The organism is Massilia orientalis (assembly GCF_030411975.2).
GTDB classification, from domain to species: domain Bacteria; phylum Pseudomonadota; class Gammaproteobacteria; order Burkholderiales; family Burkholderiaceae_D; genus Telluria; species Telluria orientalis.
Genome location: NZ_JASNRB020000002.1, coordinates 400,298 through 512,839 on the forward strand (window position 1 = coordinate 400,298; position 112,542 = coordinate 512,839).

Annotated in this window: 89 protein-coding genes (1 of these 89 running past the window's edge); 49 read left to right on the forward strand and 40 right to left on the reverse strand. The window is 68.4% G+C overall.

The genetic code is table 11. The annotated features are described in order from the left end of the window. The 3 genes from QPK29_RS03865 to QPK29_RS03875 all read right to left on the reverse strand — a co-directional run. On the reverse strand, positions 1-332 hold the 5' portion of the coding sequence (locus QPK29_RS03865) for a response regulator (protein WP_371769577.1). The gene continues 64 nt to the left of window position 1, outside the view; 332 of the gene's 396 nt are visible here — the first part of the coding sequence; the start codon lies at positions 330-332; the stop codon falls past the left edge of the window. Further along, entirely contained in the window at positions 316-594 is a 279-nt protein-coding gene (locus tag QPK29_RS03870; protein ID WP_160409902.1) for a XapX domain-containing protein, read from the reverse strand. The genes QPK29_RS03865 and QPK29_RS03870 overlap by 17 nt, the downstream gene beginning before the upstream one ends. Before the next feature lie 96 nt (positions 595-690). Continuing rightward, a complete protein-coding gene (locus QPK29_RS03875) occupies positions 691-1,377 on the reverse strand; it encodes a hydrolase (protein WP_056131159.1) in 687 nt (228 codons plus the stop codon). A gap of 133 nt (positions 1,378-1,510) precedes the next feature. Here QPK29_RS03875 and QPK29_RS03880 point away from each other — a divergent pair, with 133 nt between their 5' ends. From QPK29_RS03880 to QPK29_RS03915, 8 genes are all read left to right on the forward strand, one after another. Next, the gene (locus QPK29_RS03880; protein WP_371769576.1) at positions 1,511-4,522 is read left to right on the forward strand and encodes a sensor histidine kinase; all 3,012 of its coding nucleotides are present in this window, start codon (positions 1,511-1,513) and stop codon (positions 4,520-4,522) included. A gap of 86 nt (positions 4,523-4,608) precedes the next feature. Further along, entirely contained in the window at positions 4,609-5,481 is an 873-nt protein-coding gene (locus QPK29_RS03885; protein ID WP_056131153.1) for an AraC family transcriptional regulator, read from the forward strand. Beyond that, on the forward strand, positions 5,478-5,984 hold the full coding sequence (locus tag QPK29_RS03890) for a DUF1993 domain-containing protein (protein WP_371769575.1): 507 nt from the start codon (positions 5,478-5,480) through the stop codon (positions 5,982-5,984). The genes QPK29_RS03885 and QPK29_RS03890 overlap by 4 nt, the downstream gene beginning before the upstream one ends. Before the next feature lie 111 nt (positions 5,985-6,095). After that, positions 6,096-8,249: a polyphosphate kinase 1 gene (gene ppk1 / locus QPK29_RS03895; protein ID WP_371769574.1), complete on the forward strand. Its 2,154-nt coding sequence runs from the start codon at positions 6,096-6,098 to the stop codon at positions 8,247-8,249. After that, positions 8,215-8,688: a SixA phosphatase family protein gene (locus tag QPK29_RS03900; RefSeq protein ID WP_371769573.1), complete on the forward strand. Its 474-nt coding sequence runs from the start codon at positions 8,215-8,217 to the stop codon at positions 8,686-8,688. The genes ppk1 and QPK29_RS03900 overlap by 35 nt, the downstream gene beginning before the upstream one ends. Before the next feature lie 184 nt (positions 8,689-8,872). Beyond that, complete coding sequence (locus QPK29_RS03905) at positions 8,873-9,280, forward strand: response regulator (protein WP_371769572.1); 408 nt, start codon at positions 8,873-8,875, stop codon at positions 9,278-9,280. Positions 9,281-9,366: 86 nt separating this feature from the next. Further along, on the forward strand, positions 9,367-12,681 hold the full coding sequence (locus QPK29_RS03910; protein ID WP_371769571.1) for a hybrid sensor histidine kinase/response regulator: 3,315 nt from the start codon (positions 9,367-9,369) through the stop codon (positions 12,679-12,681). A gap of 21 nt (positions 12,682-12,702) precedes the next feature. After that, positions 12,703-13,896 carry a hybrid sensor histidine kinase/response regulator gene (locus tag QPK29_RS03915; protein WP_371769570.1) on the forward strand — a complete coding sequence of 398 codons (1,194 nt, stop codon included), beginning with the start codon at positions 12,703-12,705 and terminating at the stop codon, positions 13,894-13,896. 3 nt (positions 13,897-13,899) lie between these two features. On the opposite strand, the gene QPK29_RS03920 is transcribed toward QPK29_RS03915, so the two are convergent. Further along, positions 13,900-15,114 (reverse strand): MFS transporter, encoded by a 1,215-nt coding sequence (locus QPK29_RS03920; protein WP_371769569.1) that lies wholly within the window; start codon positions 15,112-15,114, stop codon positions 13,900-13,902. Positions 15,115-15,203: 89 nt separating this feature from the next. Here QPK29_RS03920 and QPK29_RS03925 point away from each other — a divergent pair, with 89 nt between their 5' ends. From QPK29_RS03925 to QPK29_RS03935, 3 genes are read left to right on the forward strand one after another with little or no spacing between them, the layout of a single operon-like run. Continuing rightward, positions 15,204-15,995 (forward strand): helix-turn-helix transcriptional regulator, encoded by a 792-nt coding sequence (locus tag QPK29_RS03925; RefSeq protein ID WP_371769568.1) that lies wholly within the window; start codon positions 15,204-15,206, stop codon positions 15,993-15,995. A 1-nt stretch (position 15,996) separates the two neighbouring features. After that, positions 15,997-16,239, forward strand: coding sequence for a hypothetical protein (locus QPK29_RS03930; protein ID WP_371769567.1), 243 nt, complete (start codon positions 15,997-15,999; stop codon positions 16,237-16,239). Further along, positions 16,206-16,406, forward strand: a complete 201-nt coding sequence (locus QPK29_RS03935; RefSeq protein WP_371769566.1) for a helix-turn-helix domain-containing protein — start codon at positions 16,206-16,208, stop codon at positions 16,404-16,406. Before QPK29_RS03930 ends, QPK29_RS03935 begins: the two co-directional genes overlap by 34 nt. Here the strand turns inward: QPK29_RS03935 and QPK29_RS03940 are convergent. The 5 genes from QPK29_RS03940 to QPK29_RS03960 all read right to left on the reverse strand — a co-directional run bounded on the left by QPK29_RS03940 (position 16,339) and on the right by QPK29_RS03960 (position 21,735). Then, positions 16,339-16,977: a GNAT family N-acetyltransferase gene (locus QPK29_RS03940; protein ID WP_371769565.1), complete on the reverse strand. Its 639-nt coding sequence runs from the start codon at positions 16,975-16,977 to the stop codon at positions 16,339-16,341. The genes QPK29_RS03935 and QPK29_RS03940 overlap by 68 nt on opposite strands. 22 nt (positions 16,978-16,999) lie before the next feature. Then, entirely contained in the window at positions 17,000-17,446 is a 447-nt protein-coding gene (locus QPK29_RS03945; protein WP_371769564.1) for a nuclear transport factor 2 family protein, read from the reverse strand. Between the two features lie 68 nt (positions 17,447-17,514). Next, positions 17,515-18,966, reverse strand: coding sequence for a Ppx/GppA phosphatase family protein (locus QPK29_RS03950; RefSeq protein ID WP_371769563.1), 1,452 nt, complete (start codon positions 18,964-18,966; stop codon positions 17,515-17,517). An 86-nt stretch (positions 18,967-19,052) separates the two neighbouring features. Further along, positions 19,053-20,741: an alkaline phosphatase family protein gene (locus tag QPK29_RS03955; protein ID WP_371769562.1), complete on the reverse strand. Its 1,689-nt coding sequence runs from the start codon at positions 20,739-20,741 to the stop codon at positions 19,053-19,055. Between the two features lie 82 nt (positions 20,742-20,823). After that, on the reverse strand, positions 20,824-21,735 hold the full coding sequence (locus QPK29_RS03960) for a LysR family transcriptional regulator (protein WP_371769561.1): 912 nt from the start codon (positions 21,733-21,735) through the stop codon (positions 20,824-20,826). Between the two features lie 112 nt (positions 21,736-21,847). Here QPK29_RS03960 and QPK29_RS03965 point away from each other — a divergent pair, with 112 nt between their 5' ends. Further along, positions 21,848-22,594 carry an SDR family oxidoreductase gene (locus tag QPK29_RS03965; RefSeq protein ID WP_371769560.1) on the forward strand — a complete coding sequence of 249 codons (747 nt, stop codon included), beginning with the start codon at positions 21,848-21,850 and terminating at the stop codon, positions 22,592-22,594. Positions 22,595-22,653: 59 nt separating this feature from the next. Here the strand turns inward: QPK29_RS03965 and QPK29_RS03970 are convergent, their stop codons facing one another. Further along, positions 22,654-23,673 (reverse strand): LacI family DNA-binding transcriptional regulator, encoded by a 1,020-nt coding sequence (locus tag QPK29_RS03970; protein ID WP_371769559.1) that lies wholly within the window; start codon positions 23,671-23,673, stop codon positions 22,654-22,656. Positions 23,674-23,866: 193 nt separating this feature from the next. Here QPK29_RS03970 and QPK29_RS03975 point away from each other — a divergent pair, with 193 nt between their 5' ends. The 6 genes from QPK29_RS03975 to QPK29_RS04000 all read left to right on the forward strand — a co-directional run bounded on the left by QPK29_RS03975 (position 23,867) and on the right by QPK29_RS04000 (position 33,289). Beyond that, positions 23,867-25,207, forward strand: a complete 1,341-nt coding sequence (locus tag QPK29_RS03975) for a GH1 family beta-glucosidase (RefSeq protein ID WP_371769558.1) — start codon at positions 23,867-23,869, stop codon at positions 25,205-25,207. A gap of 56 nt (positions 25,208-25,263) precedes the next feature. Then, positions 25,264-26,304 (forward strand): glucokinase, encoded by a 1,041-nt coding sequence (locus tag QPK29_RS03980; protein WP_082577532.1) that lies wholly within the window; start codon positions 25,264-25,266, stop codon positions 26,302-26,304. Beyond that, entirely contained in the window at positions 26,291-27,652 is a 1,362-nt protein-coding gene (locus QPK29_RS03985; RefSeq protein ID WP_371769557.1) for an MFS transporter, read from the forward strand. The genes QPK29_RS03980 and QPK29_RS03985 overlap by 14 nt, the downstream gene beginning before the upstream one ends. A gap of 367 nt (positions 27,653-28,019) precedes the next feature. Next, the gene (locus QPK29_RS03990) at positions 28,020-29,813 is read left to right on the forward strand and encodes a sensor histidine kinase (protein ID WP_371769556.1); all 1,794 of its coding nucleotides are present in this window, start codon (positions 28,020-28,022) and stop codon (positions 29,811-29,813) included. A gap of 69 nt (positions 29,814-29,882) precedes the next feature. Next, a complete protein-coding gene (locus QPK29_RS03995; RefSeq protein WP_371769555.1) occupies positions 29,883-31,385 on the forward strand; it encodes a sensor histidine kinase in 1,503 nt (500 codons plus the stop codon). After that, positions 31,382-33,289: a hybrid sensor histidine kinase/response regulator gene (locus tag QPK29_RS04000; RefSeq protein WP_371769554.1), complete on the forward strand. Its 1,908-nt coding sequence runs from the start codon at positions 31,382-31,384 to the stop codon at positions 33,287-33,289. The genes QPK29_RS03995 and QPK29_RS04000 overlap by 4 nt, the downstream gene beginning before the upstream one ends. On the opposite strand, the gene QPK29_RS04005 is transcribed toward QPK29_RS04000, so the two are convergent. Beyond that, the gene (locus QPK29_RS04005) at positions 33,267-33,662 is read right to left on the reverse strand and encodes a cupin domain-containing protein (protein WP_371764937.1); all 396 of its coding nucleotides are present in this window, start codon (positions 33,660-33,662) and stop codon (positions 33,267-33,269) included. The two genes, QPK29_RS04000 and QPK29_RS04005, sit on opposite strands and share 23 nt — an antisense overlap. A gap of 201 nt (positions 33,663-33,863) precedes the next feature. Here QPK29_RS04005 and QPK29_RS04010 point away from each other — a divergent pair, with 201 nt between their 5' ends. The 4 genes from QPK29_RS04010 (at position 33,864) to QPK29_RS04025 (ending at position 37,055) form a co-directional block, all read left to right on the forward strand. Next, complete coding sequence (locus tag QPK29_RS04010) at positions 33,864-34,862, forward strand: LysR family transcriptional regulator (RefSeq protein ID WP_371769553.1); 999 nt, start codon at positions 33,864-33,866, stop codon at positions 34,860-34,862. Beyond that, positions 34,859-35,671 carry a DMT family transporter gene (locus QPK29_RS04015; protein ID WP_371769552.1) on the forward strand — a complete coding sequence of 271 codons (813 nt, stop codon included), beginning with the start codon at positions 34,859-34,861 and terminating at the stop codon, positions 35,669-35,671. Before QPK29_RS04010 ends, QPK29_RS04015 begins: the two co-directional genes overlap by 4 nt. A 126-nt stretch (positions 35,672-35,797) precedes the next feature. Further along, a complete protein-coding gene (locus tag QPK29_RS04020; protein WP_056328702.1) occupies positions 35,798-36,277 on the forward strand; it encodes a carboxymuconolactone decarboxylase family protein in 480 nt (159 codons plus the stop codon). Positions 36,278-36,290: 13 nt separating this feature from the next. Continuing rightward, positions 36,291-37,055 carry an SDR family oxidoreductase gene (locus QPK29_RS04025; protein WP_056128913.1) on the forward strand — a complete coding sequence of 255 codons (765 nt, stop codon included), beginning with the start codon at positions 36,291-36,293 and terminating at the stop codon, positions 37,053-37,055. On the opposite strand, the gene QPK29_RS04030 is transcribed toward QPK29_RS04025, so the two are convergent. Next, positions 37,028-38,017, reverse strand: a complete 990-nt coding sequence (locus tag QPK29_RS04030) for a GlxA family transcriptional regulator (RefSeq protein ID WP_371769551.1) — start codon at positions 38,015-38,017, stop codon at positions 37,028-37,030. The two genes, QPK29_RS04025 and QPK29_RS04030, sit on opposite strands and share 28 nt — an antisense overlap. Before the next feature lie 292 nt (positions 38,018-38,309). Between QPK29_RS04030 and QPK29_RS04035 the strand changes: the two genes are divergently transcribed. Then, positions 38,310-40,370: a family 43 glycosylhydrolase gene (locus QPK29_RS04035; protein ID WP_371769550.1), complete on the forward strand. Its 2,061-nt coding sequence runs from the start codon at positions 38,310-38,312 to the stop codon at positions 40,368-40,370. Between the two features lie 40 nt (positions 40,371-40,410). On the opposite strand, the gene QPK29_RS04040 is transcribed toward QPK29_RS04035, so the two are convergent. Further along, positions 40,411-40,680 (reverse strand): winged helix-turn-helix transcriptional regulator, encoded by a 270-nt coding sequence (locus tag QPK29_RS04040; protein WP_371769549.1) that lies wholly within the window; start codon positions 40,678-40,680, stop codon positions 40,411-40,413. On the opposite strand from QPK29_RS04040, the gene QPK29_RS04045 reads away from it, so the two are divergent. Further along, entirely contained in the window at positions 40,615-41,298 is a 684-nt protein-coding gene (locus QPK29_RS04045) for an oxidoreductase (protein ID WP_371769548.1), read from the forward strand. The two genes, QPK29_RS04040 and QPK29_RS04045, sit on opposite strands and share 66 nt — an antisense overlap. Positions 41,299-41,415: 117 nt before the next feature. Here QPK29_RS04045 and QPK29_RS04050 read toward each other — a convergent pair whose 3' ends face one another. Then, positions 41,416-44,532 carry a TonB-dependent receptor gene (locus QPK29_RS04050; protein WP_371769547.1) on the reverse strand — a complete coding sequence of 1,039 codons (3,117 nt, stop codon included), beginning with the start codon at positions 44,530-44,532 and terminating at the stop codon, positions 41,416-41,418. Positions 44,533-45,104: 572 nt separating this feature from the next. Between QPK29_RS04050 and QPK29_RS04055 the strand changes: the two genes are divergently transcribed. From QPK29_RS04055 to QPK29_RS04080, 6 genes are all read left to right on the forward strand, one after another. Beyond that, a complete protein-coding gene (locus QPK29_RS04055; protein WP_371769546.1) occupies positions 45,105-45,371 on the forward strand; it encodes a BufA1 family periplasmic bufferin-type metallophore in 267 nt (88 codons plus the stop codon). A 15-nt stretch (positions 45,372-45,386) separates the two neighbouring features. Then, positions 45,387-46,139, forward strand: coding sequence for an alpha/beta hydrolase (locus QPK29_RS04060; protein ID WP_371769545.1), 753 nt, complete (start codon positions 45,387-45,389; stop codon positions 46,137-46,139). 26 nt (positions 46,140-46,165) lie between these two features. Next, positions 46,166-46,441: a BufA2 family periplasmic bufferin-type metallophore gene (gene bufA2, locus QPK29_RS04065; RefSeq protein ID WP_056128887.1), complete on the forward strand. Its 276-nt coding sequence runs from the start codon at positions 46,166-46,168 to the stop codon at positions 46,439-46,441. A gap of 61 nt (positions 46,442-46,502) precedes the next feature. Then, the gene (bufB, locus tag QPK29_RS04070; RefSeq protein ID WP_371769544.1) at positions 46,503-47,339 is read left to right on the forward strand and encodes an MNIO family bufferin maturase; all 837 of its coding nucleotides are present in this window, start codon (positions 46,503-46,505) and stop codon (positions 47,337-47,339) included. Continuing rightward, positions 47,336-48,094 (forward strand): HvfC/BufC family peptide modification chaperone, encoded by a 759-nt coding sequence (locus tag QPK29_RS04075; protein WP_371769543.1) that lies wholly within the window; start codon positions 47,336-47,338, stop codon positions 48,092-48,094. The genes bufB and QPK29_RS04075 overlap by 4 nt, the downstream gene beginning before the upstream one ends. A gap of 11 nt (positions 48,095-48,105) precedes the next feature. Further along, positions 48,106-48,552 (forward strand): DoxX family protein, encoded by a 447-nt coding sequence (locus QPK29_RS04080; protein ID WP_371769542.1) that lies wholly within the window; start codon positions 48,106-48,108, stop codon positions 48,550-48,552. 57 nt (positions 48,553-48,609) lie between these two features. Here the strand turns inward: QPK29_RS04080 and QPK29_RS04085 are convergent, their stop codons facing one another. Further along, positions 48,610-50,952: a glycoside hydrolase family 31 protein gene (locus QPK29_RS04085; RefSeq protein WP_371769541.1), complete on the reverse strand. Its 2,343-nt coding sequence runs from the start codon at positions 50,950-50,952 to the stop codon at positions 48,610-48,612. A gap of 545 nt (positions 50,953-51,497) precedes the next feature. After that, a complete protein-coding gene (locus QPK29_RS04090) occupies positions 51,498-54,530 on the reverse strand; it encodes a TonB-dependent receptor (protein ID WP_371769540.1) in 3,033 nt (1,010 codons plus the stop codon). A 453-nt stretch (positions 54,531-54,983) separates the two neighbouring features. Here QPK29_RS04090 and QPK29_RS04095 point away from each other — a divergent pair, with 453 nt between their 5' ends. Then, a complete protein-coding gene (locus QPK29_RS04095; protein WP_371769539.1) occupies positions 54,984-56,243 on the forward strand; it encodes an ROK family protein in 1,260 nt (419 codons plus the stop codon). Positions 56,244-56,265: 22 nt separating this feature from the next. After that, positions 56,266-57,330, forward strand: a complete 1,065-nt coding sequence (locus QPK29_RS04100; RefSeq protein ID WP_371769538.1) for an oxidoreductase — start codon at positions 56,266-56,268, stop codon at positions 57,328-57,330. On the opposite strand, the gene QPK29_RS04105 is transcribed toward QPK29_RS04100, so the two are convergent. Then, positions 57,327-57,800: a MarR family winged helix-turn-helix transcriptional regulator gene (locus QPK29_RS04105; protein WP_400189725.1), complete on the reverse strand. Its 474-nt coding sequence runs from the start codon at positions 57,798-57,800 to the stop codon at positions 57,327-57,329. The genes QPK29_RS04100 and QPK29_RS04105 overlap by 4 nt on opposite strands. 41 nt (positions 57,801-57,841) lie before the next feature. Between QPK29_RS04105 and QPK29_RS04110 the strand changes: the two genes are divergently transcribed. Next, a complete protein-coding gene (locus QPK29_RS04110; protein ID WP_371769536.1) occupies positions 57,842-58,567 on the forward strand; it encodes a siderophore-interacting protein in 726 nt (241 codons plus the stop codon). Positions 58,568-58,572: 5 nt separating this feature from the next. Here the strand turns inward: QPK29_RS04110 and QPK29_RS04115 are convergent, their stop codons facing one another. The 3 genes from QPK29_RS04115 to QPK29_RS04125 all read right to left on the reverse strand — a co-directional run bounded on the left by QPK29_RS04115 (position 58,573) and on the right by QPK29_RS04125 (position 62,710). Next, positions 58,573-59,127 (reverse strand): PEP-CTERM sorting domain-containing protein, encoded by a 555-nt coding sequence (locus QPK29_RS04115; protein WP_162252937.1) that lies wholly within the window; start codon positions 59,125-59,127, stop codon positions 58,573-58,575. An 11-nt stretch (positions 59,128-59,138) separates the two neighbouring features. Continuing rightward, entirely contained in the window at positions 59,139-61,481 is a 2,343-nt protein-coding gene (locus QPK29_RS04120; RefSeq protein ID WP_371769535.1) for a family 43 glycosylhydrolase, read from the reverse strand. Between the two features lie 263 nt (positions 61,482-61,744). Continuing rightward, the gene (locus QPK29_RS04125; protein ID WP_371769534.1) at positions 61,745-62,710 is read right to left on the reverse strand and encodes an MBL fold metallo-hydrolase; all 966 of its coding nucleotides are present in this window, start codon (positions 62,708-62,710) and stop codon (positions 61,745-61,747) included. Positions 62,711-62,824: 114 nt separating this feature from the next. On the opposite strand from QPK29_RS04125, the gene QPK29_RS04130 reads away from it, so the two are divergent. Continuing rightward, the gene (locus QPK29_RS04130; protein WP_371769533.1) at positions 62,825-63,937 is read left to right on the forward strand and encodes a sensor histidine kinase; all 1,113 of its coding nucleotides are present in this window, start codon (positions 62,825-62,827) and stop codon (positions 63,935-63,937) included. A 2-nt stretch (positions 63,938-63,939) separates the two neighbouring features. Beyond that, positions 63,940-64,740 (forward strand): LytR/AlgR family response regulator transcription factor, encoded by an 801-nt coding sequence (locus QPK29_RS04135; protein ID WP_371769834.1) that lies wholly within the window; start codon positions 63,940-63,942, stop codon positions 64,738-64,740. On the opposite strand, the gene QPK29_RS04140 is transcribed toward QPK29_RS04135, so the two are convergent. The 5 genes from QPK29_RS04140 to QPK29_RS04160 all read right to left on the reverse strand — a co-directional run bounded on the left by QPK29_RS04140 (position 64,741) and on the right by QPK29_RS04160 (position 76,335). After that, positions 64,741-66,651: a sialate O-acetylesterase gene (locus tag QPK29_RS04140; RefSeq protein ID WP_371769532.1), complete on the reverse strand. Its 1,911-nt coding sequence runs from the start codon at positions 66,649-66,651 to the stop codon at positions 64,741-64,743. 59 nt (positions 66,652-66,710) lie between these two features. Continuing rightward, positions 66,711-69,053 carry a dockerin gene (locus tag QPK29_RS04145; protein ID WP_371769531.1) on the reverse strand — a complete coding sequence of 781 codons (2,343 nt, stop codon included), beginning with the start codon at positions 69,051-69,053 and terminating at the stop codon, positions 66,711-66,713. 297 nt (positions 69,054-69,350) lie between these two features. After that, positions 69,351-71,678 (reverse strand): beta propeller repeat protein, encoded by a 2,328-nt coding sequence (locus QPK29_RS04150; protein ID WP_371769530.1) that lies wholly within the window; start codon positions 71,676-71,678, stop codon positions 69,351-69,353. Positions 71,679-71,853: 175 nt separating this feature from the next. Then, positions 71,854-74,880 (reverse strand): TonB-dependent receptor, encoded by a 3,027-nt coding sequence (locus QPK29_RS04155; RefSeq protein WP_371769529.1) that lies wholly within the window; start codon positions 74,878-74,880, stop codon positions 71,854-71,856. A 216-nt stretch (positions 74,881-75,096) separates the two neighbouring features. Beyond that, the gene (locus QPK29_RS04160) at positions 75,097-76,335 is read right to left on the reverse strand and encodes an ABC transporter substrate-binding protein (protein WP_371769528.1); all 1,239 of its coding nucleotides are present in this window, start codon (positions 76,333-76,335) and stop codon (positions 75,097-75,099) included. A gap of 66 nt (positions 76,336-76,401) precedes the next feature. Between QPK29_RS04160 and QPK29_RS04165 the strand changes: the two genes are divergently transcribed. From QPK29_RS04165 to QPK29_RS04175, 3 genes are all read left to right on the forward strand, one after another. Next, positions 76,402-77,103, forward strand: a complete 702-nt coding sequence (locus tag QPK29_RS04165) for a response regulator transcription factor (RefSeq protein WP_371769527.1) — start codon at positions 76,402-76,404, stop codon at positions 77,101-77,103. Then, the gene (locus QPK29_RS04170) at positions 77,087-78,541 is read left to right on the forward strand and encodes a sensor histidine kinase (protein WP_056128837.1); all 1,455 of its coding nucleotides are present in this window, start codon (positions 77,087-77,089) and stop codon (positions 78,539-78,541) included. Before QPK29_RS04165 ends, QPK29_RS04170 begins: the two co-directional genes overlap by 17 nt. A gap of 64 nt (positions 78,542-78,605) precedes the next feature. Then, positions 78,606-81,143 carry a bifunctional diguanylate cyclase/phosphodiesterase gene (locus QPK29_RS04175; protein WP_371769526.1) on the forward strand — a complete coding sequence of 846 codons (2,538 nt, stop codon included), beginning with the start codon at positions 78,606-78,608 and terminating at the stop codon, positions 81,141-81,143. Here the strand turns inward: QPK29_RS04175 and QPK29_RS04180 are convergent. Beyond that, positions 81,132-82,022, reverse strand: coding sequence for an SDR family NAD(P)-dependent oxidoreductase (locus QPK29_RS04180; protein ID WP_160409934.1), 891 nt, complete (start codon positions 82,020-82,022; stop codon positions 81,132-81,134). The two genes, QPK29_RS04175 and QPK29_RS04180, sit on opposite strands and share 12 nt — an antisense overlap. A gap of 125 nt (positions 82,023-82,147) precedes the next feature. Further along, on the reverse strand, positions 82,148-84,856 hold the full coding sequence (locus tag QPK29_RS04185; RefSeq protein ID WP_371769525.1) for a glycosyl hydrolase 115 family protein: 2,709 nt from the start codon (positions 84,854-84,856) through the stop codon (positions 82,148-82,150). 153 nt (positions 84,857-85,009) lie between these two features. Here QPK29_RS04185 and galB point away from each other — a divergent pair, with 153 nt between their 5' ends. The 10 genes from galB to QPK29_RS04235 all read left to right on the forward strand — a co-directional run bounded on the left by galB (position 85,010) and on the right by QPK29_RS04235 (position 97,754). Further along, on the forward strand, positions 85,010-87,784 hold the full coding sequence (gene galB, locus QPK29_RS04190; RefSeq protein WP_371769524.1) for a beta-galactosidase GalB: 2,775 nt from the start codon (positions 85,010-85,012) through the stop codon (positions 87,782-87,784). A gap of 104 nt (positions 87,785-87,888) precedes the next feature. Then, a complete protein-coding gene (locus QPK29_RS04195) occupies positions 87,889-88,890 on the forward strand; it encodes an SDR family oxidoreductase (RefSeq protein ID WP_371769523.1) in 1,002 nt (333 codons plus the stop codon). A 17-nt stretch (positions 88,891-88,907) separates the two neighbouring features. Continuing rightward, positions 88,908-90,695, forward strand: a complete 1,788-nt coding sequence (locus QPK29_RS04200; protein WP_371769522.1) for a thiamine pyrophosphate-requiring protein — start codon at positions 88,908-88,910, stop codon at positions 90,693-90,695. Further along, the gene (locus tag QPK29_RS04205; RefSeq protein ID WP_371769521.1) at positions 90,692-91,591 is read left to right on the forward strand and encodes a hypothetical protein; all 900 of its coding nucleotides are present in this window, start codon (positions 90,692-90,694) and stop codon (positions 91,589-91,591) included. Before QPK29_RS04200 ends, QPK29_RS04205 begins: the two co-directional genes overlap by 4 nt. Beyond that, positions 91,588-92,199, forward strand: coding sequence for a gluconate 2-dehydrogenase subunit 3 family protein (locus tag QPK29_RS04210; RefSeq protein WP_258853826.1), 612 nt, complete (start codon positions 91,588-91,590; stop codon positions 92,197-92,199). The genes QPK29_RS04205 and QPK29_RS04210 overlap by 4 nt, the downstream gene beginning before the upstream one ends. Continuing rightward, positions 92,196-93,824, forward strand: coding sequence for a GMC family oxidoreductase (locus tag QPK29_RS04215; protein WP_371769520.1), 1,629 nt, complete (start codon positions 92,196-92,198; stop codon positions 93,822-93,824). The genes QPK29_RS04210 and QPK29_RS04215 overlap by 4 nt, the downstream gene beginning before the upstream one ends. A gap of 10 nt (positions 93,825-93,834) precedes the next feature. After that, positions 93,835-94,992, forward strand: coding sequence for an alpha-hydroxy acid oxidase (locus tag QPK29_RS04220; protein ID WP_371769519.1), 1,158 nt, complete (start codon positions 93,835-93,837; stop codon positions 94,990-94,992). Next, positions 94,993-96,237 (forward strand): family 1 glycosylhydrolase, encoded by a 1,245-nt coding sequence (locus QPK29_RS04225; RefSeq protein WP_258853823.1) that lies wholly within the window; start codon positions 94,993-94,995, stop codon positions 96,235-96,237. 50 nt (positions 96,238-96,287) lie between these two features. Continuing rightward, positions 96,288-96,884 (forward strand): PEP-CTERM sorting domain-containing protein, encoded by a 597-nt coding sequence (locus tag QPK29_RS04230; protein ID WP_056128808.1) that lies wholly within the window; start codon positions 96,288-96,290, stop codon positions 96,882-96,884. Positions 96,885-96,959: 75 nt separating this feature from the next. Further along, a complete protein-coding gene (locus QPK29_RS04235) occupies positions 96,960-97,754 on the forward strand; it encodes a YdcF family protein (protein ID WP_056128806.1) in 795 nt (264 codons plus the stop codon). Position 97,755: 1 nt separating this feature from the next. Here the strand turns inward: QPK29_RS04235 and QPK29_RS04240 are convergent, their stop codons facing one another. From QPK29_RS04240 to QPK29_RS04300, 13 genes are all read right to left on the reverse strand, one after another. Then, a complete protein-coding gene (locus tag QPK29_RS04240; protein ID WP_400189726.1) occupies positions 97,756-98,904 on the reverse strand; it encodes a GGDEF domain-containing protein in 1,149 nt (382 codons plus the stop codon). 96 nt (positions 98,905-99,000) lie between these two features. Continuing rightward, positions 99,001-99,327, reverse strand: coding sequence for a cytochrome C oxidase subunit IV family protein (locus tag QPK29_RS04245; RefSeq protein ID WP_229412098.1), 327 nt, complete (start codon positions 99,325-99,327; stop codon positions 99,001-99,003). Between the two features lies 1 nt (position 99,328). After that, entirely contained in the window at positions 99,329-99,973 is a 645-nt protein-coding gene (locus QPK29_RS04250; RefSeq protein ID WP_371769517.1) for a cytochrome c oxidase subunit 3, read from the reverse strand. Then, the gene (gene ctaD / locus QPK29_RS04255) at positions 99,970-101,553 is read right to left on the reverse strand and encodes a cytochrome c oxidase subunit I (RefSeq protein ID WP_371769516.1); all 1,584 of its coding nucleotides are present in this window, start codon (positions 101,551-101,553) and stop codon (positions 99,970-99,972) included. Before ctaD ends, QPK29_RS04250 begins: the two co-directional genes overlap by 4 nt. Then, positions 101,528-102,478: a cytochrome c oxidase subunit II gene (gene coxB, locus QPK29_RS04260; protein ID WP_371769515.1), complete on the reverse strand. Its 951-nt coding sequence runs from the start codon at positions 102,476-102,478 to the stop codon at positions 101,528-101,530. The genes ctaD and coxB overlap by 26 nt, the downstream gene beginning before the upstream one ends. Further along, positions 102,468-103,223 (reverse strand): SCO family protein, encoded by a 756-nt coding sequence (locus tag QPK29_RS04265; RefSeq protein WP_371769514.1) that lies wholly within the window; start codon positions 103,221-103,223, stop codon positions 102,468-102,470. The genes coxB and QPK29_RS04265 overlap by 11 nt, the downstream gene beginning before the upstream one ends. Then, entirely contained in the window at positions 103,220-103,540 is a 321-nt protein-coding gene (locus QPK29_RS04270; protein ID WP_371769513.1) for a hypothetical protein, read from the reverse strand. The genes QPK29_RS04265 and QPK29_RS04270 overlap by 4 nt, the downstream gene beginning before the upstream one ends. Then, a complete protein-coding gene (locus QPK29_RS04275) occupies positions 103,533-104,540 on the reverse strand; it encodes a hypothetical protein (protein ID WP_371769512.1) in 1,008 nt (335 codons plus the stop codon). The genes QPK29_RS04270 and QPK29_RS04275 overlap by 8 nt, the downstream gene beginning before the upstream one ends. After that, positions 104,537-105,145: a c-type cytochrome gene (locus QPK29_RS04280; RefSeq protein ID WP_056128788.1), complete on the reverse strand. Its 609-nt coding sequence runs from the start codon at positions 105,143-105,145 to the stop codon at positions 104,537-104,539. The genes QPK29_RS04275 and QPK29_RS04280 overlap by 4 nt, the downstream gene beginning before the upstream one ends. After that, on the reverse strand, positions 105,142-105,678 hold the full coding sequence (locus QPK29_RS04285; RefSeq protein WP_056128785.1) for a DUF3341 domain-containing protein: 537 nt from the start codon (positions 105,676-105,678) through the stop codon (positions 105,142-105,144). Before QPK29_RS04285 ends, QPK29_RS04280 begins: the two co-directional genes overlap by 4 nt. Next, on the reverse strand, positions 105,675-107,039 hold the full coding sequence (gene nrfD, locus QPK29_RS04290; RefSeq protein ID WP_056128782.1) for an NrfD/PsrC family molybdoenzyme membrane anchor subunit: 1,365 nt from the start codon (positions 107,037-107,039) through the stop codon (positions 105,675-105,677). The genes QPK29_RS04285 and nrfD overlap by 4 nt, the downstream gene beginning before the upstream one ends. Next, a complete protein-coding gene (locus tag QPK29_RS04295; RefSeq protein WP_400189727.1) occupies positions 107,036-109,780 on the reverse strand; it encodes a 4Fe-4S dicluster domain-containing protein in 2,745 nt (914 codons plus the stop codon). The genes nrfD and QPK29_RS04295 overlap by 4 nt, the downstream gene beginning before the upstream one ends. Beyond that, positions 109,777-110,427 (reverse strand): cytochrome c3 family protein, encoded by a 651-nt coding sequence (locus QPK29_RS04300; RefSeq protein WP_258853805.1) that lies wholly within the window; start codon positions 110,425-110,427, stop codon positions 109,777-109,779. Before QPK29_RS04300 ends, QPK29_RS04295 begins: the two co-directional genes overlap by 4 nt. 202 nt (positions 110,428-110,629) lie before the next feature. Between QPK29_RS04300 and QPK29_RS04305 the strand changes: the two genes are divergently transcribed. After that, entirely contained in the window at positions 110,630-112,234 is a 1,605-nt protein-coding gene (locus QPK29_RS04305) for a methyl-accepting chemotaxis protein (RefSeq protein WP_371769510.1), read from the forward strand. Positions 112,235-112,542 lie beyond the last annotated feature (308 nt).

The window sequence follows — 112,542 nt, forward strand, 5'->3', positions numbered from 1 at the left end:
ACCGGCTTGAGCAGCAGCGTCAGCGCGCCGACCACGCCCGCGCGGTGCACGAGCGCGGGGTCGTCGTCGCCAGTGATGAAGATGACGGGCAGGCTCGGCGCCAGCGCGCGCAGGCTTTGTCCCAGCGCGAAGCCGTCCGGCTCGCCGATGTGGATGTCGAGCACGGCGCAGTGGGCGTGCACGGGGTCGCAGGCGTCCAGCGCGGCCGCCGCGCTCGGGTAGCCCTCGGCCGCGTAGCCGGCCGCGCGCAGCAGGCCTAGCATGCCGGTGCGGACGGTGTCGTCGTCGTCCACCACGAGCACCGGCTGGCTGCCGTCAGGCTGCGCGATCATGGCCAGCCTTGTTGTCCGCCGGTGCGGGCGGGGGCGGCGTCACGCCGCTGATGCGGGTCACGCACTCGCTGCGGAACCAGGACACGGTGACGGGCTCGCCCGAGATCAGGCGCTTGGCGATGGGCACGGCCTGCTCGCCCACGAGCATGCCGAACAGGCCGATCAGCGCGATCGCCGGCGGCGCGGGGGAACGGACCCCCAGCAATGCATAGATGCAGCCGACCAGCAGGCCGACTGCCAAGGAAACCAGGTAGAACTTCATGCATCCCCCTGTGGATGAATGGCGGGAGCGGCCCCGGCGCGGATAGGCGCCGGAGCCGCGGACGCACGCACCGGGATGGCCGGCGCGCGCGAAAAATCAGCGTGCCGGTACCGGCGCCAGCGTTTCGTGGCTGGTGGTGCCGCGTTGCGGTGCCTTGTGCACCATCGTGTACGCGTAGTCGATGCCCATGCCGTACGCGCCCGAATGCTCCTTGGCGATGCCGGTCACGGCGTCATAGGTGTCCTTGTGCGCCCAGTCGCGCTGCCACTCCAGCAGCACCTGCTGCCAGGTCACCGGCACGACGCCGGCCTGGATCATGCGCTGCATGGCGTAGTCGTGGGCTTCCTTGCTCGTGCCGCCCGAGGCGTCCGCCACCATGTAGATCTCGTAGCCGCCTTCCAGCATCGCGCACAGGGCGAAGGTGGTGTTGCAGACTTCCGTCCACAGGCCGGCGACGACGATCTTCTTGCGGCCGTTGGCGGCCAGCGCGTCGCGCACTTTCTGGTCGTCCCACGAGTTCATCGAGGTGCGCTCGAGGATGGGCTGGTTCGGGAACACGTCCAGCAGTTCCGGGTAAGTATAGCCCGAGAAGCCTTGCGTCTCGACGGTGGTGATCGTCGTCGGGATGTTGAACGTGCGGGCCGCCTTGGCGAGGCCGACGGTGTTGTTCTTCAGGACCTGGCGGTCGATGGACTGCACGCCGAAAGCCATCTGCGGCTGGTGATCGATGAAGATGATCTGGCTGTTCTGCGGCGTCAGCACTTCGAGTTTTGGATTGCTCATGGGATGATCCTCTGGGAGGGATGAAAAGATGGTTGGTGGTGCACCGGCCAGGCCATGGTAGTCCCGCCCCTCCTCCATTGCCAGTATCCGTTCGTATAGGCGCACAGGCACGGCGTGCTTTACAATCCGGTCAATGTTCCGTTCCGTTATCGTGTTCCTCCTCGCGCTGTCGTCCGGCAGCGCGCACGCGCTCGACCCCACGCTTTCCATCGCCCAGCTGCACCACGACGCCTGGACGAGCAAGGACGGCATGCCGGGCGACGTGTGGGAGATGACGCAGGACCGGGACGGCTTCATGTGGTTCGCCACGCCGTCCGGCCTGTACCGCTTCGACGGCGTCCGCTTCGAGCACATCCGGTCGCTGGGCGGCGTGCCCCTGCTGTCCAACGTGATCGCGACGGTGCGCGCGTTTCCCGACGGGGCGCTGTGGATCGGGTACCGCTTCAACGGCCTGTCGGTGTACCGCGGCGGCCGCCTGCGCCACTATGCCGAAGCCGACGGTTACGAGCCCGGCGGCGTCTACTCCGTCGTGGCGGATGAGCGCGGACGCACGTGGGCCGCGACGAGCAAGGGGCTGTTCATGCTCGAAGGCAGCCGCTGGCGCAGGATCGGCGCGGACTGGGGACTCGTCGGCACCTCGGAAGGCCTGCGGCGCGATCCTTCCGGGCGCCTGTGGGTGAATACCGAGAACGCGCTGTTCTATCGCGACCCCGGCGTCGACCGCTTCGTGCCGGCCGGCCTCACGGGCCAGCATTTCAACATCATGGCCGACCCGGATGGACACCTGTGGCTGTGGTACCTGGACAAGATCACGCGCCTGCCCGAGCGCCTGGCCACCCCGCCGCGGCCGCGCGACTGGTGGACGACGTCGTATTCGTTCGACGCCATCTTCGACCGTGACGGCAACCTGTGGAATGCGGGGGACGGACTCTACCGGCTGGGACCGGACGCGCTGGCGCGCTCCGAGGTGCTGCAACCGCGCACCGGTCCGGGCGAACATGCGCCTGCGAGGCTGATCAGCGGCGACGCGATGACGATGTTCGAGGACCGCGAAGGCAACGTCTGGATCGGCACGCGGCGCGGCGTCGACCGCCTCCGGCGCAACCGCGTCGTGTCGATCGGCCTGCCGCCAGGGTATTCCAACGTCTCGATGGCCCTGGACGACACCGGCCGCTTGTGGACCAGCGCCGAATACGTTCGCCAGCCGCGCCTCTGGATGCATGACGGCAGCCGCCTCGTCGAACTGCGCGAGCGCGACGTGCAGGAACTGGCCACGGCCGGCGACGGCGCCTTGCTGGTCGCGCGCCGCGGCGTCATCGAGCGGCGCAAGGGGGGCGCGACGAGCCGCATCCCGTTCCCGGACAGCGTGCCGCAGGCCGCCATGGACGGCGGCGTGCGCACGATGCTCGACGACGGCACGGGACTGTGGGCCGGCTTCGCCTACGACCGGCTGTACCGCTGGGACGGCAGCCGCTGGGCGCCGGCGCGTGCATTCGGCCTGCCCGACGAGCTCCCGGTGAGCATGGCGCGTGGCACCCGCGGCGCATTGTGGTTCGGCTACCGCGACAGCACCGTGGTCGCCCTGCGCGACGGGAAGACCAGGCGCTACGGCATGGCGGACGGCCTCGACGTCGGCGTCGTGGGACGCGTGTACGACGCCGGCGGCGTGCTGCTGGCCGCCGGCGACAAGGGCCTGTCGATGCTGGCGGGCGGCCGCTTCGTCCCGGTCCGCCTGGCCGACCCGCAGGCGCTCGCCGGCATCACGGGCATGCTGCTGCGCGCCGACGGCGACCTGTGGCTGAACGGGAGCCGTGGCCTCGTCCGCATCCCGGCCGCGCAGTGGCGCGGCTTCCTGAAAGCGCCGGCACGCACCATCACAACCTACGATTTATTCGACGCGACCGACGGCTATCCCGGCATCGCGCAGTTCCGGTCGGGCCAATCGAGCCTGCTGGAGACGCCCGACGGCCGCCTGTGGCTGTACGGCACCGACGGCGCCGCCTGGATCGACCCGGCCCGCCTGCCCCGCAACCGGCTGGCGCCGCCCGTGCACATCACGAGCGTGACCGCCGGCGGGCGCACGCTCGATGCAACGGGCGGCTTGATCCTGCCGGCCGGCACGCGCGACCTGCAGATCGCCTACACGGCCCCCAGCTTCACGATGCCGGAGCGGGTCCGCTTCCGCTACAAACTGGAAGGCGTCGACGACGACTGGCGCGACGCCGGCCCGCGCCGCACGGCCTATTACACGCGCCTGGGGCCTGGCCGCTACCGCTTCACCGTCAGCGCCGCCAACGAGGATGGCGTGTGGAACCCGACGGGCGCCGCGCTCGACGTCACGATCGCGCCCACGTTCGTGCAGGGCGCGCCGTTCAAGGCGCTGTGCGCCGCCCTCCTCGCGCTGGCGGCGTGGCTGCTGTACCGGCTGCGGCTGCGCCGGGTCACGCTGCAGCTGCGCCGCCTGCTGCAGGAGCGCGCGAGCGAACGCGAACGCATCGCGCGCACCTTGCACGACACGCTGATGCAATCCGTGCAGGCCCTGTTGATGCTGTTCGAGCACGCGCGCGACCGGCTGCCGCAGGACTGCCCCGACCGTCCGCTGATCGACCGCACGCTCGAACAGGCGCGCGACGCGCTGCGCGAAGGCCGCGACGAACTGACGGCGCTGCGCGGCGCGGCGGCGCCGGCCGAGGACCTCGTCGGCGCCGTCGTCCCGCTGGGCCACATCCTCGGCGAGCAGTTCGGCGTGCGCTTCGACGTGCGCGTGGAGGGCCAGCGCCGCACCCTGTGCCGCGACGTGGCCCAGGAGACGTGCTTCATCGCCCGCGAAGCGCTGCAGAACGCGTTCCGGCACGCGCATGCGAACGAGGTCGTGCTGGAGGTGGCCTACGGCGAGCAGGCGTTCGAACTGCGGGTGCGCGACGACGGCCGCGGCATCCGCGAGGCCGCCCGGCCCGGCCACTGGGGCCTCGCGGGCATGCGCGAGCGCGCGGCGGCGATCGGCGCGCGGCTCGACATCGGACCGGGAGCCGAACGTGGGACGGTCGTCGCGCTCACGGTGCCCGCCGGCCAGGCGTACGAGCGTCCGGCGCGGCGGCCGTGGTGGCGCCGCCTCGCCGGCGGCGTCCCGGCCGGCCAGCCATAGAGATGCATATGTGTCTTGGCAGCGTCGATCATGTTACGATCACTGTCCCGTAATGACATCTGCTGCCTTTACGAACGAACGACATCATGATGACTCTCCACGACCTTCGCCACCTCGCCATGCGCCACGCCGGCACGGGCCCGGACTGCATCGTGCCCGGGCTGCGGGTGCGTTCGGTCACGACGCCGACCTTGCCGATGAGTGGCATCGAAGAGCCGATGTTCGCGCTGATCCTGCAGGGCCGCAAGCGCTCGACGATCGGCGGGCGCACCTACGAGTATGGTCCGGGCGACTGCGTGATCGTGTCGCTGACGATGCCGTCGACGGGCCAGGTGACCCACGCCAGCGAGGACGAGCCGTATCTCGGCGTAGCGCTCACGCTGCGCCCGGCCGAGATCGCGGGCCTGATCGTCGAAGCGGAAGCCGAGGCGCCGCCGGCCGCGGCGCCGATGGCCGTGCATGCGGCGTCGAGCCAGCTGCTGGATGCCGTCGGGCGCCTGGTGACCCTGCTCGACCATCCGGACGACGTGCGCATCCTGCGGCCGCTGCTGGAAAAGGAAATCCTGTGGCGCCTGCTCTCCGGCCCGCACGGCCCGATGCTGCGCGAGGTGGGCCTGGCCGACAGCCGCGCGTCGCGCATCGGCCGCGCGATCCGCTGGCTGCAGCAGCATTACGCCGAACCCGTCTCGACGCAGCAACTGGAAGCGGTGAGCGGCATGAGCGCGTCGTCGCTGTTCCGCCACTTCAAGGATTTCACGTCGCTGAGCCCCCTGCAATACCAGAAGCAGATCCGCCTCCACGAGGCACGCGCCCGCCTCGCGGCCGCCAGCTGCGACGTGGCGGCCGTCGCCTACCAGGTGGGCTACGAAAGCCCGTCGCAATTTACGCGCGAGTACAGCCGGATGTTCGGACGGCCGCCGCGCGACGATCTCCGGCGCGTGCGGGAGACCGTCGTATGACCGTCGCGCCGACCCGGCTCTTCCTGCACTACCTGAGGCAACTGGACGCCATCCTGAAGCAGGTCGAGGCGTTCGACGGGACCGTTGCGGACCGCCGCCTGCATCCGGACATGTTCCCGCTGCTGCAGCAGGCCCGGGTCGCGATCGGGTTTACCTTGCGCGCCACCTGTCCGCTGGCGGGACGCGAGATCGTCTCGTTCCGCGCCGACGAGTCGACGTTTCCCAGCGTCTTCGGCGAGCTCGAACGGACGATGGCGTACCTGGCGGCGATCCCCGATGCGGATTTCGCCGGCATGGACGCGCGGCGCGTGCGCACGACGGCCGGCTTCGCGGAGCTGGACCTGCCGGCCGCCGAGTACTATCAGATGTATGCCGTGCCCAACTTCTTTTTTCACTATTCGATGGTGTATGCGATCGCGCGCCAGGGCGGCGTGCCGGTCGGGAAATCCCAGTTCGACGGCTACCATCGCTATCCCGCCGGTTTTACATTCGACGCGGTGTGACGGGTCATGCAATGTGACGGGGCGACGCTGTCGAGCGTTCTCTGTCACAATGTTGTCATAATCGGCTTCTACACTCCGTTGTCACGAGTGAAATATTCCCGAAAAATGGATATGAAGTTAAAAACGGACGAGGCCCTTGCCGCGCTTCCGCCCGATAGCCCACACCTGTTCCTCAACCGCGAACTGTCGCTGCTCGAATTCAATCGGCGCGTGCTCGAAAACGCGGAAGATCCGTCCGTCCCGCTGCTCGAACGCCTGCGCTTCCTGACGATCGTCTCCAGCAACCTGGACGAATTCTTCGAGGTCCGCGTCGCCAGCCTGCTCGCCCAGCACCAGGCGCACGGCGGCCCGGAGCCCGGCCAGGCCGACCTGGACGGCGCCGCCGACGAATGCCGCCAGATCATCGCGCGCCAGTACGCGCTGCTGAACGACCAGATCCTGCCGCAGCTGTCCGCGAACGGCATCCACCTGCTGCGCCGCTCGGACCGCAACGCGGCGCAGAAGGCGTGGGTCAAGCAGTACTTCGACAAGGAAGTGCGCCCGCTCCTCACGCCAGTTGGCCTCGACCCCGCGCACCCGTTCCCGCGCGTGATCAACAAGAGCCTGAACTTCATCGTCGAACTGGCCGGCAAGGATGCGTTCGGGCGCGGCACCGGCATCGCGATCATGAAGGCGCCGCGCGTGCTGCCCCGTCTCATCCGCCTGCCGGACGAACTGTCCGACAAGCCTGGCGCGTCATTCTGCCTGCTCACGTCCGTGATCCAGGCCCACATGGCGGACCTGTTCACGGGGCGCGAGGTGGTGTCGTACTCGCAGTTCCGCGTCACCCGCAACAGCGACCTGTGGGTGGACGAGGAAGAAGTGAAGAACCTGCGCCAGGCACTGCAGAGCGAACTCCATAGCCGCAACTACGGTTTCGCCGTGCGGCTGGAAGTCGCGCGCGGCTGCCCGAAGCACCTGGCCGACTTCCTGCTCGACCAGTTCTCGATCGACCGCTCGCGCCTGTTCACGGTGGATGGCCCCGTCAATATGGGGCGCCTGCTGGAAATCGCCAACAGCAACGCCCGGCCGGACCTGAAGTTCACGCCTTATTCGCCGGGCTTCCCGGCCAAGCTCGTGAACGCGCACGACACCTTCTCCGTGCTGCGCAAGCAGGACATCCTGCTGCATCATCCTTACCAGTCGTTCCAGCCCGTGATCGACTTCGTGCGCTGCGCCGCGGCCGATCCGAACGTCGTCGCGATCAAGCAGACCATCTACCGCGCCGGCTCGAATTCCGAGCTGATGGATTCGCTGATCAACGCGGCCCTGCGCGGCAAGGAAGTCACCGTCATCGTCGAACTGATGGCGCGCTTCGACGAAGAGGCGAACATCAACTGGGCCGAGCGGCTGGAAGAAGCCGGCGCCCAGGTCGTGTACGGCGTCGTCGGCCTCAAGACGCACGCGAAGATGGCGCTCGTGCTGCGCCGCGAACCGGACGGCCTGCGCCGCTACGCCCACCTCGGCACGGGCAACTACAACCCGACGACGGCGCGCTTCTACACGGACTTCGGCCTGCTCACGTCGGACGAGGAGCTCACGGCCGACGTCAACGAGGTGTTCATCCACCTCACGAGCATGACGCGGCCCACGCAGCTGTCGGCGATGTGGCTGGCGCCGTTCACGCTGCAGAAGGAAATCGTCAAGGCGATCCGCCAGGAAGCGGCGATCGCGCGCGAAGGCAAGCCGGCGCGCATCATCGCCAAGATGAATTCGCTGACCGACGAATCCGTGATCCGCGCGCTGTACGAAGCGTCCGCGGACGGCGTGCGCATCGACCTGATCGTGCGCGGCGCGTGCTCGCTGCGGCCCGGCGTGCCGGGGCTGTCGGAGAACATCCGCGTGCGCTCGATCGTCGGCCGCTTCCTCGAACACACGCGCGTCTACTACTTCCGCAACAATCTCAAGAACGACATCTACCTGGGCAGCGCGGACTGGATGAACCGCAACCTGTTCCGCCGGGTCGAAGTGGCTTTCCCCGTCCGCTCGCCGGCGCTCAAGAAGCGCGTGCTGCGCGAGGGCCTGCAAGTCTATTTGAAGGACAACGTCAATGCCTGGGAACTGGGCAGCGACGGCCGCTACAAGCGCCGCAAGGCACGCGGCAGCCAGGCGGCCTTCAGCGCCCAGCAATTCCTGATGGAGACGCTGGGCGCGCAAGGCAGCCCCCACGGACATAACAAGGAGAACGACCATGGAACTGATCCTGTGGCGCCACGCCGAGGCTGAGCCGCACGTGCCCGACCGCCAGGGCGATCAGTTGCGCGAGCTGACGGCCAGGGGTGCGCGCCACGCGTCGCGCGTGGGCGCGTGGCTCGACCGCCAGTTGCCGTCGCACTGCCGCATCCTGTCCAGCCCCGCCGCGCGCTGCGTGCAGACGGCGCAGGCGCTGGGCCGCAAGTTCATCACCGTGGAAGCGCTGAACACGGACTCGTCGGCGGAGCGCATCCTGGAAGCGGCCGGCTGGCCGGACAACAAGAATCCCGTCGTCGTGGTCGGGCACCAGCCGCTGCTCGGCCAGGTCGCGTCGCTGATCTTTGCCGGGACCGCGCAGGACTGGAAGATCCGCAAGGCCAGCGTGTTCTGGATCGCCAGCAAGGGCGAGGAGGAGCCGGCGCCGTTCGTCAGGCTGGCGGTGGGGCCGGATATCGTCGGGAAGCTACGCTGACGACACGGGGCCGTCCGGCCCGGCGCGGCTGCTGCTTCGCCCCATGTCGGTTAGTTGCATGATATTCAAACGATGATACTTCCCGGCGGTTCCGGCAATTCGTGGTACCGTGTCGACCTGCCTGCACATCGCAGCCCCCCGCCCGCGCCGCACTACGGTCCGCCGCCATTCCAGGATCGTAGACGTGTCCCCCGATAACACTGCGCGCATTGTCGTCATCGACGATAATGTCGATGCCGCCGACATGTTCGGCTGGCTGCTCGAGGCCGAGGGCTATCCGACCAGGATCGCCTACTCGGGGCACGCCGGGCTCGACCTGGTGGCGGCCTTTTCTCCCCATGTCGTGTTCTGCGACCTCGGTATGCCCTGCATGTCCGGTTACGAATTCGCCTCCTTGCTCAGGGCCCGCGCTACCGTTCCGCAGCCCCTGCTGGTCGCCGTGTCGGGCTGGGGCGACGACCGCACGCGGACCCGGACCCGGGCCGCCGGCTTCGACGTCCACCTCGTGAAGCCGACCAGGTTCCCGGACATCCGCGTCCTGATCGCCGATCACATGGGCGGATCGGGCACTGCCGACGGCGCGTCTGTGTGAGTGTTGGTGATATTTTTTCGTTGCAATATAATTTGACGAAATTCCTCATTCATTCGACACCGCGCAACTTGCGAAAGGATCCGATCATGGAAGTTTGCAAGTGGCCCGCCGGCGGTGGCGAAACGGGCGCCCTGCTCCGCCACGCGGACTGGACGGCGACGCCGCTCGGTCCTGTCGCCGACTGGCCCCAGGGCCTGCGCACGCTCGTCGAACTCGTCCTCGCGAACCCGGCACCGACCGCGCTCCTGTGGGGCGAGGCCGGCACGCTGATCTACAACGACGGCTACGCGGTCATCTGCGGCGACAGGCATCCGCATATCCTGGGCGGGCCGCTGCGCGCCGCCTGGCCCGAGGCCTGGGATTTCAACGGCGCGATGCTGTCCGAGGGACTGGCCGGCAAGCCGCAGGTCTACCAGAACGCCCACTTCGTTCTCGCGCGTGACGGCCAGCCGCGCGACGCGTGGTTCGACCTCTACTACGCCCCGGTCGGTGCCGGCGGCGGCGCACACCGCGGCGTGCTGGCGACCGTCATCGAGATCACCGACCGCGTGCTGGCGGCGCGGGCGCGGGCCGCGCAGGCGGACGAGTTGCGCACACTGAATACGGAACTGGCTGCGCAGCGCGCGCGCCTCGAGATCGCCAACCGGCAGCTCGCCGGCGACATGCAGTTCATCAGCAGCCTGTTCCAGAGCTCGCCCAGCTTCATGGCAGTGCTGCTTGGGCCCGACCACCGGTTCGAACTGACGAACGCCGCCTACGACCGGCTGATCGGACGCCGCGCGCCGCACGGCATTCCGGTGCGCGAGCTGCTGCCCGAAGTCGCGGCGCAGGGATTCGTCGACCTGCTCGACCGCGTCTACGCGAGCGGAGAAGCCTACCATGGGCAGGATGTCGTGGTCATGCTGGAAGGAGCCGATACACACGACAGCGCGCGGCGTATCGTCGACTTCATGTACCAGCCGCTGAAGAATGCGGACGGGGTTACCTACGGCATCCTCGTCGAAGGCGTCGACGTGACGGCGCGCGCGCTGGCGGACGAGCGGCTGCGCGTCGCGCAGGAAGCGGGCGGCATCGGCACGTTCGAATGGTACCCGCTGCGCAAATCGCTGGTCGTGTCCGACACCTACCGCCGGCTGTGGGGCATCGCCCCGGACGTCCCGGTCACCGACGACCTGCTGCTGGGCCTCCTGGACCCGTCCTGGCAACAGCACAGCGGTGCGCACCGGATCCGGCGCGTGGCCGATCCCCTCGTCTACACGGAATTCCCGATCCGCCATGGCGTGACGGGCGAACGCCGCTGGATCGCACGCCAGGGCCAGCGCGTCACCTCCGACCGGCAGGGCGAGCCGCGCTACCTGGGTGTCGCGTTCGACGTCACCGGCCGCAAGCTCACGGAACAGGCCCTGCGCGCCAGCGAAAGCCGGCTGCAGACCGTGTTCGAGCAGGCATCGGTGGGGATATCCGAGACGGACCTGGACGGCCGCTTCCTGCGCGTCAACCAGGCCATGTGCCGGCTGCTCGGGCGCGACGCGCAGACGCTGCTCGGCCTCACGTACCGCGACATCATCCATCCCGACGACGTGGCCGCCAGCATCGCCGCGACGCGGGAAGTCGCCGCCGGGGGTAGCATCGCCGCGCTCGACAAGCGCTACGTGCGCGCGGACGGCAGCGAAGTGTGGGGCCATACCGGCATCAGCCGGCTCGTGGACAGCGCCGGCCACCCCGTCTCCATCATCGCGGTCACGACCGACCTGACGGAACGCCGCCGGGTCGAGGCGCAGTTGCGCGACCTGAACGAATCGCTCGAGCGCACCGTGAGCAACGAGGTGACCGAGCGGATCAAGGCCGAGCGTGCGCTGCGCCACGCCCAGAAGATGGAGGCGGTGGGGCAGCTGGCCAGCGGGGTGGCGCACGACTTCAACAACGTCCTGCAGATCATCTCCAGCAACCTGCAGCTGGTCGAGCGCGATGCGACCGCGAGCGCGCGCCAGCAGGAGCGCGTGGCGCAGGCGCTCGCGGCGGTCACGCGCGGCTCGCGCCTGTCGCGGCAACTGCTGGCGTTCGGCCGCAAGCAGAACCTGCAGCCGAAGGTGACGCATCTCGGACGCCTGCTGGACGAGATCGCGCCGCTGCTCCTGCGCGCGCTCGGTGACGGCGTCAACCTGAGGTTCGAGGTGGCCCCGGACCTGTGGAGCACGGCCGTGGACCGCAACCAGTTCGAGAACGCGGTCCTGAACATGGCGATCAACGCCCGCGACGCGATGGGCGGCAACGGCAACCTGCGCATCGCCGCGACCAACCGGATCGCCCCCGACGGCGCCCACGTAGTCGGGTTGGCCGTGACGGACGACGGTTGCGGCATGACGCCCGAAGTCCTGGCCCACGTGTTCGATCCGTTCTACACGACCAAGGATGCCGGCAAGGGCACGGGCCTCGGCATGAGCATGGTGTACGGATTCGTGCGCCAGAGCGGCGGCACCATCCAGATCGACAGTGCGCAAGGCATGGGCACCACCATCGTCGTCGAACTGCCGCGGGTGGACGGCGCGCACGAGATCGCGCGCGAAGCCGCGGCCGCGCAGGTGGCGGGCGGCCACGAGACCGTCCTGCTCGTCGACGACGATCCTGCCGTCCGCGTCGTCACCGTCGACATGCTCGCCGGCCTGGGCTACCGCGTGCTCACGGCAGCCAGCGGCGACCAGGCGCTCGACATCCTGCACAGCGGGGCCGCGATCGACCTCCTGTTCAGCGACGTCTCGATGCCCGGCCAGGTGACGGCCACCGACCTGGTGCGCCACGCCGCCCGGTTCGCGCCCGGGATGGCGGTCGTGCTCACGTCCGGCCACGCGATCGACCCATCGCTGCTCGACGTCGGGATGCCGGCCGACATCGTGCTGCTGCCGAAGCCTTACACCCTGCCCCAGCTCGCGCTGACCCTGCGCACCCGCCTGGATGCGCGCGCGCCCGTCCTGTCAGGTACGTCGGCCGAGCCCGCGGGGGCCGCGCGGACCGGACCGCTCCGGTTCCTCGTCGTGGAAGACGACCCGGACGCGCGCCTGCTCACGTGCGAGATCCTGGAGGCCCTCGGCTACGCGGCCCGCGGCGCCGCCACCGCCGAGCAGGCGCTCGCGCTGCTGCAGGACGGCGCCGTCGACGTGCTGTTCACCGACCTGAACTTGCCGGGCATGCAGGGCGACGTGCTGGCCACACGGGCGTGCGCCGGCAACCCGTCATTGCGGGTGATCCTCGCGTCGGGCGAGGGCGTCGTCGACGTCGACACCGGCGCGCACGCGGCCGCCCTGCTGCCCAAGCCCTTCGAACTCGCCCAGCTCCAGCACACCATCGCCGCCATCGAAAGCGCCCTCAGCGCGGACGACGCGGACCTGCTTGCGGGCGCCTGACCCGCCTCCACACGACCCTCCATGTACAGCAACGACAACGACCTCCGTCTCCTCCTCGTCGACGACGAACGCATGAGCGCCGACATGCTGCTCGGGATGTTTGCCGGCGAAAGCGACGCGACGCTCCGCTGCGTGCACGATCCGGACAGCGCCATCGCCGCGGCACTCGACTTCAAGCCCACCGTGATGCTGGTCGACCTGCGCATGCCGGGCGTCGACGGCCTCGACCTGATCCACCGGCTGCGCGACCATCCGGCGACGGCGGCGGTGCCCCTGCTGATGCTGTCGACCGAGGTCGATCCGCACGTGAAGGCCGCCGGCTTCGCGGCGGGTGCGGCCGACTACCTCGTCAAATGGCCGGACCGCGTGGAACTGACGGCACGCGTGCGGGCGCATTCGAACGCCTGCCTCGTGGCGCGCGAACGCGACCGCGCCGCCGCCGCCCTTGCGGACAGCCGCACCGCCCTGCTGCGCCGCACGGAGCAGCTTGCGCACGCCCAGGCCGCGCTGCACGAGGCGCAGAAGATGGAAGCCATCGGCCAGCTCGCCGGCACGGTGGCGCACGACGTCAACAACATCCTGCACATCATTAACGGCCATTTGCAGCTCATGCGCATCGAAAACCCCGACGAACGCGCGCGCCGCCGGATCGACGCGGCGACGGACGGCGTGCGGCGCGGCACCCAGCTGACCACGCAGCTGCTGGCGACGGCACGGGGCAATTCGCGCACGTCGGAAAGCATCGACCTCGGCGCCTTCCTGCGCGGGATCGACGGCACCGTGTTCAACCCCGCGGGCGCCATGCCGCCGTGCGCGCTGGACCTGGCCAGCACACCTTCCTGCGCGTCGCTCGACCCGATCGAGCTGCAGAAGGTACTGGCCGAACTGGTGAAGAACGCCCGCGAGGCCACGTCCGGCGGCGGCGCCGTCACCCTCGTCCTCGACAGCGAGCAGGTCGCGCCGCGCACGGCGCAGGTCCCGGCAGGAAGCTACGCGCGCATCCGCGTCGTCGATACGGGCGCCGGCATGGCGCCCGACGTGCAGCGCCGCGCGTTCGAACCGTTCTTCACGACCAAGAGCGGCGTGCAGGGTGCGGGACTCGGCCTCGCGCTGGCGGCGGGGTTCGTCCGCAAGCATCATGGCCACATCGACCTGGAGAGCCGCGCGGGACACGGCACCTGCGTCACGCTGCGCTTTCCGCTGCAGGCCGGCTGACGGTCAGGCGTTCTGCAAACGGCCGGCGCGCGTCCCGCCGCCCACCCCCACCGCCGTGACGATGGCCAGCGCCTGGAACAGCGCGATTCCCGCGAACAGCCACCCCGGATGCCCCGCATCCATGACGAGCCCGAACAGCGCCGGCCCCACGGACAGCCCCGCATCCAGCCCGGAATAGACGATCCCATACACGCGCCCCGTCGCATTCTTCGGCGCCGCCGCGCGGATCATCAGGTCGCGCGACGGTCCCGCGATGCCCGAGAAGAAGCCGACGAGCGCCATCAGCGGCAACGCGAGCCAGCCGGGCACGACGGCCACGCCCAGCAGCAGCGCCAGCGCAGCGGCGACGGCGAAGGCGATGGCCACCGTGCGGTCGTGGTCCTGCCGGCCTGCCCCGACGAATCCGCCCAGCAGCATGCCGCCCGCCGACGCCAGCATGTACGCCGTGTACGAACCCGTCGCCAGCTCGCGTGAGATGCCGTACAGCTGCATCAGGCCGATCGAGGCAAAGGCCTGGATGCCGCCCAGCGCCACGGCCGTCAGGAAGAAGAACGCGAAGCACATCCACACGGCGCGCAGGCGCAGAAACGACAAGGTGCCCTCGCCGGCCGCAGGTGCAGCGGCAACGGCCGGCTTGGGTTCGGGGGCCAGGCGCGCGCGGTTCAGGAGCAGGACGGCCAGCACCGCGAGCGGCAGGATCGCCGCGCAGGCGAGCGCCATGCGCCAGCTGGAGAACGCCGCGACCGTCGTCATGAACAGCGGCGCCGCAGCCCAGCCGATGTTGCCGCTGATGCCGTGCACGGAAAAGCCGTGCGCAAGCCGGGCGCGCGAGACGCGCTGGTTCAGCAGCGTGTAGTCGGCGGGGTGGAAGACGCTGTTGCCGACGCCGGCCAGCAGCGCGCCCGCCATCAGCGCCGCGTAGCTGCCGGCGACGGACAGCACGAGGGCCGAGACGCCCAGCATCGTCATGCCGAACAACAGCACGCTGCGGGCGCCGACCTTGTCGACGACGAAGCCGGCCAGCGCCTGGCCGACGCCCGACACCACGAAGAACGCCGTCAGCAGCAGGCCCAGTTCCGCGTAACTGAGGCCGAACGCGGGCTTCAGCCAGGGGAACAGCGCGGCCAGGATCAGGTGGTAGAAGTGGGAGGTGCCGTGGGCGAGGCCCACCAGGGCGATCACGCGCGCGTCGGCGCGCAGGGTGCTGTCTTGTGACATATTTACTCCAAGGGAAAACGCCAGTGTAGGCAAATACACCACGGCTGAATTACGATAGCAGGACAACTTCTATCGAGAATCGGACATCCGTGAGCATCCCCGTCGTCCACCATACGCAGCCGTTCCCCGACTGCTTCGATCCCACGCCGGCGCGGCCCGTCACCCTGACGGCGCGCGACCTGGTGGCGCTGGACAATGTTGCGCCGCACACGCACACGTTCGGCCAACTGACCTATGCGCGCGAAGGCGTGATCCGCCTGACGGCCGCCGGCAGCAGCTGGATCGTGCCGCCGTCGCGCGCGATCTGGACGGCGCCCGGCGTCGTGCACGAGGTCACCGTGCTCGAACCCGTGCGCCTGCGTCCCGTGCGCATCCACGCTGCGCGCTCGCCCTTCCCCTTTGATCCATGCCGCGTGCTGGAAGTGTCGACCCTGCTGCGCGAACTGATCCTCGCACTGGAACAACTGCCGCAGCTGGAACCGTCGCCGCGCGCGACGATGCTGTCGGAACTGATGCTGGACGAGCTGGCGCGCGCGCCCGCGCTGCCGATCCGCGTGCCGCTGCCGCGCGACAAGCGGCTGCAAAGCCTGTGCGAACGCCTGCTCGACGAACCGGGCGCCACGCACACGCTGGCCGACTGGGCGCGCCAGGTGGGCGCGTCCGAGCGCACGCTGGCGCGGTTGTTCGAGCGGGAGCTCGGCATGAGTTTCACCGAATGGCGCCAGCAGGTGCGCCTCGCGCATGCGGCGCCGCTGATCGCGCGCGGGATGCCGTTGGCGCGCGTCGCGGAAGAACTGGGCTATACGAGCCAGTCCGCGTTTTCGCACATGTTCAGGAAGACGTTCGGCTGTTCGCCGTCGGCGTTTTTCGCGCAGCGCTGACATGCAGCACTTCTACAGGAAGGCCCTCGGCGCGTTCGTGCTGCTGCTGGCCGCCGACGCGCTCATCGCGGGTTTCTGCATCCATCGCAGCGCGCCATCCGCTTCGACTTCAAGATATCGGACGCCATCTCGCATTTGGGCGCGGGCGGCGCTGCAGTTCGAAGGGACGGCGGATCTGTCGAGGTACTCGACCGTTTCTTTCCTCGCGAAATGCGCGCCCGCCCATGCGCTGCCCCTCAACTGACCGAGGCGGCCAGACTGCTGACCGACCAGGCCGGTGCGACCGTGGCGGAAATCGCGTATTCGGCCGGCTATGCCAATCGTTCGTATTTCAACAAGCTGTTCAAGGAGGAATATGGCTGCACGCCCGGGGCGTTCCGGCGCCATGGCACCCGTGTGAGGTCTGGCTGACGCCCAGTCGCCGCTCCAGCCCCGTCCGGACGTCCGGCCAGTCGAGGTCGGTGATCGCGAACAGCACGCTGTCGCGCACGTGCCCGGTCCAGGTGACGCGTTCACGCCGCAGCACGCTCTCGCGCACGGCGCCCAGTTTCACGATGGCGGCCTGGCTGCGCACGTTGCGTGCATCCGTCAGCAACTCGACGCGGCGCATGCCGCTCCCGAACGCGTGCGCCAGCATCAGGTATTTCGCTTCCGCGTTGACGGCCGTGGCGCGCACGTCCGGATGGATGAACGTGCCGCCGATTTCCACGGTCTGGCGCGTGGGCTTGATGTTCAGGAAGCTGGTGGTGCCGACGACGGCGCCGGTGGCGAGGGCGCGGATGGCGTAGGCGATCCAGCCGCCTTGCGCCACCTGCGCGTTGAGACTGTCCCAGAAGCCGTCGAAGCCGTCGCCCTGCCCGTTGATCGCGAACAGCTGCCACGCGTCGGGGTCGCAATCGAGCGCGCTGCGCACGGGTGCACGGAGCGTCTCGTCAAAAGGTTCGAGCCGCACGTGGCGGCCTGCGAGGGGGACGGGGTTCATGTCCCCCCATGATAGCAGAGCGTTAATGAACAGACGGCTGCGGCGCGGTGATGCCCGCGCCGGCCCCCCGCGGCCGGTAGGCCTGCGCGGCCTGGTGGGTATCGTCGTATTCCTTGAAGCTGGCGATCTTGCCGCCGGCGACGCGGAAGACATGGCACCAGTCGCCGCTGAACTCGGCGCCGGTGGCCTTGACGACGAACGTGCCGTGGCCCTGCACGACGACCTGGTCATCCTGGGCGATGAAGCGGTCCGGCTTGAATTCGCGCGGTTCCTGGCACTCGGCCAGGATGCGGAAGAAGTCGGCCATTTCGCTCACGCCATGGCGCTTGCCGCTGAACGGAATGCCTTCCACTTCCGGCAGTTCCCAGTCGATGTCCTGCGCGGCCAGGCCGAGCAGCGTTTGAATGTCGCCCCTGCCGTACGCGTCGTACGCCTGCTCGATCAGGCTGATGTTGGCTTGCTCGTTCATGATCCTCTTCCTGAAAGTCGATGATCGGACTTCCAGTATCGCTTCCGCACCGGGGATTTCAAGGGTGGTCAAGTGGTCACGCTGAACGGCACGCCCACGTCGTTCCACGCGTCCGCCTCTTTCTCGAACCAGGCGGCGACCGTCGGATGCTGGCGCAGCCAGCCGCGCGGCGTCTCGATGTCGATGCGCCCCTTCATGCGCAGGCGGACGGCGTCCACGTCGCCGTCCACGCGCGCGTGCATGAACACGGCGGCCAGGCGCAATGCGAGCACCGCCTTGGCCAGGTCGGGCACGCCCAGCACTTCCCTCACCTTGCGCAGGTTGCCCTTCTGGCCCAGCACGATGAGGCTCATCAGCCGCTGCTCGCGCGCCGTGAATCCGGGCAGGTCGGCGTGTTCGACGATGTAGGCCGCATGCTTGTGCGCGCCCGTGTGCGACACGGCCTGCCCCACCTCGTGCAGCATGGCGCTGCGCAGCAGGTGGTGGACGACGGCTTCGTCCTGCGGCGCCAGCTTGTCGAACAGGGTCTTCGCGATGGCCGCCGTGCGCGCGGCGCGCTGCGCGTCGACGCCGAAGCGGCGCATGCAGTCCTGGATGGCCAGGTCGCGGCGGTCGTGGCGGTTGGCGCGCAGCTCCAGGTCGGACAGCACCCCGAGGCGCAGGCCGGCGTTAATCGCTGTCATGGCGGCTACCCCCAGCTCCTGCATCACGCCGATCAGGATCGACAGGCCGCCCGTCATCACGATCACGCGCTCGCGTTTCACGCCCGGCAGGTCGAACGCGTCGACGTGACCGAGTTCGACCAGCTTGTCGCGCAGCGCGAGCAGGCTCGCCAGCGACATCGTGCCGTCGCCGATCCGGTTGCGCGAGATGACCTCGCTGATCGCGCGCATCGTGCCCGACGAGCCGTAGACCGCATCCCAGCCATGCTGGCGGTACTGGCCGGCCAGGTCCTCGAACTGGGCGCGCGCCGCGTTGACGGCCGTCTCGAACGCGTCCGCGCTGATATGGCCGCCGCGGAAATACGTGGCGCTCTGCGGATGCGTGCCGGTGCTGAACGATTCGACGATGCGGATGTCGTCGCCGTCCGCCGCAATGACTTCCGTCGAGCCGCCGCCGATGTCGATCACGAGCCGCCGCCCGGTGCGCCGGCCCAGTGCGCGTGCGACGCCCATGTAGATCAGGCGCCCTTCTTCCTCGCCGGAGATGATCTCGATCGGATGGCCGATCGCCTCCTCCAGGCGCGGCAGCACGGCCTGAGCATTGGTGGCCACGCGCATCGTGTTGGTCGCGACGACGCGCACCGCATCCAGGCGGAACTGGCGCAGGATGCCGCTGAAGTCGCGCAGGGTGCGCAGCGCCGTCTCGACCGCTGCTTCGGACAGCGCATTGTCCGGGCCGAGGCCGGCCGCGAGGCGGATCGGGTCGCGCGCCGTGCGCACGATGTGGATCTGGCCCGCGATCGGCTCGCCGATGTGCAGGCGGAAGGAGTTGGAGCCGAGGTCGACTGCTGCGTACATGGATGGGCTCGCGTTGAGTGGCGTTGACGGCAGTATAGCGGCCCCCGGCGCTCCCGCGTCTCCCGTTACGTCTTCAGGGAACGCCATCAACGCAGCGCCTCCTTCAGCACACGGCCTTCCGCGCCCGCCGGACGGCGTACGTGCAGGATCTGCGCCAGCGTCGGGGCGATGTCGACGACTTCCGCGTAGCCGGCCTGCTCGCCCGGGCGGATCCAGCGCCTGCCCATGATCAATAACGGCACCGAAGTGTCGTACTGCCACGGCGTGCCATGGCTCGCGCCCGCCGAGCCGCTGCCGAAGATCGTGTACGGCGTCGTGACCACCAGCAGGTCGCCGGACAGCTGGCTGTTCCACGCCCGCTGCATCAGCGTGCCGAGGCGCGATGTCGCGGCGACGCCCTGCTCCAGCTGCGTGCGCGTGAAGACTGCCGAGATGCCCGGCTGCGCCAGCAGGAACCGGGCGGCGGCGTTTTCCACGTCGGCGCGGACGAGGCCCCTGCTGACGATGGCGTCGTCGTCCAGGTGCACGTCGGGCAGCAGCGACGTCCTGACGAGTTTCGCGCCGCCGAAGCGTTCGGCCAGCGCGGCGTTCAGGTTCTCGAGCAGCGTCTTCGGATTCACGCGCAAGGCGTCCGCATGCTGCGTACGCGCGAACTCGGCCGTGTTGGCGAAGCCGTGGTCGGCCGTCAGCACGACGAGCACGTTGTCCAGGCCCACGCGCTTGTCGAGGAAAGCGAAGAATTCGCCGATCTTGCGGTCGATCTGCTGCAGGTGGTCGTGCGACATGCGGCTTTCCGGGCCGTACGCGTGGTTCACGTAATCGTGGCCGGACAGGCTCACGCCCAGCAGGTCCGGCGCGCCGGTCGGATTGCGGCCCAGCTGCTCGCCGTCGACGGCGGCCTCCGCGAACTCGAGGGTCAGTTCATCCACGGCCGGGCTCACCTTCAAGCGGCCGTAATAGTCGGCGGCCGGCTTGCCGCTCTCGCTGTAGAACATGAAAGGAAATCGGTTCGGGTTGGACGTCGTCGCCTCCGGATACGGGGCGTCGTCCGCGTAGGCCTTGTCGTCCAGCAGCGGCTTCCACGACGTCGCATAGTAGCGGTCCTGCGGTTTCGAAGCGCGGAAGCGTTCGACCCAGGCCGGATGCTTGTCCATGTAATAGGTGCTGCTGGCAAAGTCACCCGTCTTGTCCATGAACATGTACGCGGTGCCCGTCTTGCCCGCGAGCAGGATCGCGCCGCGGTCCTTGCCGGACACGGTCACGACCTTGCTGCGGTTGCCGGTGGCGTAGCGCAACTGGTCGCCGAGCGTGTCCACGCGCAGGTTCGCGGGCGACGTGCCGTCGTGCGGGTCCGTCTCTTCGTCGATGTAGTGGTAACGGGTGTCCTCGGTGCAATAGACCTGCTTGCCGTCCGCAGCGATCCAGTTGTTGCCGATGATGCCGTGCCGGTAAGGATACGCGCCGGTCAGCACGGCCGAGTGGCCGATGGCCGTCACGGTGATGCCGTGCGCCTGGTGCGCATCCGTGAACGACGCGCCCTGCTTCAGCAGCCGGCGCAGGCCGCCGGGGCCGAACTGGTCGCGGTAGCGCTGGACCTGCTCGGCCGGCAGGCCGTCGATGACCATCACGACCACGAGCTTCGGCGGCTTCACCTGCGCGGCGGCCTGGCCGGACGCGGCCGGCCTGTCGGCGCCCGCGGCGGGGGCCAATGCGGGCAGCCACAGCGCGGAACAGGTGATCAGGGTGAGCGAAGTCTTCAGCCAGGACGGTCTCATGCGGTCGGTCTTTCTGTCGGGTTGCTGGTGTTGGCAATCGTACATTGTATTAAGGCCAGATGTCAGTTCCGTGACAGGCAGGTCAGCCCGCGAAGTGCGCCGCCAGCCCCAGCGCCCGAAAACGCTCGACGACGAAATCGACGAACACCCGCGTCTTGGCGGGCAGCAGCCGCCGGTTCGAATAGTAGAGGAACAACGGCCCCGTCTCCGCATACCAGTCCGGCAGGATGCGCACGAGGCGCCCGTCCGCCAGCAGCGGCCCAGCGTGCGGCGCGGGCAGCAGCGCGATGCCGAGACCGGCGGCGGCCGCATGCGCCATCGCTTCCGGATCGTCCAGCACGGCCACGGGCCGCGGATCGTAAGGCGCCACGCGGCCCGCGTCGTCGCGCAGCGTGAGTACCTGCAGCCGGCCCGTGCGGATCGAGCGGCGCGCGATGCCGTCGTGCGCGGCCAGGTCGTCCGGATGCATGGGCGTGCCGCGTCGGGCCAGGTAGTCGGGCGACGCCGCGAGCACGATGCGCACCCGCGCCAGCTCGCGCGCGACGACACCCTGCGGCAGCTCGACGCCGCCACCGATCGCGACGTCGAACCCTTCCGCGATCAGGTCGACCTGGCGGTTATCGAAGTGCAGGTCGGGCAGCACCTCGGGATAGCGGCGGCGGAATTCCGCCAGCATCGGCACGAAATGCATGCGCCCGACGGCCGGCGCCATCGCCACCTTCAGCGGCCCCGCGGCGCGGTTGGCGCCCTGGCGCACGACGGCCATCGCGTCCTGGATGCGGTGCCAGGGCTCGGCCACCTCGCGCAGCAACTGCTCTCCCTCCTCCGTCAGGCTCAGCTTGCGCGTGCTGCGCCGGAACAGGCGCACGCCCAGGTTCGCCTCGAGCCGGGCCACGTTCTTGCTGACACCGGCCGGCGTCAGGCCCAGGCGGCGCGCAGCCGCCGAAAAGCCGCCGTCCTCAGCGCTGTAGATGAAGGAATCCAGATGCTCCATGGCCGACCTTTAACTGAGGGTTGAAAGTCTTGTGCTTTTTGACCGGCTAGTTTGAACCGGGAGTTGGAATGATACTGCAGACATCAACCACCCCAACCGAATGGAGAGCATCATGGCAAACACGAACCTGAACGACAAAGTCGCCTTCGTCACCGGCGGATCGCGCGGCATCGGCGCGGCCATCGTGGAGCGTCTTGCGCGCGACGGCGCGGCGGTCGCCTTCACCTACCAGTCATCGGACGCCGCCGCGCAGGCGCTGGCCGGCCGCATCGAAGCGGCCGGCGGCCGGGCCCTCGCGCTGCGCGCCGACGTGGCCGATGCGCAGGCGCTCGCCGCCGCCATCGACACGGCCGCGAACAAATTCGGCCGGCTGGACATCGTCGTCAACAACGCGGGCGTCTTCCTCGGCGGCCACGTGACGGAATTCTCGCTCGCCGACTTCGACAAGACGGTCGCCGTGAACGTGCGCGCCGTGTTCGCCGCGGCGCAAGCGGCCGCGCGCCACCTGCCGGACGGCGGCCGCATCATCAACATCGGCAGCACGAACGCGCTGCGGATGCCGTTCGCCGGCGGCGCGGTCTACGCGATGAGCAAGTCGGCCCTGACGGGCCTCGTAAAAGGCCTGGCGCGCGACCTGGGACCGCGCGGCATCACCGTCAACAACGTGCTGCCGGGGCCCGTGGACACGGACATGAATCCGGCCGACACGGATTTCGGCAAGTCGCTGCACGGCTTCATGGCCCTGCCGCGCCATGGCCGGCCGGAAGAAGTCGCGGCGATGGTCGCCTGGCTGGCGAGCCCGGAAGCGAGCTTCGTCACGGGATCGGACCTGGCGGTCGACGGCGGCTTCGCAGCGTAAAACCGGGGTCAGAGCCCCGATTTTGGAAATTTCCCAAAATCGGGCTCTGACCCCGGTGTTCAGTCGACGCGCTTGACGGACTCGCGCACGACGAGGTTCAGCTGCGGCACCTCGATGTCGAGCATCTCGTGGCCGATCATCTTGACGATCGCGCGGCCCAGGCATTTGCCGACGTCGAACAGCGGCTGGCGCACGGTGGTCAGCGGCGGCGTCGTGTACATCGAGCTGTGCAGGTCGTCGAAGCCGATCACGGAGATGTCCTCCGGCACGCGGATGCCGCGCCGGTACAGCGCCAGCCGGGCGCCATACGCGGTCAGGTCGTTGGCGCAGAAGATCGCGGAAAAGCGCTGGCCCGATTCCAGCAGGCGCTCGACGGCCAGCAGGCCGCTCGATTCCTGGAAGTCGCCGCCGACGATCAGCTGCTGCTGCTCCTTGATCCCGTGCTTCGCCAGCGTGTCGCGGTAGCCGGCCAGGCGGGCCAGCGCATCCTGGTGGTCGGACGGGCCGGTGATGAACGCGATGTTGCGGTGGCCCTGCTCGATCAGATAGCTCACGGCCTCGCACGCGCCCCAATAGTTATCCAGGCAGAAGCCGTACGCACGCGGCGAGCTCAGGTCGCGGCCGAAGGCGACGATGGGCACGCGCTGCGACAGTTTCAGGATCTGCGCATCCTTCAATTTACCGCTCAGGATGACGAGGCCGTCCACGCGACGCGCGATCAGGAGCTCGATGCGCTCGGCCTCCTCGTCCGCATGCCAGTGGCCGGACACGATCAGCGGCGCGTAGCCCGTGCCCTGCAGGGCCTCGTCGATGCCGGCCATGGCGTCGGCGAAGTAGCCCGACACGAGCGACTGCGTCAGGACGCCGATCGTGCGCGAGCTGCCCGTCTTGAGGTTCTGGGCCAGCACGTTGGGCTTGTAATTGAGCCTTTCGATGACGCTTTCGATGGCCTGGCGCTTTTCCTCCGACACCTTGGCGGTGCCGTTCAGGAAGCGCGAGACCGTCGCCGCGGACACGCCCGCCACACGGGCGACCTCGTGGACCGTGACCATCGGCGAACTGCTGGAATCCTTTTTCATGCGTTTCGGCCTGCATCTTGACACGGCGGCTGCCGCGAAGCTCGTGAATATACACCAGAGATGCCCATTTGACATGTCGCATTGATGCTTGGAAGGAAAAAATGCTGTTGACACCCGGCCAACGACGCATGTACGATGAAATCGATTTCAAAAGATTGCAGAATTCCGCCCTATAACGACTACAACACGTACCATGACCGACTCCATCCGTTTTCCTTCCAACTTCACGTGGGGCGTCGCCACCAGCGCCTTCCAGATCGAAGGCGCCTTTGACGCCGACGGCAAGGGCCCTTCGATCTGGGATACGTTCTCGCACGATCCGGCCAACATCATCGACGGCAGCAACGGCGACGTCGCGTGCGACCACTACAACCGCTACCGCGACGACGTGGCGATGATGGCGTCGCTGGGCGTGAACGCCTACCGCTTCTCGATGGCGTGGGCGCGCGTGCAGCCGACCGGCAAGGGCGCATGGAATGAACCGGGCTTCGATTTCTACACGCGCCTGCTGGACGCGCTGGACGAAAAAGGCATCGTCGCGCACATCACGCTGTACCACTGGGACCTGCCGCAGGGCCTGCAGGACGACGGCGGCTGGATGTCGCGCGACACCGCGCACCGCTTCGCCGACTACGCGGCCGAAGTGGCGCGCCGCTTCGGCAACCGCGTGGCCAGCATCGCCACGCACAACGAGCCGTGGTGCACGGCGAACCTCGGCTACGGCAACGGCCAGTTCGCGCCCGGCGTCGCGGATAAAAAACAGGCGATCCAGGTGTCGCACCACCTGCTGCTGTCGCACGGCCTGGCCATGCAGGCGATGCGCGCGGTGAATCCTCCCTGCCAGCTCGGCATCGTGCTGAACCAGTGGACCGCGGAGCCGGCCACGGACACGGAAGCCGACCGCCGCCTGGCGGCACTGGAATGGGCCAATTCGGTCGAGTGGTTCATGGACCCGATCTTCAAGCGCCGCTATCCCGCCCTGTCGCTGGAAGCGCATGGCGCGAATGCGCCGGTCGTGCATGCCGGCGACTTCGACATCATCGCCCAGCCGCTCGACTTCCTGGGCGTGAACTACTACCGCCGCGAAGTCATGAGCGCGGAAGTCCCGCCGCGCAAGCCGGAAGGCGGTCTGGGCTTCACCGACATGGGCTGGGAAATCTACCCGCAGGGCCTGACGGACCTGCTCGTGCAGCTGAAACAGGAATACCCGGACCTGCCGCCGGTGTACATTACGGAAAACGGCATGGCCGCGGTCGACAGCGTCGGCGCCGACGGCCAGGTCGACGACACCCAGCGCGTGGAATACGTCCGCACGCACCTCGAGGCCCTGAAGGCCGCGATGGACGCGGGCGTGGACGTGCGCGGCTACTTCCTGTGGAGCCTGATGGACAATTTTGAATGGAATTCCGGCTATGAGAAGCGGTTCGGCATCGTGTATGTCGACTACGCGACCCAGCAGCGCATCCCGAAAGCGAGCGCGCTGTGGTACCGCGACTTCATCGCCGGACAGCGCGCCGCATTGCGCGCGGCCTGACCCCCACGGGGGTGAGGTGAGAAAAACAGGAGACCGAGGAAGACATGAGGGACACCATGGATGATGTGCTTTTCGGCGGCGCCCGCCTGCTCGCCGACATCGGCGGCACGAACGCCCGCTTCGCGCTGCAGCGCGGCCCCGGCCGCATCGAGGAAATCGCGACGCTGGCCTGCGCCGCCCACGCCACGTTCACGGATGCCGTGCGTGCCTACCTGGCCGGCCATCCCGGCGCCGCGCGTGAACTGCGCCATGCCGTGATCGCGATCGCGAATCCGGTCGAGGGCGATTTCATCAAGATGACGAATCACCACTGGCAGTTCTCGATCGACGCCGCGCGCCGCGACCTCGGCCTCGACACCCTGCTCGTCGTGAACGACTTCGCCGCGCTGTCGATGTCGGTGCCCAGCCTGGCGGACGCGGACCTCGAACAGGTCGGCGGCACCCGCGTGAGCCCGGACGCCGTGATCGGCCTCGTGGGCGCCGGCACGGGTCTCGGCGTCGGCGGCGTGATTCCCGACGCCGGCCGCTGGAAGGTGCTGCCGAGCGAAGGCGGCCACGTCGCCTTCTCGCCGTCGAACGCGCGCGAACAGGCGATCCTCGCGTACTGCTGGACGAAGTGGGACCACGTGTCGGCCGAGCGCCTGATCTCGGGCCCGGGCCTCGCCACCATCCACGAGGCGCTGTGCGTCATCGACGGCGTCGCCGGCGCTGGCTTGGCCCCGGCGCAGGTGGTCGAGCGCGGCCTGGCGGGCGATCAACTGTGCGCGGAAGTGCTGGACGTCTTCTGCGGCGCGCTGGGCACGATGGCCGCGAACGTGGCCGTGACGCTGTGCGCGCGCGGCGGCATCTACATCGGCGGCGGCGTCGTGCCGCGCCTGGGCGAGTTCTTCGCGAAGTCGTCGTTCCGTGCCCGCTTCGAGAACAAGGGCCGCTTCACCGACTTCTGCAAGCAGATCCCGGTGTACGTGATCCACGCGCCCTACCCTGCCCTGGCCGGCGCCGCCGCGATGCTGGACCAGCAGCTCGTCGACGCCCGCGCCGCGGCGCAGCGCGCCCCGATCGACTCCGTCACGTCGACCCATCATGCGCACGCCTGACCGCATCAGCCACCCCCTGCTGTGGGTACCCACCGGGTACTTCACGATGGCGATGGGCTACATCATGCTGACGAGCGTGACCGCCATCATGTTCAAGAACATCGGCATGGACAATACGCGCGCCGCCGCGTATTCGAGCCTGCTGATCTTCGCCTACACGGCAAAGCCGCTGTTCGCGCCGTTCGTCGAGATGTACCGGACGAAGAAATTCTTCGTGCTCCTGATGCAGGTGCTCATCGCGCTGGGCTTCGCCGGCGCCGGGCTGGCGATGAGCCTGCCCAACTGGATGGTGGTGATGCTGTCGTTGTTCGTCCTGATGTCGTTCATCGGCGCGACGCAGGACATCGCCAGCGATGGGGTCTACGTGACGTCGCTCGACACGCGCACGCAGGCGCTGTACTGCGGCGTGCAGAGCCTGTCGTGGAACGTCGGGCCGATCGTCGCTTCCGGCTTCCTCGTCTACCTGAGCGGGCGCCTGCACACGGAAGTGTTCCACCACGATCCGAAGGTCTTCGGGCCGGACTGGATGGACGCGTGGCGGGTCATCTTCTTCATCGTCGCCGGCCTCGTCCTCGTGATGGCCGCCTGGCATGCGCGCGTGATGCCCGAGGGCGCGCGCGCGGAAAACACGCCGACGAACGTGCGCGGCGCCGCCGTCATCCTGCTCGATTCGTTCGTCACGTTCTTCCAGAAGCGCGACGTGTGGAAGATGATCGCGTTCGCCTTCCTGTTCCGCTTCAGCATCGGCATGCTGGAAAAGATCGGCCCCTTCTTCATGGTCGATTCGGCCGCGAAGGGCGGTCTCGGTCTCTCCAACGAGAGCCTGGGCATCATCTACGGCACCTGGGGCCTGATCGCGGTGCTCGCCGGCTCGCTGCTGGGCGGCATGTTCGTCGCGAAGCGCGGCCTGAAGCGCACGCTGTTCATCCTGTGCTGCGCCGTCAACATCCCGAACCTGACCTTCCTCGCGATGGCGATGACGCTGCCCACGGATTCGTGGACCATCGCGGCCGGCGTCATCGTGGAGAAATTCTTCTACGGTTTCGGCTCGGTCGGCTACATGATCTACCTGATGCAGCAGCTCGCGCCGGGCAAGTACACGACGACGCACTACGCGTTCGGCACGGGCCTGATGGGACTGTGCATGATGGTCACGGGCTCGCTCAGCGGCATGCTGCAGGAATACCTGGGCTACGTCAGCTACTTCGTCGCGGTCATGATCGCCACGATCCCGTCGTTCCTCGCGACGTGGTTCGCGCCGTTCCACCACGACGACGGCATGGGTGCCGGCAGCGCCAAGCCCGCGCCGGCCGCCAACGACGCGAACGCCAGTCACCGCGCGGCCTGAGATCCAGGCCGTCATTTCAAGCCGGGCCGCGCGCCCGGCTTTTTTTTCGCGCCAATTTCCCCGATTCGGGGTCAGAGCACATTTTCGATCAATGTTCACTTAGACATTGCTTACCCATCAGCAGCGTCGTACCGGTGCGCGTACGAGCGAAACGCGGTCCTTCCGACCAACAGGTTTGCCTGAAAGACTTTGCACCAAAAAGTGCTCTGACCCCGAATTTTTCGGAAAATGTGCTCCGACCCCGAATTAGTTCCGGCCCGGCAGATGGGGATGGCCATCCCGAAACACAGGTGACACACACGTCGTCGAGCCCGCAATCGCCCCCCAATGGGTAGAATAGTTAAACATGAAGCCCGGCGCCGACACAATGCTCATCCAAAGAACACATCGGTACGTCAATATCGCAACGGCCATCAGCATTGCTGTACTGCTCGCAGGCATCTCCACGCTTGCCGTCAGCATCCAGCGCACGGCCGCGTCCTGGCGCTGGGTCAACCACACGCGCGAGGTGCTGCAGCACGTGCAGGGCACGCAAAGCCTGATCAACGAGGCCGATGCGCTGCAGAAATCGCTGCGGCTCGAATACAGCCGGCGCGACGATGCGGATTTCCAGGAGCGCCTGACCGCCCTGCCCCGCGCACTCCAAACGCTGACGCAACTGACCAGCGACAATCCAACCCAGCAGCGCACTCTGGCCGACCTGCGCGGCCTGCTGGACGAGTACGTGCGCAACCTGCGCACCGGCATGGAGCGCGCCATGGCTTATCCCAGCAAGGAAGGCGAGCGGGCCTTGCGCCAGGCAATCACCATGCGCATCGCCGCGTTGCTGGCCGAGGAAGAGCGGCTGCTCGTGCTGCGCGACGCCGCCGCGGGCACCGACCGCGCGCGCACGATCGCAGCCGCCGGCGCCGTGTCCGTGCTGTCGGTCGCGCTGCTGTTCTTCGTCCGGGCGATGGCGCGCCGCGACGCCGACTTCCTTGCCGATCAGCGGGCCAACCTCGACGCGACCCTGCGCAGCATCGGCGAAGCCGTGATCGCCGTCGACGCGTTCGGCCGCGTGCGGTTCATGAACCCCGTGGCGGAACAATTGCTCGGCTGCGAAGAGGCGCAAGCGCGCGACCAGTTGCTGACGACGGTATTCCGCATCGCCGGCTCGAGCAGCGACGACGACACACTGGCCGCCGCGCTGCGGGCGGCGCTGCGCGAGAAGCAGGCCGTGACCGGCATTCCGATTACCGGCAGCAGCTCCGCGCAACCGGAGCGGATGCGCGCGTGGCAGCTCAACTGCCAGCCCCTCCTCGTCGACGGCGAGGTCCGCGGGGCCGTGATGAGCATGCTGGACGTGACGGCGCTGAAGCACGCCCAGCGCGAACTCGCCGACGCCAACCTGTTGCTCGAACACCGCATCCAGGACCGTACGGAGCAGCTGGCGGAGGCCAACATCGAGTTGCGCGCCTTCGCCCACACGATCGCGCACGACCTGCGCGCGCCGCTGCGCAACGTGCAGGGCTACGCGGCCGCGCTGCTGGAAGACGAGGCGGCCACGCTGAGCGCCGCGGGCGAACGGTTCCTGCGCCGCATCCTCGCCGTCAGCCAGCACATGGACCGGCTCGTGACCGACCTGCTCGCCTACAGCCAGCTTGCGCGTGCGGAGCTGCGCCTGCAGCCCGTCGAACTGGACCGCGTCGTGCAGCTCGCGCTGGGCGACATGGAGATGCAGATCGCGGCCGCCGGCGCCCGCATCGAGGCCGCCTCCCAGCTGCCGGCGGTGCTCGGCAACGAAGCGGTCCTCGTGCAGGTATTCGAGAACCTGATCGGCAACGCGATCAAGTTCGTCGCGCCGGGCGTGACGCCGCACGTGCGCATCGATGCCCACGTCAACGCCGACGCGGCCTGGGTGCGCATCGCGGACAACGGCATCGGCATTCCGGAAGACAAGCGCGAACGCGTGTTCGACGTGTTCGAGCGCCTGCACGGCGAAGACCAGTACCAGGGCACGGGCATCGGCCTCGCGATCGTGAAAAAGGGCGTGGAGCGCCTGGGCGGCACGATCCGGGTCGAACCGGCGCCGGCCGGCACCGTGTTCCGGCTGTGCCTGCAACGACCGCGTCCGCAGCCCCTGCCGGCCGCCGCGCCGGCGGATGCGCCGCCGGTGGCCTGACGAGGCCTGTCATATTACGGCTACAATAGAAGTCCCTGCACCACGCCAAGCCTCGTCCGCTTACCCACCATGCCCCTGCGCTTCCTCCTCCTCGACGACAATCCCGACGACCGCCTGCTCGCCCGCCGCGAACTCGAACGCCATTTTCCAGGGTGCCGGTCGACGGAAGTGGGCGACCGCGCTGGCTTCGAACAGGTCGCCGCAGCCGGCTTCCCGTTCGACCTCGTCATCACCGACTACCAGATGCGCTGGACGACGGGCCTGGACGTGCTCAAGCTGATCAAGGCGCACGTTCCGCAACTGTCCGTCATCATGTTCACCGCGACGGGCACCCAGGAAATCGCGGTCGAAGCCATGAAGCACGGCCTGGACGACTACGTCATCAAGAGCCCGCGCCACTACGCGCGGCTGCCCGTCGCCGTGCGCACGTGCCTCGACCGCACCGAGATCCGCTCGCGCGCCATCCGCAGCGAGACGCGGCTCGCATCGCTGCTCGAGAACATCCAGGTGGGCGTGTTCCGCATGTCGCTCGAAGGCGAGATGGAGGAAGGCAACCGCGCGTTCTGGAGCATGCTGGGTCTCGGGTCGGGCGAATTCACGAAGGCGGCGCACCACCCGCTGATCGAGGACGTGCGGCAGCACATCCCGGAACTGAAGGCGACCCTGGATGCGGCCGACCTGCAGCTCGACGCGGGCGACCTCGACATGGGCGGCCGCGCCTTCAAGGTGAGGCTGGTGCGCGTGCGCGTAAACGGGCACGACGCGGTCGACGGCATCGTCGACGACGTGACGTCGCTGCGCCGCGCCGAACTGGAAATCCTGCGCCTGAACGCCGACCTGGAACAGCGCATCGCCACGCGCACGCGCCAGCTGCAGGATGCGAACGAGGCGCTGGAGACGTTCGGCTTCTCCGTCTCGCACGACATGCGCGAGCCGCTGCGCACGATCCAGGGCTATGCCAACGTCCTCAAGCAGGATTTCGCCGAGGGCCACCTCGACAAGGCCAGCCTGTACATCGGCCGTATCGAGGCCGTCGCGCACCGGGTCGACACGATGGTGACCGACCTGCTGGAATTCGCGCGCCTGTCGCGCACCGAGATCGCCACCGAAAACGTCGTCGTCAACGACGCGCTGCACGAAGTGACGGCCGCGCTGCACGCCGAGATCCAGCAGGCGAAGGCGCGGCTGCAGATCGAGGTGCCGGACGATCTCACCGTGCGCGCGCACCGCCAGACCGTCGTGCAGGCGCTGACGAACCTCGTGTCGAACGCCGTCAAGTTCGTGCGGCCCGGCGCAGCGCCGGTCGTGCGCATCGCGGCAAGCGAAGCGGGATCGATGGTGCGCGTCACGGTCAGCGACAACGGCATCGGCATCGCACCGGCGGCCCAGGCCCGCATCTTCAACGTGTTCGAACGCCTGCACAGCGAGGAGGAATACCCGGGCACGGGCATCGGCCTCGCGATCGTCAAGAAGGGCGTCGAGCGGATGGGCGGCCGCGTCGCCGTGGAGTCGGCGCCGGGCGGCGGCGCCACGTTCGTGGTCGACCTGCCCGCGCCGCCGGAGCCCGTGTGACGTTCGCCGCCCTCCTCGTCGACGACAGCCCGGACGACAGGGCGCTCGTCGCGCGCGAGCTGGGGCGGCATTTTCCCGACGTCCGCATCACCGAGGCAGGCAGCCCGGAGACGCTGGCCGCGGCGCTCGCCGACGGCCGCTTCGACATCGCCATCACGGACTACCGCCTGCGCTTCACGGACGGCATCACGGTCCTGCGCGAGCTGAAACGCCGCTTCCCCGCGCGTCCCGTGATCATGTTCACCGCGAGCGGCAACGAGGAAATCGCCGTCGAGGCCATGAAGGAAGGCCTCGACGACTACATCACCAAGACGCCCAAGCACTACCCGCGCATCGGCTATGCGGTGCGCGCCTGCCTCGACAACGTGGCGCAGCGCGCGCGGGCCGAACAGGCGCAGGCGCGCCTCGAGATCGCGCTGCGGTCGGCCGGAATGGCGACGTGGCAGTACGATCCGCGCGACCGCTCGATCGCCGCCTCCAGCGACCTCGGGCCGATGCTGGGCCGGCCGCCCGGCCATGCGCCGGCGACCGTGGATGCCTGGCTGGCCGACATCCACGACGAAGACCGGCCCCGCGTGATCGACGCGTGGAAGGCCGCGTTCGCGGGTGCGGACCACTACCGCATGCAATACCGGTTCCGCGGCGCCGACGGCATCGTGCGCTGGATCGCGTCGAGCGCGCGCGTGCTGCGCGGCACGGACGGCAAGCCGTCCATGGTGATCGGCACGGCGCGCGAAGTCACGGCCGACATCGAGACGCGCCAGAACCTGGAACGCAAGACCGAGGAACTGGAACGGGCCGACCGCCAGAAGAACGAATTCCTGGCGATCCTCGCGCACGAGCTGCGCAACCCGCTGGGCGCCGCGCGCTATTCGATCGCGCTGCTGCGCCAGGCTCCGGACGACGCCGCCGTGCGCGCCCGCGCCACCGACGTGATCGACCGCCAGATCGGCCACATGGCGAAGATGCTGGACGAGCTGCTGGACCTGAGCCGCATCGCCCACAACCGCATCGAACTCCACCGGGCACCGCTCGACCTGCGCGGGATCGCCGAACTCGCGTGCGAGAACGCCCTGCCCACGCTGGAGGGCAAGGGCCACGACCTGCGCCTGTCGCTGCCGCCGGAACCGGTCATGGTCGTCGGCGACGAGGTCCGCCTCACGCAAGTCGTCGCCAACCTGCTCGTCAATGCCGCCAAGTTCACGCCGACGCCGGGGCACATCGAGGTGCGCGTGGCGCGCGACGCCATGGACGCCGTGATCGAGGTCGCCGACGACGGCATCGGCATCGCGCCGCACCGGCTGGACGGCGTATTCGAGATGTTCTCGCAGGGCGAGACGAAGGCGCACGGCGGCACGCCCGGGCTGGGCATCGGCCTCGCGGTCGTGCGCTCGCTCGTCGGCCTGCATGGCGGCACCGTGCGCGCGTTCAGCGCGGGCGCGGGCCAGGGCACGCGCATCCGCGTGACCTTGCCCGCCCTGGCGCAACACGCGCCTGCCGCCGCATCCGACGCACCGGCGACGGACGGCGGCGCCCGCGGCCTGCGCGTGCTGCTCGCGGACGACAATGCCGACGCGGCGAACCTGCTGGCGCTGCTGCTGCAAGCCGATGGACACACGGTCCACACGGGCTTCGACGGCATCACCGCGATGGCCCTGGCCGACGCGCACCGTCCGGATGTGATGGTGCTGGACATCGGCATGCCGGGCGCGAACGGCTACGAGGTCGCGCGCTGGGTACGCGCACAGGCGTGGGGCGCGGCCGTGCGGCTCGTCGCCGTGACCGGCTGGGGCATCGAGCACGACGGCGGCCAGGCGCTGGACGCGGGCTTCGACGTGCGGCTCGTGAAGCCCGTCGACATGGCGCATCTGCTCGCTGCCGTCAATGGCTCCCCACCGGAATGAGCGCCGGCTTGTCCTTGTCCTTCAGCAAGAACACGACGAAGCGCGCCGGCTTCGTCCGGCTCGCATTGCGGCCGACCGTGTGCACGTCGCGCGGCCCTTCGTAAAAAGTCTCGCCGGCGCGCAGCGTCTTTTCCTTGCCGCCCTCCACGCCCATGACGATGGTCCCTTCGAGCACGTAGACGAAGCCGTGCGCGTCGTGGCGGTGCACGGGATCGGCCGCGCCGGGCGCGTAGTCGACGGTGAGCATCATGACTTCCTTGCCCGGCGCGTCGGACAGCGCCTGGTGCATCAGCGTCGTGACGACGGGTTCGGGCGGGGCCGCGTGGGCGAGCGTGGCGCAGGCGGCCAGGGCAAGGGGAAGGTAGCGGAACATGATCGAGGTCCTCGTTGTGCGTGAAAACGCCAGTGTAGACAGGGCGCCTGCCCTGCGACAGGCGCCGGCGGGGACGCGCGGCGGTGCCGCAAAAACACCAATCGGCGCGCGCGACGCTGGCAGGAAATCGGGGATTCTTGTCATTGCCGCCGAAGGGGCGCGGGCCTACCATCGGCGTACTTACGTACCGACAGGACCGCCGTGCCCCGCAGCCTCACTTCCGTTCTTCCCAGCCCCGATTGCAACGACGCGCTGGCATCCAGCTTCGCGACAACGTATGCAGGCGTGGTCGCGTTCATGGCCGTCGTCCACGAAGGCAGCTTCGCCCGGGCGGCCGAGCGGCTCGGCATCGGGCGCTCCGCCGTCAGCCGCAGCGTGCTGAAACTGGAGACCCAGCTCGACACGCGGCTGTTCCTGCGCACGACGCGCAGCACGTCCCTCACGGCCGAGGGCCAGCGCTTCTTCGAGGGCTGCCGGCCCGGCGTCGACCGCATCTTCCAGGCGCTCGACGAGATGCGCGAGCTCCGTACCGGCATCCCCCGCGGGCACCTGCGCATCTCGTCCACCGTGGGCTTCGGGCGCAAGATCGTCGCGCCGCTGCTGAAGGATTTTCATGCGCGCTACCCGGACATCACGGTCGACCTGATCCTCGACGACCGCCCCACCGATTTCACGTCCGAGCGCATCGACGTCGCCTTCCGCAACGGCCGCATGGACGACAGCCAGATCGTCGCCAAGAAGCTGGTCCCGATGCCCATGCTCGTGTGCGCATCGCCCGCGTACGCGCAGCGCCACGGCCTGCCGCGCACGCCGGACGAACTGGCGGGCCACTGCTGCGTCAACTTCCGCTTCGCGTCGGGCCGGCTGTTCGACTGGGAGTTCAAGGTCGACGGCGCGGTGCGCAAGCACACGCCGCAGGGGTGGCTCTGTTTCAACGACGCCGACCTCGTGCTGCAGGCCGTCCTCGACGGCGACGGCATCGCCCAGATGGCCGGCTACCAGATCCGCGAGCACCTGCACGCCGGGCGCCTCGTCGCCTGCCTGGCGGAATATGCGCCGGACGACCGCGGCCACTTCCTCTGCTACCTGAGCCGGCACCACATGCCGATGCGCGTGCGCGTCTTCGTCGACGACATCTCCCAGCGCATACGCGCCCTCGGCCTCGATGATCCCGACCTGGCGGGCGGAGGCCGGCCATGAGCCGGACCGCATGGGCGTGCGCGCTCGGCGCCATCCTGTTGTGGGCGCTGTTCGCGACCCTCGTGCGGCTGGCGGGCGACGCGCCGCCGCTGCTGCTGACCGGCGTCGCGCTGTGCTGCGGCGGCCTCGCGTCCATCCACCGGTGGCGCGAATGGAGGGTGCCGGCCGCCATCCTGGGCTTCGGCATCGCCAGCCTGTTCCTGTACCACGCGTGCCTCGTGGCCGCGTTCCGGCTCGCGCCCATCGCCGAGGCGAACCTGCTGAATTACCTGTGGCCGCTGTTGATCGTCGTGCTGGCCCGGCGCGCCGTGCCGCTGCGGCGCAGCCAACTGGCCGGCTGTGTCATCGCCTTCGCGGGCGGCGCGCTCGTCATCGCACCGTCCGCGCCCACCGTCACGCATCTCGCCGGCTACGCGCTCGCCGTGCTCGCCGCGTTCACGTGGGCCGCGTATTCGCTGGCGCCGGCCCGCCTGCCCGCCTATTCGTCCTGGGCCACGGGCGGTTTCTGCCTCGGCGCCGGCCTGCTCGCGCTGGCGGCGCACGCGCTGTTCGAAACGCCGTACCGGCCGTCCGGCACGGAGCTCGCGGGCATGGCCGCCATCGGCATCGGGCCGCTCGGCCTGTCGTTCGTCCTGTGGGACCGCGCCATGCGCACGGGCCGCGCGGCGACGATCGGGTCGCTGTCCTACCTGACGCCCGTGCTGTCCACGCTCGCGCTGGCCGTCACGGGCGCCGTGGCCGCAGGCAGCTGGTGGCGCCTCGGGCCCGCACTGCTGCTCGTCGCCGCCGGGGTGCGGCTGTCGCGCTGACTGGTGCGCTCATTGGTGCGCTCATTGGTGCGTTTCTGGCACCACCGTGCGGCCGGCCAGCCGCCTACCGGCCGCGCGGCGCGCTGCCTACACTCCTTTCGTACCACAACCACCAAGGAGAACGAGATGACCCAGCGTATCAACTACCTCAAGCAGTCCCCCGCCCTCTTCAAGAAGCTCGTCGAGCTGGGCACCCTGATCAACGACGGCAGCATCGAGGAAAGCATCCGCGACCTCGTCGCCATCCGCACGTCGCAGATCAACGGCTGCACGTTCTGCATCGACATGCACGTGAAGCAGGCCACGATCCACGGCGAACGCGCGCTGCGCCTGCATCACCTGGCCGCGTGGCGCGAATCGACCCTGTTCGCCCCGCGCGAACGGGCCGCGCTGGCGTGGACGGAAGCGCTGACGACGCTGTCGCTCCAGGGCGTGCCGAACGAGATCTACGAGCGCGTGCGCAGCCAGCTCACCGAGCAGGAACTCGTCGACCTGACCTACGAGATCATGGCGACCAATGCGTGGAACCGCATCAACGTCGCGTTCCAGACCGTGCCGGGTTCGTACGACAAGGACTTCGGCCTGGACCGCGCCAATCTCGCGTAACGAGGAGACATCCATGAACATCGTCGTCATCGGCGGCACGGGCCTCATCGGCAGCAAGCTCGTGACCCTGCTGCGTGCGCGCGGCCACGAAGCGCTGGCCGCATCTCCCAACTCGGGCGTGAACACGCTGACGGGCGAAGGCCTGGACGCGGCGCTGGAAGGCTGCGACGTCGTCGTGGACGTGGCGAACTCGCCGTCGTTCGCGGACGACGCCGTCCTCGACTTCTTCACGACCTCGGGCCGCAACCTGCTGGCCGCCGCACGCCGGGCGGGCGTGCGGCACCACGTGGCCCTGTCCGTCGTCGGCACGCAGCGCCTCGCGGAGAGCGGTTACTTCCGCGCCAAGATCGCGCAGGAAGAGCTCATTCGCGCATCAGGCCTGCCTTACACCATCGTGCACTCGACGCAGTTCTTCGAATTCCTCAGCGGGATCGCTGCATCGGCCGGCCAGGACGACACGATCGCCCTGTCGCCCGCGTACATCCAGCCCATCGCCTCGGACGACGTGGCGGCGGCGCTGGCGGACGTGGTCCTCGGTGCGCCCGTGAACGGCATCGTCGAGATCGCGGGGCCGGACCGTTTCCGCCTGTCCGACCTCGTGCGCGACTACCTCGCGGTCAAGGGCGACACGCGCACGGTGCGCGCCGACGTCCACGCACGCTATTTCGGCGCGGAGCTCAAGGAGGACACGCTGGTGCCGCAGGGTGCCGCGCGCCTCGGCGCCAGCCGCATCGGCAACTGGCTGCAGGCTCAGGCGCCGGCGAGCCGCTTGCGGTAGGCCGACGGCGTCTCGCCCAGGTTGCGCCGGAACGCGGTGCACATGCGATCCTCGTCGCCAAAGCCGCACTGGCGGGCGACCTGGGCGAGATTCGCTTCCGACTGTTCCAGCATGCGCTTCGCCGCGCCGATGCGGAACAGTTCCACCGCCTTCGCCGGCGGGCGGCCGGTCTTCTGCTTGTAGACGCGGGCGAAGTTGCGGGCGCTCATATGGGCCCGCGCGGCCAGGCGTTCCACGGTGAGACCGGCGTCGTGCAGGTTGTCGAGGATCCAGCCGTGCAGTGCATCGAACGCCGCGTCGTCGCGCACCTGGGCGCGCAGCAGTTCGCTCTCCTGCGCCTGGCCGCCGGCACGCTTCATGAACACGACCAGTTCGCGCGCGACGTCCATCGCGAGCGCGCGCCCGCAGTCTTCTTCGACGAGGGCCAGCGCGAGGTCGATGCCGGCCGTGACGCCGGCCGACGTCCACACGGGATCCTGGCGCACGAAGATCGCTTCGCGGTCGACTTCGAGCGCGGGGAAGCGTTGTTCCAGCACGTCCGCCATGTTCCAGTGCGTCGCCACGCGCCGGCCGTCCAGCAGCCCACCCTGCGCGAGCAGGAACGCGCCTGTGCACACGGATGTGACGCGGCGCGCGTGCGGGGCGGCGCCGGCGATCCAGTCGACCGTCGTGCCCACGTCCGCGAGCACGGCCGAGATCCCCGGCGCACCGGGCACGAGGATCGTGTCGATCGCGCGCCCGGCGAACTGCGCGGCCGGCAGCGTGTCGAGCGCGACGCCTTCCGCCGTCACCACGAGGCCGCCGTCCGCGCTGACCGTGTGCCGCTCGTACGGCACGAGGCCCCGCTCCGCCATCCGCTTGGCGGCGCACCAGAACACGGTCTGCGGCCCGGTCAGGTCGAGCAGACCCATGCCCGGGAAGGCGACGAACAGGACGAGCGGTGCGGCGGGCGTGGATGTCATCGTACGTACGGCTGAGTGAATCGTGCGATCTTACTGCGCGTGAAAACGGTGTCAAGGGCCCGCGACGCCTGCGTCCTGCGATGATTTTTTCCTGGCGACCGATATCGGGTTCGGTATCGCATTCGTCGGTTAGTTGCAATTGTCTCGCGATCCTTACGAAACCCCTGCAATAACAATGACTTGGCCGGCGTGCCTACGCGGGCGCTGCCAGCGGCGGCGCGGGACCGCGGCTTTGACATCGCTACCATGCATGCCCTACATTGCCGGATGCCCTGAATCCACCGGACCGCACATGACCGTACACCGCCCCCGCCCGCCGCGCCTTGCCGCGACGGTCCTCGCCCTCTGCGCCGCCATCGCCTGCATGGGCGCACGCGCGCAGGAAGAACCGCGTCCCGCCACCGGCCTGTCGACGTCCACCTGGACGCCGGACAACGGCAACGGCACGTTCACGAACCCGCTGTTCTACGACGAGTTCTCCGACCCCGACATGATCCGCGTGGGCGACTGGTTCTACCTTACCGGCACGACGATGCACGCGATGCCCGGCCTGCCGGTCCTGCGCTCGCGCGATCTCGTGAATTGGGAATTCCTCAGCTATGCCGTCGACAAGCTGGACTTCGGCCCGGCCTACCGCCTGGAGGACGGCAAGAGCATCTATGGCCAGGGCATCTGGGCCCCGAGCCTGCGCTACCGGAACGGCACGTTCTATATCTTCAGCAACGTGAACGGCCGCGCCACGCAGATCTTCTCCGCCACCGATCCGCGCGGCCCCTGGACGCACCGCGAGATGAAGCGCAGCCTGCACGACCTGTCCGTCCTGTTCGACGACGACGGCAAGGCGTGGGTCGTGTGGGACCACCAGCGCATGCACATCGCGCAGCTGACGGACGACCTGACCGACATCGTGCCCGGCACCGAGAAAGTGCTGTTCGCGCAGGACGCCGGCATGGGCGAAGGCGCGCACCTCTACAAGATCCAGGGCAAGTACTACATCCTCTCCGCCAACTACGCGGGCGGCTTCCGCATGCCCGCCGCGCGCGCGGACAAGGTCGACGGTCCGTATGAAGTGAACCAGGCCATCAGCAAGGACGAGGACTTCGGCATGGCCAAGGGCTACCGCCTGAAGGACAACAATACCCCGCCCGCGATCGAGCCGCCGGACCCGTCGGCCCGCAACAGCAACTCGCTGCACCAGGGCGGCATCGTGCTGACGCCGGCCGGCGAATGGTGGGGCTTCTCGATGATGGATTTTAATTCGGTCGGCCGCCTGCTCAGTCTTTCCCCGATCACGTGGAAAGATGGCTGGCCGTACTTCGGCCTGCCGGGCAACCTGGGCCGCAATCCGCGCACGTGGGTCAAGCCGAAGACGGCCGCGCCCTCCCCGATCGCGGTACCGTTTGCGCGCAGCGACGATTTTTCGGGCACGACCTTGCAGCCGCTCTGGCAGTGGAACCACGTGCCGGTCGACGGCCAGTGGTCGCTGACGGAGCGCCCCGGCTTCCTGCGCCTGCACGCGCTGCCGGCGACGTCGTTCTGGCAGGCCCGCAACAGCCTGACCCAGCGCGCCATCGGCCCGCGCTCGTCGCCGACGGTGACGCTGGACGCGTCCGGACTGGCTGCCGGCGACGTCGCCGGCCTCGCCCTGCTGAACCTGCCGTATGCGACGCTGGGTGTGGAAAAGACGGCGACCGGCCTGCAAGCGGCACTGTACGACCAGATCACCAACCGCACCGTGCGCGTGCCGCTCCCGGCCGGCGCCACGCGCGTCCAGCTGCGCGCGGATTGCGACTTCCTCACCGAGCAGGCGCGCTTTTCCTGGTCCGTCGACGGCAAGGACTTCGCGCCCATCGGCGAGCCGTTCACGATGGTGTTCCAGCTGAAGACCTTCCAGGGCGTGCGCTATGCCCTCTTCAACTACAACCAGTCAGGGAAGACGGGCGGGCACGCGGATTTCGACAGCATCGACGTCTACCAGCCGAATCCGCACGGCCTGATGCGCGCGATCCCGTTCGGGCAGCACATCCAGCTCGCGGAGTTCAAGACCGGCCGCAAGGTGGCGCCGTATCGGGTGAAGGACATGGGTCTCGGACGTGTCGCCCTGCAGTCCGGCGCGGCCTGGGTCAGCGTCGACGCGAAGGGTAACGTGGGTGTGCGCAAAGGGTCGCCCGGCAAGGCGGAGAGCTTCCAGTGGATCGAGACGCCGACCGGGGAACTGGTGCTGATGTCGCTGGTGACGAACCGGTTCGTGCGGGTCGATCCGGTCACGCATGCGGTGCGGGCGGACAGTCCGGGGCCGGTGCCGGATGGGAGCGACGGGGTGCGGTTCACCTGGTCGTCCATCCAGCGCTAAACGCCGCGCGCAAGCGGCGCATTCCGGTCGCGAACGGCTTTCAGGCAGCGCGATGGCGCACGACGGCGGCGCAGGGCAGCAGCCTGTCCGCTTCGTCGAGCTCGGTGGCGTGAAACGTCCCCCAATCGATGAGCGATTCCAGGACGGGCTTCAGGCTCGCGCCGAGCGGGGTGAGCTGGTACTCGACGCCCTGGGGGTCCGCGGCACTTGACCGTCGCTTCATACCCATGAAATCGCGGAACTGGTGACGACCTTCGCCCAGGCATGCGCCCATGCCCGCGACGCCGGCTTCGATGGCGTCGAAATCCATGGTGCGAACGGGTACCTGTTCGATCAGTTCATGAATTCGGTACTGAATACCCGTACGGATCGCTATGGTGGCGGAAGCGCGGCCAACCGTACCCGTTTCCTGATGGAGGTCGTCGAGGCGGCGGTACGGGAGCTTGGCCCCGGACGCGTCGGCGTGCGCCTGTCCCCGTTCGGAACATTCAACGCCATGCCGACGGACCCTCTTGCGTTGGAAACCCTGATCCATGTTGCCGAGCAGCTGGGGCGACGCGGCGTCGCCTATCTGCATCTCGTGTACGAGCTGATGCCCGAAGGGAATATGGAAACCGCCGAGTTCAAGGCCAGCCACATCGATCACGCCGTGCTTGCAGAAGTGCGAACGAAGTTCAGCGGTGCGATTATCTGGTGTGGCGGCTTCAACGGCCGCGACAGGACGCAGCGTGCTCTCGACACCGGCCTCGTCGACCTGATCGCCTTCGGCCGGCCTTATATCGCGAACCCCGACCTGGCCGAACGGCTGCTGCACGGCTGGCCACTGGTCGAAGCGGCCCCCTCGGTCTATTACACGCGCCGTGGCGAAGCCGGATATACGGACTTCCCGGTCTACTCGACGCCCGACGGCGACGCTCGCGCGGCCTGACGGGCGCGCCGGCCGCGGGCCGCAAACGGCGACAAAAAAAAGGAGCGGCCGGAAACACGACCGCTCCATGAATACCGGACCGCCAGCAAAACGGCCCGGGGAGACGCAACTAAGTGATCAGAACGAGGTGCGCAGGGACATGGTGTAGCTGCGGCCCGGCTTGTTCTCGTCGAAGATCGCGTTGGAGAACGCCGTGTAGTTCTGGCTCTTCGCGTTGTTCAGGTTCCAGACGCTGACCGTCAGGTCCGCGTTGTAGCCGAAGCCGAACACCTTCTGCAGGTTCATGCCGGCCGACATGTCGACCTGCGAGCGCCCCGTCGAATACGCATACACGCCATTGCCCAGACCCGTGTTCGTGTTGCTGATCAGGCTGGACTGGTACTGGCGCGACACGCGCAGGTTCAGGCCGTCCTTCTCGTAATACACGGTCAGGTTATTGGTGCGCGGCGGGACGCCGGCCACCGGCGGTGCGCCCGCGGCTTCATCCTTCTGCTTCGTGTACGTGAAGTTGCCCGTGAAGCCGAAGCCTTTCACCGGCAGCATGTCCAGCGGCTGCTGCCACGTGAATTCCAGGCCGCGTACCTTCAGCTTGGAGTCGATCATGTACGGCTCGGTGATGATCACGTGCTTCTTGTCGCGACCGCCGGCGGCGTCCACGGCCGCCTGCTGCGCGTCCGTCAGGCCCACCGTGCCGTAGATCTTGTCCAGGTCGGACAACGTGTAGTCGATCTGGCGCTGGCCCGGGCGGCTCACGATGTCCTTGGCGAAGCCGGACAGCGCGACATAGCCTTCGCGGCTGAAATACCATTCCACGCCCGCGTCCAGGTTGTTGGCCTTGAACGGCTTCAGGTTCGGGTTCGTCACGTTACCCTGGTTCACGCCCTGGTCGCCGATCGAGAGCTGGGTCTGGTGCAGGTCGGCCGGGTTGGCGCGGGTGAGCGACTTGGAGCCGGACAGGCGCGCGATCACATTCTTCGTCAGGTTGTACGACAGGTTGAACGAAGGCAGGATGTTGTGGTACTTCGTCGATTCGTACACCCAGGTCTGCATGTCCGGGTAGCGGCCGCCCTGTTGCAGGCCCTGGGCGGCGTTGCGCGGGTCGGGCGTGTTGACCGGGGCGCCGATCGTCTGCTCCGTCGTCGCGTAGCGCACGCCGGCGTTGTAGCGCAGCGTGCGGCCGAACACGGGGAAGCGGCCATTGGTCGAGAGGTAGAACGCCGACACCTTCTCGCGCAGGTAGCCGCCGTTGGTCGTCGGCGCGGCGAAGAACAGGTTACGGTAGTGCTGGTAGTTGGTGTCCTGGGCAAACTTGTCCCAGTCGATCGTGATGAAGCCGTGATCGCTCTTGTGGACATACTTCGCCAGGTCGCCGTTCGTGACGGCGGAGCCCAGGTAGGTCAGCGGCGCCGTCTGGCCCTGCGTGTAGCCCGTGCCGTAGCCGGGGTAGGTGCCGGCCGGGATCGGGCCGGGCGCGAAGCGGCCGTCGCACTGGCCTTGCAGCGCCCGGTCCGGCTGGATGAACTGGTAGCTGGTCTGGTTGCCGCAGGTGTAGTTCATCCACGCGTCGGCGTTGCCGTAGTCCGTGTAGCGGCGCGTGATGTCGTCGAACGAGCCGCCCACCTTGATCGCGAACGTGTCGTCGCCCCAGTTCAGGTTCAGGCGCGAGCCCTTGGTCGTGTTGCGGCGCTGGTAGATGTCGCCGCGCAGGCCGGACAGGCCCTGGCCCGGCTGGTACCAGCCGAACTTGGTCGGATCGTTGATGTCGATGTTGCTGGACATGACCGGAATCTGTCCGGGCGTCGTGTTGTCGTACTTGACGACGGTCGGCGCCGACTGCGTCGCCACCAGCACGGTCGGCATGTCGCGGTAGAACTCGCTGTCCGTGTAGTTGACGTGGCCGTCGATGGTCAGGCGGTCGGACGCGTGCCACTCGAAGCCCGGATTGATGCTGCGGAAGTGCGTGTTCTCCTTCATCGGGCGGAATTCCAGGCCCCAGAAGGTATTCGCCAGCGTGCCGCCCGTGATCGTGCAGTAGGCCGAGCAGTCGCTGCGGTCGAACGTCAGGCCGATCGGGATCGGGGTGTTCGCGCGCATGCCGGCAGCCATGTCTTCCTGCTGCATCTTGTTGCCCTTCTGGGCGAAGATCAGGTCCGTGTAGACCATCCAGTCCTCGTTCGGCTGCCACTGGAAGCTCAGCGTCTCGCCGCGGCGGCGGCGCTCGCCGTCGTACACCAGGTAGCGCGGCAGGCGGCCCATCAGGCCGTTGTCGATCTGCTGGATCGTCGCGCCCGGGTTCAGCGCCAGCAGCATCGCGCGGTCGATCGGCGCGCCCGGCTTCAGCACGGCCTGCGCGTACGCCGGCAGGGACGACAGGTCCATGCCGCTGGGGACGGTGGTCGGGCTGTTGAAGTAGTCGCCGCCGATCGAGGCCGGGTCGGAGGCGTTGCGCTGGTCCGCATTCAGGCGGAACGTGCGCATGTCGACGGTCTGGAACACGTCGGTATGGTATTTCGTGTTACCCCAGGCGAAGCCGAACAGCGCGCCGACCTTGCCGAAGCGCGTGTTCCACGTGTTGCTGACGAGGGCCGAGCCCGTGTTGCCCCACTTGCCGTCCTTGTCGCGGTAGTTGCCGCTGGCCGTGAAGGCCGAACGGAAGCCGTTCTTGTCGAACGGGCGCACGCTGCGCATGTTGACGGTACCGGCCACGCCGCCTTCGCTGATGTCCGCCTGCTGGCTCTTGTACACGGTCGCGCTGCGGAACAGTTCGGACGGCAGGAAGTCCATGTCCACTTCGCGGTTGGCGCTGATGTTGCCGCCCCAGCTGCCGGCCGAAGCGGACGCCATCGGGGCGCCGTTCAGCAGCACGCGGGTGAACGCCGGACCCATGCCGCGGATCGAGATGTTCATGCCTTCGCCATCGATCGACGCGCGGGTCACGGTGACGCCCGGCACGCGCGACAGCGCGTCGGCGATGTTCGGGTCGGGGAATTTGCCCATGTCCTCGGAGAACACGGTGTCGGTGAGGCCGTTGTTCTCGCGCTTCTCCAGCGCGGACAATGCCAGCGAGCTGCGGTAGCCCGTCACGGTAACGGTCGGGGCGCTGCCCTGTGCCTTCAGTTCGGTGTTGTCCTGCGCCCAGGCGCTGGACACGAGGCCGGCCAGGACGGTCAGTGCAAACGCGTTGCGGCAATACGGCGCCTTGCGCCGAGCGGCGCTGTTCCAGTGGTGCATCATTTGTCTCCTCTCTCTTCTTCTCTAGCGGCCTTGTGGCCTTTTTGGTGTTGCAGTGAGATGGTCGGTGCTGCGTTCATTTTCCGGTAACGGTTCTCCTTGTTCGGTATTTTTTTTGCGCTCGCCCTAACACAAAATGTTAAACGCTAACATTTTTGGCCACGGCAGGAACTGCGCCGGACTATCGATGAAAAAACCTCGAAAAGCTTGTTGTTCAAGTACGACGTCTGACATGTAACTACCATACTTGAGTAAATATCATCGAACCAATAAATTTTTTTTCGCTATCGATACTCGAATTCATATCCCTCTCTTCATAGACGAGGGCGCTCCCTCTGAGATTTGCTATCCGCTACCATAAAAATCGTGTTAGGGGTGTTATGCGATAACAACACATAGGATGTCTGACCTTATTCGAGCTGCATGCATCATCGGGTTTGTGTCCGAATGTGTCGTAATTCCCCGTCGACACATTGCCGGGGTTTCCGGACATGCAACGGACAATCCCCCGACACACCGGACTGGTCTCATGACGTTCACCGACGCGCCGCGTCGAATAACCGAAGGAGAGACCGATGAATACGACCCACACCGCGCTGGCCGCCACGCTGGCCCTGACCCTGTGCGCCGGCGCCCAGGCCGCCGAAGCGAAGAAGCCGACCGAGAAATGCTATGGCGTGGCGCTGGCCGGCCAGAACGAATGCGCGGCCGGCGCCGGCACCTCGTGCGCCGGCACGGCGAAGAAGGATTACCAGGGCGACGCCTGGATGCTCGTCGAGAAAGGCACGTGCACGAGGATCAAGACGCCGCAGGGCTACGGCTCCCTCACGCCGCGCAAGTAAGCGATGAACGCGACCATGAAAACGCTCGTTGCCGCCATTGCCGCCGGTGCGTTCGCCCTGCCCGCGCTGGCCGCCAATCCGGCTGCCGCAGCCACGAAGAACATCGTGATCGTGCCCGGCGAGTTCATCGATGCCTCCGGCTGGCACGTCGTCCACGACATCCTGAGCCAGAAGGGTTACCACGTGACCGTCGTGCCGGCCGCGCACGCGACGTTCGAGGGCGACGTCGCCCTTGCCCGCCGCGTGCTGTTCCAGCAGTTCGGCAACGTGGTCCTCGTCGGCAACGGGATCGGCGGCGCCGTGATCGGCAACGCCGGCGGCGGCGCGAAGGTGAAGGCCCTCGTGTACGTTGCGGCGCTGGCGCCCGAAGTGGGCGAAAGTCCCCTGCAGCTGCTGCGCGGCCCGGACGGCATGCCGGCGCCGATCGAGGCCGATTTCGCCGGCTACCACTGGGCCGACCGCGCACGCTTCCACGACGACTTCGCGGCCGACCTGACGCCCAACCGCGCCAACTTCCTGGCTGCGTCGCAGACGCCCGTCGGCCTCGCGTTCCTCGGCACGCCCAGTTCCGCGGCGGTGTGGCACGCGAAGCCCAGCTACGCCGTCGTCGCGACGGAAGACCGCATCCTCGCACCGCACACGCAACGCATGATGTACCGCCGCGCCAGGGCGCAGATCGTCGAGATCCGGGGCAGCCACGCCGTCCACATGTCGCGTCCCGAGGACGTGGCCCAGGTCATCGAACGGGCCGCCCGCGACACCCTTTGATTTACCCACACCACAAGGAGAACACCATGAAAGCACAACGTACGAACCGCGTCGGCCTGGCCGGCGCCGCGGCCCTCCTCGCCATCGCCACTCTCGGCATCGCCAATCCGTCGCACGCAGCGGACAACGGCAAGGAACAGCCGGGCCGCTGCTACGGCGTCAACGGCTGCAAGGGCGAAAGCCTGTGCGCCACGGCGAAGAACGATTGCAAGGGCCTGAACCAGTGCAAGGGCCAGGGCGTGATCGTCAAGACGCCGACGGAATGCAAGGCGCTCGGCGGCACGCTGACCGAGAAGGAATGACAGCACGACGTCGCCCCCGCGCAGGCGGGGGCGACGTATCACTTTCGACAATGAGCGAGCCATGCCAGCCCATCCCTCCCCACCGACGTTCGCCGGCTACGGCCTCGGCCTGCGGCGCGAACACTACCGCGACTTCCTCGAGACGCACGTCCCCGTCGACTTCGTCGAAGTCATCTCCGAAAACTTCATGGTGGCCGGCGGCCAGCCGCTCGACATCCTGCGCCGCGTGCGCGAACGGCATCCGGTGGCGCTGCACGGCGTGTCGATGTCGATCGGTTCCGCCGACGGCCTGCGCCGCGACTACCTCGTGCGCCTGAAGGCGCTCGTCGCCGCGGTCGATCCCCTGTATGTGTCGGATCACCTCGCGTGGTCGCGCATCGGCCGCTTCAACTCGCACGACCTGCTGCCGCTGCCGTACACGGACGAAGCCCTCGACGTCGTCTGCACGAACATCGCCCGCGCCCAGGACGCGCTGGGCCGCGCGCTGCTGTTCGAGAATCCGTCCAGTTATCTCGCCTTTGCCGGCACGCCCATGACGGAATGGGAGTTCCTCGCGCGCATGTGCGAGCGCACGGGTTGCGGCCTGCTGCTGGACGTGAACAATGTGTACGTCAGCGCCGCGAATCACGGTTTCGATCCGTTCGCTTATCTCGACGGCATCCCCGCGCAGCACGTGCGCCAGGTCCACCTCGCGGGCCACAGCCAGGGCGACGGGCTGCTGATCGACACGCACGACCAGCCTGTGCCCGATGGCGTGTGGGCCCTCTACGCGCACGCCGTCGCGCGCTGCGGCCCCGTCGCGACGATGATCGAGCGCGATGCCGACATCCCGCCGCTGTCCGAGCTGCTGGCCGAACTGGCGCTCGCGCGGCGCCTCGGGCTCAGGGAGGCGGCATGAATTTGAACATGATGCAGCGCGACTTCCGCCGCTGGCTGACGACGGCCGACATGGCCAGCGCACACCGCCTGGCCGCCGATCGGCGCGGCCTCGACGTCTACCAGAACAACTACCGCGTCCAGCTGATGGGCTGCCTGGAAGCGACCTATCCGATTCTCCGCTCGTTCATCGGCGACGCCGCGTTCCGCCACGCGGCGGCCGTGCACATCCAGCGCAACCCGCCGCGCGCGTGGACGCTGGATGCCTACGGCGCCGGTGTCGAGGCGACGCTGCGCACCGTCTTCCCGGACAATCCGGACCTGCACGAACTGGCGTGGATCGAGTGGTCTCTGGCGACGGCTTTCGTCGCGCGCGACGCCGCGCCGCTGGATCCGGCCCGCCTCGCGCACGCCGACTGGGACCGCGCGCGCCTGGGCTTCGCGCCATCGCTGCACATGGCGCGGCTGACGACCAACGCGGCCGACATCTGGTCCGCGCTGCAGGACGGCATCGAGGCGCCCGAGGCGGCGATGCTGCCCGCGCCCGCAGGCGCGATCGTCTGGCGCCGCGGCCACGTCGCGCGCCTGCGCGTGCTCGCGGCTGCGGATTTCGAAGCGCTGCAGTTCGCCCGCGCCGAAGGGAGCTTCGGCGCGCTGTGCACGCGGCTCGTCGACCGCCTCGGCGCGGACGACGGCATCGCCAGGGCCGGCGCGCTGCTCGCCGACTGGATCGGCAACGAGCTGCTCACGCGCGCGAGCGGCATCCGTCAATCATGAAAGGAACCACCATGCTGAATACTGCCCGCCTGCTGCCCGACGCCGCCCTGCTGCTGCTCGACCGCGTCGCCGTCGCCGCAATCTTCTTCCTGTCCGGCCGCACGAAGGTGCAGGGCCTCTTCACGATCAAGGACTCGACCTACGAACTGTTCCGGTCCGAGTATGCGCTGCCGCTGGTTCCGCCCGAACTGGCGGCGCAGATGGCGGCGGCGGCCGAACACGTGTTCCCGCTGCTGCTCGTGCTGGGACTGTGCACGCGGGGCGCGGCGCTGGGGTTGCTGGGGATGACGGCCGTGATCGAGATCTTCGTGTATCCGGATGCGTGGCCGACGCATTTGAGCTGGGCGGCGCTGCTGTCGCCGCTGGTGGCGAAGGGAGGTGGGAATTGGTCGCTGGACCGGGTAACAGGGAATTGGCGGGCTCGGGGAGCCCACCCTACGCATCCGACGCGGCCGTAGGGTGGGCATTCGAGGCCAAGGGCCTCGAATGAAACGTGCCCACCATGGGTATGGCGATTACTTGCCGACGACTTTCATGAGCGACGGCAGGTTCTTCGCCAGGTTCGCATCGCCGCCACGGGCCTCGAGCTTGCCGGCACCGTCGTTCCACTGCAGACGGGTCGTCGTGCCCTTGCCCTTCTCGTAGTCGTACGACACGCCGTCGTCGTCATACAGGTCGAAGGACGCGTCGCGGCCCGGGTAGACCTTGACCGAAGCGATGCCTTGCTTCGTCGCGGTCGACTGGATCTCGGTGCCGAACGGGACGATCGAACCGGCCTTCACGAACACCGGGATCTGCGAGATCGGTGCGGCGACCTTGACCCACTGGCCGCCGGCGAGCTTCTCGTCGGTCCAGAAGTTGTACCAGTCGGTGCCGGCCGGCAGGTAGACGTTCTTCTCCGTCTGGCCCTGCTCCGTCACCGGCGCCACCAGGAACGCCGGGCCGAACATGTATTGCGTGCCGATGTTGGCGACGTTCGGGTCGTTCGGGAAGTCCATCCACAGGGCGCGCATGAACGGTGCGCCCGTGTCGTGCGTGAATTTGGCCTGGCTGTAGATGTACGGGATCAGCTGGTAGCGCAGCGTATCGTAGCGGGCCAGGATGGTTTCCGCCTGCTTGCCGAAGGACCAGATGTCCGTGTGCTTGTGCTGGCCGTGCAGGCGCAGCGTGGGCAGGAACGTACCGTACTGGAACCAGCGGGTCAGCAGCTCCGGATAGTCGTCGTTCTGGCCGACGACGTCGCGCGCATCCGACGGATCGAGCAGCGGCGGCTTGGTGCCGTCGCTCTTGCCCGGAATCGCCTGCCAGCCGCCGATGTCGTTACCCCACAGCGCGATGCCGGACGCCGTCATGTTCAGGCCCGTCGGGATCTGGCGCTGCAGCGCTTCCCACGTCGCGTTCACGTCCGAGGACCAGAACAGCGCGCCCGTGCGCTGCGAGCCGTGGTAGGCGGCGCGCGACAGGATCAGCACGCGCTTGTTCGGCTTCCACGTGCGCATATTGTCGGCGAAGCCTTCCACGTGCAGCAGCGGGAACAGGTTGTGGTAACGGTCGCCCGAGCCGATCGAGTAGAAGTAGCCGTCCGGGACGAGGTCCGGTTCGGTCTCGTCCAGCCACGGGTAGTCGAAGCCGTGCGACAGGATGTTGTCGCGCGATTTCTCCCAGAACCACTGGCGCGCTTTCGGATTGGTCGCGTCGATCAGGCCACCGGTGCGGTCCGAACGGAACGGCAGGCCGTCGACGGTCTTGCCGTCCTTGTCCTTCAGCAGATAGCCCTTCGCATCCAGCTCGTTGAAGTAGCGGCCCGCCGTTTCATAGCGCGGCCAGATCGAGACGATCGACTGCATGCCCATGTCGTGCAGCTGCTTGTTCATGCCGTCCGGGTCCGGGAACTCGGCCGGGTTGATGTCCATCTGGCCCATGCGGGTCCAGTAGAACCAGTCGACGACCATCACGTCGAGCGGATATTTTTTCTGGCGATAGGTGTTCGCGACGCGCAGCACTTCCTGCTGGCTGTCGTAGCGCGCCTTCGACTGGATCAGGCCGAACGCGGCCTTCGGCGGGATCGGCGTCTTGCCGGTCAGGCGCGCGTAGCCCGAGTAGATCTCGTCGCTGGTCTTGCCGGTGATGACGAAGAACGACACGCGCTCGCCCACGTTCGACTGGAAGCTCGTGCGCCCGTGGATGCCCGCGTTGAAGCGCGTGACCGACGGGTTGTCCCACACGATGCCGTAGCCCTTCGACGACACCATGAACGGCACGCAGACGGATTCGCCGGTCGGCGCGTCGTACCAGTGCTTGCACTCGAGCGTGCGGCCGCGCAGGTCCAGGGGACCCGTCGATTCCTGGTTCTGGCCCATGCCGTAGTAATGCTCGTCGCGGGCGGCGGCAAACGACGCGCCGACCTGGTAGGTCTTCTCGCCGTTGACGGTCTGCGGCGACATCTCCCAGCCCTGCATCTCGAGGATCTGCTCGCCCTTGGCGTTCTTGACCTGCAGGCCCACCGGCGCCAGCGACGGCGCGAAGTATTTCTCCGGCTGGCTCGGCGTGCGCGCCGGCGGCGCCGCGTTCACGTGCACGGTCATGCCATTGGAGGTGAACGTGTCGCCGTCCTGGCCCGCGGCGTGGCGGAACGCGCCGTTGTCCGCGTTCTTCTTCAGGATGCCGTAGCCCGGACCCTTGAGGACTTCGTCCTTGTCGACGGCGATCGTCACGTGGACGATGTTCGGGCCATACGCTTCCACCGACACCCAGGCACCGTTGCGGTCCAGGGTGGTCAGCGGAGCGGCGAAGGCCGCGGGTACGATGGCGAGCGCCGATGTTAGCGCAATCAGCGTGCGGTGCAGGGTAAGTCTCATCCAGTCCTCTATCGCAGGGGGTGAATCGGGCGACGCGTTCGCAAGTGGCGGCGATGGGCCGGAGAGGCTGTCATTACGGGCCGTATGACCCGTGGCCCGCGCGCGGCGGACGGTTTCGGACGTCTCCTCGGCACATTACCTGCCGGGAGCGGCGGCGTGCGCGTTATAGTTGAACTGTTATTGTCGCTGTTAGCGGTCACATACGCAATCGCTAAAAACGCCGAAGGAAGGAAAATAATACGTTGCTATACGCTACCATCCAACAATTCGGGGTCAGAGCACATTTCGGCGCAAATTCAGGGTCAGAGCCCTTTTTGGAGCAAGGTCTTGCACGAACATATCCGCGGCGCCGACGGGGGGCGACGGCACCACATGCCGGCAAGAGGGCACATCTCGTGGTTCCGTTATTACATGCCGAGATATTGATCCGAAATGTGCTCTGACCCCGATTTCGCTGACCCCGATTTCGAGCGACAAAAAAGGGCCGCCCCTTGGGACGGCCCTTCGATCAGGCGACGCGGCAGTGCCGCGCCGTCAGCACTTCATCAGAACTTGTAGCGCGCGCCCAGCATGTAGCGCGGGCCGCCGGTCGTGACCTGCAGCACCTGCTGGTCGCTGCGGCCGTGCGTGCGCTGGGTCGAGTCGGTCAGGTTGATCGCCTCGAGCGACACGGACAGGTTCTTGTTGACGTTGTAGCCGATCGACAGGTCGGTCTGGCCGTACGGCTCGACGTATTGCGGGTTCGGCTTGCCGTTGTCGGCCACGTTCGCCAGGAACTCGCCGCGCCAGTTGTAGGCCAGGCGCACCGACCACTTGTCGTCCTCGTAGATACCGACCAGGTTGGCGGAGTTCGACAGGCCGACCAGCGCGAACTGGTTCCCCGTGCCCAGGTTGTCGTACTTGAGGTCCGACTTCACGTACGTGTAGTTCGCCTGGAAGCCGAGGCCGTTGCTGAACATGTGCTGCCAGTTGACTTCCGCACCCTTCAGCGAAGCCTTCTTCTGGTTGATGTACGTCGTGATCTGGTACGGCAGCGCCGGGTCGCCCTGCACGCCGGTGATCGTGCCGGTGTAGTGCCCTTCCCCGTTGATGCCCGTCGACGTCACGCCCGGCTGGCCGTTGAAGTTCTTCAGGATATAGTCGCGCATGCACGTCGTGTCGGTCGCCACGCAGCCCGACGCGATCGCGGACTTCCAGTAGGCGCCGCCCACCGGCGTCAGCGCCGTCGGCGACGGCGACGTGACGACGGTCTGGCCTGCGTAGTCGGACAGGTCCTTGTGGAACAGGCCCAGCGACACCATGCTCTGCTTCGTGTAGTACCACTCGGCCGACAGGTCCAGGTTCTTCGACTTCACCGGCGTCAGCGCCGGGTTGCCGCTGCTGCCCGTCACGCCCGTCACGCCCGCCGTCGAGCTGTACGTGGTACCGCCCTGGATCTGGTCGTAGCGCGGACGGCCGATCGACACGCCGTAGCTCGCGCGCACCTTCAGGTCGGAACGCAGGTCCATGTCCCAGTCCACGGTCGGCAGGAAGTTGCTGTAGTTGCCGTGCTGGGTCTGGAAGACCTGGCTGCCGAAGTCCACCGGCAGTTCGTTCTGCGAGATCCAGCGCACGCCGACCGGCAGCTTGGCGAGGCCGGTCGAGGCGACGTCGGTCTTCTCGTAGCGGAAGCCGATACCGGTGTGCATCGGCAGCGCGGTATCCCAGTCGGTGTTGAACTGCATGTACAACGCCTTGGTCTTCTCGATCGTGGTGCGGTCGAAACTCGGGTTCGCGAGGCTCGGGGTGTAGCCGGCCTGGTCGCCCGTGACCTTGATCGCGTTGTCACGCACCTTGGCGAAGTCGAACAGCATGAACTGGTTGTACATGCGCGGATCGCCCGAACCACCCAGCTTGCTGAAGTACTGGCTGATGGAGTCGGCATGCCACAGGCTCTGGTCATAGTCGACGCCCGCGTTGTTCGACGTACCGCCCGCCCACGTGTCGCGCTGCACCTGCTGGAACACGGAGTGGTTGTTGACCTTCGTGTGCGACAGGCCGAAGTTCAGGTTCGACGATTGGAACAGCTTCAGGCTGCCGCCGGCCTGGATCTGGTCGATCTTCATCTTGTTCAGGCCATCCTGGAACCACGAACCGGACACCTGGTTCGGCGAAGCCTGGTAGTTGGCGCCGCCCGGGATGACGAGGATCGGCATCTCCTGCGAGAAGTCGACGCCGGTCGTGTTGCGGCTGAAGGTGACGGTCGCGAGGTCGTTGTTCGAACCGAACGGGCTGTCCTTCTCGGCCTTGGCCTGCGAGTGGTGCATGTCCAGCGACAGGCGCAGGGCCGGCGAGGCGCGCCACTGCGTGTTGAAGCCGATCGAGTCCAGGGTCGACTTGGTGGCGAAGTTACCGCCGTTCATCGCCAGATCCTGGTTCTTCACCTGCTCTTCATAATAGATCGGCGACGCGAGCGGACCGTTGGTCCAGCTGCTGGTCTGGGCGTTCAGCGGGTGATTGAACCAGACCGACAGTTCGTGGTACTTGGTCTGGATCTTGTTCTGCGCGTACGTGTAGTCCAGCGTGGTCGTCAGTTCCTTGACCGGGCGGAACTGGAACGTCAGCTGGCCGTTGGTACGCTGGCGCTGCGAGCCGCGCACGAAGTACGACAGGTTCTGCGGCGTCAGGTAGATGTCGGACGCCTTCGGCGGATTCGTCACGCCGGCGCCGTTCGCGGGGATCGGACCCGGGTCGTCGCTGACGGTGTTGCCCTTGTACGGGCCGAGCCAGCCGTTGGTGATGGCCGCCTGGTTCACGCCCAGGTTGCGCGACTGGTAGCTGCCGGTGACGGCGAGGCCGAACATGCCGTCGTTCCACGTGGTGCTGTACAGGCCCGAGACTTCCGGCGTGACCTTCTTGCCGGCGTCGATGGACGGCAGGTTGTTGTTCGACTTGTCGTACACGGCCTTGACGCCGATGCTGGCCTGGTTGCCCAGGTCGAGCGGACGGCCGGTCATGATGTTCAGCGTGGCGCCGATGCCGCCCGGGGGCGTGTCGGCGCGTGCGCTCTTGTACACCTGGATCTGCGACACGGCTTCCGAAGCGAGGTTCGAAAAGTCGAATGCGCGGCCGGCCTGGTCGGCCAGGCTGGCGGTCGGCATCTGGCGGCCGTTCAGCAGCACGACGTTCAGGTCGGGGCCGACGCCGCGCACGGTGACGTTGGCGCCCTCGCCGCGCGAACGGTCGATGGACACGCCGGAAATGCGCTGCAGCGATTCGGCGAGGTTGGTGTCGGGGAATTTGCCGATGTCGTCGGCGACGATGCCGTCGACGATACCATCGGAGTTACGCTTCAGGTTCAGCGTGGACTGCATGCTGGCGCGGATACCCTTCACGACGACTGTGTTCGTCGCGACGCCCTGCACCGGCGCGGTGACGGCCGGGTCGTTGGGCGATGCGATGCCATTGGAAGCACCATTGCTCGCGTCCTGTGCGAATGCCGGTGCGACCAGGGCGGCGCAGGCGCTCGCAACGGCGAGGCTGATCAGGCGGTGCCTGGTGTTCAGGTGGTGGGTAAAGACCCTCTTGGTGTGCAGCACTGTGTCTCCTCTCGTCTCTCGAAAAAAACGCCGCGCCCGCCGGGCGGCGACGTCCGTGGTGGTGGTACTACTCCTGGCGTATCCGCTTCATGGATTGACTCTTTGGTCACTGATAGCGGACATCATTTGTTTAAGATTAAGAACATTACTTCCATTGGTCAATCGGTCGAACCAAAGTTTGCACGCTTCGGAGGCGTCCGCGCACCGGTTTGGACCGTGGTTATTCGTGAGAATGATGTATTACGTAACGTACGTATGACCGTGTCCCGTTTTTATCCAAGAAATCGATTTCATAAATAAATCAATCACTTCGTTCGGAACCGCTACAAAGCCCATCCCGTTATACTTTTCACCAGCCGACAGCGCGGGGGTTATGATTATGCATAATGCATGACCAACAAAATTTTCCAATCTGTTGCATAATCATCACAACCCACTTGATTTTTCCCACCCATGCCCGTTACCGGTGACCAGCAACTCCTCAAGCAACTGAACCGCATGGCACTGGTTCGCCAGGTCAGCATCCAGCCGGGACTGTCGCGCGCGGCGCTGGCCGACGTGCTGGGTTTGACGAAATCCACGATCAGCCTCCTCGTGCGTGAACTGGTCGACGAAGGCTGGCTCACGGAAAGCGAACTGCTCGTGACGGGCGAAGTGGGCCGGCGCGCCACGCCCCTGCACCTGGACCCGTCGCGGCTCGCCCTGCTGGGCGCCGACCTGGGCGTGGACGAGGCCCGCGTCGTCGCGACGAACCTGCTGGGTGAAGTGCTCGACACGCGCATCCTCACGTACGAAGACCCGGCCGATCCCGCCTCCTGCATCCGTCTCGTTGCGCTCGCGCTCGTGAAACTGGCGAAGCGGCTCGCCCGCCCTGCCGGCCACGGCAAGCCGCGGCGCGTGCTCGGTGTGGGCATCGGCCTGCACGGCGCCGTCGACGAGGCCCTGGGCCTGCTGCGCCACGCGCCGCACCTGGGCTGGCGCGACATCGACGTGGCCGGCATCGTGCAGACGCACGTCGCCGGCTCGCCGCTGGACGGGCTGCCGCTGTACATGCAGAACGAGGCGAACGTGGCGGCGCTGGGCGAATTCGAATTCGCCGACCAGTCGGGCACCGATCCGCTGATCTACCTGTCGATCGGGTATGGCGTGGGCGCCGGCGTGATCGTCAACGACCGCCTGCTGACGGGCCTGCACGGCTATGCCGGCGAAGTGGGCCACGCGATCCTGCAGGCCGGCGGCCCGCTGTGCCAGTGCGGCCGGCGCGGCTGCGCCGACGCGCTGATCGGCCTCGGCTCGCTGCTGGGCCGCGAACGTCCCAGCCATCCGGCGCTGGAAAACCTGTTCCGGCGCGTGGCCGACGGCGACCCGGCGACCTGCGCCGCCGTGGACGCGGCCGGCCGCCAGCTCGGTATCCTGCTGAACAACCTGTGGGCCGGCTTCGACCCGATGGCGATCGTCATCGGCGGCCCCGCGCTGCAACTGGGCGACACCTTCATCGAACCCGCGCGGCACGTGCTGGCCGCGTACGCGCACGCCGCCATGCTGTCGCCGCCCGACATCCGCACCTCGCACTTCGGCGCCCAGGCCGTCGCCGTGGGCGCCGCCGCGCTCGCGCGCTACCGCGTCACGCGTCCGCTCGACGTGCTGCGCATCGAGCGCGGGACCGGCCGCGCTACGGCCACCCGTCCGGCCGGACTCGCGCTGTCGCACTGACCGCACCATCACAAGGAATAGAATGACCGCTGACACGATCAATGTTGGACTCATCGGCTATGGCTTCGCCGGCCAGGTCTTCCACGCGCCGCTGCTGCGCACGACCCCGGGCCTCGCCATCGGCGCCGTCTCCAGCCGCAATCCGGACAAGGTACGCGCCGACCTCGGCGACGTCGCCGTCCATGCCGAGCCGGCCGCCCTCCTCGCCGATCCGGACGTCGCCCTCGTCGTGCTGGCCAGCCCGAACGTGACGCACTATCCGCTGGCGAAGGCCGCGCTGGAAGCCGGCAAGCACGTCGTCGTCGACAAGCCCTTCACGGATACCGCCGCGCAGGCCGCGGAACTCGTGCGCCTGGCCGAGGACAAGGGTTTGCTGCTGAGCGTCTATCACAACCGCCGCTGGGACAGCACGACGCGCACCGCGCTGCGCCTGCTGGCCGACGGCATCCTGGGACAGGTCCGCCACGCCGCGATGCACTTCGACCGCTTCCGCCCGCAACCGCAGGCGCGCTGGAAGGAAGAGGTGGAGGCCGGCGGCGGCATCTGGATGGACCTGGGCCCGCACCTGATCGACGAAGCCCTGCTGTATTTCGGCGAGCCGCTCGCCATCGAGGCCGACCTGCCGGTCCTGCGTCCCGGCGGCCGCTGCGAAGACCAGTTCCAGGCGCGCCTGCGCTATGCGGACGGCCTGCGCGTGGACCTCGGCGCCAGCATGCTGGCCGCCGTGGCGCGCCCGCGCGTGGCGCTGCATGGATTGAACGGGAGCTGGGTCAAGCAGAGCCTCGACCCGCAGGAAGCGGACCTGATCGCGGGCCGCATGCCCAGCGGCGATGCGGCCGCGTGGGGCGTCGACGGGGAAACCGGCGTGCTGGCCGTCCAGCGCGACGGCAAGGTGACGCCGGCGCCGCTGCCGACCGAAAACGGCGCCTACCCGTCGTACTACGCCGGCATCCGCGACGCGCTGCTCGGCAAGGCGCCGAATCCCGTGCCGGCGCGCCAGGCGCTGACCGTCATGCGCCTGCTGGATGCCGGCCGCCTCAGCGCGGCGGAACGGCGCGAAGTGCTGCTGTCCGACATCCCGGCTTAAGCCTGCCCCGCCTCCAGGTTCGCGCGCACCCGCTCCAGCAAGTCGAGCAGGGTCGCGCGGTCCGCCTCCGCAATCCCCTCCAGCGCCGTCTCGGCCAGCGCGCCGTCATGGCGGTGCAGCGCCGCGAACATCGCCTTGCCCGCCTCCGACAGCGACAGCCGCGTGCTGCGCTTGTCCGTCTCGTCCGCGATCGCGTCGAGCAGCCCGCGGTCGCGCAGGCCGCGGATCAGGCGCGCCAGCTGGGCCTTGTCGCGTCCCGAATGCGCGGCGAGGTCGCTCTGCGACGCACCGGGCCGGCGCGCGAAGAAACCCAGTACCTTGATCTCCATGTGCGCCAGGTCGTGCGGCCCGGCACGCAGGCTGCGCTGCTGGGCCGAACGGTACAGGTGCATGATCGCGTGGACACGTTCCAGCACCTCGAGCGCGGGCGATGGGGGATTTTGGTTGACTTCATCAACTATATTTCGCATAATGGGCAGGTAGGTGACATTATCAACTAATTGGAGCAACGATGCAGACTGCGGATCACTTCGTACGCCGCGTACGCCACGAACTCAAGCTGCGCGACCTTACCGTGGCGCGCATCGAACGCCTGGGCGGCGGCTTCGCCGCCATCACCTTCACGGGCGACGCGCTGGCCGATTTCACGTCCTTGTCGTTCGACGACCACGTCAAGTTCATGTTCCCGGACGCGGAGGGAGAGCAGGTGAGGCGCGACTATACCCCACGGCGCTTCAGCCGCGAAGCCCTGGAACTCACGATCGAGTTCGCGCTGCACGGCGACGGCAAGGCGTCCGACTGGGCACGCAACGCGGTGGTGGGGCAGCGCGCCCTCCTCGGCGGGCCGAAAGGTTCGATGATCGTGCCGTTGGAACTCGACTGGCACCTGTTGACGGGCGACGCGACCGCCCTCCCCGCCATCGCGCGGCGGCTGGAAGAACTGCCGGGTGGGAGCCGGGCGATCGTGCTCGTGCACGCGGCGCCGGCCGACCGGCGCGTGTTCGCCGGTGCGGCCGACGTGGACCTGCGCTGGTTCGATACGCCGGAGGCGCTCGTCGCCGATCTGCAGGCGCTCGCGCTGCCGCCCGGCCGCGGATTCGCGTGGGGCGGCGGCGAAGCGTCAATGATGGCGCGGGTGCGCCAGGTGCTGAACCAACAGGGCGTGCCGCGCGAGGCGACGCGGGTGTCGGCGTACTGGAAACAGGGCGTCGCCGAGCACCACGAGAACCTCGAATAACGACGTCAGGCTTTGCGCCGGCGCCGCGCCGTCATCAACCCGGCCAGCGACACGCCCATCAAGGCCAGCGACCCCGGCTCCGGCACCGTGAACTCGTCCATCGCCCACGCCGTCGGGCTGCTGTTGTAGACGACGAGCGTATCGATGCCGGCCCAGTCGAGCTGGATCCAGCGCGGCGCCGTCGTGTCCAGCGTGAATGCGCTTGACGCGAACAGCAGCTGGCCGTTGCGCCAGCCTTCGAACGAGATCTCCTGGTCGACCCACGCCGACGTGAACCACGCGCCCGTGTACTCCCACGCGTTGCCGTCCGCCTTCGTGATCGTCGCAGGGTTGCCGTACCAGTTATAGGCGACGTTCGACTGCGACACGGCGCCCGCCTCGAAGCCGCTGCCCGGATACGCGGCGGCGCTGACGGTCCCCATGTTGTCCCAGTTGAAGCCCGCGTAGCCGGCGTCGATGGGCAGCGACTCGTCGCCCGACAGGTCGTCGAAATGGATGACCGTCGCATGCGCCAGCGCGCAGGTCGCCATGGCCAGCAGGCCGATGATCGTCTTCTTCATGTCCATCCCTTTCAGTGTGCGATGCCGGCGACTTCGGCATCGCTCAGGGCCGCGTTATAGATGCGCAGTTCGTCGATCGCGCCCTTGTACGGCGTGTCCCAGTAATTCACGCCCAGCGCGAAGGTGCCGGTCGTCGTCGTGAACACGTTCGGGAAGTTCGTGCCGGAGAAGCGCTTGACGCCGTTCACGTACACGTTGACAGCGCCGTTGTTGACGGTGAACGCCACGTGCGACCACTGGTTCACGGGGATGTTCATGCCCAGTCCCGCGTCGTACCAGGCGGCGCCCGACCACAGCATCGACGCGCCGCCCACGCCGCCATGCCCCATCGGCAGGAAGCTGACCCACGAATCCGTCGTGCGCGCGCCGAAGAACGTCGTCGTGAACGCCGTCAGTTGCGCGGGTTTCAGCCACATCGCGACGGTGTACGTGTTCGACGAGATCAGGCCGTTCGGCAGGCGCACGCCGGTCGCGCCGTCGAACACGGCCGCGTTGCCGCGCATGCCGGCGCCGTACGTCAGGCTGCCGCCCGCCGTGTCGATCTTGCCGCCGCTGACCGAGCCGGCCGCGAAGGCGCCGTTCGAATCCGCGAGGTTGCCGTCGAAGGCGTAGTACGCGACCAGGCCGCCCAGCTTGCGCACGGTGACGGTGAACGTCTTCGTCAGGGTGGCCGTGCCCTTCGTGATGCGCGCGGTCAGCGTGACGTTCACGGCGCCGCTGGCCGGCGTCGTCACGACGCCCGTGTTGCTGACCACCGCCGGGTTCGACGACGTCCAGCTGATGACGGCATTGCGGGCCGCGCTCGTCGGCAACGCGAGGTTACCCGTGACGGCCGTCGTGGCGCCGAGGCTCAGCTCATTGTAGATGGCGGTCGCGACCTGCATGTCGGTGCGCGGGATCAGGCGGCTGCCGAAGATGGCGACGCCTTCGCGCGACGACGCGGTGAACGTCGTCACATACGACTTCGACGTCTCGTCCCACTGCGTCAGCAGCACGCCCTTGTACGTCGACGCGCCCGGCAGGTTGATCTCGACCTGGTTGGTGCCCATCCTGCGCCACGTGCCGGTCACTGCGCCGGTGATGCTGCCGTTGGCGTTCAGCGTGATCAGCTGCGACTTCTTGATGGTCGCCGTGATGTCCTTGCCGTGGTTGACGTACAGGTAGTCGCCGAACACGAACTCCGGACGCACGGTCGCCGCCGTCTCGTTCGCGTAGCGGTACGGCGCCACGACGGGCCAGCCGTCCGCGTTCATGAACATCTGGTGCACGCGCACCTCGTGCTGCTCGCCGCGCTCCGGGAAGCGCGTGTGGAAGATCAGGAAGTGCTTGCCGGTCGCCGGGTCGTACCAGGCCGAGTTGTGGCCCGCCGAGACATAGCCCGTGCCGATGCCGGTACCCGCCTCGCCCAGCTTGCGCTCGAACAGGAAGTTACCCATCATCTTGACGCCGTAGGGCGCGATCGACGCGTCGTCGAACAGCGGCTTGCCCGGATCCGACTTCACGTTCGCCATCGCATTGCCCTGGGCGTCGTAGTACGGACCGTCCGGATTGGTCGAGCGCGCGACGCGCATGTTGTAGCCGCCGTTGGCATCGAGGCCGCCGAACGACGTGAACAGGTAGTAGTACGACGTGGCCGGGCTGTACATGATGTACGCGCCTTCGATGCGGGAGTGGTTGCCGCCCGTGAGGCGCTTGCCGTAGCCCTGGTTCGGATACGGGAAGCCGGTGGCGGGGTTCATCTGCATGATGAAGATGCCGCCCGAGTACGAGCCGTAGACCATCCACAGCTTGCCCGCGTTGTCGAAGAAGACGTTCGGGTCGACGGTATTCGGGTGCTTCAGCGCGTCGTAGACCGTGCCGTCGTAGCTCGCCTGGCCCCACATGCCCGACTTCAGGATCACGCCCTTGTTGACGTACGGGCCTTCCGGACTGTTCGCGACGGCGATGCCCAGCGCGGACCGGGGCGCGTCGCCCTGGCAGGCGTCGTAGTACATGTAATACTTGCCGTCCGCGAGCTGGCGCACGTCCGGCGCCCACAGGGTCGTCGTGTTCGCCCATGCGAAAGTCTCGGCCAGCTCCGTGTAGACATTCTTCGAGCCGTTCAGGAACAGCGGATTGGTGGCGCTGACGCCGTCCGTCATCTGCGTCCACTTCATGAGGTCCTTCGACTTGGCCGACGCGAGGTGCGAGCCGAACACGTAGAACGTGTCGCCGGCCTTGAGCACCGACGGGTCGTGCACGGACGCGTTCTGGAACGTGGGGAGCGTGGCGCCCGCCTGGGCAAATGCATTGGCGGCGATGAAGCAGGACGCGAATAGCGCGCCCAATCCCGCCAGGGACAAGGGTTTGTTCACTGTAGTCTCCGTCTAATAATTATGGTTGCGGACGGAGAATGCGGCATTTTCAAATGCTTTGCAACAGGGTCGGCAGCGCATCTAAGTTACTGATTCGACCGGATAATTTACAGATTTCAGCAGAGAAACAACTGCGATTCCAAAAAAACGGATTTAAGGTCGCAAATAAAAAATATGATTATCGATGAGGGAATCCGCGATAACTTTTTTTGGAATGGAATCGATTCGAAAACCAAAAAAGATATCGCAGTTTTTTTTGCGTGTTACAAAAAATATTTTGCGGCCAGCGTGCCGTCGCGGCCCAGCACGTACCGGTCGAAGTCGCGCGCGAGGAACAGGCTGCCCGTGTACACGCCGCGCGCCTCCGCCTCCAGCGCGCCCATCGACAACGGCCCTGCGCCGTCCTGGTAGCGGGGACTGAAATGGGTCAGCACGAGGTTCGGCAACCGGGCCGCCTGCGCCATCCGTGCCACCCGCAGTGCGGAGCTGTGCATCGGTGCCGGCCCCACTTTCAAGAGCACCTCTTCCGTGTAGGTCGCCTCGTGGATCAGCACCTCGGCCGTGCGCGCCGCCTCCAGCAGCAGCGACGGGTCGTCGTTGTCGCCGCCCACGATGACCGTGCGCGCCTTGCGCGGCGCCAGCAGCCAGTCGGCCGCATGCAGCACGCGGCCGTCGTCCAGCACGGCATCGAGGCCCTGCTGCAGTTCGCCCCAGACGGGGCCCGGCGCGATGCCGGCCGCGCGCAGGCGGGTCGCATCCAGCTTGCGCTCTACCGTGCGCTCCGTGAAGCGGTACGCCCAGGACGGTATCCGGTGCGACAGCGCGATGGCGTCCACGGCCAGGTCGGGCAGGACGGGCGTGCCGGCCAGGCCGTCGACGGCGATGTAGTCGAGCGGATACGGCAGACCCAGTTCGCTCGTCGCCATCACGCCGTCGATGAAGGTGCGCAGCGCCGGCGGGCCGACGAGGGCCAGCGGGGCCGTGCGGTTCAGCATGCCGGCGCTGGCCAGCAGGCCGGGCAAGCCATAGCAGTGGTCGCCGTGCAGGTGGGTGATGAAGATGGCGCGCAGGTCGTGCAGCGACAGGGGCGTATCCAGGATGCGGTGCTGCGTGCCTTCGCCGCAGTCGACGAGCGACCAGCCCCCGCCCGGCCCCCGGAGGGCCAGGCCGCTCACGTTGCGGGTCTTGCTCGGGGTGCCGGACGAGGTGCCGAGGAACTGGAATTCCATGCTGGATGGGCCAATCAGTGGTTTCGGTCCGATTATGCCCCGTTTCGGTCGGCCCCAAGGCGGTTTCGTCGCAGCCGGGTTGCCGCCGCCCGCCCCCGGCGGCACAATTCCGGCATGAATACTTTCACCCGCTTCTTCCCGCCGGCGCCGGGCACGCACCGGCCGCTCCTGCGCCGTATCGCCGACGACGTCGGCCTGACCGTCATCGTCTGCGTGCTGATCGCCGTCCTGATCACGCTCGTCAACGGCAGGACGTTCGAGCTGTACGACCAGATGGTGTACTCGCTCTGCGTCGGCCTGGTGGGGCTGGTCGTCCTCGACGGCCTGCGCTTCACCCTGCTCGACGATCCCGCGCGGCGCCGGCGCTGGCTGGTGCCGTGCGTCGTGGCGCTCGTCATGATGGCGCCCGTCGCGCATCTTTCCGGCATCTCGCTGGGGAGCCTGATGCTGGGCCGGCCGCTGCCGAACTTCGCCGACTACCCCAACGACCACGGCGAGAAAGGCATGGTCGGGCTCACGTTCCTCGCCATCTGCGCGATGGCCCTGTTGATCCTGAACCGCGAACGGGTCGAGCGCATCAAGCTGGAACGCACCGAGGCCAAGGCGCGCGCCGAGACCATCGAACGCCAGGCCCTGCAGGCGCAACTGCGGCTGCTGCACGCCCAGATCGAGCCGCACATGCTGTTCAATACGCTGGCGAACCTGCAGGGCCTGATCGCCATCGATCCGCAACAGGCGAGCCAGATGCTGGACCACCTGATCCAGTACCTGCGCGCCACCTTGTCCGCCACCCGCGCCGAAACGACGACGCTGGCCCAGGAATTCGAGGCGGCCGAAGCCTATCTCGGCCTGATGGCCGTGCGCATGGGTGCGCGCCTCGCGTACCGCTGCATCCTGCCGGCCGAACTGCGCAGCGCGCGGCTGCCGGCGATGCTGCTGCAGCCGCTCGTGGAAAACGCCATCATCCACGGCCTCGAGCCGAAGATCGAAGGCGGCACCGTGACCGTGGAGGCGAGCGCGCGCGCCGGCCTGCTCGAGATCTGCGTCTGCGACACGGGCCTCGGCCTGGACGACACGCAGACCGCGGCCAAGGGCACCGGCGTCGGCGTGACGACGACCCGCGAACGCCTGCAGGTGCTGTACGGCGCGCGCGCCGCCCTGACCCTCATTCCCGCCCAGCCGCACGGCGTGCTGGCCCGCTTGACGCTTCCCCTGGAGACCGCATGAGCATGACCACACCCGCGACCGTCCGCGCCCTGATCGCCGAGGACGAGCCGATCCTCGCCGCCACGCTTGCCGCGACGCTGCGGCGCTTGTGGCCCGAACTCGAGATCGCCGGTACCGCGCCGAACGGCGTCGCCGCCGTGCAGCAGACGCTGGAACTGCAGCCGGACGTCCTGTTTTTGGACATCAAGATGCCGGGCCAGACAGGCCTGGAAGCGGCGCAGGAACTGGCCGAGCGCTGGGAGGGTGCGCGTCCGTTCCCGCACATCGTGTTCGTGACGGCGTACGACGATTACGCGGTGCAGGCGTTCGAGCAGGCCGCCGTCGATTACGTGATGAAGCCGGTGAGCGACACGCGCCTGGCGCGCACCGTCGAGCGTTTGCAGGCGCTCACGCTGCGGGACGCGCCGGCCGATGACGGCCTCGCGCAACTCGTCGAGCAGATGCGCGCGCTGCTCCCGGCCGCCGCGGCGCCGGCCGAGCGCCTGACGGTGATCCGCGCGGCCGTCGGCAACATCATCCGCATGATTCCCGTGCAGGAGGTGCTGTACTTCCAGGCGCTCGACAAGTACGTGAACGTGGCCAGCAGCGACGGCGACGCGCTGATCCGCCTGAGCCTGAAGGACCTGCTGCCCCAGCTCGATCCGGACCAGTTCCGCCAGATCAGCCGCGGCGCCATCGTCAACATGCGGCACGTGACGAGCGCCAGCCGCGACGACGCCGGCAAGCTGACGCTGCACCTGTGCAACCGGACCGACAAGCTGCGCGTCAGCCCGTTGTTCGCGCACCTGTTCAAGCAGATGTGATCAGCGCACGTCCAGTTGGAACGGCGCGGCCGGCAGGCCGTCGCCGCCGAACAGGTTCACGAACGGCGCGTCGGCCCACGCGTAGCGCACGCGCATGATGCCCCGCGTGCCGGCCCTGGCCGCACCGGGCAGCACGATCCGGTCGCCGGCCACGCGCGCGTCGGCATAGCGGCACGCCTTGCCCGCGCACACCTCGAAACCGATCGCGCGGTCGGCCGAATACGTCTTGAGGCCGCCGCCCGTGTCCCGGAACGTCACGACGATGTCCTTGCCCTCGCGCGCCGCCGCGACGGCAGTGGGGCTGCCGGGCGCCGTCTTCGCGCCGTACGCGACGGCGCGCGCCGCGCGCGCGAGACGCTCGCCGACGACCGTCTTCTGGGTCGGGTGGATGTCGAAGCGGTCGCCCACGTCGAGCGTGACGGCCAGCCCCGCGTGCGGGTCGTGCGCGACGGTGTCGGCCTGCGCGGCGCGCAGCTCGGCCCAGTTGGAATCGCCCGGCGCCGTCGCCGTCGCGCCGTACGACGTCAGTTGCACGACGAGGAAAGGCAGCGCGGGCTGGCCGAAGCGCTGGCGCCAGTCGCGCATCAGCATGGGCAGCAGGCTGCGGTATTCGTCCGCCGCGTCGGCATTCGCCTCGCCCTGGTACCACGCCGCCAGCTTGAATTTGTAGCCGACCAGCGGCGCGATCATGCCGTTGTACAGCGTCGTGTAGCTCGTCAGCATGTCCCACGGCGCCGGCGGCACGGCGAGCCCCTTCAGCGCGCTGCCGCGCCGGACCTTCCACGCGGCCGGCAGCGGGATCACCTGGCCGTCGCTCAAACCGATGGTGCGGTTGGCCGGCGCGCCCGTCATGCCGCCGCTGCCCAGGACGCGCATGACGATCACGTTGCGGCCCGGCTTGAACACGCCCGCGGGCACCGTATAGTCGCGCCCCAGCCAGGCCAGCCCGGCGCCGCCCACGCGCTGGCCGTTGACCCAGGTGGTGTCGTACGTGTCGACGGGGCCCAGGTGCAGCGCGTTCGCCGCCCGCGCCTGCGCATCCGTCAGCGTGACGGTCGTGCGGTACCACGTCACGCCGTCGACACCGGAGCCCGCCGGCGTCACGCTCTCCCAGGCGCTGTCGTCGAAGTCCGGCGCGACAAAGGCGCGCTGCGCGGCCGTCGCCGGGTCGTGCGCGCGCCACCAGGCTTCCGTGCGCGCATCCTGGGCGCGCTGCGCGGCCGCGGGATCCGTGCCGTATTGCGCCACGAGGTCGATGCCGGCCTTGTAGTCGCCGAAGGTGCGCAGCGACTCCGCCCCGATCCAGCCCTGGATCGTCGTGCCGCCCCAGCTGGCCTGGATGAAGCCGACCGGCACCTTGTAGTCCGCCTGCAGCGAACGGGCCATGTAGTAGCAGACGGCGGAGGCGTCGCCGATGGTGTCCGCGTTCATCGGCGTCCATGCGGCCGGCGCGAGGAGGTCGTCCTGCGGCGCCAGCGCGCTGTTGCGCGGGACGTTCAGGTAGCGGATGCGGTCGTTCTGCGCGGTATAGGTGGCGCCGATGGCGTTCGTCGACGCGCGCTGGAGGAATTCCATGTTCGACTGGCCCGAGCACAGGTAGACGTCGCCGAGCAGGATGTCGGCGCGGCTGACTTCCCGCCCGTCCGAGGCCACGGTCAGCGCGTACGGCCCGCCCGCCGGTTGCGGCGGCAGCTGCACCTTCCACTTGCCCTGCGCGTCGGCGCTGGCGCTCGCCGTCCGGCCGCCCAGGGTCACGGTGACCTTGCCGCCCGCGCCCGCCGTGCCCCACACGGCAATGGGCTGGTCGCGCTGCAGCACGGCGTGGTCGGAAAAGATACGGGCGAGGCCGAGGTCGGCCGCGTGCGCCGGCACGCAGGCGGCGAGTGCGAGTAAGAGGAAGGTCTGCTTCATGATGTGTCGTTTCGATGAAAAAAAACCGCCGCGGCCGGTGCCGCGGCGGTCGATACTGCTCAGTTAGTATAGATCACGCCACGGCCGTTGCCGCTGAAGTAGACGCGTCCGTACGTGTTCCAGTCCCCCGCGATCACGCCGATGCCCGCGTACTGGTGGGCGTCATCGTTGAAGCGCGCCCAGGTTGCGCCACCATCGTCGGAGTGCCAGATGCCCCACACGCCGCCCCGCGTGCCCACGACGTAGACCGCGGCCGAGTACGACGAGCCTGCCTGCGCCTTGCCCAGCGCGATCCTGGTGGCGCCTTGCAGCGCCCCCGTCGAGCCGCTGGCGGCGACCGTCGCGAAGCCGGAGAGCTTGGTCCAGCTCGCGCCCGAATTGGTCGAGTGGTACACGGCGTTGCCGTCCGCCACCCACAGGTCGCCCGCAGCGTTGGGATTGCCCACCATCGTCGTGAGCCCGAAGTCGTTCGGGGCGAAGTTCGCCGCGACCGAACCCTGGACCAGCGCGAACGAATGGCCGCCGTCGGTCGACTGGTAGACCTTGCCCGTCGTGCCGTTCCACCACGCGCCGCCCCCGTCGAAGGCATACACCTTGTTCGGGCTCTGGCGGTCGACGACCAGGCGATAGGCGTTGTTCAGGCCGCCGTTGGGCGTGGGCAGGCCGCTGACCTGGGTCCAGCTCGCACCATTGTTCGTCGTGTAGGACGGGATCGAGCTGGCGGGCGCCCAGACGATGTTGTTGCGCGAGGTCGTCACCATGCTCACCGTGTCGGCGAAGTTGGTGGAGGCGCCGGCGGGCAGCGATGCGAAGTTCGACCACGTATTGCCGCTGTCGCCGGACCAGGCGCCGTAGGGGACCGTCGGCGAGCCGGAGACGATGCCGGCAGCGACGATGTAGTTCGGATCGGACCACAACACGTCGGCGGCGTCGCCGTTGCCCCAGGCGCTGTTGGGCGTCCGGGTCGGCGTCGTCGCGAGGTCCGTCTGGACCCAGTTGCCGATATCGCCCGCGCTGTTGACGAACTTGTACGACGCACCTGCCGGCGGCGTGACGAGCGCCAGGGTCGCGGTTTCCTCGAGGTTGTTGACCGGAGCGTCCCAGCTCGGGTTGGTGGCCGACGCGTTCCAGGTTTCCCAGACGCCGCCGCCGTGGATGTGCAGGATGTGATCCTTGTTGGTCGGATCGATCTCGATGTCGTCCACCCAGCCCCTGTACCCGCCGCCCCAATGCGTCATGCCGTCCGCGATTTCGCGCCAGGTCCCGGGGGCGCCGCCGTTGTCGGACAGCTGGACGACCGGCTGGCCGGCGCTCCAGGTACCGGTCACGGCCAGCGCGATGCGGGCCGTCGAGCCGGTGCCGAAGACGGACACGCCGCCGTAGCCGCCCTGCGTGGTGGTGGCGAGCTGGGTCCACGACTCGTTGAAGCTCACGCCGCCGAAGCGGTAGAGGTAGCCGGGACCGCCGGCGCCCTGCCCGGCGTTCTGGTTGAACACCACGTAGTAGTTGCCGTCGCTGGTGCGCACCATGTGCGGGACGTAGTAGCCGGACACGCTGGACGGCACCGCCACCGGCGTCCACGAGGCGCCGCCGTTGACGGATTTGTACAGGGTCGAGGCCAGGCCCGCCTTCTGCACGTAGTCCGGCGCGATGGCGGCGTACATGATCCACGTCGTCGCCCCGCCGCCCACGTTCGAGTTGTCGAACATGATCTGCTCGACGCCCACCGGAGAACTACCCAGCCCCTGGATCTCGCTGGCCGACAGCACCTTGCTCGACAACCCGGTCTGGGTCCAGGTCTGGCCCGAGTTCGTGCTCTTCCACAGGCCGGCCGTGCGCGAGGCGTAGAACAGCGTCGACGGGTTGGTGGGGTCGGCCTTCAGGCGTTCGCCGATGGCGCGCGCATTCTCGTTGCCGCCCACCGGGAACGGCAGGTCGTAATGCGTCCAGCTGGCACCGCGGTCGCCCGAGACATAGATGCGGCCGTTGATCGGGGTGCCCTGCCAGTCGTGCGACGTGATGCCCGTGACCAGGTAGACCTTGTTGTCGTTGGTCGGATCGACGGCAATGCTTTCGACGCCGTGGTAGGCGCCGTCGCCCCCGCCGAACCCGATGCCGTCGGTGATGGGCGTCCACGAGCCGCCCCCGTTCCAGCGGTAGGCGCCGCCGACGTCGGTACGGGCGTACATGACGTTGTAGCTGGTCGGATGGTAGATGAGGCCGGTGACGTAGCCGCCGCCCCCCCACTTCACGCTCGTGTAGCTCGTGGCCGAGCCGACGGTGGCGGCGAGGACGGGGCTTTGCGCCGTGGCCGATGGGCCGGCGGCGCGGTCGCCGCCGCTGCAGCCCGCGACGAACGCCGCAACCGCGGCCGAGATGATGAACAGGTGCTTCCGATGCATGAGATCTCCTCTATTGGATTGGCTGAGAACGTAGCTCCGCCGTCCTGGCTGCGCCCGCATGCGTGTGCCGGCACTCGTTATGGTGACTACTGTGTCGTTCTCTTGGACATCCCCGATCGGAACGCATTAATGTAATGTATCGTTTTTATTAACAAACATTAAAGAGTTTAATGCCCGTATTTTTCGACTGTCAACACAACTCACGGTTACAAGAGACGTAACAGGAAATGAACGACAAAACCGCTACAGATCGTTCCCGTTTTGCAGCGGTCTTGGTTTGCCTCAAGGTCGTATTGCTCAGTTGCTGTAGATGATGCCGCGGGCGGCACCGTTGACGTAGAGCCGGCCGTACGTGTTCCAGTCGCCCGCCATCACGCCGGAGTCGCCGAACTGGTGGTTGTCGTCGTTGAAGCGCACCCAGGTGGCGCCGCCGTTGTCCGATTGGAAGATGCCCCACTGGCCGTTCAGCGTGCCTTCCACGTAGATCGAGGCCGAGTACGACGCGCCGGCCGGGGCCTTGCCCAGGGCGACCTTGGTGGCGCCCTTCGTACCGTTGGCGGACGCGAACGAGCCGACCTGCACCCAGTTCCAGCCCGAGTTCACCGAGTGGTACAGGGCATTGCCGTCGGTCACCCAGATGTCGCCCTCGGCGTTCGGGTTGACGACCATGGCCGTGTCCCCCCAGGCGTTGGGCGCCATGGCCTGCGCACCCCACATCCCGCTCAGCCCGAAGTTATGGCCGCCGTCGTACGAGATGTAGACCTTGCCCGGCTCGTTGCTCCACGGCGCGCCGCCGGAATCGAACGCATAGACCTTGCTCGGATTCACGCGGTCCGCGGCCACGCGATAGGCTCGCTGGAAGCCGTTCCAGACGGCGCTGAACGCCGGCAGGTTGGTCGCGGTCCAGCTTGCGCCGCTGTTCGTGCTGTACGACGGCACGGAGTCGGGCGGTGCCCAGACCAGGTTGTTGCGGGACGTGACCGCGATGCTCTGCACGTGGCTGTCGCTTGCCGCGGCGCCGGTGGGCAGGGACGCGAACGGGTTCCAGCTGCCGCCGGCGTCGCCCGACCAGAACGCCTTGACGGTGTGGCCGTTCTTGTTGTCGACGCCGGAGGCGGCGATGTAGGTCGGGTCGGACCACGCCAGGTCGGCCGCGTTACCGCTGCTCCACCAGTTCATGGGGCCGCGCGTCGGCCGCGTCGCGAGGTCGGTCTGCGCCCAGGTGCCGATGTCGCCCGCACTGTTGATGAACTTGTAAGGCGCGCCGGCCGGCGCCGTGACGAGGGACAGCGTGACGGTCTCCTCGAGGTTGGCGACCTTGGGACTCCAGGTGGGCGTGCTGGACGAGGCATTCGCGGTTTCGCAGATGCCGCCGCCGTGGATGTGCATGATGTGGTCGCGGTTGGCGGGGTCGATCGCGACGCCCTCGACCCAGCCGGCGCAGTCGCCCGCGGCGATGCCGGTATGCGGCATGTTGGCTTCGGCTTCGTGCCAGGCGAGGCCGTCGTTATCGGACAACTGGATGAGCTGGTTCGAGTCGGCCCAGCCGGTCACGCCCAGGGCGATGCGGGTCGTCGGGCCGGTGCCGGACACGGACAGGCCGGCGAAGCCGACGTTGGCGTCGAACTTGAGCTGGTTCCAGGTGCCATTGTTGCTGGCGCCGAACTTGTAGAGATAGCTGGGGCCGCCGGCACCCTGGGCCTGGGCGCCCGCGGCCGTATTCGGGTGCGCGCGGAACGCCATGTAGAAGTTGCCGTCGGCCGAACGCACGACGTGGGGAATATCGTAGCCGGCCACGTTGGACGGGACCGCGACGGGCGCCCATGTGGCGCCGCCGTTGGTGGACTTGTACAGGGTCGAGCCCAGGCCCGCGGCCTGCGCGTAGTCGGAGGCGACGGTGGCCCAGACGATCTGGGTCGGCGACGCGTTCTGGCTCTGCACGAACGGGGTATCGAAGATGATCTGCTCGACGCCGTACAGGTTCGGCCCCTGGAGCACCATTTTGGTCGCAAACCCCGTGACCTGGTTCCAGGTATGGCCCGAGTCCGTGCTCTTCCAGATGCCGGACTTGCGCGAACCGTACATCAGCGTCGTCGGATTCTGCGGGTCGACCGCCAGGCGTTCGCCATAGGCCCGGGCGTCGTCGTTACCGCCGATCGAGAACGGCAGGTCGTAGTGCGTCCAGGTGGTACCGCGGTTGCTGGAGATGTAGATGCGGCCGGGCGTGTCGTTGTTCACGCTGTCGCCGGTCATCATGTAGACGAGCTGGTCGTTGTTCGGGTCGAGCGCCAGGCTTTCCACGCCATGGAACCGGCCTTCGCCGCCGCCCCAGCCGATGCCGTCGGTGATGGGGATCCACTTCGCCGTGGCCGCATCCCAGCGGTAGGCGCCGCCCACGTCGGTGCGGGCGTACAGCAGGCTCGCATTGCGCGGGTGGTAGACCAGGCCGGTGACGTAGCCGCCGCCGCCCCACTTCACGCTCGTCCAGCTCGTGGCCGCGCCGACGGTCGCGGCGAGGACCGGGCCGGACGTGCCCGTCGCCCCGGGGGTCGTGCCGCCGCCGCTGCAGCCGGCGAGGAGTGCCGCGAGCACGGCCGGGATGATGATGTTCGTTTTCCGTTTCATGATGTCTCCGTTGTTATCGAGAGGAACATTAACATATAGCGCATACGCAGTTAATAAACCTTAACGAAGTCTATTACTCACACTTTTCCACTGTCAACAGAAATACGCATAAAAAAAGGCGGCCGAAGCCGCCTGAAACATCTGCCGTCAGCAGAGGAGAGAGACCTGGTCCGCGTCAGAACGAATAACGCATCTGGGCCGTGTAGCGCGGACCCGTCACGTACGCGCCGCGGACCTTGAAGCCGACGCCCTGCTGCATCAACTGCTTGTACATGGCGTTGTTCAGGTTCTGCGCCTCGAGGCCGAACGACAGGTTCTCGGTGATCTTGTAGAAGATCGACGCATCCACCTGGCCGTAGGCATCCGACCACGTCGGCAGCGCGTACTGCACGTTGTGCTGGCCGAACGTCGGGCTGGCCGGGTTGGTGTCGGTGCCGTCGCCGCCGTTCGTGCCGTTGGCGTTGATCGCCTGCAGCGACTTCGAACGCCAGCTGTACGCCACGCGGGCCGAGATCGGACCACGGTCGAACAGCAGCGCCAGGTTGTACGAGTTCTTCGACAGGCCGTTGAGCGGCAGGTTGCCGAAGGTCTTGCCGTCCACGTCGCAACCGTTCAGGTTCAGGTTCAGGTTGTCCGCGCCGCTGCCGCCCGAGCAGTACGCCTGGTACACCGGGTGGAACAGGTCCTGGCTGCTCTTCACGTACGTGTAGTTCGCCTGCACGCCGAAGCCCGCGAGCCAGCCCGGCAGCATGTCGAAGTACTGCTGGTAAGCCAGTTCGATGCCCTTGGCCGTGCCGTTCGCGCCGTTCACCGGCCCCGTCGTCACGAAGTCATGCATCGTGCCGTTCACGTCCGGCAGCGCGAAGTTGTAGCTCTGGTTGATGATGACGTCGCTGAGCTTCTTGTGGAACAACGCGGCCGTGAACGAACCGGTCGGCGCGAAATACCACTCGGCCGTGATGTCGGCCTGCTTGGCCATCGTCGGACGCAGCATCGGGTTGCCGCTGCCGGTGCCGGTGAGGCTGACGTTGCTGACGTTGACGATGTTGGTCGCGGTGTTGGTACTCGTGGTGGTCGCTTCCGACAGGTTCGTGTAGGCCTGCAGTTGCGAGAAGTCCGGACGCGACATCGCCTTGCCGTACGCGAAGCGGAATTGCAGCTTGTCCGACGCCTTCATGCGCAGGTTCAGCGTCGGCAGCACGTTGCTGTACGAATTGTCGAAGTCCTGCTTCTGCTGGAAGTTCGGGATGTTCGGGATCGGCACGCCGGTCACCGTGGCGCCGGCCGGGATGCTCGGGGCCGTGAAGCTGAACACCGTGTAGCCGTGGGCGACCATGTTCGTTTTCACGTAGCGCACGCCGATGTTGCCGTCGATCGGATATTTCAGGTCGTCGAAGCCGAAACGCAGCTGCGTGTACACGGCCTTGCTGCGCTCCTGCTGGTCGTTGGTGCCCGACGGATCGGTGCCGAACGTCGCCGGTTTCCAGGCGCCGCAGCTGTCCAGCGTGCCGCCGCTGCGTTCGGCGCACAGCACGTTGTAATACTGGTGCAGCTGCGAATACGTGCCCGGATAGCCGTCGGCCAGCGACGTGTTCGGGAACACGACGGCCGGCACCGACGCCTTGCCGTTGAAGAAGTTCGGGAACGTGTTCAGGTGCGTGCCGGCGGAGAAGCGCGGATCGCCCAGGTAGGCCAGCTGGGTCAGCGGCTGCCACGAACCGACCGGGCCCACCTGCCACGGCTGGGTGATCGCCGCCCAGTTATAGCCCGGCACGGAGTTGATCGTCGTCGCATCGCGGTCGGTCAGGCGCACGCCCACGCGCAGGTCGCGCAGCACGGGGTGGTCGAATTCGTACTTGACGTCGGTTTTCCAGGCCTTCTCGTTGGCGACGCTCGCATCCTGGTGCTCCATCGTGAAACCCCAGTAGTAATTGTTCGCATTGGCCATGTACGCCTTGGTGGCGTCGTCGAACGTCAGGCGGGCCGGCGTCGTGCTCATGTCCATGCCCATCTGCGGGATCTGCAGGCCGGTGGCGACCGTCGAGTCGAAACTGCCGGTGGTGGCGCGCACCTTCTGCAGGTCGGTCGTCACGGTCCACTGGCTGTTCAGGCGCCAGCGCAGGTTCCACGAAATGTCGGTCGTGGCCGACTTGCGCGTCGAGGTGCGGGTGTCGTCGTTGAAGTTGACGCCGCCGTCGGTCGGATCGGTGAGCACGCCGCTGATCATGGCGCCCTTCGGATCGAACTTGCCGTTCGCGACCTGCAGGTTGTACGGGCTGGACTGGCCAAAGATCGCCTGCTCGTCCCACTTCATCTTGTAGCGCGACTTGAAGTAGGTGAGCGACGACTGGACGTTGCTGTTCGGCTTCCACTGGAACGCGGCATAGGCGCCGTCGCGCTTGCGGTCGAATTCCAGCGAACGGAAGCTCGCGGCGTTCGGCACCCAGACCGTCTGGCCGGGCACGACGTCGGTGCGCGGGTAATAAGGCGAGACCTGGAAGGCGTCGGTGCGGGTGCCGCTCTGCGACGTGGCCAGGTCGAACAGGGCGCCGAATTCGCCGAAGCGCGTCTTCCAGCGGTCGGAGAACATCATCGAGTACGACGGCTGGGGCTTGCCCTTCTTCAGCGTGGAATACGTATCCTGCGCCGAGACCGACATCTTGCGGCCCTTGAAGTCGAACGGCATCGCGGTGCGGAGGTTGATCAGGCCGGAAATGCCGCCTTCGATCTGTTCGGCCGACGGGTTCTTGTAGACGTCGATGCCGGCCATCAGCTCGGGCGGCACGTCTTCGAAATTCAGCGAGCGGCCGCCGTTGGCCGAGAACGAGTCGCGGCCGTTCAGCTCGGAACGGACGTAGCTCAGGCCGCGGACCATCACGCCCGAACCTTCGACCGAATAGTGTTCCGGGTCGCCCTTGGCCATGGTGCGGTCGATGGTCACGCCGACCACGCGCTGCAGCACCTCCGTGACCGAACGGTCCGGCAGTTTGCCGATGTCGTCGGCGACGATCGAGTCGACGACTTCGTCGGCGTTCTGCTTGATTTTCTGGGCATTTTCCAGCGAGGCGCGCTGGCCGACCACGATGACCGACGTGGTCCCGTTGTCGGTGGCAGGGGTGGTTTGTGCGTATGCCATGCCGCTGGCGAGCAGCACGACTTGAGACACGCCGACGGCGATAGCCGTTTTCCTGAACTGGTTCACATCATCTCCTTGGTTGGTAATGCGCCGTCGACGCGGCGTGAAACATTGTTAACGAATATGCGTATTAAATTAATGTGGCATTAATTAAGTCTACGCCGCAATGTTTTTACTAGTCAAATTAAATAGTGACAATGTTCATCGATGTGAACGGACAGATACACGCGAAAACTCACACACCGGGCCGAGGCGCGACGGCGCAAGGAACAACAGGAGGAATCAAGGACGGCGGGCGGCCGCGACGAGGCGCTGCATCGTCGCGCGGGCGGTGATGCGGTCGTCGTGCCAGTAGGCGCTGACGGCTTCGCGCATGGCATCCTCGACCGCGGGCGGCAGGGCCATGGAGATGCTGGGGACGAGTGTGCCGCCACGGGAGGCGGCCTCGAAGGCGGCGGCCGACTGCTTCGCGCAGCGGTCGTATTTCGTGAGGTCGACGCCCTGGCGCACCGGAATCGACCCTTTGACGAGGTTGAATTCCTCCTGCACGCCGGGCGCCAGCAGGTCGGCGGCGAAGTCCTGCTGGGCGCGGGTCTTGGCGGGGCTGTTCACCTTGAACAGGGCGAACGAGTCGACCGTATAGGCATAGGACTTGGCCGTCCCGGGCGCGGGCACGCAAGCGAACTCCAGGCCGCCCCTGCGCTGCGCCGTCTGGAAGATGGGCTTGGCCCAGTCGCCCATGAACTGCATGCCCGCCTCCCCGTTCGCCAGCCGCGACGCCGCCACGTTCCAGTTGCGTCCCATCGCGGCGACGTCGGTGTACGGCTTGATGCGGCGGAACGTCTGCAACGCCTGTTCCATGACCGGGCCGGCCAGTGCGCCGGGATCCAGCGCCACGAACGCCTTGCGGTATAACTCGGGACCGCCGACGCCCAGCACGACGTTTTCGAACAGGAGGAAGTCCTGCCAGGGCTGGCCGCCGTGCGTGACGGCGATAAACCCGGCCCGCTTCATGGCGCCGGCCGCGGCGAAGAAGTCGTCCCACGTGACCGGCACCTGGGCATTGGCGCGCTTCAGGATGCGCGTGTTAATCCACAGCCAGTTGACGCGGTGGATATTGGCCGGCACGGCGACGTAGCTGCCCTTGTACTTCATGGCGTCGCTGACGACGCGCGGCAGCACCGCGTCCCACTGGCCGGCGCGCGCCGTGGCATCCAGGTTGGCGAGGGCGCCTTCGCGCGCCCATTGCTGGATGACCGGCGCCTTCACCTGGGCCGCGGCCGGCGGATTGCCCGACTGGACGCGCGAGCGCAGCAGGAAGAGCGGAAAGCCGTTCGCGTCGGCCGTCACGGCGAAGTCCTTCCAGGTATGTCCCTGGCGCCGCAAGGTCGATTTCAGCACGTTCACGGCGCGTGCGTCGTCGCCCACATCCCAGAAGTGGAGCACCTCGAGTTCGCCCGCGTGTACGGCAGTGGCGCACCAGGCGGTAACGAGCGCGATTGCCGTGGCGAAGACTTTCATGGCGTGCATCTTAGCTCGAAACGGTCGCCGATGGTAACGCCGCCACAAATCCGTTAATATTAAGAAATGCAACTTTTACTCGCCGAAGACGACCCCATCCTCGCAAACGGATTGACCGCGCAACTGAACGCCGCGGGCTTCACCGTCGAACACGCGCCGAACGGCCCGGTGGCGGAATACCTGCTCTCCCGGCAGAACTTCGATATCGCCATCATCGACCTCGGCCTGCCCATGGTCGACGGCCTGACGGTATTGAAGAACCTGCGCGCGACCCGGCCCGACCTGCCGGTGCTCGTCCTGACGGCCCTCGACCGGCTCGACAGCCGCGTGGCGGGCCTGAACGCCGGTGCCGACGACTACATGACGAAGCCGTTCGAGTTCCCGGAACTGGAAGCGCGCCTGCGGGCGATCCTGCGGCGCGCACGCACGTCGTCGTCGGCGGCGGCGCCCGCCGACGTCGCGCTGTCCGGCCTCCACTTCGACCGGGCCGCGCGGCGCGCCGTCATCCACGGCGAACCGGTCGAGCTGAGCCCGCGCGAAGCGACCCTGCTCGAACTGCTGCTGGTCCATGCCGACAAGGTCGTCACGAAGGAGCAGATCGCCACCGCGTGGGCGGGCGACGGCACCGAAGTCGGCGCGGGCAACACGGCGGAAGTCCACATCCACCGGCTGCGCCGCAAGCTGGAAGGTTCGGGCCTCGAGATCCGCACCGTCCGCGGACTCGGCTACCTGCTGGCCGTCGAGCGCGCCGATGGACGACCGGCCTGAACGGGGAACCCGCACGCTCTCCCTGCGCCGCCAGCTGGTCCTCTGGGTGCTGCTGCCCCAGCTCGTATTGTGGGTCGCGGGCGGCTTCGCCACGTACCGGCTGGCCGTCCGCTACGTCAACCAGGCGGCCGACGCGACCCTGTCCCAGGCCACCCGGGCGCTGGCGCGGCGCGTCAAGCCCATCGGCAGCGGCCTGCTGATCGATTTCCCCCGCGCCGCGCAGGAAGTGCTCGAGACGGATCCCAACGACCGCCTGTTCTACATGGTGAGCACGCCGCCCGGCGAATTCATCCTCGGCAACAACAGCATCCCGATGCCGCCTGCGTCCATGCGGCCGCGCCTGAACGATCCGTATTTCTACGACGGCGAGATCCGGTCCGCCGGTCCGGCCGGCGGGCGCGGCCTCCGGGAATCGATCAAGGTCAGGATCGCGGCGCTCTATCTCCCTTACGCCGCGCCGGAAGGCAAGGAGCAATGGATGCTCGTGCAGGTGGCGCGCAACATGGCGCACCGCGAGGACATCTTCAAGCTGATCCTGATGGACACCCTGCTCCCGCTGTCCGCGCTGATTCCGCTGCTGACGCTCATCGTCTGGATCGGCACCGGCGCCGGCCTGGCGCCGCTGCTGCGCCTGCGCAAGGAGGTCGAGGGCCGCTCGCCGCTCGACCTGGCGCCGCTGCGGATCGAATCGGCGCCGCAGGAAGTCCACTCCCTCGTCCGCGCGCTGAACGCCCTGCTCGCGTCCGTGCGCCAGAACGTGAACGCGCAAAAACGCTTCATCGCGGACGCGGCGCACCAGCTGCGCACGCCGCTGGCGGGCCTGAAGAGCCAGACGGCGCTGGCGATGGCGGCGACCGACGACCCGGCCCTGATCGCGCGGCTGAAACTGGTCGACCAGAGCGCGACCCGGGGCGCCCACCTGATCAACCAGTTGCTGATGCTGGCGCGCGCGGATCCCGAGGCCGCGGCGGCATCCGACAAGGCGCCGCTGGACATGCCCGCATTCGTCCAGGAGATCGTCGCCGAATACGTGCCGCGCGCGCTGCGGGCGCAGGTCGACCTCGGCATGGACGACGCCGAGCCGCCCGCCGCCGCGCCGCTGCGCATCGAGGCCAACGCGCTGCTGCTGCGCGAAGCGCTCACCAACGTGATCGACAACGCGATCAAGTACACGGGCCGCGGCGGCGAGATCACGGTCCGCGTCGCGCCGGACGGCGGCGACGTCCTCGTGACCGTCACCGACAACGGCCCGGGCATCCCGGAAGCGGACCGCGCCCGCGTGTTCGAACGGTTCGTGCGCGCCACCGACCACGGCGAAGGGTGCGGGCTCGGGTTGGCGATCGTGCGCGACATCGTCGCGCAGCACGGCGGCACCGTCGACCTGCAGGATGCACGGCCGCACGGCCTGCGCGTGGCAATCCGCCTGCCCAGGCGGTGATCGGCGCCCCCCGGCGGGCGTCCGCCGGTTTATACTCAGGCTCGACATCAATGTATTGACGAACGTGCCCACTCCGACCCCTCCCCCGCGCGACACGCGGCCGCTCGCGGCTGCAGCCATGCTGATCGTCGCTCTCACGGTGACGCTCGCCGGCCTGCTGGTGTCGAGCTACCACGACACGATCGAACGCGAGCAGACGAACCTGCGCAACCTGGCGGAGGCCTTCGCCGCCCAGACCCATTACGCCACGCTCGCGCTGGACCTGGCCCTCGCGCGCGCCGCGGAGCACGCGCCGCAGGACGGCACGGACACGGCGGCCGCCTTGCCCGGCGGCGCGCCCGAAGCGATTCCCGCACGCGTGCGCAGGCTCGGGCCGGACGCGCCGCGCCGCCCGCTCCCGTCCGGCGCCCCGAAGATCGGGATCGCGCTGCCGCCGGACGGCGGTCCCGCCACGATCACCCTGGCGCGGGTGCTGCCCATCGGCCCGGCCGTCATCGAGGCGGACGCCGCCTACTTCCAGCGCATCTTCGATTCCGCCGACCTCGGGCACGGCGGCTCCGTCACGCTGCACCAGCGCGACGGCACGATGCTCGTGCGCAGCCCGACGCTGCCCAAGGCCATCGGCCACTCCTTCATCCACACGCCGCTGTTCCAGACGCATTTGCCGCGCGCGGCCGTCGGCGCGTTCGAGGCGACGAGCCCCATCGACGGCGTGAGCCGCCTGTACGGCTACAGCGCGGTCGCCGGCTACCCCCTGCTGATCGTCACGGGGCGCGACCTGTCCGACACGCTGGCCGTGTGGCGCGGCTGGCTGTGGATCGCCGTGCTGGCCTGGGCGCTGCTGTCGGTCACGCTGGCCATGCTGGCCCGGCGCATGAGCCGCGAGGCGGCGCGCCAGGCCGCGCTGATCGCCCGCCTGCAGGCCAGCGAGCGCCGGCTCGCGGACGGTGCGCGCTACCTGAATACCATCCTCGATTCGCTCGCCACGCCGCTCTGGGTGCTCGATGCGAAGCGGCGTATCGTCCTGTTCAACCGCGCGTTCCTGCAGTTCACGGGCCGGAACGAGGACGCGGTGACGGGACGGCTCGAAACGGAAGTGCTCGACCCGGCCGGCGCCGATGCGCGCGCCAGGCTGTATGCGGACAGCACGGCCGACGGCGTGCATGCGCTGGAGGCGGAGATCCGCGACGGCAGCGGCGCCACCCGCACCGCGATCCAGCTCGCCGCGCAGCTCAGGGCCGAAGACGACGCCGTCCAGATCGTCAACAGCCTCACCGACATCACGGAACGCAAGCAGGTCGAATTGCGCCTCGCCTACCTGGCCGACCACGACCCGCTGACCGGCTTGCCGAACCTGAATTACCTGCGCCGCGTGCTGGCGGACGCGCTGCGGGGTGAACAGATCGTCCTGCTGCTGATCGCGCTGGAACGCCAGCAGGAAGTGGCGGACCTGCTCGGCATCGAAGCGGGCGACGACGCCGTGCGCCAGGTCGCCGCGCGGCTCGACGGGCTCGCGCCCGCGGCGCTCTGCGTCGCACGCGTAAAAGCCAACGAATTCGCGGTGCTGCTGCCGGCGGGGCCGGGCCGCCGCCCCGTCGACGCCGTCGCGCTCGAACTGCACGCGCTGCTGGCCGAACCCGTGCGCGTGGGCGGGCGCGAGTTCCACCTGGCGCCCGTGATCGGCATCGCGACGTATCCGCAGGATGCCGCGTCCGCCAACGAGTTGATGCGCCTGGCCGACATCGCCAAGCACCGCGCCCGCAGCGACGCCGGCGAACCGGTGCATTTCCATTCCGAGTCCACGCACCTCCAGCTGGACGAGCGGCTCACCATCGAGGAACAGCTGCGGCATGCGCTGGCGCGCGGCGAACTGACGCCGCACTACCAGCCGAAGGTCGACATCGCGACGGGGCAGGTCACCGGCTTCGAGGTGCTGCTGCGCTGGAACAGCCCCGTGCTCGGCCCCGTGTCGCCGGCGCGCTTCATCCCGATCGCCGAGCAGACGGGCCTGATCGTACCGATCGGGACGTGGGTGCTGCGCACCGCGTGCGCGCAGGCGAGCCACTGGGCGCGCGAGCACGGCATCGCGACCCGCGTCGCCGTGAACCTGTCGATCCGCCAGTTCTACCAGAAAGACCTGTTGAGAGTGATCGCCGGCGCGCTGGACGACGCGGGCCTGCCGCCGCACGCGCTCGAACTGGAGATCACGGAAAGCATCGCGATGAGCCGCGTGGACGTCGTCGAGCGCCTGCTGGGCGGCATCCGCGACCTCGGCGTGGAACTCTCGATCGACGATTTCGGCACCGGCTATTCGAGCCTGGCCTACCTGAAGCGCTTCCCCGTGCAGCGCCTGAAAATCGACCGGGCGTTCGTGCGCGACCTCGGGCGCGACGCCGACAGCGCGGCCATCGTCCGCTCCGTCGTCGCGCTGGGCCACGGCCTCTCGATGCGCATCGTGGCCGAAGGCGTGGAGACCGAGGAGCAGCTGGCGCTGCTGCGCGCGCTCGGCTGCGACGAATACCAGGGCTATCTGTTCGCGCGGCCCATGGACGCCGCCGCCGTGCCGGCCCTGCTCGGCCGCCCCGTCGCGTCAGGCGCGTGAACGCACGGCCCGGCGCGGCCGGCCGCCGGCCGGCGGCAATGGGTGCGCGGGACGCGCCGGTGCCGGGACGTCGGCCGATGCGGCCAGGTCCGCCCACGCATCGAACCCCACTTTCAGCACGCGCAGGCGGTCGTACGCACGCTGCAGCGCCGCCCGTCCCAGCACGAGGCGCAGCGGACCGCGGCCGGCGGCGACGGCCTGCATGATGGCCTGCGCACCGCGCGCGGCGTCGACCTGGGCGGCGCCCCGGCCGAGTGCCGTGCGGCTCACCATGCCATCGTAGTCGGCGATGCCGGCCGCGCGCGGCACCGTCGCGTCGGCGTCGTCGCCGCTGCCCGGATCGACCAGGGTGACGCCGATGCCGAGCGGTTCCACTTCATAGAACAGCGCCTCCGCCAATGCTTCCAGCGCGGAGCGCGCGGCATGGCTGAAGCCTTCGAACGCGGGCGCCTGCACGGACGCGCGGGCCAGCATCACGATATGCCCGGCGCGGCGCGCGCGCATGCCGGGCAGCACGCGGCGGGCCAGGTTGATCGGGCCGAACACGTTTTCCTCGAACAGGGCGCGCATGGCGCCCTCCTCGCCTTCCTCGATCGCGCCCGGATAACGCTGGGCGGCGCTCGTCGCCAGCACGTCGATGCGCCCGAACCGCCGCTCGGCGGCGACGACGGCCGTGTCGACGCTGGCGGCATCCGTCACGTCCAGCGCGAGCGCCAGCGCGCGGTCCGGATGGCGCTCGACGAGGGCCTGCAGCTGCCCCGGCGCGCGCGCCGCGAGGACGGCATGCTGGCCGGACGCCAGCACGGCCTCCGCCAGCGCGGCGGCGAGGCCGGTGGTGGCGTCGGCGATGAACCAGACGGGTTGCGTGGATTGCGACATCGTTCCTCCTTGCTGCGTGCGGAGTGCCAGACTTTAGGTACTCCAGGAAGATGATTCTAGATGCTGGACGGGTACGGTTCCATGGGCGATTTTCCGAAAGTCTTGCCTAAAATTCCAGGCATCATTCAATCCGCCGGCGGCATGCCATAGTCATCCGGCGCGCCGTCCGGCACGACGTCGATCCGGTCCAGCACGACGCCGGGGTCGAGCGCGTGCACCGCCAGCGTATGCATGCCCGGCGCCAGTCGCCCCACGCCCCACGTGCGCACCGCCATGTTGGACAGCACGTCTTCCTTCCATTGCTCGCTGCGGCCCACGGTCGTGATGTCGACGACTTCCGGCGCTTTGCCGTCGAGGCTCACGGCAAAGCGCACGCGGTTCGCCGCCGTCAGCGGATGCTCGGGCACGGCGACGAGCCTGATCCGCATGTCGCCGGCGCCCGCCGTCGCGAAACGATACTGCAGCGGCGCACTGGCCGCCAGGTCGGCGAGCGCGCGCGACGGCAGGTCGAGCCGCGCGCGCATCGCGCCGCCGGACGTGCCGAGGCCCGGCTGCGGCGTCCAGTCGCGCGTGGCCGCGGCGCTGCCGGCGCGCAGCACGACGATGCCGCCTTCCCCGAAGCGCACCTTCACGGCCTGCTCTCCGCATTGCAGGGACAGGGCCGGGTCCGCGCCGCCGTCGTAGCGCAGCACGATGCGCTGTTCGTGGCCATGCGCGGCATCCAGCATGCCGCCGTCCAGGTCCGCCTGCACGGCGCGTGTTCCCGCACGCACGGACCAGCGCGCATCCTGTCCGCCGTAGCTCACCAACGTCACCGTGCGCGTGGCGGGCCGGCCCCGGCGCAGCACGAGCCGGTCGCCGTCGACGGCAAACGGTGCCGGGTAGACGATGCCGCAGCCGCGCCGGCTTGACACGCTCCACGTCGGATACACGGGCTCCGCGAACACGGGCAGGCGGCGCGGCGCGATGTCCATGATGCCGCGCCACTTGCCGTCCGCGAGGCCGTTGTACGCGGCCGCGTCGGCGACGAGCTCCGCATGCGCCGCCCGCGCCTGGCGCACGTACAGGTTGCTGGACGGCCGCTGCTGGCGCGCGTATTCCGCCGCGAGGTCCAGTTTCAATATGCGCGTGTTCAGGTTCGCGCTCGACCGCACCGGGTACAGCACCAGTTCGAAAAAGGCGTCGCGCAGCCGCGCCGGGATGCGCGCGGCCAGCGCTTCGGCCCGCGCCGTCAGCGCGCGGTAGTCCGCGAGCCGCCGCTCCGCTTCGTCGCCGCCCGTGCGCACATAGGCCGTGGTGCGCACGGGACGCGTGGGTTCGGTCTGGCTCCAGCCCATGAATTCGGGACGGCGCTCCCACGCGAGGCGGTAGTACTCGCGCAGGATGGCCGCCGTTTCCGCAGCGTGAACGCGTCCGAACTGCGTGGCGGCCCACGCCTCCAGGTGGCGCGCGGGGTCCTGCCGCAACACGTCGGCGTCGAACGCCGCGTCGAGGAAGTACTGCGTGAGGTATTCGGCCGGCTTGATGTCGCCCACGTTCAGCACCCACAGGCGGCGCGCACCGGTCGCCCACGCGCGCTCCAGCTGGTCGCGGATCAGGGATGGATGCGTCGTGCCGAGCCACAGGTAGTCGTGCGGCCGGCCCCAGTACGACACGTGGTAATAGATGCCCTGCCCGCCCGCGCGCCGGCCCTCTTTGTCCGTCCCCAGTTGCGCGAGATAGCCGTAGTTATCGTCCGGCCACACGAGCGTCACGTCGTCGGGCACGGCCAGGCCGAGGTTCCAGTAATCCAGCACTTCCTTGTACATCGTGAAGGCTTGCGGGATGCCCGCGGGCGGCTTGCCCTGCGCCTCGCCCAGCATCGCGCGCTGGACCTTGAACACGTCCTGCAACGTGTCGCGCGCCTGTTCGGGACTGGCCGCGCCCTCCATCGCGGAATCGTGCACGCCGCGCAGGCCCAGCGACGTCATCGTCTCCATGTCCTTGACTTCGTCGATGCGCGTGCGCCAGTAGTCGACGAGGCGGTCGCGGTTGCGGAACCAGTCGAACGGACCGCTCTTCCATTCGCGCACGTTATTGCGCATCATCGGCTCCGCGTGCGACGTGCCGACGATGATCGCGTAATCGTCGGCCGTCTGCGCATTGCCGGGGACGGTGTAGAACGGCCGCGTCGATTCGTGCATCGCGGGCCACACGAGGTTCGCCTTCAGGCGCCACAGCAGCTCGAACACACGCGCATAGGTCTTGGGACCGATGTCGTGGGCCGGGTCGAACGTCCTGGCCGCCCATGGCTGCAGCCCCCAGTCCTCGTCGTTGATGAAGATGCCGCGGTAGGCCACCGCCGGCGCATGCGACAGCCGCAGCGTGCCGTCGACGGCCGGGCGGTCCACGTGCGCCGGCGCGACGTCGGCCCACCATTCCCAGGCCGAGACGCCCAGCTCGCGCGACAGGTCGACGACGCCGTACACCGCGCCGCGCCGGTCCGATCCCGCCACGAGCAGCAGAGCACGGCCGTCCGCCTCGCCCGCCACGCGCAGGTAGCGCTCGGACTGGCCGGCCAGCGGCGCGAGGTCCGCGCCCAGCGCCCGCGCGGCCTCCTGCACGAGCGCCGAATCCGCCGTGCCCACGACGACGCAGCGGCGCGGGCAATCCGCCAGTCGCGTCGCCAGCGCGGGCGCGGTGCCGCTCACGCGTTCGAGGTCGCGCGCGAGCATGCCGGCCGCGAGCCGCATCGTGGGCTGGCCGGCGTGGACGATGGTGGTGTCGTGCAGCTCGAACGGCTGGGCGTGAACGAGGCTGGCGGTGAGGGTCAGGATGAGGGCGAGGCGGCGCATGGGCCGACATGGTAGTGCGGCGCCGCCGGCGAAACAATCAAGAAATTGATCATTTGCATTTGACCATTCAGTCCTTCACGCATACACTGCGAATGGTTGCGCTATCATTTCAGATGTTATAACAAATGCGCAGCTGCCTACCAGGAGGAGACTGTGCAAGACACGCATCGCCAGGCCGCACGCCGGCTCGTATCCACGCTCGGCATCGCCGTCGCGGCGAGCCTGCTGCCCGCCCTTTCACCGCTCGCCGTCCAGGCCCGGGCGGCCGACAGCGCCGCGCCGCGCCAGCACATCCTGCTGGACGATGGCTGGCGTTTCCACGCCGGCGACCCGGACGGCGGCTCCGCCCCGTACCTGTACGACGTCCGGCCGGAAGTGACCGCGTCGGCGGACGGCAAGGTGGCCGACGCCCGGCCCGAGGAAGCGGCCCGGGTCGCGCGCGCGGACACGCCCGTGCTGAAGCCCTGGATCCTCCCGAGCGGCAATGCGTTCATCCGCGATCCGGCCCGCCGCTACCAGCGTCCCGCGACGGAACCGGCCGTCGACGCACCGTTCGCGAAGCTCGCGTTCGACGACGGCAGCTGGCGCCCCGTCACCCTGCCGCACGACTGGGCCATCGAGGGCCCGTTCCTGACGACGGGCCCGTACGGCGGCATGGGCCGCCTCAAGACGTGGGGCCCGGCCTGGTACCGGCGCAAGCTGGACATTCCCGCCGCCGACCGCGGCAGGAAGATCTTCCTCGACGTCGACGGCGCCATGTCGTACGCGAGCGTGTGGGTCAACGGCCACCTCGCGGGCGGCTGGCCCTATGGCTACAACTCGTTCCGCATCGACCTGACGCCGTGGCTGCAGCCGGGCGGTGCGAACCAGCTCGCGATCCGCCTCGACAACCCGCCGGAATCCGCGCGCTGGTACCCGGGCGCGGGCCTGTACCGCAACGTGTGGCTGACGAAGACGGCGCCCGTGCACGTGGGCCAGTGGGGCGTGACCGTGACGACGCCGGAAGTGTCGGCCGAATCGGCGCGCGTGGCGTGGCAGGTCGCCGTCGACAACGAGGGCGGCACGCCGGCCAGCGCGACGGTGACGACGGAACTGTATATATTGGACGACCGCGGACGCATCGCGGGCAAGCCCGTCGCCACGGCCGTCTCGGCGCCGGCGACGGTCGCCGCCGGCACGAGCGGCACGGTCAGCGGCGCGACGACCGTGAGCAAGCCGCGCCTGTGGGGCCCGCCACCGACGCAGACGCCGCACCGCTACGCGCTGGTGGCGACCGTACGCCAGGACGGCCGTGTCGTCGACCGCACCGAGACGCCGTTCGGCATCCGCACCGTGCGTTTCGATCCCGATCGAGGACTCCTCGTCAACGGCGAGCACATCCCCCTGCGCGGCGTGAACAACCACCACGACCTGGGCGCGCTGGGCGCCGCGTTCAACGTGCGCGCGGCCGAGCGCCAGCTGGAGATCATGCGCGCGATGGGCGCCAACGCCGTCCGCCTGAGCCACAACCCGCCCGACCCGCAGCTGCTGGACCTGGCGGACCGCATGGGCTTCCTCGTGATGGACGAAGTATTCGATTCGTGGGAACGCAAGAAGACGCCGCTGGACTTCCACCTGATCTTCCCCGACTGGCACGAGCAGGACCTGCGCGCGATGATCCGGCGCGACCGCAACCACCCGTCCATCATCATCTGGAGCATCGGCAACGAGGTCGGCGAGCAGTACACCGACAAGGCCGGCGCCGCCGTGGCGCACGAGTTGCACCGGATCGCCCACGAGGAAGATCCGACCCGGCCGACGACGACCGCGATGAACTACGCCAAGTCGGACATGCCGCTGCCCGCGGAGGTCGACGTCATCGGCCTGAACTACCAGGGCGAAGGCATCCGCCAGGATCCGGAATTCGAAGGCACCGACCGGATCCGCACGCCCCCGCAGTACCCGCTGTTCCATGCGAAATTCCCGGACAAGATGATCCTCAGCACGGAATCCGCGTCGGCGTTCAGCAGCCGCGGCGTGTATCTGTTCCCCGTGCATCCGTCGAACAGCTCCATCGTCCGCGACGGCCGGGGCGGCGACTCCCACAGCCAGCAGGTCAGCGGCTACGAGCTGTACGCCGTCGATTTCGGCGCGTCCGCCGACAAGGTGTTCGCCTCGCTCGACCGCAACCCGTACGTGGCCGGCGAATTCGTCTGGACCGGTTTCGACTACCTGGGCGAACCGACGCCTTATTACGGCGCGCGCAGCTCGTACTCGGGCATCGTCGACCTGGCCGGCTTCCCCAAGGACCGCTATTACCTGTACCAGTCGCGCTGGCGCCCGGACCTGCCGATGGTCCACGTGCTTCCGCACTGGACGTGGCCGGAGCGCGTGGGCCAGGTTACGCCCGTGCACGTGTTCACGTCGGGCGACGAGGCCGAGCTGTTCGTCAACGGCAAGTCCCAGGGCCGCCAGAAGAAGGGGCCGACCGCCTACCGCCTGCGCTGGGATGCCGTGAAGTACGAGCCGGGCGAGATCACGGTCGTCGCGTACAAGAACGGCAAGGAGTGGGCACGGGACACCGTGAAAACCGCCAGCGCCCCGGCCGCGCTGCAGGCGCAGGCGGACCGCACGGCGCTCGCCAGCGACGGGCGCGATCTCGCCTTCGTCACCGTGCGCATCGTCGACAAGGATGGCCTGCCCGCGCCGCGCGCGCACGACCGCGTGCGCTTCACCGTCGAGGGGCCGGCGGACCTCGTCGCCACCGACAACGGCGACGCGACGAGCTTCGAATCGTTCCAGGCCAGGGACAGGGCCGCGTTCAACGGCCTCGTGCTGGGCATCGTGCGGCCCCGGGCCGGTGCCGGCGGCACGATCACGGTGCGCGCCGATGGTGCCGGCCTGAAAGGTGTTGCCGTGACGTTGCTCAGCCGTCCGGCAACCCGATAGTATGTGCATCTGTTCAAGAACATTTTCACAAACATAACGTGACGAGGCTCATCGACGCTTGGTGCTAAGCTGGCCATTCATCGCACCACCGGAGGGCCTCGGTTATGCCGGAAGCACGCCATGAAGTCGTCGTCGTCACGGGCGCCAGCGCGGGGATCGGCCGTGCCGCGGTACAGCAGTTCGCCCGCGCCGGCGCCCGCATCGCGCTGATCGCGCGCGACCCGGAACGCCTGGAAGCGGCGCGCGCGGAAGCTGAACGGCTCGGCTCGCCGCAAGCCATCGCCATCCCGGCCGACATGGCCGACCATGGCCAGGTCGAGGCCGCCGCCGGGCGGGCCGAGACCGAACTGGGCCCCATCGACATCTGGATCAACAATGCGATGGCGACCGTGTTCGCGCCGTTCGCCGATATTTCCCCAGAAGACTTTCGGCGCGTCACCGACGTCACTTATCACGGCTTCGTGTGGGGCACGATGGCCGCGCTGAAACGCATGCGGCCCCGCAACCGGGGCACCATCGTGCAGGTCAGCTCGGCCCTCGCGTACCGCTCGATTCCCCTGCAATCGCCCTATTGCGGGGCCAAGCACGCGATCAAGGGTTTTACCCAATCGATCCGCACGGAACTCGAGCATGAACGGAGCGATATCCACATCGCCGTCGTCGACATGCCGGGCGTGAACACGCCGCAATTCGAGTGGTGCAAGACCACGTTGACGCACCATCCCAAGCCGATCGGCACGTATTACCAGCCCGAAGTCGCCGCACGCGCCATCTATTGGGCGGCCCATGCGCGCCGGGCCGAGCTCTGCGTGGGCGCGCCGACCTTGTCCACCGTGATGGCGGAGAAGTTCGTCCCGCGCCTGCTCGACCGGTACCTGGCCCGCAAGGGCGTGGCCGGCCAGCAGGGTCCGCGTGCCATCCCGGCCGACCGGCCCGACAACCTGTGGCGGCCCGTGCCCGGACCGTACGCCGCGCACGGCACCTTCGACGACGGCGCGAGTACCCGCAGCCTGCAGCTGTGGGCGACGACGCACCGCGCGTGGCTGCTGGCCGGCATCGGCGCGGCGGGCGTGGCGCTGGGCCTGAGGCAGCTGCGCAAACACTAAACCAGCGAGGACACGACATGAGCAAATCCGTAGGCGACTTCTTCGTGGAACGCCTGTATGAATGGGGCGTCCGGACCATCTTCGGCTATCCCGGCGACGGCATCAACGGCGTGCTGGGCGCGCTGGACCGCGCGGAAGGCAAGATCCAGTTCATCCAGGTGCGGCACGAGGAAATGGCCGCGTTCATGGCCGCCGCGCACGCCAAGTTCACGGGCGAGCCGGGCGTGTGCCTGTCGACGGGCGGCCCCGGCGCGGCCCACCTCGTGACCGGCCTGTACGACGCCAAGTGCGACCACGTGCCGGTACTCGCCATCTGCGGCCAGGCGCCGACGACGGCGCGCGGCGCGCACTACCAGCAGGAGCTGAACCTGGAGCGCCTGTTCCAGGACGTGGCGGATTACGTGTACGAGGCGAGCCAGCCGTCGCAGGTGCGCCACCTGCTCGACCGCGCCATGCGCACGGCGCTGGGCCGCAACGGCGTCAGCGTCGTCGTGCTGCCGAACGACCTGCAGGACAAGCCGTACGAAGACCCGCCGCGCAAGCACGGCTCCGTGTTTTCCGGCATCGGCTACACGAAGCCGCGCGTCGTTCCGTACGAGGCCGATCTCGTACGCGCGGCCGACGTGCTGAACGCCGGCAGCAAGGTGGCGATCCTCGTCGGCGCGGGCGCGCTGCAGGCGACGGACGAAGTCATCGCCGTGGCCGAGCGCCTGAAGGCCGGCTGTGCCAAGGCCCTGCTGGGCAAGGCCGCCCTGCCCGACCACCTGCCGTGGGTGACGGGCTCCATCGGCATCCTCGGCACGAAAGCCAGCTGGGAGATGATGAACGACTGCGACACCCTGCTGATGATCGGCACGGGCTTCCCGTACGCGGAATTCCTGCCGAAGGAAGGCAAGGCGCGCGCGGTGCAGATCGACATCGACCCGACGATGCTGAGCATACGCTTCCCGGCCGAGGTCAACCTGCACGGCGACAGCGCCGAGACCCTGCGCCTGCTGCTGCCGCTGCTGAAGGACAAGACCGACACCGACTGGCGCGCGAAGGTCGAACAGGAAGTGCGCGAATCGTACAAGATGCTGGAAGAACGGGCGCTCGCCGCCGCGAACCCGGTCAATCCGCAGCGCGTGTGCTACGAACTGTCGCCGCTGCTGGCGCGCGACGCGATCGTCACGAGCGATTCCGGCTCCTGCGCGAACTGGTATGCGCGCGACCTCAAGGTGCAGCGGGGCCAGATGTATTCGCTGTCCGGCGGGCTCGCGTCGATGGGGGCGGCCGTGCCATATGCGATCGCCGCCAAGTTCGCGCATCCGGACCGCCCCGTGATCGCGCTCGTCGGCGACGGCGCCATGCAGATGAATAACATGGCGGAGCTGATCACCGTGGCCAAGTACTGGAAGCGGTGGAAGGACCCGCGCTGGATCGTGTGCGTCTTCAACAACCAGGATCTGAACCAGGTGACGTGGGAACAGCGCGTCATGGAAGGCAATCCGAAGTTCGAGGCGACGCAGCAGATCCCCGACGTCCCTTACCACCGCTTCGGCGAGTTGATCGGTTTGAAGGGCATCTTCTGCAACGATCCCGACCGGGTGGGCGAAGCGTGGCGCGAGGCGCTGGCGGCCGACCGGCCCGTCGTCCTCGAATTCAAGACGGACCCGGAAGTGCCGCCGCTGCCCTCGCACATCACGCTGGAGCAGGCCAGGCACTTCATGACGACGATCGCCAAGGGCGACCCGAGCGAAGGATCGATGCTGGCCGGCGTGGCGAAGCAGGTGCTCAGCACCCTCCTCCCCGGAGACAAGAAGTGAACGCGGCGGCGCCCGCCCACGCGCGCCCCGCGGCGCGTGCGCTCGGCGCCGCCGCCCTCGGCCTGGCGCTGGGCGCATTGCTGCTGCAACGGCGCCGGCCCGCGCCGCCACCGCTTGCACCCGACCGTACCGCGCACCGGTTGTACCAGGCCGCCGCGCTGCTGGCCGCGTCCGTGCTGAGCGACAGCGCGCTGGAACACTACCGCGGCGGCTTCGAGAATCCCGGCATGTTCGCGCCGCTCGCCAGCGCGGCCGTCGTGCTGGGCTGTGCGTTGCGCGCGAAGCCCGCTTCCGCACCGTATGCGACCGCCTGCGCCGTCGGCACGGCGGGTCTCGGCTTCCACGCGTACAACGTGCTGCGCCGGCCCGGCGGCCTGTCGTGGGCGAACCTGTTCTATGCGGCGCCGCTCGGCGCGCCCGCCGCGCTCACGCTGGCCGGCGTGCTGGGCCTCGCCGCCCGTCCCGTCGCCGCCGGCGCACCCTCGCTCGCCGGCCTGCCGTCCGGCCGCGCCCTGTGCGGCCTGGCCGCGTTCGGCCTCACCGGCACGAGCGCGGAAGCGGCGCTGCTGCACTTCCGGGGCGCGTTCCAGCATCCCGCGATGTGGCTGCCGGTCAGCGTGCCGCCCGCGGCGGCCGTGCTGCTGGCCAGCGCGGCGCTGCCCGGCCGGCCGGGACCGCGCCGCCTGACGGACGCGCTGCTGAAGGCGTGCACGTGGCTGGGCGCGCTGGGGATGGTGTTCCACGCCCGCGGCATCGCCAGGCAGATGGGCGGCTGGCGCAACTGGAGCCAGAACCTGCTTGCCGGCCCGCCGCTGCCGGCGCCGCCCAGCTTTTCCGCGCTCGCACTCGCTGGCCGCGCCGCGCTGGCGCTGCGCACGGTGCAGGAGCGGCCATGAACGAGGACGCTCCCTCAGCGCGCTTTCCCGGCTACGACGTGCTGGCCAAGTGGGACAGCCCGTCGTTCGACGGCATCACCCGTAACACGCTCGCGGCCCGGCTGGACGACGTGCCGCCCCGGCGCTGGCTGACGCAGGACGAGTGGGACCTGCTGGACGCGATCAACGCGCGCCTGCTGCCCCAGCCCGACCGCGCGCAACCGATCCCGATCACGCCGTGGATCGACGCCATGCTGCACGACGACCGCGGCGAAGGCTACCGCCATCCGGACATGCCCCCGCTGCGCGCTGCCTGGCGCCAGGGCCTGGCCGCCGTCGACGACGAGGCGCGGCGGCTGCACGACCGGCCGTTCGTCCGGCTCGATGCGGACGCGCAGGACGCGGTCCTGCATGCCCTCGAAGGCGGCCGCGCCGTGTCTCCCGGCTGGCAGGGCCTCGATGCGAAGCGCTTCTTCATCCACCACCTGCTCAAGACGGCGGCCGGCTTCTATTACGCGCATCCCCTCGCCTGGAACGAGATCGGCTTCGGCGGGCCGGCGAACCCGCGCGGGTACGTGCGCCTCGGGTTCGACAGCCGCGACCCGTGGGAAGCGAAGGAGGCGCGGTGATCGCGCCACGGACAGGCGGCGGCCGCGCACCCGACGTGTACGAGCGTGGGGGCTGGGTGACGATGCGCGAATACGACGACGATGACGCCGTCGATTTCGTCATCGTCGGCGCCGGCGCCGGCGGCGCCACGCTCGCGTGCAAGCTCGCGGAGGCCGGCTTTTCCGTCGTCGTGCTGGAAGCCGGCCCGTTCTGGCGCCCGCTGGAGGATTTCGCGTCGGACGAGGAAGCGCAGCAACAGCTGTACTGGCTGGAAGAACGGCTGTCCGGCGGCACCGACGCGCTGGCCCTCGGCGGGAACAATTCCGGCTGGGGCGTGGGCGGGTCGACCGTCCACTTCAGCATGATCTCGCTGCGCTTCCGGCCCGAGTGGTTCCGGTCGCGCAGCCAACTGGGCTACGGCTTCGACTGGCCGATCACCTACGACGAACTGGCGCCCTATTACGACGAGGCGGAGCGGGCGCTGGCCGTGTCCGGACCCGTGCGCTATCCGTGGGGACCGCCGCGCCGCCGCTACCCCTATCGCGAACACGAGATGAACGCGGCCGGCCTCGTGCTCGCGCGCGGCGCGGAAAAGATGGGCATCGAGTGGTCAGCCGTGCCGCTGGCGACCGTGTCCGCACCGCGCGGCAAGTCGCCGCCCTGCGTCTACCGGGGTTTCTGCAACTTCGGCTGCGCGACGAACGCCAAGCAGAGCGCGCTGATCGTGTGGATTCCCCGCGCGCTGACGGCGGGCGCGGAAGTGCGCGACCTCGCGATGGCCGGCCGCATCGAGCTCGGCGCCGACGGCCGCGCGGCGGGCGTGCACTATCGCCGCAACGACGCATGGCGCTTCCAGCGCGCGCGCAACGTCGTGGTGGCCGGCTATGCGATCGAGACGCCGCGCCTGCTGCTGAATTCCACGTGCAGCCGCTTCCCGCAGGGCCTCGCGAACAGCTCGGGCCTCGTCGGCACGCACCTGACGACGCACGCCGGCCCCGGCGTGTGGGCCCGCTTCGACGAAGCCATCCGCTGGTACAAGGGCCCGCCCAACATGGCCGTGTGCGAGCACTGGAATTACACGGACGCGGGCAAGGACTTCCACGGCGGCTACGCCTTCATGAGCCAGGGCCCGCTGCCGCGCGCGTGGGCCCAGCTGCTCGTGACGGAACGGCATCTGTGGGGCATGGCGCTGCGCCGCGAGATGGCGGACTACAACCACATGGCGGGCCTGGTCGCCGTCGCCGAGACGGAGCCGCGCGCGTGCAACCGCGTGGAACTGGCGGACGTGCGCGACCGCCACGGCCTGCCCGTCGCGCACGTGACGTTCGAATATGCCGCCAACGACCGCCGCATGCAGGACCACGCGCGCCGCTTCATGGGCGAGATGCTGGCGGCGGCCGGCGGCAAGGACGCCTGGACGAGCGACGACACGAGCCACATCCTCGGCACGTGCCGCATGGGCAACGACCGGGAGACGAGCGTCGTGGACGCGGATGGCCGCAGCTGGGACGTGGCCAACCTGTGGATCTGCGACGGCTCGCTGTTCCCGACGGCGGGCGGCGTGAATCCGTCGCTGACGATCCAGGCCCTCGCCTGCCGCATGGGCGCGCGCATCCAGGCGCTCGCGGCGCGCGGGGAATTGTAAGGACAACGACATGAGCAAGGTAGCCAGCATCTTCGACCTCGAATGCCTCGCGCGCGAACGCCTGCCCGGCGTCGTGTTCGACTACATCCACGGCGGCAGCGAACAGCAGTTGACCGTGCAGCGCAACCTGGACGACATGCGTGCGCTGGCCCTGCGCCAGCACAGCCTGCGCGACGTGTCGCACCGCGACACCCGCGTCACGATGGCGGGCGACCCGGCGCGCATCCCCCTGGCCCTCGGCCCGACTGGCCTCGCGGGCCTCACGTGGGCCAACGGCGAATGCGAGGCGGCGCGCGCGGCGGTGGACTTCGGCGTGCCGTTCTGCCTGTCGACGTGCTCCATCAATTCCATCGAGGACGTGGCGGAGGCGATCAATCAACCGTTCTGGTTCCAGCTGTACCTGATGAAGGACCACAAGGTCAACGCAAGCCTGATGCGCCGCGCCCACGACGCGAACTGCTCGGCGCTCGTGCTGACCATCGACCTGCACACGCAGGGCAAGCGCTGGGCCGACGAAAAGCACGGCCTCGCGGTGCCGCCGCGCCTGACGCCGGCGAACATCATGCAGATGGTGGGCCACCCGCGCTGGCTCGCGAACATGGCGGGCAGCAAGCGCTATACGTTCGGCAATTTCGAGCACGAGATCAAGGAGGCCGGCTCCATCGGCTCGCTGTCGAAGTGGATCGAGGAGCAGTTCGATCCTTCGTTCGACGTGAACACGGCGCGCCGGGTGCGCGCGACATGGCAGAGAAAGCTGATCCTGAAAGGCGTGATGAATCCGGACGACGCGCGCACCGCCATCGACATCGGCGCGGACGCCATCATCGTGTCGAACCACGGCGGGCGCCAGCTGGACGGCGCGCCGTCGTCGATCTCCGTGCTGCCGGAAATCGTGGATGCCGTGGGCGACCGCATCGAAGTGCTGTTCGACGGCGGCATCCGCACGGGCGGCGACATCGTCAAGGCGATCGGCCTCGGCGCCCACGCCTGCCTCTCCGGACGCGCGTGGCTGTACGGCCTGGCCGCGCGCGGGCGCGAAGGCGTCACGTGCGCCCTCACCCTGCTGGAACAGGAACTGCAGGACTGCATGCTGCTCACGGGCCTCGACAACCTGCAGCGCATCGAGCCCGGCGTCGTCACCGCGCAGCCGCCGCTGGGGAGGCGCTGAATGCTGCCGTTCATGTTCGCCACCGGAATCGAGAACAGCGCGCCGACGATCGCCGATGGCCGCATCCGCCGCGACCAGATGGAAGAATGCGGCCACTACGGGCAATGGCGGACGGACTTCGCGCTCGTGGCGCACCTGGGCATCCGCACCCTGCGCTACGGCGTGCCGCTGTACCGCACATGGCTGGGGCCGGACCGCTACGACTGGGAATTCGCCGACCAGGCGTTCGGCGCGCTGCGCCGGAGCGGCATCGAACCCGTCGCGGACCTGTGCCACTTCTGCGTGCCGGACTGGATCGGCAACTTCCAGAATCCCGATTTTCCCGCGCTGTTCCAGGGCTATGCCCGCGCCTTCGCGACGCGCTATCCGTGGATCCGGCTGTACACGCCCGTCAACGAGATGTACGTGTGCGCGAAATTCTCCGCGCTGTTCGGGTGGTGGAACGAGCAGGCACGCGATTTCCGGTCGTACGTCACGGCGCTGAAGCACCTGGCCCGTGCCAACGTGCTGGCGATGCACGAGATCGTGACCTTGCGTCCCGACGCGGTGTTCATCCAGAGCGAATCGAGCGAATACTTCCACGCGCCGCATCCCGACGCCGTCGCGGAAGCCGAACGGCGCAACCGGCTGCGCTTCCTGTCGCTCGACTTCAACTACGGCCGCCCGCTCGAGCCGGTACAGCGCGAGTTCGTGCTGGCGCACGGCATGACGCCGGACGAATGCGAATTCTTCGAACAACACGCGCTGCGCCACCACTGCATCCTCGGCACCGATTACTACATGACGAACGAACACGACGTCGCCCCCGACGGCACGGCGCGCGATGCGGGCGAAACACTTGGGTACGCGATGATTGCGCAGGAGTACGCACAGCGCTACGGCCTGCCGCTGATGCACACGGAAACGAACCTCGACCAGGGGCCGCACGGCGACGAAGCCCGCGAGTGGCTGCGCTGCCAGTGGGCCCACGTGCGCAGCCTGATGCGGAGCGGCGTGCCCGTCGCCGGCTTCACGTGGTATTCGCTGACCGACCAGGTCGACTGGCACATCGAACTGCGCGAGGCGCGCGGCATCGTCAATCCGCGCGGGCTGTACGACCTGGACCGCCGCATCCGGCCCGTCGGGACGGCGTACCGCGACCTGATCGCGGCATGGAATGGACGACTGTCGACAAACTTGACAGGCGGCGCCGACGCTTATCACAAGTCATTGACTATCAACGACAAAAAGTCACGGCACGATTGATGCTTGTCAATACCCCGCAATGTGCATCCACTCTTTGAAGGGGTATCGACATGTCGATCGCGACAATCAAGAGATTCACGGCACTACTCTGCCTGTGCGCCGGCACGGCGTGGGCCGCGCCGGTCTACACGTACAGCTGGACGACGACGAGCCAGGGGTTCGGCCCGCACGTCGGCCAGCCGACGTACGCCACGTTCGACGTCGCCGCGAGCGTCGTCCAGGCGGGCGCCATCGGCTACAACGACATCACGAATATCCAGATGGCGTACCCCGGTCTCGCGTTCGACAACACCACCGCCAGCATCATCGGCTGGACGTTTTCCGTCCCCGTCGATCCCGTCTCGGGCGCGCTGCAGTACCAGGATCCGGGCCAGGGCCTCGCCGTCATCGCGTACGCTGGAGCGTCGATCAACGATGCGACCACGTTCCTCAGCATCACCGTCGGCAACCCGGTGGGCAATGCCGTGAAGGACCAGTTCAACGCACTGAACAACGGCAGCCCGTGGGCCGGCTTTCCCACGGCCGGCTACTGGACCGCAAGCTTCGTCGACGACGGCACCGGCAACCCGGTGCCGGAACCCGGCACGCTGGCGCTGCTGGGCCTCGGCCTCGCGGGTGCGACCGCCGCGCGCCGGCGCAAGACCTAGCTGCCGGTCACGGGCCGCTTGACGCGGCGGCCCGGCTGCGGTCTACTCCGGGCGCCACCATCACGCCCACGATCCATGACTTTTGCACCGCTGCTCGACATCGTCAACCTGATCCCGCGCGGCCTGATCCTGCCGCCCGCCAGCCTGTTCCTCGTCATCGTCATCGGCCTCGTGCTGTGGCGCCGCCGGCCGCGCGCCGGCCGCATCGTCGCCGGCACCGGGTTCGCGCTGCTGGCATTCCTGTCGACCACGGGCGGCGCGGCGCTCCTGGTCGCACCGCTGGAACGGCTGACGGCCCCGCTGCAGGAACCCGAGCGCGCCGGCGCCCAGGCCATCGTCGTGCTGGCGGCGGGCCGCGTGCGGCATGCTCCCGAATACGGCGACCGCGACATCCCCGACTACATCGCCCTCGCGCGCCTGCGCTATGCGGCGCACCTGCAGCGCAAGACGGGGCTGCCCATCCTCGTCAGCGGCGGCAACGGCGGCGTCGACAAGGGTAACCGGACCGCCTCGGAAGCCGACAGCATGGCCGCCGCCCTGCGCGAAGATTTCGGCGTGCCGGTGAAGTGGCTCGAGGACCGCTCCGGCGACACGGCGGAGAACGCGGCCTTCAGCGCCGCCATCCTGCGCGCGGACGGCATCCACCGGATCCTGCTGGTCACCGACGCGATGCACATGCCGCGCGCCAGCGCCGTGTTCGCGCGCGCCGGGCTGGACGTCGTCAGCGCGCCCACGATGTTCTTCGGCCGCCAGCCGCTGTCGATCCACGCCTGGGTGCCCAGCGCGGAGGGCATGCGCCGGTCGTGGTATGCGACGTACGAATGGATCGGCCTCGCCTGGTACCGCGTGCGCGCGGCCGGCGGCCGCTGATTCAGGGTCCGGCGAGCGTCGCGCACACCATGTTGCGCCCGCCCCGCTTGGCGGCATAGAGCTGCGCATCCGCGGCGCCGATCAGCGCTTCCGACGATGCGGGCAGCACCGGCGCCTGCGCGGGCACGGACGCGATGCCGAAGCTCGCCGTCGCCTTGATGATTGCGCCGGGCGCGTCGGCAAAGGCCGCGCGGATGCGTTCCGCCAGCGCCTGCGCGCCCGCGAGGTCCGTCTGCGGCAGCACGAGCAGGAACTCCTCGCCGCCGTAGCGGATCACGCTGTCGACCGTGTCGCGCGTCAGCGACAGCAGCAGGCCGGCGAAATCCGCCAGTACCTGGTCGCCGGCCGCGTGGCCGTAGGTGTCGTTGATGCGCTTGAAATGGTCGAGGTCGCACAAGACCACCGACAGCGGCGCGCCGTAGCGGCGCGTGCGCTCCAGCTCCGCGTTCAACAGGCCTTTTTGCAGGAAGCGGCGGTTGTGGCAGCCCGTCAGCGGATCGCGGTCGGCCAGCTGCTGCAGCTGGAGCGAGGCGCGGAACTGTTCGCGCTGGGCGACGTGGAACCGGCGCGCCGCGATGTAGCCGAGCGCATTGCCCATCACGAGCAGCAGCACGAGCGTCAGCAGGTCGTCCGCCCGCAGATTGCCCTGGATGGCCAGCATCGCGGCGAACACGATGCTCGACCCGACGCCGATCGCCACCGCGTAGATGAAACGATTGGGGAAATTGACGTAGACCGCCATCAGGATCAGCGCCTGCGACATCGCATTCCACGCCAGCACCTGCGGCTGGAACCAGCACACGACCATGAACACGGCCAGCGCGGCGACGAGCAGGGTACACGCGGCCCGGATCGACACGCGCACCGACCGCGGGCGGCGGACGATGGCCGCGAAGCAGCCCAGGCCCACGAGCGCCACGACGCTGCGCAGGCCCATGAGCATCCACGCGATCGCCGTGTCGCCCAGGGTGGCGAAATCGGTGGCCGCGAACGCGACGTAGAACGCGGCCGCGAACAGCAGGCTGGCCTTCAGCTGGCGGTTCCGCTCGGGCAGGAACTGGCGCGTGAAGCGTGACTCGCTGGCCGGATCCGCGAATTCGGCGCGGCGGCAGTCGATGGCCAGGTTGGGACGGTGGGGATCTTGGGGCAACACGACGGGATTCGGTGGAAGCGGGGCGAATGGCGGCAACCCGTCATTTTAATTCAAGGTAACTAAATTTTCCATACGGAAATTTACTTACAACGCCTACCGGCTCCCCAACCGCGGCGCCACCGTCGCCGGCTGTTGCCACGGCGCCTTGAGCTCCGTACGCGTCGCGTAATCCGTCAGCGCGAGCCCGAACAGCAGCGCGAGCGTGACGGCGCCCGCGACGGCCGCGAGCCGCAGCAGCGCGGGCGCGCGCTTCAGGCGCATGAACACGAACGCCACCAGCAACGCCTTCGCCAGCGCCACCGCGAGGCTGATCGCCGTGTTCAGCCAGCCCAGGCGCAGCAGCGCGCACGCGGCCGTCGTGGCCAGCAGCGCCATCAGCGCCAGCCACGTGAGCACGAGGGGGCGTACGGTCCGGTCCACGTCAGCCTCCCGAGCGCAGGGTCAGGTACAGCAACGGGTACAGGACGATCCACACCACGTCGACGAAGTGCCAGTACAGGCCGACCAGTTCCACGGCTTCCGCGCGCGGGCCGCGCATCAGCCACAGGCAGGCCGACACGCCGATGAACAGGTGCAGCGCGTGCAGCCCGGTCGCGGCGAAGTACAGCAGGAAGAACAGCTCCATGCCGTAGACGGTGCCCGCGTCCCCGCCGTCGGACGGATGAAACCCCACGCCGGGGAACAGGTGCTCGTCGAATTCCTGGTGCCATTCGATGCCCTTGATGACGAGGAAGACAATGCCCAGCGCCGCCGTCAGCGCGAGCAGCCGCGCGGCGCGACGGCGATCGCGCATTTCGTTCCCTTTTTGCGCCGCGTGGCCGGCCAGCGCCATGCAAAAACTGCTGGTCAGCAGGACGGCCGTGTTGACGGTCCCCAGCAGCATGTCCGTGTGGCGGCTGGCCATCCCGCTCGCTTCCGGATGGTGCATGCGCAGGTACAGGTAGCCGAACAGCAGCGGCCCGAAGAACAGCAGTTCGCTGGACAGGAATACCCACATACCGAACGAGCGCGCGAAGTCCTGCTGCGCGTGGTCGCGGAATTGCGGTTCCAGGACCGGCGCGTTCATGGCCCCTCCGGCGTGTAGGCATACGGCTCGCTCACGACGATGGGCGGCGTCGCGAAATTGTGTTCGGGCGGCGGCGATGCCGTCTGCCATTCGAGCCCCGTGGCCAGCCACGGATTCGCCGGCGCCCGCGCGCCATGACGCAACGACCATGCGAGGTAACCGAGCGGCATCAGGTAGCCGATGGCCAGCGTGACGGCGCCCGCGGACGACAGCACGTGCAGCAGCTGGAATTCTTCCGGATAGCTGTGGTAGCGGCGCGGCATGCCCGCATAGCCCAGCAGGTATTGCGGGAAGAACGTCAGGTTGAAGCCGGCGAAGATGACGAGGGCCGCGATTCTCCCCCACGTCTCCGAATACATCCGGCCCGTGACCTTGGGCCACCAGAAGTGGATGCCGCCCAGGTAGGCCATCACGGAGCCGCCCACCATGATGTAGTGGAAGTGCGCGACGACGAAATAGGTGTCGGACAGGTGCACGTCCAGTGCGAGCGCCGCGAGGAACAGCCCGGTCAGCCCGCCGATCGTGAACAGGCCGACGAAACCCAGCGCGTACAGCATCGGCGCGGAAAAGCGGATGCTGCCCTTGTACAGCGTGGCCGTCCAGTTGAACACCTTGATCGCGGACGGGATCGCGACGAGGAACGACAGCAGCGAAAACACCATCCCCGCGTACATCGACTGGCCGCTGACGAACATGTGGTGGCCCCACACGAGGAAGCCGATGACGGCGATCGCGAGGATCGCGTACGCCATGAAGCGGTAGCCGAACACGGGCCGGCGCGCGAAGCACGGGATGATCTCGCTGGCGACGCCCATCGCCGGCAGCACCATGATGTACACGGCCGGGTGCGAATAAAACCAGAACAGGTGCTGGAACAGCAGCGGATCACCGCCCAGCGCGGGGTCGAAGATCCCGACCTGGAACAGCCGCTCGATCGCGACCAGCACCAGGGTCATCGCCAGCACGGGCGTGGCCAGCACGAGGATCAGCGACGTCGCGTAGTTCGCCCACACGAACAGCGGCAGGCGGAACCAGCCGAGGCCCGGCGCGCGCAGCGTGTGCACGCTGACGATGAAGTTCAGCCCCGTCAGGATCGACGAGAACCCGAGCACCAGCACCCCGCACAGCGCCGCCACGACGTGCGAGTTCGAGAACATCGACGAGAACGGCGTGTAGAACGTCCACCCCGTGTCGACGCCGCCCGCCAGCAGCGCCCACAGCACGATCGCGCCGCCCGCCATGTACAGGTACCAGCTCGCGAGGTTCAGCCGCGGGAATGCGAGGTCGCGCGCGCCGATCATCAGCGGCATCAGGAAATTCCCCAGCACCGCGGGGATGGACGGAATCAGGAACAGCCACACCATAATGATGCCGTGCGCCGTGAACAGCTTGTTGTACGTGTCGTCGCTGACGAGGTCACCCTGCGGCGTCGCCAGCTCCAGGCGGATCAATGCCGCCGCCACGCCGCCGAGGAAAAAGAACAGGGTGATGGAAATCGCGTACAGCACGGCGATGCGCTTGTGGTCGCGCGTCGTCAGCCAGTCGGTCAGCCTGTCACCGCCCGCGAGGTAGCTCGTCATGCGCGCTCTCCCTGATATATTCGATGATGGCCAGGATGTCTTCCTCGCCGATCTGCCCCGCGAACGACGGCATGAGCGGCGCGTAGCCCGCGACGACGTCCTTCGTGGGCACGAGGATGGAATCGCGGACGTACGGCTCGTCGGCCGTCAGCTCGCGGCCATCCGCGAGATGCACGCGCCGGCCCAGCAGGCCCGTGAGGTCGGGCGCGTGCACGTTCGAACCCGGGTCGTGGCAGCCGCTGCAGCCGTAGCGGCGATACAGTTCGTAGCCGCGCGCCGCCATGCCCGGCTGGCGCGGCCCCGCGTCCAGCCACTGCGCGAACGCCGCCGGCTGCATGACGACGATCCGGCCCAGCATCATCGCGTGCTCCGTGCCGCAGTATTCCGCGCAGTACAGCCGGTATTCGCCCGTGCGGCTGGGCGTGAACACGATGGACGTGTAGCGGCCCGGCACCACGTCCTGCTTCACCCGGAAGTCCGGCACGAAGAAGCTGTGGATCACGTCCTGCGACGTCATCACCATGCGGATCGGCCGGCCCAGCGGCAGGTGCAGCTGGCCCTTTTCCCTGCGGCCGTTGCGGTGCTCCGCCTCCCACATCCACTGCTTCGCGACGACGAACACCGGCATCGCATCGCCGGGCGCCTGGTACAGCTTCACGTAGTCGATCGCGCCCCACGCATAGATCCCGAGGAACAGCAGCAGCGGGATCACGGTCCACGCGATTTCGACGGGCAGCCCCTTCTTCGGCACGTGCGTGCGGTCGGCTTTCGAGCCGGCCCGGTAGCGGATCGAGAAGCCGACCATCAGCACGAACAGCACCAGCGCGACGGCACCGCACAGCAGCAGCAGGCACAGGGCGAGGCTGTCCAGGCGCGTCGCGGATGCGGCGGCGTCCGCCGGCAGCAGGTGGAATTCAGGACGCACGCCGCCCTCCCCGCCGCCACAGCCAGCCCAGGAACAGCAATGGCAACAGCAGCACGCCCGCGCGCACGAACGCCAGCGCACCCGTCGTGTGGCGGCCGGACGTGGGGGCGAAGTGCGCGCACAGCATCAGCACCTGCTCGCCGAACGATGGCGTCGGCGTCCTGATCGCGGCGCGCAGCGCGGCCGGATCGAAGCGCACGCCGGAGAAGGCGCGCAAGATGCGGCCGTCGGTGTCCAGCACGACGAAGCCGGCCGCGTGGGCCAGCTCGCCCGTATCCGTGTCCGCCACGGTGCGGTAGCCCAGGGCGCTCTCCAGCCGCGCCAGCGTTTGCGCGTCGCCCGTCAGCAGCGTGAGATCGCGCGCGCCGCCGGGCAGCAGCACCGCATACGCCCGCTTCCGCTCCGTGGCCGCGGCGGCGCCATCGCGCGGATCGATGGACAGGCCGACCAGCCGGTACTCCCCGGCCGCGAGCCCGGACAGCGCGAGCCCCTGCAGCACGCCTTCGAACACGGTGCTGCACAGGTTCGGACAGGTGTAATAGCCGGGCACCAGCACCACCGGACGGTCGAACAACGCGGCCAGCCGGACCGGTTGCCCGGCATCGTCGCGCAGCACGGCGTCGAGCGGCAGCCGGGTGCCGGGCACTGGGTCGAAGCGCGCGGCCGGGGGCGGCGGCAGTTGCAGGGCCTGCGCGGCGGCCGGGCCGCAGGCAAGCATGAGCAGGAATGCGAGTGCGGCGATCATCGTGCCCCCTTCGCCGCCACCAGCTTCATGGCCTCGTCCAGCGGAATCCGGGCGATGCCGGCCTCGCGGTCGACCCAGCCATAGGCCTGCGTCGCGCGGCGCTTTTCCTCGAAGTAGGCGGCGCGGTCGGGCTGCGGAGCCGGCTGCAGCAGCGGCGTCTTGCCGGCGAATGCGTGCGGCGGCGTGTTCGCGGCCGGCGGCTGCTCGCGCAGCATCAGCGCGGCCGCGCCGAGCGCACAGGCGATGCCGCCCACGATGATGCACGCACCCACGCGCAGGCCGCGCAGATCGAGTTCGCCGCCCGTGTAGTCAGGCATGAGCGCCCTCCTTTCCCGTTCGTTCCAACGCGACCCACGCCGCCAGTCCGAACCCGGCCGCAACGAGCGGCGCCAGCCACAGCCAGTGCCGCGTCAGGTGCTCGACGGACGGCAGCACGAGCCACCAGCAATCCAGCAGGTGGGCCGCCAGCAGCGCGCCGGCCAGCACGCCCATCAGCGCGGGCGCGGTCTTCGCGTGGCGCGACAGCAGGATGCACAGCGGCACGGCGAAGTGACCGACGACGAGCACCCACGCGACGGCCTGCCAGCCGGGCGCGCCGCGGCGCAGGTACCACGCGATCTCGTGAGGCAGGTCCGCGGCCCAGATGATCAGGAACTGGACGTAGGCCAGATACGCCCACGTCAGCACGTACATCATCAGCAGGTTGCCGAGGTCGGGCAGGCGCTTGCGCGCGGCGCCGCGGTCGATCAGCAGTACGGCCAGCGCGAGCCCGGTCAGCATCTGGCCCGTGCCCGCCAGCCAGCCGAACACGCTGGAGTACCACTCGGGCTGCAGCGACATGATCCAGTCCACGGCCGCGAGACTCACGGAAAAGCCGTAGGCGACCAGGCACAGGGCCGCGCGCAATGGCGACCGCGTGCGGGCCCGCGTCTCGACGATGGCGAGCAAGGTCCACAGCAGCAGATAGCCGACGCTGCGGATCGTGAAGAAGACGGGACTCAGCCACATCTGGCGGAACGCGCCTTCCTGCACGGCGTGCTGCCACGGATACAGCAGCGGTGCGCCCAGCAGCACCGGCAGGAACAGGATGCACGCGAGCGGCAGCCAGCGCGCCGCGCGCAGCAGCGGGCCGCGGATCGTCTCGCCCCACGCGCCCCCCGTCAGCTGGTGCAGCCACACGTTGGCGAGACCGCCCAGCAGCGCGCCCGTGATGAACCACCACGCGGCGAGATAGCTGGCCAGCAGCGCGCGCGGGTCGAGGCGCCAGCCGGCGACCGCGGCGACGAGTGCGAGAACCAGGAGCGTGCGCGCCTTCATGGCTGGCCTCCCAGGCGCGCACGCACGTCCGGCGGCAGGCTCGCCGCGTCCGCATGCTGGCTCAGCTGCAGCGCGCGGATGAAGGCGACGATGGCCCAGCGGTCGGCAGGCTCCACGCGGTCGCCGTACGGCGCCATCACGCCGTAGCCATTCCTGATGACGTCGTAGATGTGGCGGTCGGGCGCGTTGCGCAGGCGGTCCTGGTGATACGTCGGCGGCGCCGGGAAGCCGCGCCGCACGACGAGGCCGTCGCCGTCGCCGGCCGGGCTGTGGCACGGCATGCAATAGATCATGTAGCGGTCCTGGCCGCGCTTCAGCAGGGCCATGTCGACCGGATACGGGTTCGCCTGCGCGTCTTCCGCCAGCGCGTCGCGCCGCACGAGGTCCGTGCCCGCGCGGCCGCCGGAACTGTCGGCGAAGGCGCCCCGCGCACGCGGTTCCGTGCCGGCGACGGGCGGCCGTACGGACGCGCCGTCCTCGAACAGCGGGCTGGGCGCGTATGTTTTATAGCGCGGCTGGTCGTACATGTCCTGTTTCGCGCCTTCGCAGCCGGCCATGGCGCACAACGACAGCGCAAACAGCAGAAGAAGCGGAATGCGCTTCATGCCGGCACCTCGCGCAGCAGCAGCGGGTGCAGCCCTTCCAGCAGGTCGCGCGCCGGGCCGGGCGCGAACACGGGGTCGCGCGCGGGCAGGCACAGGAAGAAGCGGTTGCGGCTCGCCAGTTCGAATTCCTCGACCTCGAACAGCGGATGGTACAGCCGCGGCAAGCCGTTCAGCACGAGCATCGCGAGCACGGCCGCCGCGGCCGCGCCGAGGATCGTGATCTCGAACGTGGCCGGGATGAACGCGGGCCAGCTGTGCAGCGGCCGGCCGCCGATGTTGATCGGGTAGTCGACGACGGCCGCATACCATTGCAGGAAGTAAGTCCCTGCCCCGCCGAGGATCCCGCCCAGCAGCGTGAGCGGCGCGATCCAGCCCTTGTCGGCGCCGACGATGTCGTCCAGCCCCTCGATCGCGAACGGCGAGTAGGCCTCCACGCGCGTGTAGCCGTTGTCGCGCGCATGGCGCGCGGCCGCGCACAGGGCGTCCGCGCTGGGGAATTCGGCCAGCAGGCCGTACATGGCCGGTCCGCTCATGCCTCCCCCTTCGCCGATTCGCGTACGAGCTCGCGCATCTCCGCGATCGAGATCAGCGGCAGGAAGCGCACGAACAGCAGGAACAGCCAGACGAACAGCGCGATGGAACCGAACAGGGTGATCCAGTCCCAGCGCGTCGGATAGAACATGCCCCACGCGGACGGCAGGTAGTCGCGGTGCAACGACGTGACGACGATGAGGAAGCGCTCCATCCACATGCCGCAGTTGATGACGAGGCTCAGCACGAACAGCAGCGCCGCGCTGTGACGTACGCGCCGGAACCAGAACAGCTGCGGCACCAGCACGTTACAGGCCAGCATGGCCAGATACACGGGACCGTACGGCCCCGTGAAACGGTTGATCGTCATGTAGCGCTCGTAGATGTCGCCGCTGTAGAACGACGTGAAGATCTCCGCGAGGTAGCCGTAGCTCACGAGCCAGCACGTGGCCAGCAGCACCTTGGCCGCGTTGGCGAGGTGGCGGCCCGTGATGAAATCCTGCAGGCCGAACGCGGCGCGCAGCGGGATCGCGAGCGTCAGTACCATCGCGAAGCCGGAGAACAGCGCGCCGGCGACGAAGTATGGCGGGAAGATCGTCGAGTGGTAGCCGGGCGTGTTCCCGACGGCGAAGTCGAGCGACACGATCGTGTGCACCGACACGACGAGCGGCGTCGCCAGGCCCGCCAGCAGCAGATACGCCCATTCGTAGCGCGCCCAGTGCCGCGCCTCGCCGCGCCAGCCCAGCGCCAGCAGGCCGTACGCGACCTGGCTTTTCCTTTGGCCGCGCTGGCCGGCGCGGTCGCGCAGGGTGGCGAGGTCCGGGATCAGGCCGACGTACCAGAACAGCAGCGACACGGTCAGGTAGGTCGCGATGGCGAAGAAGTCCCAGACCAGGGGGCTGCGCCACTGCGGCCACACGTTCATCACATTCGGGTAAGGCACGAGCCAGTAGAAGAACCACGGCCGGCCCAGGTGCAGGATCGGGAACAGGCCCGCGATGCCCGCCGCGAACAGCGTCATCGCCTCGGCGAAGCGGTTGATCGACGTCCGCCATTTCTGGCGCAGCAGCAGGAGCACGGCGGAGATGAAGGTGCCGGCATGGCCGATCCCGATCCACCACACGAAGTTACCAATGGCGAAACCCCACGCGACCGGCATGTCGACGCCCCAGATGCCGATGCCCTTCACGAGCAGCCAGGAAACGGCGGCCAGCAGCGCGCACACGCCCGCGGACGCGACGAGGAACGCCGTCCACCAGCGCCAGCCGAAATGGCCGGTGAGGACGATGCCCGCGATCTTGTCCGTGACGCTGGCATAGCCCCAGCCGGGGCGCAGCACGTCGGCATTCTCCGGGGTACTCATTCCAGCTCCGGATCGGGGTTCAGCACGCGCCTGAGGTAACTCGTGCGCGGGCGCGTGTTGAGTTCTTCCAGCAGGTGGTAATCGAGCGGCGACGCCTTCGCCGCGACGACGTCGCTGGCGGGGTCGTTCAAGTCGCCGAAGCGGATCGCGCGCGTGGGGCACACGGCCTGGCACGCGGTCACCATCTCGCCGTCGCGGATGCGCCGTCCCGCCTTCTCGGCCTCGATCCGGGCGCGGGTGATCCGTTGCAGGCAGTAGCTGCATTTCTCCATCACGCCGCGCCGGCGCACGGTCACTTCCGGGTTCTGCAGCGCCTTCAGGCTTTCCACTTGTTGGTTCGCGTACTGCAGGAAGTTGAAGCGCCGGACTTTATACGGGCAGTTATTGGAGCAGAAGCGCGTGCCGATGCAGCGGTTGTAGACCTGCACGTTGAGGCCTTCGCTGTCGTGCATCGTGGCGCCGACCGGGCACACTTCCTCGCACGGCGCGTGCTCGCAATGCATGCACGGCACGGGCTGGAACAGGGTGCGCGGGCCGGCCACGTAGCGGTCGACGCGGATCCAGTGCATGCTGCGGCCACGCGCCACTTCCTCCTTGCCGACGACGGGGATGTTGTTCTCGGCCTGGCACGCGATCGTGCATGCCGCGCAGCCGATGCACGCATTCAGGTCGATCGCCATGCCCCATTTGTAGTCCTTGTATTCGCGTTCGGGATACATCGACGCCTGCCCCGGCCGCTCGCGTGCCAGTTCGCGTATGTGCACGGGGTCGCGGCCCTGCATGTCGACTTCCTTCTGGCGGACCACGAGATCGTGCGTGCGGCCCGTGCGCTCGACCGTCAGCGCGGGCAGGGCAACGCGGGTGCGCAGGCGGTACGCGTCGAAGCCGACGCCCTCCCCGACGCCGCCCGCCGCGCGCCGGCCATAGCCCAGCGGCAGCGTAACGACACCCTCGGCCTGCCCCGCCACGACGAGCACCGGCGCATCCACCGTCCGCCCCTCCACGCGCAGCCGCGCGACGGCGCCGTCGGCGAGGCCGAGGCGCTGCGCCGTCGCCGGACCGATGAGCGCCGCGTTGTCCCACGTGAGCGACGTGAGGGGCCGAGGCAACTCCTGCAGCCACGCGTTGTTGGCGAAGGCGCCGCCGTCGACGGCCGGGTCGGGCGCGAACAGGGCGACGAGCGGCGGCGCGGCCGGCAGGGGCATGGGTCCGGGCGGACGCGCGCCGGGCACGGCCACGGGACGCGCGGCGCTCCCTGCGACGCTGCCCCGGCGCAGGCTGTCGCGCCACGCCGCGTCCTCGCCGCCCCACGTCGCGCGCACGAGCGCGTGGCCATTGCGCGTCCCGGCGCCGTCCAGCAGCGCGAGGATCTCGTGCGCGGAACGGCCGCCGTACAGCGGCGCGATCAGCGGTTGCACGATGCTCGCCGTGCCGTCGTGCGCCCGCGCATCGCTCCACGCTTCGTAGCAGTGCGCCATCGGCAGGTGCCAGCCGGCCGCGCGCGCGGTCTCGTCGCGGTACGGGCCCAGGTGGGCGGCGAGCGGCACCCGCTGCAGCAGCGCGGCGAAATCGAGGTCCGCGGGCGCATCGTAGGCCGGGTTCGCGTCCAGCATCAGCAAGGTGTCGACGCGGCCGGCGCGCAGGTCGTCGGCCAGCGCGGCGATCGACGCGCCGTGGTCCAGCGGGCTGCGCTCGACCGGCTCGATGAAGGCGAGCGGACCGTTCAGGCGCTGGGTCAGCGCATACGCCAGCGCGCGGCCGGCCGGGCTCACGTTCGGGCCGGCGACGACGAGTGCCGCGCCGCGCGCGCCGTCCAGCGCCTTCACGACCGCCGCCTCCCACCGGTCCAGCGTCGCATCGGCGCCGCGGCCCGGGTCGGCGCCCACGCCCAGCCTGGCCGCGATGCGCATCAGCGCGGCCTCGATCTCGTGCGGCGCGCGCGCGAGGCGCGCGTCGGCATAGGCGCCGGTCAACGTGGGCGTCGCCTCCAGCACGTACAGGCGGTTCGCGTCCGGCGCGTCTCCCAGCCGGCGCGGCGCCGTGAACGCGCGCGCGTGCGCCAGGCTGCCGGGCAGCGTGCCGAACAAATCCGCATCCAGCGCGAGCACGACCCGCGCCTCGTCCAGCGGGTACACCGGATCGAGCGGCCGGCCGAACGCCAGTTGCGCCGCGTGCGCGGCACCGTCGTCGTGCAGCGGATCCCACGCATGCCAGCGCAGGTTCGGCAGCCGTTGCCGCAGCGCCGCGATCTGCGCCGCCAGCGTGGGCGACGTGACGGTGCCCGTCAGGATGCGCAATCCCGCGCCGCCGTCCCGTTCGAAGCGGGGACGGCGTGCCTGCAGCGCGGCCTCGAACGCGCCCCACGTCGCCATCTCCTCGCCGCGGAACACGGCCTGGGACCGGTCCGGGTCCCACAACTGCAGGATGGACGCCTGCGCGAACACGTCGGTGGCGCCCGCGCTCACCGGATGGTCCGGATTGCCCTCGACCTTCGTCGGCCGCCCCATGTTCGATTCCACGAGCACGCCGTGCGCGAGCCCGTTGCGCACGAACGCGGTGGCATAGAACATGGGGAGGCCCGGCACGCCCTGCTCCGGCATCGTCACGTACGGGACGATGGTTTCGCCCGGCGGCCCGCCGCACCCGGCGCCCGCCAGCGCGGCCGATGCGGCCATCAGCTTCAGGAAGCGGCGCCGTGCCGATTCGTCCTGGGCGATCGGGAAAACAGGATGCGTCTTCATCGGTGGCAGGTGGAGCAATTGGTCAGCGCCTGGGCATCGCGCAGGTGGTACAGGCGGTTCAGCTGGCGGATCTCGTCCGCGCTGAGCGGCTTTTGCGGCGCCATCGACAGCACCTGGTTCAGCGGCCGCACGTGGTTGGGCGCGTCGCGGTGGCAGCGCAGGCACCACTGCATCTCCAGCGACGCCGTGCGCCACGTGATGGGCATCTGGTCCACGCGCCCGTGGCACTCGATGCAGGCGACGCCCTTGGCCACATGGATGTCGTGTTCGAAATAGACGAAGTCCGGCAGGTCGTGCACGCGCGCCCAGTGGAGCGGCTTGCCCGTGCGGGCGCTGTCGTGCAGCTTTGCCAGCAGCGGCGAATCGAGGAACAGCTGCGAATGGCAGCTGAGGCAGACCGACGTCGACGGCATCCCGGCCGTGGCCGAGTTCTCCACGGACGTGTGGCAGTAGCGGCAATCGATGCCGTCGTCGGCCACGTGGTGCTTGTGGCTGAACGGGATAGGCTGGGCGACGGGGGCAAAGGTCATGTTACGCGGCGACATGGTCCAGCGGGCCAGCGCGATCCACGTTGCGACCCCGACCAGCAGACCCAGCAGGATCAGCTTGACGAGCAGGACTGCGGAACGGGAGAACGGTGGCGTCATCGTGCATGAGAACGGTAGTGGATCCGGAACACACGAACGCAGTATAGGCTGTCGATCATGCAACACCGCACACGTTACCGCTGGGCAGCAAGCATTTGTACAAACTAATTTGGTTGTGGAATATACGTATAACCAGATTGCATGACATCAACATTGAATGTCGGTTATCATAGTTGGCTTACAGAAACATTTTGCGTATCAGATGATGAACTGGTTCAACCGCTTACGCCTGGCGAGCAAGCTAGGCATTACATTCGCCGCCGTCCTCGCCCTCACCGTGCTGGTCGGCGCGATCTCGATCCATCAACTGGCGAAGGTCAACGACACCTCGCTGCGCCTGTCCGGGCACTGGATGCCGGGCATCCGCGTCATCGAAGACATCAAGTCGCAAGTCGCGCGCATCCGCACGCGCGAGCTGCAATACATCATCTCCAGCGACCCGGCCGAGATGGACAAGTACGACAAGGTGATCGCGCAAGACCTGCAAGACCTGCAGGGCATGCAGGACGACTACGTCAAGCTGCTCGAATCGCCGGATGAACGACAGAGCTACACGGAATTCCTCGACCTGTGGCAGCGCTACATGGCGGAAGACACCAAGGTCCGCGCTGCCGCGCGCCAGAACGACGACGACCTGGCCAAGTCGCTGATCCGCGGCGAATCGAACAAGCTGATCGTCGCCATCCGCGCCAACGTCGACAAGGCCGTCGACAACTACACGGCAGGCGGCCGCGCCGCCGCGCTCGATGGTTCGCGCCGCTATGCGGCATCGCGCGTGCTGATCATGTCGCTCGTCTGCGGCTGCGTGCTGCTGGGCGCCGCCGGCGCCACGCTGCTCACGCGCTGGCTGATGCGCCGCCTGGGCGGCGAGCCGGACTACGCGACCGACATCGTCAAGCACATCGCGGCCGGCGACCTGTCGATGGACGTACAGACCCGCCCGGGCGACCAATCGAGCCTGCTCGCCGCGATGAAGGCGATGCAGGGCAACCTGGCCCACATCGTCGGCAACGTGCGCGCCGCCACCGGCACGATCTCCAGCGCCTCCACGCAGATCGCGGCCGGCAACCTGGACCTGTCCTCGCGCACCGAGCAGCAGGCCAGCGCCCTGCAGCAGACGGCCGCCTCGATGGAAGAGCTGACCGCGACCGTGCGCAACAACGCGGAACACGCGAACCAGGCCAACGCCCTCGCCGACACGGCGGCCGGCGTCGCCCAGCAGGGCAGCACGGCCGTCGCGCGCGTCGTCGACACGATGGGATCGATCCACGCGTCATCGCAGAAGATCGTCGACATCATCGCGGTCATCGACGGCATCGCCTTCCAGACCAATATCCTCGCGCTGAACGCGGCCGTGGAAGCGGCACGCGCCGGCGAACAGGGCCGCGGCTTCGCCGTCGTGGCGGGCGAAGTGCGCACGCTGGCCCAGCGTTCGGCCGCCGCCGCCAAGGAAATCAAGGAGCTGATCGGCGCCTCCGTCCAGCAGGTCGAAGCGGGAGCGGGTCTCGTCTCCGAAGCCGGCGCCACGATGCGCGAAGTGCTGCGGACCGTGCAGCAGATGCACGAGCTGATGGTCGAGATCAGCCACGCCGGCCGCGAACAGCGTACCGGCATCGAGCAGGTGAACAAGGCCGTCTCGCAGATGGACACCGTCACCCAGCAGAACGCCGGCCTCGTCGAAGAAGCGGCGACGGCGGCCCAGAGCCTGCACGAACAGGCCGAGGCGCTCGACCATCTCGTCAGCGTGTTCAAGCTGGAAGAGGCCGCGCGCCGTTCGTCCGGCGGCCGGGCGCTCGTCGTCGCCTGATCTTGTCCACCCCACGGCGCCACTCGACGCCGCGGGACGCGATGTTTGCGCAAACAAACTATGTTATAAAAGTGTGCGAAAAGCATATTTTGGAATAGCAATTCCTGGGCGTTTCCGATAATCTCTTGTAGATTGGAAGCTCGGAGTCGGCGTCGCCGACTCCGGCGGACGATATAACAACCAGCGGATGGCGCTTCGTTCGAGCACTGTCCGTCATTCGAGACAACGCTCATGAATCTGATTTCCCGCCTCGACACCATTGTCTTCCTGTTCTACTTCGTCGTCGTCGCCGGCTACGGCCTGTGGGT

Coding starts and splice junctions, on each gene's coding strand:
- QPK29_RS03870 (WP_160409902.1), bottom strand. CDS start 594: ATGAAGTTCTACCTGGTTTCCTTGGCAGTCGGCCTGCTGGTCGGCTGC.
- QPK29_RS03875 (WP_056131159.1), bottom strand. CDS start 1,377: ATGAGCAATCCAAAACTCGAAGTGCTGACGCCGCAGAACAGCCAGATC.
- QPK29_RS03880 (WP_371769576.1), top strand. CDS start 1,511: ATGTTCCGTTCCGTTATCGTGTTCCTCCTCGCGCTGTCGTCCGGCAGC.
- QPK29_RS03885 (WP_056131153.1), top strand. CDS start 4,609: ATGATGACTCTCCACGACCTTCGCCACCTCGCCATGCGCCACGCCGGC.
- QPK29_RS03890 (WP_371769575.1), top strand. CDS start 5,478: ATGACCGTCGCGCCGACCCGGCTCTTCCTGCACTACCTGAGGCAACTG.
- ppk1 (WP_371769574.1), top strand. CDS start 6,096: ATGAAGTTAAAAACGGACGAGGCCCTTGCCGCGCTTCCGCCCGATAGC.
- QPK29_RS03900 (WP_371769573.1), top strand. CDS start 8,215: ATGGAACTGATCCTGTGGCGCCACGCCGAGGCTGAGCCGCACGTGCCC.
- QPK29_RS03910 (WP_371769571.1), top strand. CDS start 9,367: ATGGAAGTTTGCAAGTGGCCCGCCGGCGGTGGCGAAACGGGCGCCCTG.
- QPK29_RS03915 (WP_371769570.1), top strand. CDS start 12,703: ATGTACAGCAACGACAACGACCTCCGTCTCCTCCTCGTCGACGACGAA.
- QPK29_RS03920 (WP_371769569.1), bottom strand. CDS start 15,114: ATGTCACAAGACAGCACCCTGCGCGCCGACGCGCGCGTGATCGCCCTG.
- QPK29_RS03930 (WP_371769567.1), top strand. CDS start 15,997: ATGCAGCACTTCTACAGGAAGGCCCTCGGCGCGTTCGTGCTGCTGCTG.
- QPK29_RS03935 (WP_371769566.1), top strand. CDS start 16,206: ATGCGCGCCCGCCCATGCGCTGCCCCTCAACTGACCGAGGCGGCCAGA.
- QPK29_RS03940 (WP_371769565.1), bottom strand. CDS start 16,977: ATGAACCCCGTCCCCCTCGCAGGCCGCCACGTGCGGCTCGAACCTTTT.
- QPK29_RS03945 (WP_371769564.1), bottom strand. CDS start 17,446: ATGAACGAGCAAGCCAACATCAGCCTGATCGAGCAGGCGTACGACGCG.
- QPK29_RS03950 (WP_371769563.1), bottom strand. CDS start 18,966: ATGTACGCAGCAGTCGACCTCGGCTCCAACTCCTTCCGCCTGCACATC.
- QPK29_RS03955 (WP_371769562.1), bottom strand. CDS start 20,741: ATGAGACCGTCCTGGCTGAAGACTTCGCTCACCCTGATCACCTGTTCC.
- QPK29_RS03960 (WP_371769561.1), bottom strand. CDS start 21,735: ATGGAGCATCTGGATTCCTTCATCTACAGCGCTGAGGACGGCGGCTTT.
- QPK29_RS03965 (WP_371769560.1), top strand. CDS start 21,848: ATGGCAAACACGAACCTGAACGACAAAGTCGCCTTCGTCACCGGCGGA.
- QPK29_RS03970 (WP_371769559.1), bottom strand. CDS start 23,673: ATGAAAAAGGATTCCAGCAGTTCGCCGATGGTCACGGTCCACGAGGTC.
- QPK29_RS03975 (WP_371769558.1), top strand. CDS start 23,867: ATGACCGACTCCATCCGTTTTCCTTCCAACTTCACGTGGGGCGTCGCC.
- QPK29_RS03980 (WP_082577532.1), top strand. CDS start 25,264: ATGGATGATGTGCTTTTCGGCGGCGCCCGCCTGCTCGCCGACATCGGC.
- QPK29_RS03985 (WP_371769557.1), top strand. CDS start 26,291: ATGCGCACGCCTGACCGCATCAGCCACCCCCTGCTGTGGGTACCCACC.
- QPK29_RS03990 (WP_371769556.1), top strand. CDS start 28,020: ATGCTCATCCAAAGAACACATCGGTACGTCAATATCGCAACGGCCATC.
- QPK29_RS03995 (WP_371769555.1), top strand. CDS start 29,883: ATGCCCCTGCGCTTCCTCCTCCTCGACGACAATCCCGACGACCGCCTG.
- QPK29_RS04005 (WP_371764937.1), bottom strand. CDS start 33,662: ATGTTCCGCTACCTTCCCCTTGCCCTGGCCGCCTGCGCCACGCTCGCC.
- QPK29_RS04015 (WP_371769552.1), top strand. CDS start 34,859: ATGAGCCGGACCGCATGGGCGTGCGCGCTCGGCGCCATCCTGTTGTGG.
- QPK29_RS04020 (WP_056328702.1), top strand. CDS start 35,798: ATGACCCAGCGTATCAACTACCTCAAGCAGTCCCCCGCCCTCTTCAAG.
- QPK29_RS04025 (WP_056128913.1), top strand. CDS start 36,291: ATGAACATCGTCGTCATCGGCGGCACGGGCCTCATCGGCAGCAAGCTC.
- QPK29_RS04030 (WP_371769551.1), bottom strand. CDS start 38,017: ATGACATCCACGCCCGCCGCACCGCTCGTCCTGTTCGTCGCCTTCCCG.
- QPK29_RS04035 (WP_371769550.1), top strand. CDS start 38,310: ATGACCGTACACCGCCCCCGCCCGCCGCGCCTTGCCGCGACGGTCCTC.
- QPK29_RS04040 (WP_371769549.1), bottom strand. CDS start 40,680: ATGGATTTCGACGCCATCGAAGCCGGCGTCGCGGGCATGGGCGCATGC.
- QPK29_RS04050 (WP_371769547.1), bottom strand. CDS start 44,532: ATGATGCACCACTGGAACAGCGCCGCTCGGCGCAAGGCGCCGTATTGC.
- QPK29_RS04055 (WP_371769546.1), top strand. CDS start 45,105: ATGAATACGACCCACACCGCGCTGGCCGCCACGCTGGCCCTGACCCTG.
- QPK29_RS04060 (WP_371769545.1), top strand. CDS start 45,387: ATGAAAACGCTCGTTGCCGCCATTGCCGCCGGTGCGTTCGCCCTGCCC.
- bufA2 (WP_056128887.1), top strand. CDS start 46,166: ATGAAAGCACAACGTACGAACCGCGTCGGCCTGGCCGGCGCCGCGGCC.
- bufB (WP_371769544.1), top strand. CDS start 46,503: ATGCCAGCCCATCCCTCCCCACCGACGTTCGCCGGCTACGGCCTCGGC.
- QPK29_RS04075 (WP_371769543.1), top strand. CDS start 47,336: ATGAATTTGAACATGATGCAGCGCGACTTCCGCCGCTGGCTGACGACG.
- QPK29_RS04080 (WP_371769542.1), top strand. CDS start 48,106: ATGCTGAATACTGCCCGCCTGCTGCCCGACGCCGCCCTGCTGCTGCTC.
- QPK29_RS04085 (WP_371769541.1), bottom strand. CDS start 50,952: ATGAGACTTACCCTGCACCGCACGCTGATTGCGCTAACATCGGCGCTC.
- QPK29_RS04095 (WP_371769539.1), top strand. CDS start 54,984: ATGCCCGTTACCGGTGACCAGCAACTCCTCAAGCAACTGAACCGCATG.
- QPK29_RS04100 (WP_371769538.1), top strand. CDS start 56,266: ATGACCGCTGACACGATCAATGTTGGACTCATCGGCTATGGCTTCGCC.
- QPK29_RS04105 (WP_400189725.1), bottom strand. CDS start 57,800: ATGCGAAATATAGTTGATGAAGTCAACCAAAATCCCCCATCGCCCGCG.
- QPK29_RS04110 (WP_371769536.1), top strand. CDS start 57,842: ATGCAGACTGCGGATCACTTCGTACGCCGCGTACGCCACGAACTCAAG.
- QPK29_RS04115 (WP_162252937.1), bottom strand. CDS start 59,127: ATGAAGAAGACGATCATCGGCCTGCTGGCCATGGCGACCTGCGCGCTG.
- QPK29_RS04125 (WP_371769534.1), bottom strand. CDS start 62,710: ATGGAATTCCAGTTCCTCGGCACCTCGTCCGGCACCCCGAGCAAGACC.
- QPK29_RS04130 (WP_371769533.1), top strand. CDS start 62,825: ATGAATACTTTCACCCGCTTCTTCCCGCCGGCGCCGGGCACGCACCGG.
- QPK29_RS04135 (WP_371769834.1), top strand. CDS start 63,940: ATGACCACACCCGCGACCGTCCGCGCCCTGATCGCCGAGGACGAGCCG.
- QPK29_RS04140 (WP_371769532.1), bottom strand. CDS start 66,651: ATGAAGCAGACCTTCCTCTTACTCGCACTCGCCGCCTGCGTGCCGGCG.
- QPK29_RS04145 (WP_371769531.1), bottom strand. CDS start 69,053: ATGCATCGGAAGCACCTGTTCATCATCTCGGCCGCGGTTGCGGCGTTC.
- QPK29_RS04150 (WP_371769530.1), bottom strand. CDS start 71,678: ATGAAACGGAAAACGAACATCATCATCCCGGCCGTGCTCGCGGCACTC.
- QPK29_RS04160 (WP_371769528.1), bottom strand. CDS start 76,335: ATGAAAGTCTTCGCCACGGCAATCGCGCTCGTTACCGCCTGGTGCGCC.
- QPK29_RS04165 (WP_371769527.1), top strand. CDS start 76,402: ATGCAACTTTTACTCGCCGAAGACGACCCCATCCTCGCAAACGGATTG.
- QPK29_RS04170 (WP_056128837.1), top strand. CDS start 77,087: ATGGACGACCGGCCTGAACGGGGAACCCGCACGCTCTCCCTGCGCCGC.
- QPK29_RS04180 (WP_160409934.1), bottom strand. CDS start 82,022: ATGTCGCAATCCACGCAACCCGTCTGGTTCATCGCCGACGCCACCACC.
- QPK29_RS04185 (WP_371769525.1), bottom strand. CDS start 84,856: ATGCGCCGCCTCGCCCTCATCCTGACCCTCACCGCCAGCCTCGTTCAC.
- QPK29_RS04195 (WP_371769523.1), top strand. CDS start 87,889: ATGCCGGAAGCACGCCATGAAGTCGTCGTCGTCACGGGCGCCAGCGCG.
- QPK29_RS04200 (WP_371769522.1), top strand. CDS start 88,908: ATGAGCAAATCCGTAGGCGACTTCTTCGTGGAACGCCTGTATGAATGG.
- QPK29_RS04210 (WP_258853826.1), top strand. CDS start 91,588: ATGAACGAGGACGCTCCCTCAGCGCGCTTTCCCGGCTACGACGTGCTG.
- QPK29_RS04220 (WP_371769519.1), top strand. CDS start 93,835: ATGAGCAAGGTAGCCAGCATCTTCGACCTCGAATGCCTCGCGCGCGAA.
- QPK29_RS04225 (WP_258853823.1), top strand. CDS start 94,993: ATGCTGCCGTTCATGTTCGCCACCGGAATCGAGAACAGCGCGCCGACG.
- QPK29_RS04230 (WP_056128808.1), top strand. CDS start 96,288: ATGTCGATCGCGACAATCAAGAGATTCACGGCACTACTCTGCCTGTGC.
- QPK29_RS04235 (WP_056128806.1), top strand. CDS start 96,960: ATGACTTTTGCACCGCTGCTCGACATCGTCAACCTGATCCCGCGCGGC.
- QPK29_RS04250 (WP_371769517.1), bottom strand. CDS start 99,973: ATGAACGCGCCGGTCCTGGAACCGCAATTCCGCGACCACGCGCAGCAG.
- ctaD (WP_371769516.1), bottom strand. CDS start 101,553: ATGACGAGCTACCTCGCGGGCGGTGACAGGCTGACCGACTGGCTGACG.
- QPK29_RS04265 (WP_371769514.1), bottom strand. CDS start 103,223: ATGATCGCCGCACTCGCATTCCTGCTCATGCTTGCCTGCGGCCCGGCC.
- QPK29_RS04270 (WP_371769513.1), bottom strand. CDS start 103,540: ATGCCTGACTACACGGGCGGCGAACTCGATCTGCGCGGCCTGCGCGTG.
- QPK29_RS04275 (WP_371769512.1), bottom strand. CDS start 104,540: ATGAAGGCGCGCACGCTCCTGGTTCTCGCACTCGTCGCCGCGGTCGCC.
- QPK29_RS04280 (WP_056128788.1), bottom strand. CDS start 105,145: ATGAAGCGCATTCCGCTTCTTCTGCTGTTTGCGCTGTCGTTGTGCGCC.
- QPK29_RS04285 (WP_056128785.1), bottom strand. CDS start 105,678: ATGAGCGGACCGGCCATGTACGGCCTGCTGGCCGAATTCCCCAGCGCG.
- nrfD (WP_056128782.1), bottom strand. CDS start 107,039: ATGAGTACCCCGGAGAATGCCGACGTGCTGCGCCCCGGCTGGGGCTAT.
- QPK29_RS04295 (WP_400189727.1), bottom strand. CDS start 109,780: ATGAAGACGCATCCTGTTTTCCCGATCGCCCAGGACGAATCGGCACGG.
- QPK29_RS04300 (WP_258853805.1), bottom strand. CDS start 110,427: ATGACGCCACCGTTCTCCCGTTCCGCAGTCCTGCTCGTCAAGCTGATC.
- QPK29_RS04305 (WP_371769510.1), top strand. CDS start 110,630: ATGATGAACTGGTTCAACCGCTTACGCCTGGCGAGCAAGCTAGGCATT.